General features: G+C 36.9%; 108 protein-coding genes. 88 read left to right on the top strand and 20 right to left on the bottom strand.

Annotated elements, in window-relative coordinates; all coding sequences use genetic code 11:
* Nucleotides 1-839 precede the first annotated feature (839 nt).
* The 6 genes from E2R67_RS06800 to E2R67_RS06775 all read right to left on the bottom strand — a co-directional run bounded on the left by E2R67_RS06800 (nucleotide 840) and on the right by E2R67_RS06775 (nucleotide 7362).
* Nucleotides 840-2777, bottom strand: coding sequence for an AAA family ATPase (locus tag E2R67_RS06800; protein WP_134290178.1), 1938 nt, complete (start codon nucleotides 2775-2777; stop codon nucleotides 840-842).
* Nucleotides 2778-2872: 95 nt separating this feature from the next.
* Entirely contained in the window at nucleotides 2873-3586 is a 714-nt protein-coding gene (locus E2R67_RS06795) for a hypothetical protein (RefSeq protein WP_134290177.1), read from the bottom strand.
* A 90-nt stretch (nucleotides 3587-3676) separates the two neighbouring features.
* The gene (locus tag E2R67_RS06790) at nucleotides 3677-4711 is read right to left on the bottom strand and encodes a TOPRIM nucleotidyl transferase/hydrolase domain-containing protein (protein ID WP_134290176.1); all 1035 of its coding nucleotides are present in this window, start codon (nucleotides 4709-4711) and stop codon (nucleotides 3677-3679) included.
* 128 nt (nucleotides 4712-4839) lie between these two features.
* Complete coding sequence (locus tag E2R67_RS06785; RefSeq protein ID WP_134290175.1) at nucleotides 4840-5163, bottom strand: hypothetical protein; 324 nt, start codon at nucleotides 5161-5163, stop codon at nucleotides 4840-4842.
* Nucleotides 5164-5282: 119 nt separating this feature from the next.
* A complete protein-coding gene (rsmC, locus tag E2R67_RS06780; RefSeq protein WP_243836972.1) occupies nucleotides 5283-6326 on the bottom strand; it encodes a 16S rRNA (guanine(1207)-N(2))-methyltransferase RsmC in 1044 nt (347 codons plus the stop codon).
* Nucleotides 6327-6408: 82 nt separating this feature from the next.
* On the bottom strand, nucleotides 6409-7362 hold the full coding sequence (locus E2R67_RS06775; RefSeq protein WP_134290173.1) for a 1-aminocyclopropane-1-carboxylate deaminase/D-cysteine desulfhydrase: 954 nt from the start codon (nucleotides 7360-7362) through the stop codon (nucleotides 6409-6411).
* A gap of 164 nt (nucleotides 7363-7526) precedes the next feature.
* Here E2R67_RS06775 and E2R67_RS06770 point away from each other — a divergent pair, with 164 nt between their 5' ends.
* Genes E2R67_RS06770 through E2R67_RS06745 form a run of 6 tightly spaced genes read left to right on the top strand, consistent with a single transcriptional unit; the run spans nucleotide 7527 to nucleotide 13380 of the window.
* A complete protein-coding gene (locus tag E2R67_RS06770) occupies nucleotides 7527-8396 on the top strand; it encodes a hypothetical protein (protein ID WP_134290172.1) in 870 nt (289 codons plus the stop codon).
* Nucleotides 8393-8992 (top strand): PilN domain-containing protein, encoded by a 600-nt coding sequence (locus tag E2R67_RS06765; RefSeq protein WP_134290171.1) that lies wholly within the window; start codon nucleotides 8393-8395, stop codon nucleotides 8990-8992. The genes E2R67_RS06770 and E2R67_RS06765 overlap by 4 nt, the downstream gene beginning before the upstream one ends.
* Complete coding sequence (locus tag E2R67_RS06760) at nucleotides 8992-9657, top strand: type II secretion system protein GspM (RefSeq protein ID WP_134290170.1); 666 nt, start codon at nucleotides 8992-8994, stop codon at nucleotides 9655-9657. Before E2R67_RS06765 ends, E2R67_RS06760 begins: the two co-directional genes overlap by 1 nt.
* A 53-nt stretch (nucleotides 9658-9710) precedes the next feature.
* Nucleotides 9711-11468, top strand: a complete 1758-nt coding sequence (locus E2R67_RS06755) for a GspE/PulE family protein (RefSeq protein ID WP_134290169.1) — start codon at nucleotides 9711-9713, stop codon at nucleotides 11466-11468.
* Between the two features lie 2 nt (nucleotides 11469-11470).
* Nucleotides 11471-12691: a type II secretion system F family protein gene (locus E2R67_RS06750; RefSeq protein ID WP_134290168.1), complete on the top strand. Its 1221-nt coding sequence runs from the start codon at nucleotides 11471-11473 to the stop codon at nucleotides 12689-12691.
* Nucleotides 12692-12732: 41 nt separating this feature from the next.
* A complete protein-coding gene (locus E2R67_RS06745) occupies nucleotides 12733-13380 on the top strand; it encodes a LysE family translocator (protein ID WP_134290167.1) in 648 nt (215 codons plus the stop codon).
* A 76-nt stretch (nucleotides 13381-13456) separates the two neighbouring features.
* Here E2R67_RS06745 and lipA read toward each other — a convergent pair whose 3' ends face one another.
* From lipA to E2R67_RS06725, 4 genes are all read right to left on the bottom strand, one after another.
* Entirely contained in the window at nucleotides 13457-14425 is a 969-nt protein-coding gene (gene lipA / locus E2R67_RS06740; RefSeq protein WP_134290166.1) for a lipoyl synthase, read from the bottom strand.
* On the bottom strand, nucleotides 14415-15071 hold the full coding sequence (gene lipB, locus E2R67_RS06735) for a lipoyl(octanoyl) transferase LipB (RefSeq protein ID WP_134290165.1): 657 nt from the start codon (nucleotides 15069-15071) through the stop codon (nucleotides 14415-14417). Before lipB ends, lipA begins: the two co-directional genes overlap by 11 nt.
* A 21-nt stretch (nucleotides 15072-15092) precedes the next feature.
* Complete coding sequence (ybeD, locus tag E2R67_RS06730) at nucleotides 15093-15356, bottom strand: DUF493 family protein YbeD (RefSeq protein ID WP_134290194.1); 264 nt, start codon at nucleotides 15354-15356, stop codon at nucleotides 15093-15095.
* A 93-nt stretch (nucleotides 15357-15449) separates the two neighbouring features.
* Nucleotides 15450-16610, bottom strand: a complete 1161-nt coding sequence (locus tag E2R67_RS06725) for a D-alanyl-D-alanine carboxypeptidase family protein (protein WP_134290164.1) — start codon at nucleotides 16608-16610, stop codon at nucleotides 15450-15452.
* A gap of 386 nt (nucleotides 16611-16996) precedes the next feature.
* Here E2R67_RS06725 and E2R67_RS06720 point away from each other — a divergent pair, with 386 nt between their 5' ends.
* From E2R67_RS06720 to E2R67_RS06460, 53 genes are all read left to right on the top strand, one after another.
* The gene (locus tag E2R67_RS06720) at nucleotides 16997-17335 is read left to right on the top strand and encodes a P-II family nitrogen regulator (protein ID WP_134290163.1); all 339 of its coding nucleotides are present in this window, start codon (nucleotides 16997-16999) and stop codon (nucleotides 17333-17335) included.
* A gap of 30 nt (nucleotides 17336-17365) precedes the next feature.
* Complete coding sequence (gene amtB, locus E2R67_RS06715) at nucleotides 17366-18583, top strand: ammonium transporter AmtB (protein WP_208379480.1); 1218 nt, start codon at nucleotides 17366-17368, stop codon at nucleotides 18581-18583.
* Between the two features lie 461 nt (nucleotides 18584-19044).
* On the top strand, nucleotides 19045-19623 hold the full coding sequence (locus tag E2R67_RS06710) for an LPP20 family lipoprotein (protein ID WP_134290161.1): 579 nt from the start codon (nucleotides 19045-19047) through the stop codon (nucleotides 19621-19623).
* Between the two features lie 146 nt (nucleotides 19624-19769).
* Nucleotides 19770-20105, top strand: coding sequence for a flagellar hook-basal body complex protein FliE (gene fliE, locus E2R67_RS06705; RefSeq protein ID WP_134290160.1), 336 nt, complete (start codon nucleotides 19770-19772; stop codon nucleotides 20103-20105).
* A gap of 112 nt (nucleotides 20106-20217) precedes the next feature.
* Nucleotides 20218-21912 carry a flagellar basal-body MS-ring/collar protein FliF gene (gene fliF, locus E2R67_RS06700; RefSeq protein ID WP_134290193.1) on the top strand — a complete coding sequence of 565 codons (1695 nt, stop codon included), beginning with the start codon at nucleotides 20218-20220 and terminating at the stop codon, nucleotides 21910-21912.
* Entirely contained in the window at nucleotides 21905-22951 is a 1047-nt protein-coding gene (fliG, locus tag E2R67_RS06695) for a flagellar motor switch protein FliG (protein ID WP_134290159.1), read from the top strand. The genes fliF and fliG overlap by 8 nt, the downstream gene beginning before the upstream one ends.
* Before the next feature lie 57 nt (nucleotides 22952-23008).
* Nucleotides 23009-23977, top strand: coding sequence for a flagellar assembly protein FliH (gene fliH / locus E2R67_RS06690; protein WP_134290158.1), 969 nt, complete (start codon nucleotides 23009-23011; stop codon nucleotides 23975-23977).
* Nucleotides 23978-25309: a flagellar protein export ATPase FliI gene (fliI, locus tag E2R67_RS06685; RefSeq protein ID WP_134290157.1), complete on the top strand. Its 1332-nt coding sequence runs from the start codon at nucleotides 23978-23980 to the stop codon at nucleotides 25307-25309.
* Between the two features lie 12 nt (nucleotides 25310-25321).
* Nucleotides 25322-25771 (top strand): flagellar export protein FliJ, encoded by a 450-nt coding sequence (gene fliJ / locus E2R67_RS06680; protein ID WP_134290156.1) that lies wholly within the window; start codon nucleotides 25322-25324, stop codon nucleotides 25769-25771.
* Between the two features lie 115 nt (nucleotides 25772-25886).
* Entirely contained in the window at nucleotides 25887-27728 is a 1842-nt protein-coding gene (locus E2R67_RS06675; RefSeq protein WP_134290155.1) for a flagellar hook-length control protein FliK, read from the top strand.
* 108 nt (nucleotides 27729-27836) lie between these two features.
* A complete protein-coding gene (locus E2R67_RS06670) occupies nucleotides 27837-28322 on the top strand; it encodes a flagellar basal body-associated FliL family protein (RefSeq protein WP_134290154.1) in 486 nt (161 codons plus the stop codon).
* Between the two features lie 16 nt (nucleotides 28323-28338).
* The gene (gene fliM / locus E2R67_RS06665; protein WP_134290153.1) at nucleotides 28339-29421 is read left to right on the top strand and encodes a flagellar motor switch protein FliM; all 1083 of its coding nucleotides are present in this window, start codon (nucleotides 28339-28341) and stop codon (nucleotides 29419-29421) included.
* Nucleotides 29422-29451: 30 nt separating this feature from the next.
* The gene (gene fliN, locus E2R67_RS06660) at nucleotides 29452-29850 is read left to right on the top strand and encodes a flagellar motor switch protein FliN (RefSeq protein ID WP_134290152.1); all 399 of its coding nucleotides are present in this window, start codon (nucleotides 29452-29454) and stop codon (nucleotides 29848-29850) included.
* Nucleotides 29847-30299 (top strand): flagellar biosynthetic protein FliO, encoded by a 453-nt coding sequence (gene fliO / locus E2R67_RS06655; protein ID WP_243836970.1) that lies wholly within the window; start codon nucleotides 29847-29849, stop codon nucleotides 30297-30299. Before fliN ends, fliO begins: the two co-directional genes overlap by 4 nt.
* Nucleotides 30292-31041, top strand: a complete 750-nt coding sequence (gene fliP / locus E2R67_RS06650) for a flagellar type III secretion system pore protein FliP (RefSeq protein WP_134290151.1) — start codon at nucleotides 30292-30294, stop codon at nucleotides 31039-31041. Before fliO ends, fliP begins: the two co-directional genes overlap by 8 nt.
* Before the next feature lie 9 nt (nucleotides 31042-31050).
* Complete coding sequence (fliQ, locus tag E2R67_RS06645) at nucleotides 31051-31320, top strand: flagellar biosynthesis protein FliQ (RefSeq protein ID WP_134290150.1); 270 nt, start codon at nucleotides 31051-31053, stop codon at nucleotides 31318-31320.
* Nucleotides 31320-32120 (top strand): flagellar biosynthetic protein FliR, encoded by an 801-nt coding sequence (gene fliR / locus E2R67_RS06640; RefSeq protein WP_134290149.1) that lies wholly within the window; start codon nucleotides 31320-31322, stop codon nucleotides 32118-32120. Before fliQ ends, fliR begins: the two co-directional genes overlap by 1 nt.
* A 48-nt stretch (nucleotides 32121-32168) precedes the next feature.
* Nucleotides 32169-33308, top strand: coding sequence for a flagellar biosynthesis protein FlhB (flhB, locus tag E2R67_RS06635; RefSeq protein ID WP_134290148.1), 1140 nt, complete (start codon nucleotides 32169-32171; stop codon nucleotides 33306-33308).
* A 184-nt stretch (nucleotides 33309-33492) separates the two neighbouring features.
* Nucleotides 33493-35586, top strand: coding sequence for a flagellar biosynthesis protein FlhA (gene flhA / locus E2R67_RS06630; RefSeq protein WP_243836974.1), 2094 nt, complete (start codon nucleotides 33493-33495; stop codon nucleotides 35584-35586).
* A 12-nt stretch (nucleotides 35587-35598) separates the two neighbouring features.
* A complete protein-coding gene (flhF, locus tag E2R67_RS06625) occupies nucleotides 35599-37041 on the top strand; it encodes a flagellar biosynthesis GTPase FlhF (RefSeq protein WP_134290147.1) in 1443 nt (480 codons plus the stop codon).
* 61 nt (nucleotides 37042-37102) lie between these two features.
* Nucleotides 37103-37975 carry a MinD/ParA family protein gene (locus E2R67_RS06620; RefSeq protein ID WP_134290146.1) on the top strand — a complete coding sequence of 291 codons (873 nt, stop codon included), beginning with the start codon at nucleotides 37103-37105 and terminating at the stop codon, nucleotides 37973-37975.
* Nucleotides 37976-38680 (top strand): RNA polymerase sigma factor FliA, encoded by a 705-nt coding sequence (locus E2R67_RS06615; RefSeq protein ID WP_134290145.1) that lies wholly within the window; start codon nucleotides 37976-37978, stop codon nucleotides 38678-38680.
* A gap of 153 nt (nucleotides 38681-38833) precedes the next feature.
* The gene (gene cheY / locus E2R67_RS06610) at nucleotides 38834-39217 is read left to right on the top strand and encodes a chemotaxis response regulator CheY (protein WP_134290144.1); all 384 of its coding nucleotides are present in this window, start codon (nucleotides 38834-38836) and stop codon (nucleotides 39215-39217) included.
* A 15-nt stretch (nucleotides 39218-39232) separates the two neighbouring features.
* Nucleotides 39233-39985, top strand: coding sequence for a protein phosphatase CheZ (locus E2R67_RS06605; protein WP_134290143.1), 753 nt, complete (start codon nucleotides 39233-39235; stop codon nucleotides 39983-39985).
* A gap of 12 nt (nucleotides 39986-39997) precedes the next feature.
* The gene (locus tag E2R67_RS06600) at nucleotides 39998-42187 is read left to right on the top strand and encodes a chemotaxis protein CheA (RefSeq protein ID WP_134290142.1); all 2190 of its coding nucleotides are present in this window, start codon (nucleotides 39998-40000) and stop codon (nucleotides 42185-42187) included.
* Between the two features lie 9 nt (nucleotides 42188-42196).
* Nucleotides 42197-43333, top strand: a complete 1137-nt coding sequence (locus E2R67_RS06595) for a protein-glutamate methylesterase/protein-glutamine glutaminase (protein WP_134290141.1) — start codon at nucleotides 42197-42199, stop codon at nucleotides 43331-43333.
* Nucleotides 43326-44078, top strand: a complete 753-nt coding sequence (locus E2R67_RS06590) for a flagellar motor protein (protein WP_134290140.1) — start codon at nucleotides 43326-43328, stop codon at nucleotides 44076-44078. Before E2R67_RS06595 ends, E2R67_RS06590 begins: the two co-directional genes overlap by 8 nt.
* Entirely contained in the window at nucleotides 44078-45040 is a 963-nt protein-coding gene (locus E2R67_RS06585; protein WP_134290139.1) for an OmpA family protein, read from the top strand. Before E2R67_RS06590 ends, E2R67_RS06585 begins: the two co-directional genes overlap by 1 nt.
* Nucleotides 45041-45042: 2 nt before the next feature.
* Complete coding sequence (locus E2R67_RS06580) at nucleotides 45043-45816, top strand: ParA family protein (protein WP_134290138.1); 774 nt, start codon at nucleotides 45043-45045, stop codon at nucleotides 45814-45816.
* Nucleotides 45817-46500, top strand: a complete 684-nt coding sequence (locus E2R67_RS06575; RefSeq protein WP_134290137.1) for a chemotaxis protein CheW — start codon at nucleotides 45817-45819, stop codon at nucleotides 46498-46500.
* Nucleotides 46501-46571: 71 nt separating this feature from the next.
* A complete protein-coding gene (locus E2R67_RS06570) occupies nucleotides 46572-47063 on the top strand; it encodes a chemotaxis protein CheW (protein WP_134290136.1) in 492 nt (163 codons plus the stop codon).
* A 19-nt stretch (nucleotides 47064-47082) separates the two neighbouring features.
* On the top strand, nucleotides 47083-47475 hold the full coding sequence (locus E2R67_RS06565; RefSeq protein WP_134290135.1) for a DUF2802 domain-containing protein: 393 nt from the start codon (nucleotides 47083-47085) through the stop codon (nucleotides 47473-47475).
* Between the two features lie 294 nt (nucleotides 47476-47769).
* A complete protein-coding gene (gene ccmA / locus E2R67_RS06560; protein WP_134290134.1) occupies nucleotides 47770-48408 on the top strand; it encodes a cytochrome c biogenesis heme-transporting ATPase CcmA in 639 nt (212 codons plus the stop codon).
* Nucleotides 48401-49069: a heme exporter protein CcmB gene (gene ccmB / locus E2R67_RS06555; RefSeq protein ID WP_134290133.1), complete on the top strand. Its 669-nt coding sequence runs from the start codon at nucleotides 48401-48403 to the stop codon at nucleotides 49067-49069. The genes ccmA and ccmB overlap by 8 nt, the downstream gene beginning before the upstream one ends.
* Before the next feature lie 51 nt (nucleotides 49070-49120).
* Entirely contained in the window at nucleotides 49121-49882 is a 762-nt protein-coding gene (locus E2R67_RS06550) for a heme ABC transporter permease (RefSeq protein WP_134290132.1), read from the top strand.
* Between the two features lies 1 nt (nucleotide 49883).
* A complete protein-coding gene (gene ccmD / locus E2R67_RS06545) occupies nucleotides 49884-50090 on the top strand; it encodes a heme exporter protein CcmD (RefSeq protein ID WP_134290131.1) in 207 nt (68 codons plus the stop codon).
* Nucleotides 50087-50557, top strand: coding sequence for a cytochrome c maturation protein CcmE (gene ccmE, locus E2R67_RS06540; protein WP_134290130.1), 471 nt, complete (start codon nucleotides 50087-50089; stop codon nucleotides 50555-50557). Before ccmD ends, ccmE begins: the two co-directional genes overlap by 4 nt.
* A gap of 13 nt (nucleotides 50558-50570) precedes the next feature.
* A complete protein-coding gene (locus tag E2R67_RS06535) occupies nucleotides 50571-52538 on the top strand; it encodes a heme lyase CcmF/NrfE family subunit (RefSeq protein WP_134290129.1) in 1968 nt (655 codons plus the stop codon).
* The gene (locus E2R67_RS06530; protein WP_134290128.1) at nucleotides 52531-53073 is read left to right on the top strand and encodes a DsbE family thiol:disulfide interchange protein; all 543 of its coding nucleotides are present in this window, start codon (nucleotides 52531-52533) and stop codon (nucleotides 53071-53073) included. The genes E2R67_RS06535 and E2R67_RS06530 overlap by 8 nt, the downstream gene beginning before the upstream one ends.
* Nucleotides 53070-53564 (top strand): cytochrome c-type biogenesis protein, encoded by a 495-nt coding sequence (locus E2R67_RS06525; protein WP_134290127.1) that lies wholly within the window; start codon nucleotides 53070-53072, stop codon nucleotides 53562-53564. The genes E2R67_RS06530 and E2R67_RS06525 overlap by 4 nt, the downstream gene beginning before the upstream one ends.
* Nucleotides 53561-54847: a c-type cytochrome biogenesis protein CcmI gene (gene ccmI, locus E2R67_RS06520; RefSeq protein ID WP_134290126.1), complete on the top strand. Its 1287-nt coding sequence runs from the start codon at nucleotides 53561-53563 to the stop codon at nucleotides 54845-54847. Before E2R67_RS06525 ends, ccmI begins: the two co-directional genes overlap by 4 nt.
* A gap of 68 nt (nucleotides 54848-54915) precedes the next feature.
* Nucleotides 54916-55695 (top strand): MlaA family lipoprotein, encoded by a 780-nt coding sequence (locus E2R67_RS06515; protein WP_134290125.1) that lies wholly within the window; start codon nucleotides 54916-54918, stop codon nucleotides 55693-55695.
* A 60-nt stretch (nucleotides 55696-55755) separates the two neighbouring features.
* Nucleotides 55756-56442, top strand: coding sequence for a (d)CMP kinase (cmk, locus tag E2R67_RS06510; RefSeq protein ID WP_134290124.1), 687 nt, complete (start codon nucleotides 55756-55758; stop codon nucleotides 56440-56442).
* Between the two features lie 106 nt (nucleotides 56443-56548).
* On the top strand, nucleotides 56549-58219 hold the full coding sequence (gene rpsA / locus E2R67_RS06505; protein ID WP_134290123.1) for a 30S ribosomal protein S1: 1671 nt from the start codon (nucleotides 56549-56551) through the stop codon (nucleotides 58217-58219).
* An 81-nt stretch (nucleotides 58220-58300) separates the two neighbouring features.
* Nucleotides 58301-58588, top strand: coding sequence for an integration host factor subunit beta (gene ihfB / locus E2R67_RS06500; protein ID WP_134290122.1), 288 nt, complete (start codon nucleotides 58301-58303; stop codon nucleotides 58586-58588).
* A gap of 196 nt (nucleotides 58589-58784) precedes the next feature.
* Nucleotides 58785-59078 (top strand): LapA family protein, encoded by a 294-nt coding sequence (locus tag E2R67_RS06495; protein WP_134290121.1) that lies wholly within the window; start codon nucleotides 58785-58787, stop codon nucleotides 59076-59078.
* Nucleotides 59078-60250, top strand: a complete 1173-nt coding sequence (gene lapB, locus E2R67_RS06490; protein WP_134290120.1) for a lipopolysaccharide assembly protein LapB — start codon at nucleotides 59078-59080, stop codon at nucleotides 60248-60250. The genes E2R67_RS06495 and lapB overlap by 1 nt, the downstream gene beginning before the upstream one ends.
* Nucleotides 60251-60315: 65 nt before the next feature.
* A complete protein-coding gene (gene pyrF / locus E2R67_RS06485; protein WP_134290119.1) occupies nucleotides 60316-61017 on the top strand; it encodes an orotidine-5'-phosphate decarboxylase in 702 nt (233 codons plus the stop codon).
* Nucleotides 61018-61043: 26 nt separating this feature from the next.
* Complete coding sequence (locus tag E2R67_RS06480; protein WP_134290118.1) at nucleotides 61044-61730, top strand: MaoC family dehydratase; 687 nt, start codon at nucleotides 61044-61046, stop codon at nucleotides 61728-61730.
* Between the two features lie 295 nt (nucleotides 61731-62025).
* Nucleotides 62026-63735: a flagellin N-terminal helical domain-containing protein gene (locus E2R67_RS06475; RefSeq protein ID WP_134290117.1), complete on the top strand. Its 1710-nt coding sequence runs from the start codon at nucleotides 62026-62028 to the stop codon at nucleotides 63733-63735.
* An 87-nt stretch (nucleotides 63736-63822) separates the two neighbouring features.
* On the top strand, nucleotides 63823-64191 hold the full coding sequence (locus tag E2R67_RS06470; RefSeq protein WP_134290116.1) for a flagellar protein FlaG: 369 nt from the start codon (nucleotides 63823-63825) through the stop codon (nucleotides 64189-64191).
* A gap of 158 nt (nucleotides 64192-64349) precedes the next feature.
* Nucleotides 64350-66413, top strand: a complete 2064-nt coding sequence (gene fliD, locus E2R67_RS06465) for a flagellar filament capping protein FliD (protein ID WP_134290115.1) — start codon at nucleotides 64350-64352, stop codon at nucleotides 66411-66413.
* Nucleotides 66414-66519: 106 nt separating this feature from the next.
* The gene (locus tag E2R67_RS06460) at nucleotides 66520-68502 is read left to right on the top strand and encodes a motility associated factor glycosyltransferase family protein (protein ID WP_166739330.1); all 1983 of its coding nucleotides are present in this window, start codon (nucleotides 66520-66522) and stop codon (nucleotides 68500-68502) included.
* Nucleotides 68503-68547: 45 nt separating this feature from the next.
* Here E2R67_RS06460 and pseI read toward each other — a convergent pair whose 3' ends face one another.
* Genes pseI through fliS form a run of 7 tightly spaced genes read right to left on the bottom strand, consistent with a single transcriptional unit; the run spans nucleotide 68548 to nucleotide 74783 of the window.
* On the bottom strand, nucleotides 68548-69597 hold the full coding sequence (gene pseI, locus E2R67_RS06455; RefSeq protein ID WP_134290113.1) for a pseudaminic acid synthase: 1050 nt from the start codon (nucleotides 69595-69597) through the stop codon (nucleotides 68548-68550).
* 15 nt (nucleotides 69598-69612) lie between these two features.
* A complete protein-coding gene (gene pseG / locus E2R67_RS06450) occupies nucleotides 69613-71142 on the bottom strand; it encodes a UDP-2,4-diacetamido-2,4,6-trideoxy-beta-L-altropyranose hydrolase (RefSeq protein WP_134290112.1) in 1530 nt (509 codons plus the stop codon).
* A gap of 41 nt (nucleotides 71143-71183) precedes the next feature.
* Complete coding sequence (gene pseF, locus E2R67_RS06445; RefSeq protein ID WP_134290111.1) at nucleotides 71184-71864, bottom strand: pseudaminic acid cytidylyltransferase; 681 nt, start codon at nucleotides 71862-71864, stop codon at nucleotides 71184-71186.
* Complete coding sequence (pseC, locus tag E2R67_RS06440) at nucleotides 71861-73018, bottom strand: UDP-4-amino-4,6-dideoxy-N-acetyl-beta-L-altrosamine transaminase (protein ID WP_134290110.1); 1158 nt, start codon at nucleotides 73016-73018, stop codon at nucleotides 71861-71863. Before pseC ends, pseF begins: the two co-directional genes overlap by 4 nt.
* Entirely contained in the window at nucleotides 73015-74016 is a 1002-nt protein-coding gene (gene pseB, locus E2R67_RS06435; protein WP_134290109.1) for a UDP-N-acetylglucosamine 4,6-dehydratase (inverting), read from the bottom strand. Before pseB ends, pseC begins: the two co-directional genes overlap by 4 nt.
* Before the next feature lie 39 nt (nucleotides 74017-74055).
* A complete protein-coding gene (locus E2R67_RS06430) occupies nucleotides 74056-74355 on the bottom strand; it encodes a hypothetical protein (protein ID WP_134290108.1) in 300 nt (99 codons plus the stop codon).
* Between the two features lie 23 nt (nucleotides 74356-74378).
* On the bottom strand, nucleotides 74379-74783 hold the full coding sequence (fliS, locus tag E2R67_RS06425; RefSeq protein ID WP_243836969.1) for a flagellar export chaperone FliS: 405 nt from the start codon (nucleotides 74781-74783) through the stop codon (nucleotides 74379-74381).
* 339 nt (nucleotides 74784-75122) lie between these two features.
* On the opposite strand from fliS, the gene E2R67_RS06420 reads away from it, so the two are divergent.
* From E2R67_RS06420 to E2R67_RS06395, 6 genes are all read left to right on the top strand, one after another.
* On the top strand, nucleotides 75123-76574 hold the full coding sequence (locus tag E2R67_RS06420; protein ID WP_134290107.1) for a sigma-54 dependent transcriptional regulator: 1452 nt from the start codon (nucleotides 75123-75125) through the stop codon (nucleotides 76572-76574).
* A 171-nt stretch (nucleotides 76575-76745) separates the two neighbouring features.
* Nucleotides 76746-77858, top strand: a complete 1113-nt coding sequence (locus tag E2R67_RS06415; protein WP_134290106.1) for a sensor histidine kinase — start codon at nucleotides 76746-76748, stop codon at nucleotides 77856-77858.
* 1 nt (nucleotide 77859) lies between these two features.
* On the top strand, nucleotides 77860-79305 hold the full coding sequence (locus E2R67_RS06410; RefSeq protein WP_134290105.1) for a sigma-54-dependent transcriptional regulator: 1446 nt from the start codon (nucleotides 77860-77862) through the stop codon (nucleotides 79303-79305).
* A gap of 236 nt (nucleotides 79306-79541) precedes the next feature.
* Nucleotides 79542-80561, top strand: coding sequence for a Fe(3+) ABC transporter substrate-binding protein (locus E2R67_RS06405; RefSeq protein ID WP_134290104.1), 1020 nt, complete (start codon nucleotides 79542-79544; stop codon nucleotides 80559-80561).
* Nucleotides 80551-82185, top strand: coding sequence for an ABC transporter permease (locus E2R67_RS06400; RefSeq protein ID WP_134290103.1), 1635 nt, complete (start codon nucleotides 80551-80553; stop codon nucleotides 82183-82185). The genes E2R67_RS06405 and E2R67_RS06400 overlap by 11 nt, the downstream gene beginning before the upstream one ends.
* Entirely contained in the window at nucleotides 82185-83234 is a 1050-nt protein-coding gene (locus E2R67_RS06395; protein ID WP_134290102.1) for an ABC transporter ATP-binding protein, read from the top strand. Before E2R67_RS06400 ends, E2R67_RS06395 begins: the two co-directional genes overlap by 1 nt.
* Before the next feature lie 74 nt (nucleotides 83235-83308).
* Here the strand turns inward: E2R67_RS06395 and glnD are convergent, their stop codons facing one another.
* Both glnD and map read right to left on the bottom strand, forming a co-directional pair.
* Entirely contained in the window at nucleotides 83309-85924 is a 2616-nt protein-coding gene (gene glnD / locus E2R67_RS06390; protein ID WP_134290101.1) for a [protein-PII] uridylyltransferase, read from the bottom strand.
* A gap of 55 nt (nucleotides 85925-85979) precedes the next feature.
* Nucleotides 85980-86768 carry a type I methionyl aminopeptidase gene (map, locus tag E2R67_RS06385; protein ID WP_134290100.1) on the bottom strand — a complete coding sequence of 263 codons (789 nt, stop codon included), beginning with the start codon at nucleotides 86766-86768 and terminating at the stop codon, nucleotides 85980-85982.
* A 389-nt stretch (nucleotides 86769-87157) separates the two neighbouring features.
* On the opposite strand from map, the gene rpsB reads away from it, so the two are divergent.
* The 17 genes from rpsB (at nucleotide 87158) to tilS (ending at nucleotide 106864) form a co-directional block, all read left to right on the top strand.
* A complete protein-coding gene (gene rpsB / locus E2R67_RS06380) occupies nucleotides 87158-87889 on the top strand; it encodes a 30S ribosomal protein S2 (protein WP_134290099.1) in 732 nt (243 codons plus the stop codon).
* 102 nt (nucleotides 87890-87991) lie between these two features.
* Nucleotides 87992-88861, top strand: coding sequence for a translation elongation factor Ts (tsf, locus tag E2R67_RS06375; RefSeq protein WP_134290098.1), 870 nt, complete (start codon nucleotides 87992-87994; stop codon nucleotides 88859-88861).
* A gap of 186 nt (nucleotides 88862-89047) precedes the next feature.
* Nucleotides 89048-89788, top strand: coding sequence for a UMP kinase (gene pyrH, locus E2R67_RS06370; protein WP_134290097.1), 741 nt, complete (start codon nucleotides 89048-89050; stop codon nucleotides 89786-89788).
* Between the two features lie 114 nt (nucleotides 89789-89902).
* The gene (frr, locus tag E2R67_RS06365; protein WP_134290096.1) at nucleotides 89903-90460 is read left to right on the top strand and encodes a ribosome recycling factor; all 558 of its coding nucleotides are present in this window, start codon (nucleotides 89903-89905) and stop codon (nucleotides 90458-90460) included.
* A 115-nt stretch (nucleotides 90461-90575) separates the two neighbouring features.
* On the top strand, nucleotides 90576-91262 hold the full coding sequence (gene uppS, locus E2R67_RS06360; RefSeq protein WP_243836973.1) for a polyprenyl diphosphate synthase: 687 nt from the start codon (nucleotides 90576-90578) through the stop codon (nucleotides 91260-91262).
* A 31-nt stretch (nucleotides 91263-91293) separates the two neighbouring features.
* Complete coding sequence (locus E2R67_RS06355) at nucleotides 91294-92145, top strand: phosphatidate cytidylyltransferase (RefSeq protein WP_134290094.1); 852 nt, start codon at nucleotides 91294-91296, stop codon at nucleotides 92143-92145.
* Between the two features lie 2 nt (nucleotides 92146-92147).
* A complete protein-coding gene (gene ispC, locus E2R67_RS06350) occupies nucleotides 92148-93341 on the top strand; it encodes a 1-deoxy-D-xylulose-5-phosphate reductoisomerase (RefSeq protein ID WP_134290093.1) in 1194 nt (397 codons plus the stop codon).
* Nucleotides 93338-94720: a sigma E protease regulator RseP gene (gene rseP / locus E2R67_RS06345; RefSeq protein WP_134290092.1), complete on the top strand. Its 1383-nt coding sequence runs from the start codon at nucleotides 93338-93340 to the stop codon at nucleotides 94718-94720. Before ispC ends, rseP begins: the two co-directional genes overlap by 4 nt.
* A 113-nt stretch (nucleotides 94721-94833) precedes the next feature.
* The gene (gene bamA, locus E2R67_RS06340; protein WP_134290091.1) at nucleotides 94834-97236 is read left to right on the top strand and encodes an outer membrane protein assembly factor BamA; all 2403 of its coding nucleotides are present in this window, start codon (nucleotides 94834-94836) and stop codon (nucleotides 97234-97236) included.
* Between the two features lie 84 nt (nucleotides 97237-97320).
* A complete protein-coding gene (locus E2R67_RS06335; protein WP_134290090.1) occupies nucleotides 97321-97830 on the top strand; it encodes an OmpH/Skp family outer membrane protein in 510 nt (169 codons plus the stop codon).
* An 8-nt stretch (nucleotides 97831-97838) separates the two neighbouring features.
* Nucleotides 97839-98861, top strand: coding sequence for a UDP-3-O-(3-hydroxymyristoyl)glucosamine N-acyltransferase (gene lpxD / locus E2R67_RS06330; protein ID WP_208379478.1), 1023 nt, complete (start codon nucleotides 97839-97841; stop codon nucleotides 98859-98861).
* 10 nt (nucleotides 98862-98871) lie between these two features.
* Nucleotides 98872-99324 carry a 3-hydroxyacyl-ACP dehydratase FabZ gene (gene fabZ / locus E2R67_RS06325; RefSeq protein ID WP_134290088.1) on the top strand — a complete coding sequence of 151 codons (453 nt, stop codon included), beginning with the start codon at nucleotides 98872-98874 and terminating at the stop codon, nucleotides 99322-99324.
* Nucleotides 99324-100112 (top strand): acyl-ACP--UDP-N-acetylglucosamine O-acyltransferase, encoded by a 789-nt coding sequence (gene lpxA / locus E2R67_RS06320; protein WP_134290087.1) that lies wholly within the window; start codon nucleotides 99324-99326, stop codon nucleotides 100110-100112. The genes fabZ and lpxA overlap by 1 nt, the downstream gene beginning before the upstream one ends.
* A 74-nt stretch (nucleotides 100113-100186) precedes the next feature.
* Entirely contained in the window at nucleotides 100187-101332 is a 1146-nt protein-coding gene (lpxB, locus tag E2R67_RS06315; RefSeq protein ID WP_134290086.1) for a lipid-A-disaccharide synthase, read from the top strand.
* Between the two features lies 1 nt (nucleotide 101333).
* Nucleotides 101334-101954, top strand: coding sequence for a ribonuclease HII (gene rnhB, locus E2R67_RS06310; protein ID WP_134290085.1), 621 nt, complete (start codon nucleotides 101334-101336; stop codon nucleotides 101952-101954).
* A 29-nt stretch (nucleotides 101955-101983) separates the two neighbouring features.
* The gene (gene dnaE / locus E2R67_RS06305) at nucleotides 101984-105514 is read left to right on the top strand and encodes a DNA polymerase III subunit alpha (RefSeq protein ID WP_134290084.1); all 3531 of its coding nucleotides are present in this window, start codon (nucleotides 101984-101986) and stop codon (nucleotides 105512-105514) included.
* A 6-nt stretch (nucleotides 105515-105520) separates the two neighbouring features.
* Nucleotides 105521-106864, top strand: coding sequence for a tRNA lysidine(34) synthetase TilS (tilS, locus tag E2R67_RS06300; RefSeq protein WP_134290083.1), 1344 nt, complete (start codon nucleotides 105521-105523; stop codon nucleotides 106862-106864).
* Here the strand turns inward: tilS and E2R67_RS06295 are convergent.
* Complete coding sequence (locus tag E2R67_RS06295; RefSeq protein ID WP_134290082.1) at nucleotides 106847-107737, bottom strand: GGDEF domain-containing protein; 891 nt, start codon at nucleotides 107735-107737, stop codon at nucleotides 106847-106849. The two genes, tilS and E2R67_RS06295, sit on opposite strands and share 18 nt — an antisense overlap.
* Nucleotides 107738-108070: 333 nt before the next feature.
* Between E2R67_RS06295 and E2R67_RS06290 the strand changes: the two genes are divergently transcribed.
* The 6 genes from E2R67_RS06290 (at nucleotide 108071) to E2R67_RS16930 (ending at nucleotide 115183) form a co-directional block, all read left to right on the top strand.
* Nucleotides 108071-109963, top strand: a complete 1893-nt coding sequence (locus E2R67_RS06290) for a methyl-accepting chemotaxis protein (protein WP_134290081.1) — start codon at nucleotides 108071-108073, stop codon at nucleotides 109961-109963.
* 272 nt (nucleotides 109964-110235) lie between these two features.
* Nucleotides 110236-111495: an esterase FrsA gene (gene frsA / locus E2R67_RS06285; RefSeq protein ID WP_134290080.1), complete on the top strand. Its 1260-nt coding sequence runs from the start codon at nucleotides 110236-110238 to the stop codon at nucleotides 111493-111495.
* Nucleotides 111496-111549: 54 nt separating this feature from the next.
* Nucleotides 111550-111921, top strand: a complete 372-nt coding sequence (gene crl, locus E2R67_RS06280) for a sigma factor-binding protein Crl (protein WP_134290079.1) — start codon at nucleotides 111550-111552, stop codon at nucleotides 111919-111921.
* 170 nt (nucleotides 111922-112091) lie between these two features.
* Nucleotides 112092-113201, top strand: coding sequence for a glutamate 5-kinase (proB, locus tag E2R67_RS06275; RefSeq protein ID WP_134290078.1), 1110 nt, complete (start codon nucleotides 112092-112094; stop codon nucleotides 113199-113201).
* A 42-nt stretch (nucleotides 113202-113243) separates the two neighbouring features.
* Nucleotides 113244-114491 carry a glutamate-5-semialdehyde dehydrogenase gene (locus E2R67_RS06270; protein ID WP_134290077.1) on the top strand — a complete coding sequence of 416 codons (1248 nt, stop codon included), beginning with the start codon at nucleotides 113244-113246 and terminating at the stop codon, nucleotides 114489-114491.
* Nucleotides 114492-114673: 182 nt separating this feature from the next.
* The gene (locus E2R67_RS16930) at nucleotides 114674-115183 is read left to right on the top strand and encodes a type II secretion system protein (protein WP_134290076.1); all 510 of its coding nucleotides are present in this window, start codon (nucleotides 114674-114676) and stop codon (nucleotides 115181-115183) included.
* The last annotated feature ends 160 nt before the right edge of the window (nucleotides 115184-115343 follow it).

Here is a 115343-nt window from a genome sequence, read left to right as displayed (position 1 = left end):
TTTACATTCTCTGAACAACAGAGAAAGTAAGCAAAGAGATGGAACAGAATATGAAGAGCTTAATCCGCTCGTGAAACTACGCTATAGCATAACTCGCCACTGAATCACTTTCTAATTTAAAATATTATTAACTCGTCTGCGCTCGTCGACGCAATTTGATATTTATTGACTGTGTTTTCGCCCTGTCGGCGACTCTACTTTCTCTGAACAGCAGAGAAAGTAAGCAAAGAGACTGTCACCGAATCACTTTCTAATCCAAATAATGGAGAACTTTCTTTACGCACCAGTTCATACGGCACGTCCATGTGCCGGATGAACTTACAGCAAACGTCCTGTTTGCTGTTGCTGAAAGTTATCCATTGTTTGGGAAAGCTCAACGGTGGAATTGTCGTAACCGCTTTGAGTTTCGTTTTATTTTAGCTTAAAGGCAAAAGACAAGACCTGACCCCAATGTTTTTTCGATATTGTTGCTTGACTCGTCTGCGCTCGTTGATACATTTTGATTATTATATGCATTGTTTTCGCCCTGTCGGCGACTCTACTTTTTCTTGTCAGAAGAAAAAGTAAGCAAAAAGACTGACCTCCGATTCGTTTTTTAATCTGAATAAATAACTACCTTCTTAACGCACCGCTCAGACTCGACATCCATGTCTCGAACTGAGCTAGCAACGGCATCCATGCCTAACCTTGCTAAAGGCATTTATTGATTCAGAAAAACGAGACGGAGGGAGTTGTCGCAGCCGCTTTGAATATCGTTTTATTTTAGCTTAAAGGCAAAAGACAAGACCTGACCCCAATGTTTCTCTCTAATATTGTTATAAACAGATTGTTATGCATATTTAGTCAAGTGCATCAAATGCTCTTTTAATAGGGGCTGGGATTTCAGATACATCAAGATGGCGTCCAATGATGCTCCCCCAATCAAAGCTTTTATTCGGCCAGTCGTCAATTTTTTCTGCGCTGTTTATGGCAACTAGCTTCTGACGGATTAAGTTCCTCAACTTAGGTGCAAATTTTTGGTTAGCTTGCAAAGTGTGCCCTTGTTGCGCCATAGGAATTGCATCGATAATACTTGTAATATCTTGTTCTGTGATTTCAATGTCTTCACCATACATTTCACGCACTATCTGTGGCCATAGGCCAGTAGGTAATGAATCTTCTAAGTCTTGCTTACCTACAACAAATGTTTGTGCATCTTCCTGCTTGTTGGTGTCAGCGTCAAAGATATATATCGATAAATCGTCTCGTTTAGCAAAACCGTTAATTAAACTATCTAACAAATCATTTGCTACATCTTCGTTGGTACACCCTTTTAAGTTTATCAACTGAATATTATTTTCACGGAGTGTACAACCTGTATACTTACGGTAGAGCAACGGGATTAAAGCTTGCTCGGTATTACCTTCCACAACAAGAAATTTATTGAAAAATAGGAAGTCACTATTCCTTACACCCAATGTATCGAAAATGTCCCCTACCTCCTCTATGGCTCCTATTTTGGTATAACTACTTTCAATTTTGAAAGTGTTTATATCTTCTAGCTTTGAGGCATTAACGAAAATCGTACTATGAGTGCTAACCAATATTTGAAAATGTTGTTCCGATAACAAGCGAAGTGTGTTGATAAACTCTCTTTGAGCTCTCGGATGCAAGTGCGTTTCGGGTTCATCAAAACACCAGACATACCTTTTATTGGTTTCAGTTGCTTGTTCTGCTTGTAGCCTAAGCAATGCAAACCAAATTTGACGTTTTATACCTTCGCCTTGGTTATCAATATGCACACTTTCTTCAGAGCTATCTTTACCTACAAACAAGTCTGTAAGTTGATTTTTTAACTCAAAGTTTATACTGGCGCTGATACTTTCAATACTTGGAACTTCATTCTGGATTCCCAGCTCTTCAAGTTTTTGGTTAATCTTTGTCTGTGCTCGTATTCGTAACATGCCTGAAATTTTCTTGGCTCGGGTAACCTCTACTTCGATAGAGTCAGATAAAATAGCATTAGCCGCTTTAATTATGCCCTCTAGTGACTCGTTCCAGCTCAAGTAAGCGTATTCAGGGAAAGCTGCCTGCAAGTCTTGCTTCCACTTCTTATGTTTAGTGTCATCGCTAAACTTAACAAATTTATACGAACAAAAAACTGTATTTAGTATCGAACGTATTTTTTCATAAATTGTATAGCGTCCTTCACCATTATCATTAATGAGGTTCTGTTGCTCTGGATTATGAGTAGTGATAGCAGCATTGACTTGAGCTTGAGTCGAACTATAAATACTAGCTAAGCTCTGCTCATCTGGATGGTCATGAGAGTAATATATTTCAGTTACCCCTGTATCTGCGTTTATAACCCTAGCTTTATAAAAGTACCTACACTGGTCATCCATCAATCTTGCAGATTCCAGCACCCACTTTAGGTGGTTAGATATACCTTCAGCGTCTTTATCAAAATCTTCAATTTGAAACTTACCAATGCATACAATGAACTTTTGTTGATGATCTTCCGTTAGTTCAAATAGCTCAGGCAAGTCTTGCTCACGTAAGTGAGCATTAATTTCAGTTTTAGTTAATGCAGTATGAGATAAGTCATTTTTCTCGGTTTTATCATTTGGGATAGACGCTGAAAAAGACTGCTCTAATAACAGTCTTACCGAGTTCAATGATGTTGTTTTACCACAATCATTCTCTCCAATTAGTACTGTTGGAGAAATGGTCTTAATTTCAAGTGCCATTTTTTGAACACTTTTATAATTTATAGCAATGACTTCTTTGAGTAACATTTTACTTATTCCCTAGACCACCGAGGTTAAATTTTTTCGATATGCATAACGCCTAAATAATCGCTCACTGTTTTTGTTGGCTGTTGATTTTCTTGTTATTTTTTTGTTTGTATTACATCTACTTTCGAACGATCAATTGTACTTATTTCCTCTGCGCCATCTAATTTTATATAGATGTGTTTCGGAGAGGTTAAAAGTAAATTGCCTGCGAGGTTATTATTTTGTTTTAACTTAGGTTTTAAAATAACCTCTATTCCTCCTCCAACAGCATATGATTTTAGGCCAATAGCTAAAACTGATGAAGCTTGCTCTCTGAAATGTAATGACATAAAAGTAATTATAAAAATAACCCCTATCAGAGATCTAAACTGCTCACTTGGTTTTGCATGTATTAAAAAAGCGATATGTATAGAAACAAAAAAGCCAATAGCTAAAATATAAGCAACCCTAAAGTAATCTCCATTTTTTGGGATTGACATGACAACGATTAATAAAAATAATAGATTAAATAAAAGGATTCCAATAAATGTCCATAATTTAAAAGTTCCTTTTTTCCATTTTTCAACAAGAGAGATAACCCACCAAAATATTGCTAAAGATGTAATTAGCACAAATATAGACGTTAGAAAAAAGAATACTTTAAGTCCAAAAAGGCCATCAGAAAAAAAATCATACGAGAAGAACCCGTGATGCCCCATATAAATTAAAAATAATAGCAGAGGTATATGAGCAAAAAATATTGATGATAAAACAATTGATAGAATTCTAAAAACAGTTTCCTTTCTATTTTTTAAAACACTTTCTAGCATTTAAACTCCATAACTGTGATAAAAACATAACGCTGTGCTCTGCGAAAACTCAGGAACGCTAACGAGTAAATTTTCCGTGGTAACATATTGTTAGGCATTTCTCACCCATTCATAAAAAACTTTGAAAGAAGAGTCTCGTTCCGATAGATCTTCTAGATCTAATTTCTCTACGAGATCAGTTAATTTAGCTCGCATTTTTTCTCCCTTGTGCTGTCGGCGCAACTCTCTACCATCTACTCCGAGCCAAGCTTCAATTTCTGGATCTGGAATTGAGTACTCCCAACGATCTAGTTCAACACCACGATTTAACATATCTCGTGTTTTATCAAAATCATTATCTGAATCAGTAACAATTAAAACAGGGGAATGAGTTACGATATTGGATGCCGCGTTAGCAACTCGAGGGATTGTCATTTTACCCATGGCAACAATAATGTTAATTTTCTTTGCCAATCCATAAACGTTAAGGATTTTTGTTGCTAACAGAGCAATCAATTCACGGTCTGTAGCCCCTTCGCAAACAACCACTAAGTCTGGTGTCGTTTCGAAACTATAATCTTGCTTAACAATACTGGAAGACATACTGTCGTATGTAAAATCTTCTATAATCGTTTGCCCGTCTTTTGATACTTGTTCTACTTCTGTAGAGTGGTAGACAACCCCTTCTTCGGCAGCGATTCTGAGCTTAGATTTCAGCACATTTTTAAAGCAGCTGTTCCCAAGAATTGCAATATCAATGTCTTCCTTACCAAATAGGATGACGTTAAGAGATTTTCCCAAGGTCAATGCGTCAACTGCATCTTTGGAATATCCAGACATTGATATAAACACCCCAATTGTCCCAGATAACTTGCCATCAACTTTTCCTTTAAATTGATAAATGGATGAGGCGGGAAGTTCATCTTTATGCCATTTTGCCTCTAAGATGAATACACTTCCGTCTAGAAAAAATGATCCATCGATTTGTTCGCCTTCTGCTTTATAGCTTGATCGTGGATCCATTAGTTCGTGACTTAGGCAGCTTTTCAGTATTCTCTCAAAAGCAAACCCCCTCTTTCTGTACCAAGTGGATGGTGCATCTTCAGGTGGTACAAGCCATTTTTTGTATTCTTCTTTGAATTCCATTATCTCGATACTTACCTATTGCGAGTTCTGCCTAACATCTCAATTAAACCGATTTTTTCCACATTTACGATGGAAAGACGGAATAGTTTAATTTGATAAATTAGAGGTTACTTTAGTGTAATGAAGCATTAAATCAAGCTATTAAACAAAAATATAAAACCTTTCTCATGTAGAAACACGGAATGGAGTTGTTCTATCGGTAATAAAACTTTACTCAACGCGGCTACGACATCGCCACCGTTGAGCTTTCCCAAACGATGGATAACTTTCAGCAACAGCAAACAGGACGTTTGCTGTAAGTTCATCCGGCACAGGGAAGTGCCGTATGAACTGGTGCGATCAGAAAGGGATTCATTGTTTGGATTAGAAAGCGATTCGGTGTCAGTCTTTTTGCTTACTTTTTCTTCTGACCAAGAAAAAGTAAAGTCGCCGACAGGGCGAAAACACTGCAAATAAACACCAACATGATCCGACGAGCGCAGACGAGCTAACTAATAAAAACTACGTAGAAAATATCCATCCGCACGAAGACCATGGGAACGAGGAAGAACGAAGATCTAATCCGCCAAACTTATCCCTTACAACTCAACACCTTAAACTTATTATCCGCTGCTTCTTCCACAAACGTCTTATAAGCAGCATTCAATAACGGCTCATAACGCAAGAATTTATTCGCTACTATGATTAACTTCCCTTTCTTCTTCAAATGATTTTTTGATTGATTAATAAAGGTTTCTGCCGCTTCATAATTGGTTTTTTGACCTGAATGGAAAGGTGGGTTTGAAATTAATACATCGTACTGTTTATCTACTTTTGAAAACACATCTGACGCAAATACATTGGCTTTTAAGTCATTTTTTGCCAAGGTTAATTGCGCACTCGCTAAGGCATAAGCATTGATATCAACCATGTCTAATGTCAATTCTGGATACTGTTTTAATAGGTAACAAGACAACACGCCAGCGCCACATCCGAAGTCTAAAGCGGTGCCGTTTAATGCTTCTGGTAAGTTATTCAATAATAACTCGCTGCCTTTATCGAGTTCGCCAAAGCTAAATACGCCGGGTAATGAACGGATAGTGAGAGAAATGTCGTTGAGGTTGATTTGGTAATCTTTGATCCACTTTTCTTCTACAAAGGGTTTTACGGCTTTGCTGAGTTCTGCGTAGATCACGCTGCAGTGTTTTGCGGAATCAATCATATTGATTTGTTCTGCATAAGCTTCTAGTAAACTCGATACGCTTTTAATGCCGCATTTTTTTTCGCCCACTAGTACGATCTCTGCACCGGCTTTCAAGTGAGGTGTTAAGTTGGCTAGTAGGTATTCTAATTCTGGTTTTGCTTTTGGAATATAAACAAGCAGTAAATCGAATTGGCTGCCATCGGTTTTGCCTGAATAGTTGTGCGTGAAGTGGCTGTCTTGTAATTGGTTTTGTAGTTTTTCAAAGTAGCGATAGTCGTTAAAACAAAAGGTACTCGATGATGCCATTTTTTGTAATTCAATCGGGTATTGATCATCAATGTTGCCGGCCACTAGGATTGATTTTTCTGCGAATAATGCTTCATTGCGCTGTAAAACTAGGCTTGGGTTTGAAAGTGTTTGGCTTGATGACATTATTAATTCCTAGTAAAGCATGTGCTTATGTTTATATGGTAAGTATTTTGTTGCGTATTATAGAGTTAAATTCCCTGAGGCGTTAGAATTTTTGTTGTTCTTTCAACCCTGCGAGTCCTTGTAATCCACCTGTGTGTACCGCAACAATATGACTGCCTGCCGCAAAAGTCTCTTGTTCGATCATCTGCCACAGGGCAAATAACATTTTCCCTGTATAGATTGGCTCAATGGGGATTTGTGTGTGAGCTGTAAATTGCTGACAAAACTGAGCTAATGCTGTTGACACTTTTCCGTATCCACCTTCATGAAACTCTGTATGTAATTGCCAGTTTACTTGCGTTGCGTTAGGCACTAACTCTGGAACCACTTGATTTAGATATTCAGCATTTTTAAGCACAGCAATACCGTGAACTTTTGTGTTAGGCGAATGCTTGATGACGCCACTGATCAATCCCGATAAGGTGCCTGCGCTGCCCGTTGCTGTAAAAAGGTGATCAATCTGTTGGATCTTGTGTTGCGGTATCTGTTGCATTAATTCTGAAATCACTTCCTCAACACCGGGAATAGCAAAGGCATTGGTGCCACCTTCGGGAATAAGGTAAGTGTTTGGATAGTCTAGGGCGAGTTGTGCTAAATAATCTTGCTGCGCTTTGAGACGATAGGTTTTTCTGTCAACAAACTGTAATTGCATTCCCCACGCTTGCGCTTGCGATAAAGTTGGATTGGAGGCGTAATGCGCTTCGCCACGAATAATGCCCGTGACGTTAAAATTGAATAAGTGTGCGGCAGCGGCTAATGCATGAATATGGTTGGAATAGGCACCACCAAAGCTGAGTAAATTTTTAATGCCTTTGGCTTCTGCATTAAGTAAATTATATTTTAATTTTCGCCATTTATTACCCGATATGCTTGGGTGTATCAGGTCATCTCGTTTGATTGATAAGGTGACTTTATTCGCGGTTAATAACGGATGGTGAATCCTTTGCAATGGGCTTTGTGTAATCTGTTGCGATAACCTTGTTTGTATTAAACTCATCAAATGCTTCTTGCGTCTTAAAAAAAATATACCATTTGCTGTATATTAACTTATTATTTAACTTCTTGATTAACTTATTAGTTAGTTTTTACGTGAAGCAATGCGCAGATCATGATTGCGATTGTTTTTCACCTTGTGTGATTTTTAAAGGCGTTATTCATTTTATGCTTAAAACTCTTTTTTCTAACCGTTCAAAAAAATCGATTAGTATTTACTTCGGCATGAATAAGGTTGCTATTTGTGAGTACGTTAATGGCAAGCCTGTTTTAATTGCCGGTGAATTAATTCAATCCGATGATGAATGGTCGATCACTATTAAAAAAATGGTGAATGAATATCGTCTTAAAAATCATAATGTGGCGGTGGTGATTGGCAAAGATTTCTATCAGAAATTTGATATTGATAAACCTGATTTAGAAGAAAAAGAATTGCAAGCTACTTTGCCTTTTTCAATTAAAGATTTAGTGTCTGAAAGTGTGTTTGATTTGGTTGTTGATTATTTTGATAAACCCGAGCAAGTGCGTAAAAATGCACAAATTACCGTTGTATGTATTCCTAAAAAGCGTGTTTTACAATTGCGTGATCTACTCAGCGATAATGAGTTGCTGCTAAAAAGTATTACCATTGAAGAAATCGCAACCAGTCAGTTATTTGAAAAAAGTGAAGAGGCTAATATTTTATTATCTCAACAGGGTTCTGAATTATTGTTGTCTGTGGTTAAAAGCGGGCAATTGTATTTTTCATTGCGCATTCGCGGTTATAACGATTTGTTACCTATTCCTTTGACAGATGGTGAAAATCCGCTGGTGGACGGACTGAGTTTAGAGATTCAACGCGCTTTAGATTTTATTAATTCACAGTTACAAATTAATACCATTGGGACTTTATATTTAGCTTTACAGTGTCCTGATATCGATTTGCTCTCTTCCAAGCTCGCTAATTATATCGACAAACAAGTGACACCTTTTTCTGCAGATTATAATTACGATTTTTTACTCGCTTACGGCGGTTTTAACCAAGGAGCATCGGCATGAAAACCAGTATAAATCTCTACCATGCGAGTTGCCAACCGCAGAAGCTGTATTTTAGTTTGTCACAGTTAGTGATCTTATTGATGGCTTGTGTTGTTTTCTCGGGACTGGCTGCTTTTACAACGATTGAGGTTTCTAAAAACAGTGAAGCAAAAAAGATCAGTGCTCAAAGTGAGTTATTGAGATTACAGAGTGAATTTACAACTTTGCTTGATGAAGAAACAAAGCGTAATGCGGCGGAACAAAATACAAAGGTTAAAAAAGAGCTATTACAAAGTCTTGCTGATAAACAACATTTATTAACAAGTTTAGAGGCTTTGGATTTAGCAGAAGGGCTTAGCTTTCCTGACGTAATGTTAGGTTTGTCTGCAACGAATAGTGATAAATTAATGCTAACAGGCTTTTCGATTTTAAATAATAAGCTGAATATTCAAGGACAAGCGAAACAAGGTGAATTAATTCCTCAATGGTTAGCACGTATGCAAACGTCTCCTGAATTAAAAGCCGTTGCCTTTGATCATATTCAGATCATTAAACAAAACGGAACCTTTCTTTTTCAAGTTAATAATATCAACTCAGTTAACCAAGGAGTGAGATAATGAATAACTTGAATGTGAAATCTTTTGCGTCGAAGTTTAATGCTTTTTCTTTACGTGAAAGAGTCATGGTATTTGCGGCGGTTATCGTATGTTTTGCTGGTGGGCTTTATTTATGGGTTGTTGAACCTTTTGTTATTACTTCCATGAAGCAACATGAGCAATTACAAACGATCCATAGAGAGCAATCATTAGTTAAGTTGCAAATTGAACAGGTGCATTCTGCTAAGCTAGCTGGCGTTCAACAAAAAACTAATGCAGAAATCACTCGTTTACAACAAGAATTGCAATCTTTAGATAATGCATTAACTGAACCTCTGACTCAATTTGTTGATCCTAAAATGATGCCGTCGGTGTTATATCAAGTATTGGCGCAATCTAAACAGTTGAAGGTTAATATTGAGCATCTAAAATCATTGCCAGTTAGCCCTTTTTATACTGAGCTTGAGTTGCAAAATGAGCAAACTGCGGCAATTTATAAACATACTTTAGAAGTGAAATTGACGGGAAGTTATGACGATCTTTATCAATACTTACGTCGCTTACAAGCATTAGAAGCACCACTTTACTGGCATGCTTTATTGTATGAAGTGAGTAAATACCCATTGGCTAGTGTAACGTTACAAATGTATACATTAAGTAACCATATGGATTTGATCCGCAATTAATTGTTAGCGCATATCTGCTTTTAAAGGCTCGTTTTGTAAATAAGGAATAGGGCATGTTACCCAAGTTAAAAAAACGTTTAGGTGATTTATTAGTTGAAGAACAACTAATAACAGAGTCTCAATTAGCCAATGCCTTAAAAGAACAAAGTTCCCTTGGTTTAAAGTTAGGAGCCACTTTAATTCATCTTGGCTACCTCAGTGAAGATCAAATCCTTACCTTTTTATCTCGCCAACTTAATATTGAATTGGTTGATTTATTAAACATTAAAATCGATCCTAATGCGGTTAAGTTAATTCCTGAAGTTCATGCGCGCCGTTTACGTGCGTTAGTGATTGATGATGATGGCGACACGGCCACTGTAGTTGTTTCAGACCCTGCTGATTTACAAAGCTTAGATGTATTAGCAAGCCTATTAAAAGGCCGTGATTTTGATTTGAAAATTGCACGTGAAAAAGAGCTGATTGATTCCTTTGATCGAGTTTATCGTCGTACCCAAGAGATTGCTTCATTTGCTGTAAAACTCAACGCAGAGCACAGCGATAATAGTAGTTTTGATGCGAGTAAAGTGGATTTAAGTGGCGAAGATTCCGATGCTACCGTTATGAAAATGCTGCATTCACTTTTTGAAGATGCGGTGCAAGTGGGCGCTTCGGATTTACACATCGAACCCGATGAAAAAGTATTGCGTATTCGTCAACGTGTTGATGGTGTATTACAAGAAAACATTATTCAAGAAACTGGGATCGCAAGTGCGTTAGTTCTACGTTTAAAGCTAATGGCGCAACTTAATATTTCAGAAAAACGTTTACCGCAGGACGGTCGTTTTAATATTAAGGTAAAAGGTCGCAGTATTGACGTGCGTATTTCTACGATGCCGATTCAAGAAGGTGAATCCGTTGTAATGCGTTTGTTGGATCAATCGGCTGGTATTCTTTCCTTTGAAGAAATCGGTATCCCAGCACATTTAATAGAACGTATTACGCTGCAATTAAAAAGACCTAATGGTTTGATTTTGGTAACAGGACCTACGGGTAGCGGTAAAACCACAACGCTTTATTCGGCGTTAAATATTTTAAATAAGCCCGGTAGTAAAATTATTACCGTTGAAGATCCCGTTGAATATCGTTTACCACGCGTGAATCAAGTACAAGTGAATAGTAAAATTGGGTTAAATTTTTCCAATGTATTGCGTACCGCTTTACGTCAAGATCCTGATATTTTACTGGTGGGTGAAATGCGTGACCAAGAAACCATGGATATTGGTTTACGTGGCGCATTAACAGGACATTTAGTGCTTTCAACATTACATACTAACGATGCCATTAGCAGTACCTTACGTTTGCTTGATATGGGCGCGCCGGGTTATTTAGTGGCAAGTGCATTACGCGCGGTGATTGCACAACGATTAATTCGACGATTATGTAATGAGTGTAAAACGATTCAAAAGCCTTCATTAGAGCAACAGGTACTATTAGAGCAAGTGAGTGATGAGTCGCTTACTAGCATTGATTTCTATACTGCTCCAGGATGTCAGCGATGTCAGCATACTGGCTATAATGGTCGAGTAGGGGTGTTTGAGCTCTTAGAAGTGAATGAAAAAATGGTTTCTGCCTTACGCCTTGATGATACAGAAGCATTTAGCATTGCGGCTAAACAATCTGAATTCTTTAAGCCCTTGGCTTTATCTGCTTTGGATTACGCTAAACAGGGAGTGACTTGTTTAGAGGAAGTGTTTAAGTTGGTTGATCGCTTTCAAGTAAGAGACAAACAAAATGAGTCTTCTACTTCTTCAACATTAGGTGTTAATTAACAGTGGCGGTTTATAAATATACAGGACGAGATCAAGAGGGTGACCAAGTAAAAGGCACTGTTGAATCGAACTCTAAAGATAATGCACTTGAGCTGATCATGGCGAAAGGCATTATGCCTAATGATATTCAAGAGAAACCTAAGTCAAAGAAAGCGGTCGATTTGTCTGCTGTTTTCAGTTCTCAGGTTAAGTCTTCTGACCTAGTTATATTTACGCGTCAAATGTATTCCTTAAGTAAAGCGGGAGTGCCAATCCTTAGAGCATTAAATGGATTAGCTGAATCAACTAATTCCAAAATATTAGCGAGTGCTTTGCTTGATATCTTAAATAATATGAAGAATGGCTACTCTTTGTCTGCGGCGATGGGATTTCATCCTCGTGTGTTTTCTCAGTTATATATTTCATTGGTACAGGTCGGTGAAAATACAGGGCAGTTAGATCGTATTTTTATACAGCTTGCCGCTTACGTAGAGCAAGAAATTGAAACCAAAAAACGTATTAAAAGCGCGATTCGCTATCCTTCCTTTGTGTTGATGTTTGTTTCCTTGGCGATGATCGTTCTTAATATTTATGTTATTCCTGTTTTTTCAACTATGTTTGCTAAGTTTCATGCCGACTTACCTTGGGCAACGAAGGTATTGATGGGCACATCCAATCTGTTTGTTAACTATTGGGGCTTGATGTTATTGCTTTCAATATTCTTGATTGTTGTGACTAAGGTTTGGTTAAAAAGCGAGAAGGGGAGTTATCTCTGGGACAAGTGGAAGTTAAGTTTGCCTGTGGTGGGTTCAATTATAGAGCGTTCTTTATTAGCGCGTTTTTCGCGTAGCTTTGCCATGATGTTGACGGCGGGGATCCCGCTTAATAATGCTCTGTATTTAATTGCTTTTGCCGTTGATAATAATTATTTGAAAGAAAAAATATTAACCATGCGCAGCGAAATTGAATCTGGTGAAACTTTGCTAAAGACGGCAACTCGAACGCGTTTATTTACGCCTTTAGTGTTACAAATGATCGCTGTAGGTGAAGAAACAGGGCAAGTTGATGAGTTGTTGAATGAGTCCGCTGATTTTTATGAAAGAGAAGTTGATTACGATTTAAAAAGTATGACAGCGAAAATGGAGCCTATTTTAATTACCAGTGTTGGGCTTATGGTCGCCATTTTAGCTTTTGGTGTGTTTATACCAATGTGGAGCCTAATGAGTGTGGCGCAAGGCGGTTGATTGTTTAAATAAATTACGTGACTTATGTTAACGGGAGCGTCATGAATATTGAAACTTGGTTGTTATTTTTTAGTGCTTATTTAGTGGTGACTTTATCACCGGGACCTAATGTTTTATTAGTTATAAAAAATGCAGTGAAATATGGTTATAAAGCTGCTGCCACTACGATTGTGGCTAACTTATTTTGTCAGCTTCTTATTATCGTTTCTATTGCTTTTGGATCTGGCGCGTTATTAGCCAATTCACCTAAACTATTTTTTGCTTTAAAAGTAGTGGGCGGGCTTTATCTAATTTACTTAGGTCTTAAAGGTTTATTAAATAAAGCTGGGCAGAATAAAGCTAAAGTGAAAGATATAAAAGAGAATCAAACCGTTACAACATTCTCTTATCAAAAAGTAGGAAAAGAAGCGTTTATTGTTTCTGCAAGTAATCCTAAAACCGTTATTTTTCTTTCTGCTTTTTTACCTCAGTTTTTATCGACAGATAGCTCAGTTACCTTGCAGTTTATGATCATGTTTTTAACGATTTCTTTGATTGTGACCTTGGTGCATTTTGTTTATTCCTATATTGCGAGAAATTTGAATCAAAAATGGGCGAGCGTAAAAACTCATGCTATTTTCTCTAAAATCACCAACTGTGCTTTTATTGTATTTGGTTTTGCTGTGCTATCTAGTCATCGTACAGCTTAATAGGTGAGACAATAAAACTACAGATACAAAAAAGCCTGTTATAAAACAGGCTTTTAGTTCCAAAATAAGGCTAAGCTTATTTCACTTCTTTACCTGATGCTTGTAAATCAGCATGGTATGAAGAGCGAACCAATGGGCCACAAGCGGCATGCTCAAATCCTACAGACTTAGCCATCTCACCTAATTCATCAAACTCTGCTGGTGGAACGTAACGCTCTACAGCCAGATGTTGTAAGCTAGGTTGTAAGTATTGTCCTAAAGTCAGCATGGTCACGCCATGTGCTGCTAAATCTTTAATAACCGTTTGGATTTGCTCGTTAGTTTCACCCAATCCCATCATCACACCTGATTTAGTTGGCACTGTTGGATGCTGCTCTTTGAATTTTCTTAGTAATTCTAGTGACCATTTGTAGTCAGCACCTGGACGTACTTGCTTGTATAAATGCGGTGCTGTTTCTAGGTTATGGTTAAATACATCTGGCACGTCTTTTTCAAAACAAGCTAATGCTTTATCCATACGGCCTTTAAAATCTGGCACTAAGATTTCAATTTTGATTGTTGGGTTTAATAAACGAATTTCACGAATACAATCAGCAAAGTGTTGTGCACCACCATCACGTAAATCATCACGGTCAACAGAAGTTATCACGACATATTTAAGTTTCATATCTTTGATCGTTTCTGCTAATTTCTTAGGTTCGTCTTTATCTACGGCTAGTGGTTTACCATGGCCAACATCACAGAAAGGACAGCGACGAGTACAGATATCACCTAAAATCATAAAGGTTGCTGTACCGTGATTGAAACATTCGTTTAAATTAGGGCAAGAGGCTTCTTCACAAACAGAATGTAGTTTATTTTTTCTTAATGCCGCTTTGATTTCGTTAACGCGAGTGCTGTCAGCAGCTAACTTGATTTTCATCCAAGACGGTTTCTTTAAGATTGTATTTTTGTCTGATGGGATCACTTTTATTGGAATATGAGACATTTTATCTGCATCACGCAGTTTGTTACCGGCTGTTAATTGGCTTGGCTTAGTGTTCATTAATAAAGCTCTCTATCTGTGTGTATTGTAAATTCTGATTTAATTTTTCAATCAATAACGGCGCTAATTCAGCGACAGAAGAATTAATTCCTAGGTCACGACATTGGGTCATTTCTAATCCAGCATATCCACATGGGTTAATTTGTAGAAAAGGTGATAGATCCATATCGACATTCAAAGCCAATCCATGGAATGAACAACCTTTACGAATTTTTAATCCCAGTGATGCAATTTTTTTTCCATCAACATAAACGCCTGGAGCGTCAGGTTTTGCTACGGCAGTAATTTGGTGATCTGCTAATAGGTCGATGATTGCTTGCTCAATGATACTCACTAAGCTACGAACATTAAACTCTTTACGACGAATATTAATTAATAAATAAGCAATGAGTTGCCCGGGTGCATGATGGGTTATTTGCCCTCCACGGTCACTTTTTACAACGGGAATGTCCGTATTCGTTAATAAATGCTCAGCTTTACCTGCTAGCCCTTGAGTAAATACGGCATCATGTTCCACTAACCATATTTCATCAACGGTATCTGCGTCGCGTTGTTCAGTAAAGTCGCTCATCGCTTGCCATGTTATTTGGTAAGGTTGAACACCTAAATAGCGTACTTTTAATTTATTTTGGATTGCTGTCATCATGTTGGCTTATAAAGATGTTGCTTATAAAATAAAGCGAACAAGCTCGAGTTTATTTAACTCACTATAAATTTCTTCTATATGCTCTTTGCTATTCACTATTACAGGCACAGCTAGTGAATGATAATTACCTTTTGAACTAGGTTTCACCGTTGGAGAGTAATCACCTGGTGCGATTTGTTGAATAACATTAATCACTTCTGGCACTAGCTCTGGATGTGCTACGCCCATTACTTTAAAAGATAAGCTACATGGGAAATCTAATAATTCATCAAATTTAGTATTCAATGCCATGATTTACTCCTTAAAATATGTCTATTTAAATCAAAAGAAGTGAGTATAAACTCACTTCTTTCAAGGTGTTCATTTTATATTGTTTGTTTAACCAAACCAGCTAATGAATAATAGCTTGATGTAATCCATAATACGACTAAATAAACCACCTCTTTCGACGGTTTCTAATGCGATTAAATCGAAACTTTCTACTGGTTGGTCTAATAATGTGTAATTTAATTTACCCACTACATCTCCTTTTTTGATAGGAGCACGTAATTCACTATCAATAACAAAGTCAGCTTTTAGATGCTGCGTTTGGTTACGAGGTAATGTGAGTGGTGTATCTTCTTCGATACCTAAACGGATAGTCGGTTGATTCCCCATCCAAATGCGTTCGCTTGCAAGTTGATCGCCTGCTTTATAAGGTGTAATTGTTTCGAAGAAGCGGAAGCCCCAATTAAGTAATTTTTTACTTTCACTTTTACGTGCTTCTTCGCTTTTTGTTCCCATTACAACACCGATGATACGCATACCATCTTTTGTTGCTGAAGAAACTAAACTATAGCCTGCTGCATCTGTATGGCCTGTTTTGATACCATCAACGTTTAAGCTTTTATCCCATAATAAACCGTTACGGTTGTATTGTACTATGCCATTAAATTTAAATGATTTCTGGCTGTAGATTCTGTATTCGTCTGGCACATCTTGAATTAATGCTTTTGCTAAAATTGCCATATCTTCAGCAGTTGTATAATGCTTGTCTGAATGAAGGCCATGACTATTTACGAAGTGCGTGTTGTTCATGCCTAACTGTAGTGCCCATGTATTCATTAAATCAGCAAAGGCCGCTTCACTACCTGAAATATGTTCTGCCATTGCAACACAAGCGTCATTTCCTGACTGTACTATGATGCCTTGATTTAATTCAGCAACGGTAACTTCTTTACCGACTTCAATAAACATTTTTGATGAGTCTGGGAAGTTTTTTGCCCACGCTTTTTCTGAAATCTTAACTTTATCGTTTGGATGTAAGTTACCTGATTTAATTTCATTACCAATAATGTAGCTTGTCATCATTTTAGTTAATGAAGCAGGAGCTAATCGCTTTTGGCTATTGTTTTCAGCAAGCACTTTCCCTGACTGGAAATCTATTAATAAGTAACCTTTAGCTGCAATTGCAGGTGCTTTAGGTGTGATGAGCTGATCGGCGGCAAATGCATTGAAACTAAACAGGAGAGTGATAAGCGGTAGGCTTATTTTTTTCATGATACATACCTTTACTATTAAGAAGTCGGGAAATTGTTACGCACTATAGCAGATGACGCTTTGTTTGCTAAGGGGTAGAGAGTGTTGTTGCTTATTTTTTTGTATTTTTGTTAATTTTACATAAAACCTCTAACTGTGAAATATCTGTAATGATTCTGTGAGACAGTCAAATTTATTAATAAGTTCCGTAACTTATTGTGTTTTCGTTACATATTAGTGCGTACCCCTTTGTTTTTTTGCACTGAATTGGTGCACCAACTTGGTGCGGTTATGTTTGCTAAATGTTAAGTTGTTGTATTTAAACGTTTTAAATTTTTGGCACGTTAGTTGTAAATAGAAAGTAAAAGCACGAATCAACATTAAATACACATTAAAGGAAAAATATAATGAAAATGTTAACCGCTATTATTAAACCATTTAAATTAGATGAAGTACGCGAAGCTGTCATGAGCATTGGTATCGCTGGTGTAACTGTTTCTGAAGTAAAAGGTTTTGGTCGTCAAAAGGGACATACAGAATTATATCGTGGTGCTGAATACCAAGTTGATTTTTTACCGAAAGTAAAATTAGAAATTGCTGTTAAAGCTGAAGATGTTGAGCGTTTAGTTGAAGCGATTACGACTGCTGCTAACACAGGTAAAGTTGGTGACGGCAAAATCTTCATCCAGCCTTTAGAGCAAGTTGTACGTATTCGTACTGGTGAATTAGATTCAGAAGCACTTTAAACCAAATTTATTACCCTAAGGAAAATTATTATGGAAACAACAGTTACAGAACTACGATTTGCCCTTGATACCTTTTATTTTCTAATATCAGGTGTCCTTGTTATGTGGATGGCAGCAGGTTTTGCCATGTTAGAAGCGGGCTTAGTTCGTTCTAAAAATACAGCTGAAATCTTAACTAAAAACGTAGTGCTTTATGCAATTGCATGTACGATGTTTTTATTAGTAGGTTACAACATTATGTATGTTGATAACTCTGCTGGCGGTTGGTTACCTTCTTTAGGTGGTCTAATTGGCACACAAGCTGAAGGCGCAGATCATTCTTTAGAATCTGACTTCTTCTTCCAAGTGGTATTCGTTGCAACAGCAATGTCTATCGTATCAGGTGCGGTTGCAGAGCGTATGAAGCTTTGGGCATTCTTGATCTTCACAGTATTCCTAACTGGTTTTATTTACCCAATGGAAGGTTACTGGACTTGGGGCGGTGGTTTCCTAAGCGAAGCTGGCTTTAGTGATTTCGCTGGTTCAGGTATCGTTCATATGGCCGGTGCAGCAGCAGCATTAGCAGCGGTTATCTTACTAGGTGCTCGTCGCGGTAAATACGGTAAAGACGGTAGTGTTCACCCAATTCCTGGTTCAAACATGCCTCTTGCTACATTAGGTACATTCATTCTATGGATGGGTTGGTTCGGCTTTAACGGTGGTTCTCAACTACTTATCTCTGACGCAGAAAACGCATCAGCAGTAGGTCTTATCTTCCTTAACACTAATGCAGCAGCAGCAACAGGTGCAATCGCAGCGTTAATCGTAAGTAGACTTAAATGGGGTAAAGCTGATTTAACTATGATTCTAAACGGCGCGTTAGCTGGTCTAGTAGCAATTACTGCTGACCCACTATCTCCAAGCCCTCTAGTTGCTTGTGTTATTGGTGCAATCGCTGGTGTAATCGTTGTATACAGCATCGTTACTTTCGATAAATTGAAAATTGATGATCCAGTAGGTGCTTTATCAGTACACGGTGTATGTGGTTTATTCGGTCTACTAGTAGTACCAGTATCAAATGATGGTGCTTCACTAATGAGCCAATTATACGGTGCAGCAGTAATCTTTGGATTCGTATTCCTAGCATCATTACTTGTTTGGTACGTAATCAAAGTAACAATGGGTATTCGTGTAACAGCTGAAGAAGAAGACGCTGGTATGGATATACATGACTGTGGTATCGAAGCTTACCCAGAATTTAAATCATAGAATTTAAATCATAAGTTTAAAGTTTAATAAAAAGACTGTATTTATGAATTAGCAACGTAGCAAGCAGCGTAACAAATTTGGAATAATGTGAAATCAATATTCCAAGTTTACAAAAAAGACTGATCCTATGCTTTGCTAACATAAACAAGCAGCGTATAAACTTGAAATCCCCATCTTATTTTTTAAGATGGGGATTTTTTTATATTAACTTTTTGTAAATCCATCTAAACTGTTTACCAAGTAGTTTATTTATACCGATTGCGTTAAATATGTTATCTAAATTTTACGAAGGAAAAACAGTTCAATTCAAGGCATAAATTGACGTAAATGGCTGTTCCCTTTACGAAATTTATAACGAAGAAGTGGGCTGTTTTAGCCAGTAAAATAGATAAGCTATTTATCGTGATTGGTATTGTTAATATCAGTATTTAATTTTTATTCATTTCTATAAGGAATTTATTATGTTTAAACGTATGCATTTATTGAGCTTACCCGCTATTGCTTTGTTAACGGCTTGTTCAAGTAATAGTCCAACGGAAGAAACTACTGCAGTAGGTTCAATCCCAAGCTGGATCTTAAACCCACAAATTGAAGACGGTATTGCGGTCTCAGAATGTGTTTTATGGTCAGGCAATATGTCTATCGATAAACAGCAAGCGATTGCAAACGCACGTACCGCTTTGGCACAACGTATTGAAACAAAAGTGACAGCGTTAGATAAAACTTACCGTGATAAGGTAGAAGTGGCTTCAGGTGTCGAATCGGGTTCAACTTTCTCTAGTGTTTCAAAGCAAGTAACAAATCAAACTTTGGTAGGAACAACACCGACTAAAGTTGATATCGTTAATATCGCTGGAAAAGATAATCTATGTGTTCAGGTCGCAATTGGCCAGCAAGCGACTAAAAGCGTATTTGATGAATTAATTAACGCAGCTAAACGTCCAATGAATGCAGAGCAAAAAGATGTTTTATACCAAGAGTTCAAAGCACAACGTGCTGAACAACAACTTGATTTTGAGTTAGATAAACTTAAAAACTAATTTTTTGATCCTTTAATAACATTCCTTAGAGTGCGCTTGTTGCTTGGCGCCTCTTGGTCATTTTTGAACACTTTTAAACTTGGATATTTCAACTGGCATAGTTATTGCTTTTTCCTATTATCAGTGTCAAAAAATGGATGATTATTATGAATGTTAATGCAGCTTCAATGTTTAATGAGTTACAACTTGAAAAAGTACAAGCGAAAAATATAGATACTAGTGCAACGGTTAAAATCAGTAACCCTACTAATACTGCTCCCGCTAACTTTTCTGCAATGCTTAAGCAAGCTATTGAAAACGTGAATGGTTTACAGCAAAATACAACAGAGTTACGAAATGACTATGAGATGGGCGATAAAAACGTCAGCTTATCTGATGTTATGATCGCAGCCAATAAATCAAGCTTAGCATTCGATGCAACAGTGCAAGTTCGTAATAAAATGGTCGAAGCTTATAAAGAAATCATGAGTATGCCAGTTTAATGACACTTAATATCTTAATCTAACTGTTTAAAAAGGAAGTTCTGTGGCTGACGATTCAGAAAACAATACTGAGATTGCTGAAAACAATAGCAATAAGAATCAGAATGATAATATGGATTTATTACTAGGGGATAACTCTGGTAATGATGATATTACTGATATTGGTCCACAAAAAGGGGCATTAGCTTCATTCTTTTCAAATGTGGATGTATTACGTCAGATTAGTATGATCATTGGTTTGTTGATTGTATTAGCCATTGTTGTGATTATTTGGTCATGGGGTAAGGAAGCTGATTACCGTCCATTGGGTACCTACCAAACAGAAGAATTAATCACCACTTTAGATTTCTTAGACCAACAAAAAATAGTATATCGTTTAGAAGGCAATAACGTTTTAGTTATGTCTAGTGAGTATCAAAAAATTAAACTGCAAATGACTCGTGCAGGTTTGGTTATCGATGAAGCTGAAAACGGCGATGATATTCTATTACAAGATATGGGCTTTGGCGTTAGCCAACGTGTTGAGCAAGAAAGATTAAAATTGAGTCGTGAGCGTCAGTTAGTGCTCGCGATCAAAGAAATGAAAAACGTAACCAATGCACAAGTTCTCTTAGCCATTCCTAAAGAAAGTGTTTTTGCTCGTAAAGAACGTGAAGCGAGCGCAACGGTTGTTGTGACGAGTGTTAGATCTTATGCTTTATCAGGACAAGAAGTCGACTCTATCGTGGATCTCGTTGCTTCTGCTGTTCAAGGCTTATCCCCAAATAATGTTACGGTGACCGATCAAAGAGGTCGATTATTACATTCAGGTAGTAATAACAGTATTTCTGCGCAAACAAGCAAAGAATTCGGTATGCAACGTGAGCGTGAAGAAGAATATAAATCAAAAATTGATGCCATTTTAATCCCCGTTCTAGGGTTGGCTAATTATGCTTCTGAAGTTGATTTAGTCATGGACTTTACCGTTGTCGAAGAAACTAAGAAAGTCTTTAACCCAATCAATCAAGCTATCCGTAGTGAATTATTAATAGAAGATAAATCTAACTCTTCGTTGTTAGGATCTATACCTGGCGCTTTATCGAATCAGCCTCCTGCGAATGGTTCTATTCCAGAAGAGTTGGAAGATGAAGGTCGATTCCCTAATGCGGTTGATGGAACATCAAGAACGGAGTCAACACGAAACTACGAAGTTGATACAACCATTACTCATACTAAACATAAAATCGGTAAAGTTGATCGTTTAGGTGTGTCGGTTGCTTTAGATTATGCGAAATCTGTTAATGCTGAAGGCGAAACAGTTTATACCCCAAGAAGCGCGCAAGAAATTGAAAACATTCGTCAGTTATTATTAGGCGGGTTAGGTATCAACGCAGAGCGTGGTGATGTGTTAGCGATTGCATCAGTTAGCTTTAACCGACCAGAGCTGGACAAAGAGCCTGAACTTGCTTTCTGGGAAACAGAAGCATTTGAAGGTTATGTACGATTTGGTGGTAGTTTGCTTATCATTATCTTAACCTTGTTAATGATTGTACGCCCAATTATGAAGAAACTATTGTACCCTGAAGCTATCGAAACTGAAGATGATTACGATTTAGGTGGAGCGATAGGCGCAATCGGTAATGATAATCTACAATTATTATCTGACGACGATAGTGAAGGTATTGAGTTTGGCTTGAGCAATGGTCAAATTAAACTACCTGACTTACATAAAGATGCTGATTTATTGAAAGCAGTAAGAGCCTTGGTTGCTAATGAACCTGGTTTATCTGCACAAGTAATTAAAGAGTGGTTAACCGCAGATGAGTGATAATGAAGAAGGTTCAAAGGAAATTGTTGAATACGATGTAGAAGAACTGTCTGGTGTTGAAAAATCAGCGATATTAATGCTGAGTTTAACGCCACAGGATGCTGCACAAATCTTTAGGAATTTAGAGCCTAAACAAGTACAGAAACTAGGTATGAAGATGGCCTCTTTAGAGGACTCTAATCAAGTTAAAGTAAGTAGTGTTCATCGAGCTTTTATTCAAGATATTCAAAAATTCAGTAACATCGGTCTGGATAGTGAAGACTTTGTTCGTAACTCTCTGATTGAAGCCTTGGGTGAAGATAAAGCCGGTAACTTGGTTGATCAAATCATTCTTGGTAGTGGTTCTAAAGGTCTGGATTCATTGAAATGGATGGATGCACGTCAAGTTGCGAGTATTATTCAAAATGAGCATCCTCAGATTCAAACCATCGTACTTTCTTATCTTGACCCTGAGCAATCAGCTGAAATCATTACTCAGTTCCCAGAAAAAATTCGTCTTGATCTGATGATGCGTATTGCTGGTTTAGAAGAAGTTCAGCCTGCTGCATTACAAGAATTAAATGAAATTATGGAAAAACAGTTTGCTGGTCAAGCTGGTGCTCAAGCTGCGAAAATGGGTGGTACTAAAGCTGCTGCTGATATTATGAACTACTTAGAAACGGGTATCGAAGGACCATTAATGGATTCCTTACGTGAAACCGATGAAGATATGAGTCAACAAATTCAAGATCTTATGTTTGTATTTGATAATCTTAGTGAAGTTGATGATCGTGGTATTCAAACGTTATTACGAGAAGTCCCACCAGATCAATTACAATTGGCATTAAAAGGTGCAGAAGAGCAGCTTAAAGATAAAATATTGGCAAACATGTCTAAACGTGCCGCTGAAATGTTGGTTGATGATCTTGAAGCGATGGGACCAATACGTATTAGTGAAGTTGAAAGTGCACAAAAAGAAATTCTTGCGATTGCACGACGCTTATCTGACTCTGGCGAGTTGATGTTAGGCGGCGGTGGCGGCGGTGATGAATTCTTATAACCTTAACTCTTGATCAAGCTTGTAACTATAATTTAAACATTTGAGTAAGGTAAATGAATGGCTATTGATGACAATGAGCATATTGAAGGTTTTCCACTTCCTGACTTTGAAGAGCGTAAAAATCCCGAAGAAGTAGGAACAGATATCTTTGGTAAACCTGCTAATTGGTATAATAGTAAATACCAAGAGGAAGTTGAGCCGGAAGAAGAAGAGCCACAACCTTTAACACTTGAAGATATAGAAGCAATTCGTGTTTCTGCCTACGAAGATGGTTTTAATGAAGGCAAAGAAGCTGGTTTTATTAAAGGTGTGGAAGAAGGAAAGCTGCAAGGTTTAAGCGAAGGTCATCAAGAAGGTTTAGAACAAGGCTTAGAGCAAGGCTTAAAAGAAGGACAAGTTAAAGTTGATGCACAGACATTACATTGGCAACAACTTGTTTCACGTTTACATAGACCCCTTGAAAAACTAGATGACAGTGTCGAGTTCCAATTAATAAAACTGGCAACCACGCTTGCTGAACAAATGGTCCGCTGTGAAGTGACGGTTAACCCTCAAGTAATTTTGCAAGCATTAAAACAAGCGGTAGAAGCTTTACCTGCTAGCGCTCAAACTCTTGTGATTTCTTTTCACCCAGAAGATCTTTTATTTGTGCAAGCCGCCTTTTCAGAATCTGAATGTAAGAAGCGAGGATGGGATTTACGCTCTGAACCGACTTTATTGCGAGGTGATTGCCATGTTCAAACTAAAACTTCTAGTATCGATTACACTTTTGCGACTCGTGTCGAGCAAGTTTTAACACATTTCTTAAAAGAGAATTACCAACAAACTCCTGATGTCACCAATGATATCGATATTAGCAATGATCAGCCTTTAGATTATGAAATGCTGACAGAGCAAGATTTACAAAAGCAAAGTGATGAAGCTGAAAAAATTGAAGCTGATAATGAAGCTCAATCTGAGTCTGTACAAACGCAACCTGAAAATGCCCCTGATTTAGCCAATAACGAAAGTACGGTTACCAATTAAATGAATCCGCTTACGCAACGACTCACTCAATACCAAGTTGGAGAATCAATCACTCATCCTGTTGTCGCAGGAAAATTAGTGCGAGTGGTGGGATTAACGTTAGAAGCGGTTGGTTGTAGTGCTGCTGTTGGTAGCATGTGTAAAGTAGAAACTAATGATGGTTTTATCGATGCCGAAGTGGTTGGCTTCTCAAGTGACCGATTATTTCTGATGCCAAGCGAACGTTTAACTGGTGTTTTGCCAGGCGCAAAAGTTATTCCTCAAATCACTGAAGTAGGTATCCCTGTTGGTATGGAATTATTAGGCCGTGTTTTAGATGGCATGGGTAATCCTATTGATGGTAAAGGTGAAGTGATCACCAGTGAAATGAGTGGTTATAATAATACTCGTATTAACCCATTGTCACGTAAAGCAATTAAAGATCCTCTTGATACCGGTATTAAGGCTATTAATGCCTTATTGACTGTTGGACAAGGGCAGAGAATGGGCCTGTTTGCAGGTTCTGGTGTGGGTAAGAGTGTGCTGTTGGGAATGATGACTCGTGGTACTAATGCTGATGTGGTTGTGGTTGGGTTAATTGGTGAACGTGGGCGAGAAGTAAAAGAGTTTATTGAAGATATTTTAGGTGAAGAAGGCCGAGCCCGTTCTGTAGTGATTGCTGCACCTGCTGATGCGTCACCATTAATGCGTTTAAAAGGATGTGAAACCTCATTAACCATTGCTGAATATTTTCGAGATCAAGGTTTAAATGTTTTACTATTGATGGATTCATTGACTCGTTTTGCTCAAGCTCAACGAGAAATCGCATTAGCAATTGGCGAACCGCCAGCAACAAAGGGCTACCCACCTTCAGTCTTTGCAAAATTACCCGCTTTGGTTGAACGAGCTGGGAACGGTGATGAAGGGCAGGGCTCTATTAGTGCATTTTTTACTGTATTAACGGAAGGTGATGATTTACAGGATCCAATTGCTGATGCCTCTCGCGCTATTTTAGATGGTCATATTGTTTTATCACGTTCACTAGCGGATGCCGGACATTTTCCAGCTATTGATGTTGGTAAATCAATAAGTCGTGTTATGCCAATGGTAACTTCAGAAGAGCATCAAACGCTAGCGCGTGTATTAAAACAAGCTTCATCTTTGTATGAAGAAAATAAAGACTTAATTACCATTGGTGCTTACGCTCGTGGTAGCGATCCTAGAATTGATAAAGCGATGGTTATAAAGCCTAAGTTGGATCAGTTTTTGCAACAGGGTATGAAAGAAAGTGTTACTTATAACGATTGTTTGACGCAGTTGGCGATGTTAACACAGGAATTTGTACAAAGTTAAAAGGATTAAAAGATGGCGATTAACGCATTACAACTTGTTCATGAACAAAGAGAAAAACAAGTAGAAGAATCCTTGCAAGCCTATCAACAAGCTCAAAAAGCCTTATTTGAACAACGTAATCAATTACAAAATCTGCATCAATATCGTCGTCAATATACCGCACAATTAAGTGACAAAGGTTCTCAAGGTTTAACGGTTTCTACATTAAGTAAATACCAACAATTTATAGTACAAATTGATCAAGGTTTAACCAACCAACAGTCGGCTATTGTAAAATTTGAATACGCAGTTCGTGAAGCCAAGCGTAAGTGGACTGATAGCCAAGTTGCTTGTAAAGCGATGGGGTTATTATTAGACAAAAAAGCGCTTGAAAAAACTAAATTAGCCGATAAAAAAGAACAACAATTATTAGATGAATTTTCTACCTTCCAATTTTTTCAGAAGAAAAATAAAAATATATAAATAAATAGATCTTTCTGGTCTATAAATTGCTTGCATAAGAAGAATAACTTTAATTACCCCCAAAAACGGCAATTACTGCGCTTTAAAAAGCAGTCAGCGAAAGAGAGAATATTTTATGATGCAATCCTTATTATTAAATGGTGCTGCAAGTATAAAAAGCAACGATCTAAAGAATCAAGATGAAAACGATACTAGGATCAATAGCTTAAAAAATTCAAAACTTGCTGAGCAGCAAAAGAGTTTTGCTAAAGTAATGCAAGAGAATATTGATAAAGAGAATGCTAGAGCTCAATCTCGTGATGCGGCAAGAGCACAAGAGGCAAGCAATGATAGTCGTCTTGAAAGTACAAAGAGCCGTGAACAAAATAAAATTATTGACGATAAAAAAGTTAATGAAGTTAAACCTTCTGAAAAAGTGAATGCTAGCAAGCAAGATGAAAAACTGACATCGGCCGATAGCAAAAAAGTAAATAAAGACGAAGCTTCTGATGACGACAAAAAAATTGCTAAAAGTGATAAAAATGAGACTAAATCAGATGAGATTAAGTCCAATACGTCTATTGAATTACCTGAACTTGAATTAGATGCAGATGTTTCATTAGAAGACCTATCCGATAGTGAATTACTTGAGAATCTAAATGCGAAGTTGAATACAGAAGAAAGTAGCGAGAATAATATTGAACTTGATGATAGTGAATTACTTGAGCAACTCAATGCGAAGTTGAATACAGAAGAAAGTAGCGAGAATAATGTTGAGCTTGATGATAGTGAAATCAAATTAACTCAGCAATCTGATAGTGAAATTGAATTAGTTGCTATGAATACAAATCCTGTGGATTTAAGTACAGCAGTACAACAAAATGAATTAGTGATCACAGAAGATGTGGAAGAGACTGAAAAAGACGAAGAAACATTACAAGATATAACGTCTGATTCTGCTTTAGACCCTATGGGACAAAGCTCTTTATTATCCCAAATAGAAGCTGCTCAACAGGCTGACACTAATGTTAAAAGTAAAGCGGGCGATGACTCTTCTGAAATCACTATGTCGATGTTAAAGAGCCAATCTAATTTAGTGAGTGGTGATGAGAAAAAGGCACAATCTTTAAGTGATGAAATCACTGTTAATCCTGACTCTGATAGTGAAGGTGAGATTGATGTTAAAGCAAAATTAGTTTCTGACGTTGAAGCTGGGTTAAAAGCAAAAACGGGTGCAGAGCTAGAAGCTAAAGTTGATGCAGAAGCTGAGAAAAAACCAAAAATTAAATTAGAAGCGGATGTTAATGTCACCAAAGAAGCTGACAATATTGAGAGCGATTCTGATTTAGATACTGCTTTACAGTCGTTAAAACCAACAGAAAAATTGGATCAATTATCAAGCTTGATCAAAAATGAAACGGCAGTGGCTAATCAAACTGCTATTGATGTGAATGGTGCAAGACCTAATCAAACCAATCAGGTTCAATTAGACAAGTTGGTGGCATTTAATCAACAAGCTCCTGCCGCAAATAATTTATTGCAAGCTCCCTTGGATATCCAATCTAAACACGCAGCCGCTATGATGGGAGAGCGTGTTATGATGATGATGTCTCAAGGTAAGCAAGAAGTAGAAATTCGCTTAGACCCTGCAGAATTAGGATCGATGTTGATTAAAATGCAAGTTAAGCAAGATCAGGTACAATTACATATTCAAACTCAAGCTGGCTTAAGTAAAGATATTATTGAACAAAATATGCCTCGATTACGTGAACAATTAGCGCAACAAGGGATCCAGCTTAGTGAAGCAAATGTGCAGCAACAATCACAACAGCAGTCCCAGCAACAAAGACAGGCTCAACAAGTAAGTGGTAGTTCAAGACAGATTACGAATGCACAAGAAGTCGTTAACGATCAAAAAAACGTCTTTATTCCTTCAAAAATACCTTCGCTAGAGCAAGGAATTGATTATTATGTGTAAACAACGCAATAGTTACTAGCTAACTTCTGCAGAAACATTAAAATCAATTTATTATTTTTTAAATCATTCTCCGCTTAAATGAGAGGAGAAAACTAGAAGGATATGACAATGGCAGAAGAAAGTGGAAGTAAAAAGAAATTAATCATTATTATCGCAGCTGCTGTGATTGGTCTTGTGATTATTGGTGCTGCAGTCTTTTTTATCTTTTTTAGTGGAGATGGAGAAGATGCTTCTGAAGATAAGACGTTAAGTGATTATGCTGCACAAAATGCAAACGCAGCCAATTATGTCCCAATGTCAAAACCTTTTGTGTTTAATGTGATAGAAGGTAAACGCGATAGAACGGTACAAATTAAAGTTCAATTAATGGTGAGTAATGCAAGGAATGAAGAGCTTGCGCGTAAACATATTCCGTTATTAGAAAGTGCTTTATTAAGAGTGTTTGTGGCTGCAACAGCGAAACAACTTAGAAGTCCTGAAGGGAAAAATGAATTACGTAAAACGGCACTTGTTGCACTTAATGAAGCAACCATTAAACTTGAAGGGCAAGCACTTGTCCATGCCGTATTGTTCACCGGCTTCGTTTTACAGTAAGAATTAAGGGCTAGGTATGGATTTATTATCCCAAGACGAAATTGATGCGCTATTACATGGTGTTGATGACGTTGAAGAGGACTCAGCTAAAGGTGGTAAAGGTGGAGATGCAGAGGCTGATGACTCTCATGTGCATTTTGACTTTTCCTCACAAGATCGCATCGTCCGTGGTCGTATGCCAACGTTGGAGTTGGTAAATGAACGTTTTGCACGTCATTTGCGAATTAGCTTATTTAATATGTTACGCCATACCGCAGAAGTATCGATTAACGGTGTACAAATGCTTAAGTTTGGTGAATATGTTCACACATTATTTGTACCTACCAGTCTTAATATGGTGCGTTTTCGCCCATTAAAAGGAACCGCGCTTGTTACTATGGAAGCGCGTTTAGTCTTTATTTTAGTGGAAAACTTTTTTGGTGGTGATGGTCGTTATCACGCTAAAATTGAAGGTCGTGAATTCACTCCTACCGAACGTCGTATTATTCAAATGTTATTAAAAATAATTTTTGAAGATTATCATGATGCTTGGGCTCCCGTTATGAATGCTGAATTTGAGTATTTAGATTCAGAAGTAAATCCGGCAATGGCGAATATTGTTAGTCCAACGGAAGTCATTGTTGTTAACTCTTTCCATATTGAGCTAGATGGAGGTGGTGGTGATTTCCATATTGCGATGCCTTATTCTATGCTTGAGCCTATTCGAGAATTATTAGATGCGGGTGTACAGAGTGATAAGGAAGATACGGATTCTCGTTGGGGGCAAGCCCTCGAAGAGGAGATCATGGATGTTAATGTTGAAATTAATGCCAAAGTAGTGGATAAAGAAGTGTCATTACGTGACATTATTCATTTTGAAGCTGGCGACATTCTACCTGTTGAATTACCTTCAAGTTTATTAGTTTCTGTAGAAGGTTTACCGACTTATAGAGCTGTTTTAGGTCAATCCAATGATCATTTAGCGTTAAAAATAATTGAAAAAATAGAACGCCCAGAAATACAAAAAAATCAGCTTCAATTGGAAGATTTAAAAGCTAAGCGTCATAAAGAAGACGATGAAGAAAAAAAAGAAATTGAAGAAACTGAAGTTGTTAGTTAATAGTAGTATTTAAAAAGATAGGAATAAATCATGACGACAGAACAAGATATGGCAGATGAGTGGGCTTCAGCATTAGAGGAATCTGGTGATGCTGAACCTGAAGTTCAAAATGTTGAACTGGATGAGCTAGAAGATACTTCTAATGCGACGTCAATGACACCTGAAGAATTGTCTCGTTTAGATAGCATCTTGGATATCCCTGTTACTATTTCAATGGAAGTAGGGCGTAGTAAAATTAATATCCGTAATTTATTACAGCTTAACCAAGGTTCTGTTGTGGAACTTGAACGAATTGCTGGTGAACCCTTAGATGTATTAGTGAATGGCACCTTAATCGCTCATGGAGAAGTGGTTGTGGTAAATGATAAGTTCGGTATTCGTTTAACTGACGTTATCAGTCAAACAGAACGGATCAAAAAACTAAAATGATCAAACTTATGACTGCTTTAAGAAAAACAGCATTATTGGCTATTTTATTAAATGTAATTAGTTTGCCTGTTATGGCTTTAGAAGAAACCAGTGAGCGACCTGAGTTTGCCATTGGGACCATGCTAGGATCGCTGATACTGGTTTTAGCATGTATTTTCTTCTTCGCTTTTCTAATGAAAAAAACAAATCTATTTCGCCACGGAAGCAGTAAAAATCCAATTAAAGTGATTGCGACTCATCCGTTAACCAATAAAAGTCGAGTGCAAATTATTGAGGTTAATAACAAACAATATTTATTGGGCGTTAGTGACCAAGCAATTAATTTATTGGACCAACTCGAATCACCCGTTGACGATATCGCTTCTGAAGATATCACTCAAAAAAATCCTTCTTTTACGGCTGCTTTTGCAGCTGTACTGTCTAAAGCAGGGAAAAAAAATAATGAATAAACTACTCCTGTTATTATGCTCATTTGTTTTACTCTTTGTTGCTCCGCATGCTGCTGCGGCTGATCCAAGCGCATTATCGGTTGTCACCGTAGGAACCAATGCAACAGGAGACCAAGAATACAGTGTGACATTGCAAGTGCTCGCTTTTATGACCGCACTGAGTTTTATTCCTGCAATGTTGATTTTAATGACCTCGTTTACACGTATCGTGATCGTGATGTCAATTTTAAGACAGGCTTTAGGTCTACAACAAACACCTTCAAACCAAACTGTTAATGGTATCGCTCTGTTTCTTACCTTTTTTATTATGGCCCCTGTGTTTGATGTTATTAACGATAAAGCATTGCAACCTTATTTAAATGAAGAATTAACTATGGTGCAGGCGGTTGATGAAGCCAAAAAACCGATGATGAAATTTATGCTTTCACAAACACGTCTAAAAGATTTAGAAATGTTTTTGGAGATTGCTAATCTTAAGGTTGATACGCCTGAGCAAGTGCCAATTACTGTATTGATTCCAGCTTTCGTTACCAGTGAACTAAAAACAGCTTTCCAAATAGGCTTTATGTTATTTATCCCTTTCCTGATTATTGACTTGGTTGTGGCCAGTATTTTGATGGCAATGGGTATGATGATGTTATCGCCCATGATCATTTCGTTGCCCTTTAAGCTGATGCTGTTTGTGTTAGTTGATGGGTGGAATCTTGTGATGGGTAGTTTAGCCAATAGCTTTGGGCTGTAAGGAAGACTTATGGAACCAGAAGTTTTTGTAAATATATTTAGACAAGCGTTATGGCTAGTTTTAATACTGGTTTCAGCTGTTATTGTTCCGGGTTTAATCGTGGGCTTGATCGTTGCTGTTTTCCAAGCTGCAACGTCGATTAATGAACAAACATTAAGTTTTTTACCGCGTTTAGTGATGACATTAATTGCATTAGCTTACGGCGCACATTGGGGCTTTGGGAAGTTGATGGAGTTCTTTATTGCGATGGTTGATCAGATTCCGCAAGTGGTAGGCTAATGTACTTCTCGGCTGAAGTCATTATGGACTTTATTGCCAGTTATCTGTGGTCATTTAGCCGCATTGCAGCAATGATCATGGTGATGGTTGCTATCGGATCTGGTACCGTTCCTACACGAATTCGTTTATTTTTTGCGTTAAGTATTACCTTTTTTGCCTTACCTATTTTACCGCCCCCACCAGATATTGAGCTTTTCTCTTTCACTAGCTTTTTTGTTGTGTTGCAGCAAATACTTATCGGTGTTGCGATGGGGACTATTTCTATTTTTGTTGTACAAACTTTTGTTATTGCTGGTCAAATTATTGCGATGCAAACCAGTTTAGGTTTTGCATCAATGGCAGACCCCATGAACGGTGAAGTTTCTCCCGTTGTTGGTCAATTTTATGTGTTATTAGTGACGCTATTGTTTTTAACTGTTGATGGGCATTTGTTAATGATTAAAATGATCATTAGCAGCTTCGAAACTTTGCCTATCTCGCAGCAAGGCTTGTTAGCGATAGATTATTATAAAATAGCGGAGTGGATTTCTACCATGTTCCACGCTGCGTTGGCTTTTTCTATTGCTTCAATGGTGGCGATGTTACTCGTTAACTTAGCATTTGGTATTATGACCAAAGCGGCACCACAGTTGAATATTTTCAGCTTAGGCTTTTCAATAAGCATGGTGTTTGGCTTATTTGTTCTTTGGATCACTTTATTGAATGTTCCTCTACACTTTGAAGAGCAGTGGATAAATGGTATTTCAACTATGTGTGAGCTTGTTGATAATCCTTGTGCAGTGAAACCTTCATCACCATGATTACATTTATATCTAACATTGCTACCCCTCAATTAGTAAGGATAAACAATGGCTGAGAACGAGAATGGCACGGAGAAGTCCGAGGAAGCCACTACCGAGAAATTACGAAAGTCCAAGGAAAAAGGGCAAGTTGCGAGATCTAAAGAACTAGCCACTGCTTCTGTTCTTATTGCCGCTGCGCTTTCTGTTTTTGTGTTGGGTGACAAACTTGCCTATGAATTATCTTTAATGATGAAAGAGGCGTTTATCTTTGAACGTTCTGAGCTTTTCCATCCTGAGCAAATGTGGCTTTCTCTTGCTGAAGGTTTTACAGGGCTCGGTATGCCTATGTTTATTATTCTGTTGATGCTATTTATTATTTCTATCTTAGGTAGCGCGCTATTAGGTGGCATGCTATTTAGCACAGATGCATTGATGCCTAAATTCAGTCGTATTAGTCCAAAAGCAGGTTTAAAAAGAATGCTAGGCGTTCAAGCTTGGGTTGAACTATTAAAATCTATTTTAAAACTCATTGTTGTTATCTGCGTTTCATGGGCTATTTTAGCGGCTACATTCGATAAAATATTACACCTTTCTGCGAGTCCTTTACCTGGTAGCGCATTTGAAGCTTTAGATATGTTGCGTTGGATGTTTTTATTGTTGTGTCTATCGTTACTGATAATTGTCGCTGTGGATGTGCCATATCAAATCTATAAACATAACAACGAACTAAAAATGACCAAACAAGAAGTGAAAGAAGAATTTCGAAATTCTGAAGGTAAGCCTGAGGTGAAACAACGAATTCGTCAATTACAATATGAAATGTCACAACGTACCATGATGGGTGATGTACCTGATGCCGATGTGATTGTGACTAACCCTACTCATTATTCAGTTGCACTTAAATATGATCAAACAGGTGACAGGCCGCCCTATGTTGTTGCAAAGGGAGTTGATTTTATGGCACTTAAAATTCGTGAAGTAGCCAATGAAAATGATGTTCAAATACTGCGCTCACCGCAATTATGTCGTGCCGTTTATCACACGACTGAGATAGGTGATGATATTCCTGAAGAGTTATTTATCGCAATTGCGAAGGTACTGGCTTATATTTACCAACTAGAGCAGTTTAGAAAAGGGAAATCAGGACGACCTAAAGAGTTACCTCCAGAAATACCTATTCCAGACAAATTTATTTACCCTAATTAATTGCTCCGCTCTTTTTTGTTTAATTGGGCTGGTGTAATTATTGCTTATAACTAATACATGGGTATAAAATGTTTGATTAATAAGCGTTAATTAATTGAGATGCGTGATAAAGTACTCAGGCACAGCTCTATTTTTTAGTTATTATTCATCCTTCTGATATTACATTAATTTTTTAGGTGACGTTATCAACGCTGTTTTTTCATCTCTTTGGGCTAAACGAGCTCTTTTTTTTGGTGGCTTAGGTACACCAATCATAGTGTTAGCGGCATTAGGCATGGTTATTTTACCGATGCCAACGTTATTATTGGATATTCTTTTTACCTTTAATATTGCGCTCGCATTAATCGTTTTATTAGTTTCTATCTATACTAGACGCCCGTTAGATTTTGCGGCTTTCCCAACGGTTTTACTTATTGCTACGTTATTACGTCTTGCTTTGAATGTTGCTTCAACACGAGTTGTATTGTTAGAAGGACATGAAGGTGGCGATGCTGCTGGTAATGTGATTGAAGCCTTTGGTTCGGTTGTTATTGGTGGAAACCTAGCCGTTGGTTTGATTGTATTTATTATCTTAATGATTATTAACTTTGTTGTAATCACTAAAGGTGCAGGGCGTATTTCAGAAGTTAGCGCTCGCTTTACCTTGGATGCTATGCCAGGTAAGCAAATGGCGATTGATGCTGATTTAAACGCTGGGTTAATTAACCAAGAGCAAGCTCGATTACGCCGTGAAGAAGTCACTATGGAAGCCGACTTTTATGGCTCGATGGATGGTGCGAGTAAATTTGTTAAAGGTGATGCTATTGCTGGCATCATGATCTTATTTATAAATATTATTGGTGGATTAATTATTGGTATGGCGCAATATGACTTGCCTGCCAGTGAAGCTGCTGAAATTTATACTATTCTTACTATTGGTGATGGTTTAGTTGCACAAATTCCATCATTACTATTATCGATTGCCGCGGCGATCACCGTTACCCGTGAAAATACTGATGCGGATATGGGAAATCGCATGCTAGGTCAGATGTTTGACGATCCAAAAGCATTGATGATCACCGCAGGTATTTTATTGGTGATGGGTATTGTTCCCGGTATGCCACATTTAGCCTTTTTAACCTTAGGTGGTATTGCTGCTGGCGCTGCTTATTGGCAGTTACATCGTTTAAAAGTACAACAACAAACGGTCACCGATGATAAAGAAAGTGCTGCATTAGCTGAATCCGCTGCAGAAGTTAAAGAGTTAGGATGGGATGATGTTAGAAGTGTTGACACCATTGGGCTTGAAGTCGGTTATCGTCTAATTCCTCTCGTTGATAAAGCACAAGGTGGGCAGCTATTAGATCGTATTAAAGGCGTACGTAAAAAACTTTCTCAACAAATGGGTTTTTTAATTCCACCTGTACATATTCGTGATAATTTGGATTTACCGCCTAATAATTATAATATCTCATTGATGGGGGTAAGTTGCGGCCATGCAGATATTTATCATGATAAAGATATGGCGATCAATCCGGGACAAGTTTTTGGCCCAATTGATGGTGTTGCGGGTATCGATCCCGCCTTTGGCTTAGAAGCTGTTTGGATTGATGAAGTACAACGGGAACAAGCACAAGCTTTAGGTTATACCGTGGTAGATACGGCAACAGTTGTTGCCACACATTTAAGCCAAATATTAAGTAATAATGCAGCGCAGCTACTTGGACATGAAGAAGTACAAAACATGTTGGATATTTTAGCTAAGAAGCATCCAAAATTGGTTGAAGGTTTAATTCCTGACGTATTATCGTTGAGTACAGTTGTAAAAGTGTTACAAAGTCTGCTTAATGAAAATGTCGCTATTAGGGATATTCGCTCAATTGTGCAAACCTTAGTAGACTACGGTCCACGCAGTCAAGATGCGGAAGTATTAACTGCGGCTTGCCGTATTTCGTTAAAACGAATGATTGTGCAAGAGATTGTTGGTAATGAGCCAGAAATACCTGTTATCACTATTTCTTCAGAGTTGGAGCAGATATTGCATAAGTCAATACAAGCAGGTGGAGCAGATGGCGCAGGTATTGAGCCTGGATTAGCCGAACGTATTCAAAACTCATTAATTGAAGCATCACAACAACAAGAATTAATAGGTCAACCCGCAGTATTATTAACATCAGGAGTATTGCGCGGTACCTTAGCTCGGTTTGTAAAACATACGATTCCGAGTTTACACATACTGTCTTATCAGGAAATACCTGATGATAAACAGATAAAAATAATTAGCTCAGTTGGGCAATAACGGTTGTAATCAATGAAAATTAAACGATTTTTTGCAAAAGACATGCGTACAGCAATGATTGAAGTTAAAGAGGTGTTAGGGCCTGACGCTGTGATCATGTCTAATAAAAAAGTAGTCGGCGGTATTGAAATCGTGGCTGCCGTTGATTACCAAGCGCAAACAGCTGAGGAAGCAAAAACTGCTGAGCCTCTAAATCAATTAAAAGAAGACCGCGTACAACTTTCATCTCAGAGTGCACCATCAATCCCTAAAATTACTTTGCCTAATAGCATTCGTAGTAACAGAAAAGAAAATGGTGAAGATCTTGCTAAGTCATTAAATTCGTTTTTTGGCAAGGTAAATGCGCAACAAATTAATAAGCCGACGCAAAAGAAAAGTACTGGTTCAGCTGGGTTTTCATTTAAAGAAAATGAAGGTTTAAAAAATAAATCCTTCGCTGATTCTCAACCCGCTACATTAGCTGAACAACAGAATTGGGAATCTCGTAAAGATAATCATGTTCCTTTATCAAGAAGCTCTTCTCCGATTAATCATGGCAGTAATAATAAAGAAATTGGTAAAATTAGCGAAGATGTTGCTTCATTACGTAAATTATTAGAGCATCAAGTTTCAGGCTTAATGTGGCAAGAAATTGAACGTAAAGAGCCTGTTCGCGCAATGATCATCAAGTCATTAAGTCGTGCGGGTTTCTCTGATGAAGTCGCCGATCAATTGGCAAGTTATGTGCCTGAAGATGCGTCTTCAAATGAGGCGCAGCAATATATACAAGCTTTGCTACAAGATAAAATTTCAGTGGGTAAAAACGAAATATTAACGCAAGGCGGAGCGATTGCTTTATTAGGCCCAACGGGTGTTGGTAAAACGACAACGATTGCTAAATTAGCCGCTCAGTTCGCCATTAAATATGGGCCAGAGCAAGTTGCATTAATTACAACGGATACTTATCGAATTGGTGCACATGAGCAGCTTGCAACCTATGGGAAAATTATGGGATGTGCTGTACGAGTAGCAAAAGATGCCGATGAGCTGTCACAAATTTTATATCAATTTAGAGAAAAACGATTAGTGTTGATTGATACTGCAGGAATGGGGCAACGTGATGTACGCCTTTCTGAACAGTTAGAAACATTAATGAGTAATAGTCGAGTCAATATTAAAAGTTATTTGGTTGTTCCTTCAACTGCACAGCGTCGAGTTGTGGAAGAAGCATTACAACATTTCAAACGCATTCCATTATCAGGCTGTATTTTGACTAAAGTTGATGAAAGTATTGGATTGGGTGAAGTGCTAAGTGTAACGATGAAGTATGCGCTACCGATTAGTTATGTAACAACAGGACAACGAGTTCCAGAAGATATTGAAATTGCCAAAAAAGAAAACCTAATTAGCAGTACCTTATCGATGATGGAAGCAGAACAAGAAAAGCATCAATGGCACAGTAGTTTCGAAGACTAGACCTAAGATGATAGAACGAACCATATTGGTTTAATTATTTTTAAAATGATGAGTAAGTAAGATGATGGCAGATCAAGCAAGTGGTTTGAGAAGAATGAGAAATCAGCAAGTAAAAGTTATTGCCGTAACAGGCGGTAAAGGGGGCGTTGGTAAAACTAATGTGACTCTAAATATGGCTGTATCACTTGCTAAAATGGGCAAACGAGTCATGGTACTTGATGCCGATTTAGGACTTGCTAACGTCGATGTATTGTTAGGTATTCGTGTTACAAAAAACTTATCTCATGTTTTATCTGGTGAGAGCACATTAGATGAAGTCATCGTAACTGGACCTGAAGGAGTGATGATTATTCCTGCAACATCAGGTACTCAATCTATGGTTGAGCTGACTGATGTTGAACACGCAGGATTAATTCAAGCTTTTAGTTCGCTACAAACGCCTATTGATATATTATTGATTGATACTGCTGCCGGTATTTCAAATATGGTTGTTAGTTTTGCTCAGGCTGCACAAGATGTTTTAATGGTTGTTTGTGATGAACCAACATCAATTACCGATGCTTATGCCTTGATTAAAATTTTAAGTAAACAAAATGGCGTGTATCGTTTTAAAATTGTTGCTAATATGGTGAGAAGTTTACGTGAAGGACAGGATTTGTTTACCAAATTAACTCGAGTAACCGATCGCTTTCTAGATGCCTCATTGGAATTAGTTGCTTGTATTCCCTTTGATGGTAATGTTCGTCAAGCAGTAAGAAAACAAAAAACAGTGGTTGATGCTTTTCCTAAAACACCCGCTTCACTTGCTTTTAAAGCATTAGCAAATAGAGCGAGTGATTGGCCAATACCTCATCAACCTGGTGGTCACTTAGAGTTTTTTATTGAAAAACTCTTATTAAATGACAGTGAAAAAAGTGATAAAGAGCTTTTATAAGTGATCAAAGCGCAAGGATATCAAACTGACACATCGGATCTAATTGCTGAGCATACGGATTTAGTGCAAAAGATTGCCTATCATTTGATGGCAAGGCTTCCTGCGAGTGTGTTAGTCGATGATTTAATTCAATCAGGTATGATTGGTTTACTTGAGGCTGCGCGAAATTTTGATACCTCAAAAGGCGCAAGTTTCGAGACCTTTGCTGGCATACGTATTCGTGGTGCTATGTTAGATGAAATGCGTAAAGGTGATTGGGTCCCTCGTTCTGTACATAAAAATAGCAGAACCATAGCAAGTGCGATTGATGCCGTTGAAAAACAAACTGGTGAAGACGCAAAAGAAAATGATATTGCTAAATATTTAAATATCTCATTGCATGAATATCAACAGATGTTACGCGATGTAAACTGTGCCAAATTAGTTGCTTATGAAGACTTACCAAATCCGAGTGATATGTTTACAGAGCAAAGTGAAACTTTTGATATTACCTTTGACAAAGTTTCAGATAACCAATTTACACAGCAATTAGCACAAATGATTGAACAGCTTCCACAACGGGAAGCTTTAGTACTATCACTTTATTACGATGAAGAGTTAAACTTGAAAGAAATTGGTTTAATTATTGAAGTAAGTGAATCACGTGTTAGCCAAATTCTTAGCCAAGCCCTACATAGATTGAAATCTAAGATTAATTCTGTATAGAATATAGTCAATTAGAGTTGATTCTAAGAAGTGGCTCACACTGTGTGTGAAGAAGCTGAAAAATAACTGATAAATATGATGTGTTTTTTTTATTTTTACCTATTTTTATTATAGTAATAAAAATAAGTAATAAGTTTTACTTAGGGGAATGTTTTGAATAGAGATATGAAAGTCTTAATTGTTGATGATTTTTCAACGATGAGAAGAATAATTAAAAACTTGTTAAGAGACTTAGGCTTTACAAACACCTTTGAAGCGGACGATGGTAATACTGCATTACCAATGCTTAAAAGCGGTGATTTTGAGTTTGTAGTAACTGACTGGAATATGCCTATTATGCAAGGGATCGATCTTTTAAAAGAGATCCGTAAAGACCCTCAATTAAAACATCTACCTGTTTTAATGGTTACTGCAGAAGCAAAACGTGAACAAATCATTGAAGCTGCGCAAGCAGGTGTAAATGGTTATATCGTTAAGCCATTTACTGCTGGTACGTTAAAAGAGAAATTAGATAAAGTGTTTGAGCGTTTAGGTTAATTTAGGGAGTTGAGTATGGCACAGGAAATTATGCCACGCCTATCACTCTCTCAAGCTAAAGCTCTTGTTGCACATTTAGAAGCAGATCAAGTTGATGAAGCGAATAAGATTGTTGAGAGTGCTGATTTTTCAAAAACGACAGAACGTCTTATGTTTGGCCAAGTTGGACAATTAACTCGTGAATTGCATGATGCGTTATTAAATTTTCAAAATGACACTCGCTTAATCGATATGGCTGGTCAAGAACTGCCTGATGCTAAAGATCGGTTGAACTATGTTATTGAAATGACAGATAAAGCTGCAAATACAACTATGGATGCCGTTGATTGTTGTTTGCCTATCGCAGATAAATTAATCAAAGATTTAGAGGCGATCACACCAAGTTGGACTAACTTGATGACGCGCAATCTAACTTTGGGTGAATTTAAAACCTTATGTCATTCAATTGATGATTTGTTCGGTCACTCAAAATCAGGTGCAGTAGAAGTAAAAGATAAATTAACTGAAATATTAATGGCTCAAGATTTTCAAGATTTAACAGGGCAATTAATTAAAAAAGTAATAGATTTAGTACAAGATATTGAATCTAGATTGGTCGTTATATTAACTGTTTGTAGTGATGAAGAAGAGTTAAAACCAGAAGCTAAAGAAAAAGAGAAAGAAAGAGATATTGAAGCTGAAGGGCCGATTATGAATGCTGAAGAGCGTTCTGATGTGGTTAATGGACAAGATGACGTTGATGACTTGCTTTCAAGTTTGGGATTTTAAAGGAACCGGAAAATGACATTTGAAGTAGATGAAGAAATCCTACAAGACTTCCTAGTGGAAGCGGGGGAAATTTTAGAGTTACTATCTGAGCAGCTTGTTGAATTAGAAAACAACCCAAGCGACACTGAGCTATTGAATGCTATTTTCCGAGGTTTCCATACGGTAAAAGGTGGTGCAGGGTTCTTGTCTCTCACTGAACTTGTTGAAACATGTCATGGTGCCGAAAATGTTTTTGATGGTTTACGCCAAGGCAACCGTGTCGTTGATGCTGCATTAATGGATACCATTTTAGGTTCATTAGATATTATTAATGAACAATTCTCTTCAGTACAAAATGGAGAGGAAATGATCAAGGCACCTGATGAGATCCTTGAATCATTACATCGTTTAAGTAAACCTGCTTCTGCAGATGAATTAGAAGCCGCAGCGCCTTCTGCCCCAGAACCAGTTGTAGAGCCTGAAGTTGTTGAAGCTACTGAGCCAGCAAAGAATGAAGGTGGCAGTGTTGATGATATTGATGAAGCTGAATTTGATGCATTATTAGATGAATTACACGCAGAGTCAGGTTCGTCAATCGAAGCTGAGCCAGCAAAACCAGAAAATGCAGAAATCACAGAAGATGAATTTGAATCTCTATTAGATGAATTGCATGGAGAAGGAAAACATTCTTTAGCGGCTCCTGCTGAGCCAGAAGCAAAAACTGAAGTTGATACGAGCTCAAGTGATGAAATTAATGATGATGAATTTGAGTCATTGTTAGATGAGTTACATGGTAAAGGGGCGCATGGTAGCGTTCCTGCAGTTGATGAAAACGCTTCAGATGAAATTACAGATGATGAATTTGAATCATTATTAGATGAACTACAAGGTGTTGGAAGTAAAGCTACGCCAACACCCGCTGCAAAAGTGGAAGCGCCTGCAGCACCAACGCCTCCACCCGCTGCAAAAGTGGAAGAGCCTAAAGCGGCAGCACCAGCTCCAGCCGCTAAAGCAGCGCCTCCTGCAGCTGCTAAAGCACCAGGAGCTAAAGTTGCTCAAGCAGAACCAACCGTAAGGGTTGATACAAGTACGCTTGATGAAATCATGAATATGGTAGGTGAGTTAGTTTTAGTACGAAATCGTTTGGTGAGTTTAGAAACGACAACAGAGAACGAAGAAATGTCACGTGCAATTGCAAACCTTGCAATTGTTACGGGTGATTTACAAGGCTCTGTAATGAAAACTCGTATGCAGCCTATTAAGAAAGTATTTGGTAAATTCCCACGTGTTGTACGAGATTTAGCTCGTCAATTAGGGAAAGATATTCATTTAGAATTGGTTGGTGAAGAAACCGATTTAGATAAAAACTTAGTAGAAGCATTGGCCGACCCATTAGTGCATTTAGTGCGAAATTCAGTAGACCATGGTATTGAAATGCCTGATATCCGAATGCAATCGGGTAAAGAAAAACAAGGTCGCGTACTATTATCTGCATCACAAGAAGGTGACCACATCTTACTGGTAATAGAAGATGATGGTGCGGGTATGGATGCGAATAAATTAAAAGAAATTGCAATTAACAAAGGCATTTTAGATCAGGAAGGCGCAGACAGAATGAGTGATACAGAAGCTTATTCACTTATTTTTGCTCCTGGATTCTCTACTAAAGTCGAAATTTCAGATATCTCGGGTCGAGGTGTTGGAATGGACGTTGTTAAAACAAGTATTACTAAACTAAATGGTACTATCTCCATTGATTCAGCAATGGGTAAAGGGACTCGTTTAGAGATAAAAGTACCGTTGACTCTCGCTATCTTACCTACATTAATGGTAGTCGTTGAAGAGCAAACGTTCGCACTTCCATTAACGAATGTTAATGAGATTTTCCACTTAGATTTAGCCAAAACTAACGTAGTAAATGGACAATTGACGATTGTTATTCGTGATAAAGCGATTCCATTATTCTATCTCCGTGATTGGCTCGCACCGAAAAGCGCAGCAAAAGAGCGTGGTACAGGAGTTGGACATGTTGTGATAGTGCAACTTGGTATTCAGCTTGTTGCTTTCGTAGTTGATGCGTTATTAGGTCAAGAGGAAGTCGTTATTAAAGCATTAGATAAGTTGTTGTCAGGAACTCCTGGGATGGCTGGTGCAACGATCACAAGTGATGGTGGTATTGCATTGATTTTAGATTTACCGAGCTTATTAAAGCATTACGCTTAGGGAAAAAGAATGCCAATTAAAGTTTTAGTTGTTGACGATTCAAGCTTTTTTCGTCGTCGTGTTAGTGAAATAATTAATGGTTCTCCAGCTTTAGAGGTTATTGCAACCGCTAATAATGGGCAAGAAGCAATTGATATGGTGATTAAACATAAACCAGATGTGGTTACCATGGATGTAGAAATGCCTGTGATGGACGGTATTACTGCCGTTCAAAAAATTATGGCATCGAATCCAGTTCCTATTTTAATGTTTTCATCGTTAACACACCAAGGTGCTAGTGCAACATTAGATGCATTAGAAGCGGGTGCATGTGATTTCTTACCTAAGAAATTTGAAGATATTGCTCGTGATAAACAAGAAGCCATTACGTTACTACAACAACGTATCGAAATGATTGCTTCTCGCCGTGTAAGAAAAGTTGTTGAAAAGCCTGAGCCTGTAGCAAAAACAACGACGCCGGTTGCTAAACCGACAACGGCTAGACCTGCAACCTCTGCATTAAAAAATATTAATGATCGTAATGCCGCAGCTGCGACTCCAGTTGCACCTGCTGGTAAAAGAACAAGAGCGTCAGGTAAAAATTATGATGTGTTAGCAATCGGAACATCTACTGGTGGGCCTGTAGCTTTACAAACGATCCTAACTAAATTGCCACGTAATTTTAAATTACCTATTGTTTTAGTGCAGCATATGCCTGGTACTTTTACTAAAGCCTTCGCTGAACGTTTAAATGGTAATTGTCAAATCTCAGTAAAAGAAGCTGAAGATGGTGATGTATTGAAAGCAGGTTGTGCATATCTTGCTCCTGGCGGCAAACAGATGATGGTTGGCCCTAATGGGAAGATCAAAATTGTTGATGGTAGCGAAGCCCTTAATTACAAGCCAAGTGTTGATATTACTTTTGCTTCATTATCAAAATCTTATTCGAACAAAGTACTTGCCATTATTTTGACAGGTATGGGGGCTGATGGACGTGATGGTTCACGTATGCTGAAAGAAAAAGGTTCAGAAATATGGGCTCAAGATGAAGCTAGCTGTGTTGTATATGGTATGCCTCAGGCTGTTGCCAAAGCCGGTATTGCTACAGAATCTATTCCTTTAGATGAAGTGTCAAAACGAATCTTAGTGGAATTAAAACATGAATAAATTGGGTCTTGTTGGCTTTATTGCCATCATTTCCAGCGTTGTCTTTGCACAACTTTATCATGATGCACCAATTAGTGGCTTATTTGAGCTCTCTGCGTTTTTAATTGTATTTGGTGGCACCCTTGGTGCCATTTTAATTCAATCTTCTCCTAAACAGCTTAAACATGCTTTACTGCAATTACTTACTTTATTTTCTAAGCCTAGCTATTCACTGTACGAGCAAATGCAACTGTTAAAAAGTTGGTCGCTTTTGTCACGTAAAGAAGGCTTGTTGCGTTTAGAAAGAGAAAATGTAGATTCATTAGATAGTTTTACCAAGATGGGGCTATCAATGATTGTCGATGGTAGCGATGAAGCGATCCTACAAGATATCTTACAGCAAGAAATCGAGTTGGAAATGGAATTACAAGAGCGAAGTGCGCAGGTTTATGATGCCATGGGGGGATATAGCCCGACTATTGGTATTATCGGCGCGGTTTTAGGCTTGATCCAAGCCATGGCTTTTTTAGACCAACCTGAACTACTAGGGCAAGGCATTGCCGTTGCGTTTATTGCAACTATTTATGGTGTTGCATTTGCTAACTTTATCTTCTTACCTATTGCTAACAAAATTCGTTTAAATTACCAGCATCAAGCGCTGTTTCAAGAGATGTCTATGGTTGGATTTGTTGCTATCGCTCATGGCGAGAATAGTCTGTTATTAGAGCGACGTTTAAGTGGATATATTTCTAGAGCCGTTTATTAATGCGTAGGCGCAACAGACCACATATCAAACAAGCGCATAATAATCATGTGCATCGTTGGACTGTTTCCTACGCTGATTATATGACTTTGATGTTTGCTTTGTTTGTTGTGTTATATGCGGTATTACTTAATAAAAAAGACAATTACCAAGAAGTTATTGATGCGATTCAAAGTGCTGGTCAATTTGTCCATAAAACACCAAGTAATTTACAATCAAATGAATTATTAGCGCCTACAATTGTTACTCAAGACGAAACGTTAAGTAAAGAGCCGTTAGAAACACCTGAAAGCGATTTAACGGTAGAAATAAATAAAAAGATTAAGCCAGAATTATCAGTAATACCAAGTAGTGATCAAGGGGAATCTTTAGCTAAGTTAAAGTTGTCATTGGAATCCGCTCTAAATGTTGAATTAGCGTCAGGTGCCTTTAGTGTTAATTTAGAGGGTGACTGGTTAACCATAGAAATGACAGGGCCTTTATTATTCGCGGCTGGAAGTCATACTTTGTTAAATGGCGCTAAAAGAAATATAAAATATATTGCTGAAGTATTAAAACCAGTAAACAATATGATTAGATTACGTGGTTATACAGATACTAAGCCGATTTCTGATGAAATATATCAATCAAATTGGGAATTATCAGCATTACGAGCGATTAGTGTATTACATGCTTTAAACGATGATGGTATTGCTGGAGCACGTATGGCTATAGAAGGGTTTGGACAATATCAGCCTGTATTAAGTGAGAAAGGTGATATTGATGAGTTTAAAAGCCGTAGAGTTGTGATTGCTATATCAAGATTTGCATTGTTTGTAGAGCCGAAATCTGATAATAATATTAAAGTCAAAATAAAAGAAAAAGAAAACAATCTACCAACACCAATCCCGAAGCCTGATAGTGAAGAAATTAGAGAGGTATTTCTTCCTGATGGCCGATTGATAATTACTACTAGGCAGGAGTAGCCGTGAGAGTTTGGACAATTGCAAATCAAAAAGGTGGTGTCGGTAAAACAACAACGGTTGTTTCTTTAGCAGGTCTACTGATTGATCGCGGTTTTCGGGTGCTTTTAATTGATACCGACCCTCATGCGTCATTGACTAGCTATTTACAATATGACTCTGATCAGCTTCCTGTGAGTCTGTATGATTTATTTCAAGATCCTGCAACCAACAAGGCTGAGTTAGATCAACTTATATTACCAACTGAAATAAACGGTTTATCTTTAATTCCTGCTTCTATGTCATTAGCGACATTAGATCGCGTTCTTGGTAACGCTGAAGGTATGGGATTGTTTTTAAAAAAACAGCTTAAATTGATTGAAGATGATTATGATTTTGTTCTGATTGATTGTCCGCCTGTTTTAGGGGTAATGATGATTAATGCATTAGCTGCCTGTGAGCGTATTTTAGTGCCTGTTCAAACTGAGTTCCTTGCCTCTAAAGGCTTGAAAAGAATGATACAAACCTTGGATATTATGCAACAATCTCGAGGTGAAGAATTTGATTATTGTATTATTCCAACTATGTTTGATCGACGTACAAAAGCATCGATTTCAACTTTAGATAAAATTAAAGAAACCTATAAAGATAAAGTATGGAGCGGAGTCATTCCAATCGATACCAAGTTTAGAGACGCAAGTTTAGAGCATTTACCTATTTCTCTATATACAAGTAACTGTCGTGGCGCTTTTGCCTACGAAACATTATTAAACTATTTGCTGCAGACTGAGCACTATTAAATGAAAAACAATAACGACGAAGCATTAAAAAATTACTTTGATTCAATGCTTCACGATAGCACTATGACAACGCCTGTTACGGCTAAAAGCACGCAAGTTAAAGAGCCGTTGCCAGATGTAAGTGGATTGCCGGAAGAACTTGTTTTTTCAAGCTCGAGTACAGAAAAAGATCTTAAATTAGAAACAGGTGAGCAGTTAAAAGCAGAAAATAATGCTAGCGATGTTGAAGAATGGAAAAATATTGATGTCGAAGATGAGTTTCAAGTGTTATTTTTTGAACTTAATAATGTTACTTTTGCAGTACCATTAACTGACTTAGGCGGTATATTTCATTTAGATGATACGCTTAACTTTTTAATGGGGAAACCTAAATGGTTTTCTGGGGTTATGAAAAGTCATGATCGCCTTTACAATATTGTTAATACTGCATTATGGTTGAAACTTGATCATAATGTTGAAAATCTAGAGTATACGCATTATGTCGCTCTAGGTAGTACATCTTGGGGACTTTCTTGTGAAAATTTACTGGGAACAGAGAATTTAAAGAAAGAGCAAGTTCGATGGAGAGAAAAGAAAGGATCTCGCCCTTGGTTAGCCGGTATGGTAAAGAAAAAAATGTGCGCTTTGATCCATGCTGAAGAATTAGTTAAGCTATTGAATCAAGGAATCGATATTCAAGGCTAATTTATTCTGGAAATTTAAAGAATTACTACTAAGCTAAATTTAAAATCACTAATAATTTAAGTAGAGATAATATGAATAAAGAAACTAAACTTACTGATAAAGCCTCATCTGATGATGAAATTTTTCAACGTGTAACGTTCTTATTAGAGAATGAGACTTACGGTATCAATGTAATGCAAGTACAAGAAATACTGCGTTATAGTGAAATTGCTGCAGTACCTGGTGCACCTGACTATGTATTAGGCATTATTAACATCCGTGGTAATGTTGTTACTGTTATCGATACTCGCTCTCGCTTTGGTTTGATGCCTGCTGATATTACTGATAATTCACGTATTGTTATTATTGAAGCTGAAAAACAAGTCATTGGTATTCTTGTGGATAGTGTTGCAGAAGTGGTTTATCTGAAAAAATCAGAAATGGAACCTTCTCCGCATGTTGGTACTGAAGAAAGCTCTCAATTTATTCAAGGTGTATGTAACCGTGATAATGGCTTATTAATTCTTGTTGATTTAAACAAACTACTCAGTAATGATGAGTGGGATGAATTAAGCTTATTATAATCCCAGTATCGAGTATTAGATGTTTCTAGAATATATCCCTTGGCTAGCGTTATCGTTAGCCATTGTTTTTTTTATCTTTATGTTGATTCTTTTCAATAAATTAAGAAAAAAAAACCACACTCTTGAAGTGTTAGTTAAATCATTATTAGCACAGCAAGAAATAAATAAAAGGCAGTTTACTGAAATCCATTCAGGTGCTGTCGGGATGGGAAAAAAATTACAGCAGTTAGATGTTGTGGTTAGAAAAACTCAAGAAAACCAAGTCAACTTAGTCGCATCTGCGCCTGAAAATAGGCTATATACAAGAGCCACTAAAATGGTTGAATTAGGTGCAAGCGTTGAAGAACTTATGATTGACTGTGAATTACCTAAAGCAGAAGCTGAATTGCTTTATAATTTACATCGCAAGTAAGTCATTAATTGCTCATTTAATGTTTTAAAATAGTTCTTTGTATTACCTTTCTGTTGATACAAAGAACTAAAACGCTTCACTTATACTGCTTTTTATCCTCAATTAAGTTTCTTCGTTACAATTTTCTTTAATAACTTTTTTATATTACCTGTGTTTTATTTTAAGGTTTTACTCTATATCCGATAGTTACTGATCTCGCTTTTCTATGTTAGGATTCAGTCATATTTTCTGCCGTTCTCTAGCGATCATATTACTATGATATTTAATTGTTTTTTCTTAGAAAGGTAAGCTTAAATGCTTCAATGTAAAAACTTAACTTGTGTTCGTGAAGAACGTATTTTATTTAACAATTTAAGCTTTACCTTGAGTGCTGGTGAAATTTTACATGTCGAAGGCCCTAATGGCGTAGGTAAAACAAGTTTATTTCGACTCTTGGTCGGTTTGTCTTCTCCCTATGCAGGTGAGATAAATTGGCAACAACAAAGCATTATGTCTGACAGAGAGTCTTATTATAAAACCATGCTTTATATTGGCCATAAGTCTGGTATTAAACCAGAATTGACTGCCTTAGAAAATTTACAGTTTTACCATGATTTATACAATCCAAAAGTAGAGTTTGATGCTTGGGAAGTGTTAATGCTTGTAGGTTTAGTTGGATATGAAAATGTACCCACTGCACAATTGTCAGCAGGACAGCAACGTCGCGTTGCTTTAGCAAGAATGTGGTTTAGTGATTGTAAATTATGGATTTTAGATGAACCGTTTACCGCTATTGATAAAAAAGGGGTAAAAGTTATTGAGGATTTATTAATTCAGCATGCTAAAAAAGGTGGGATGGTGGTTTTAACAACGCATCAGGATTTATCCATTCCAACTGAATTCTATAAAAAATTGATATTACATAAACCTACTACTGGTGAACAATATGTTTAATGCGTTTATTCAGGTGGTGCGAAAAGAGCTATTAGGCGCTTTTCGTCAGCAAAGTGATATTTTAAACCCAATTTGGTTTTTTGTTATTGTTGTCACTTTATTCCCTTTAGGTATTGGTACCGATCCCGCATTATTAGCTCGTATTGCACCTGGAATTATTTGGGTTGCTGCTTTATTAGCGGCATTACTTTCTTTTGAACGTTTATTTAAAGACGATTATATTGACGGTTCTTTAGAGCAGCTGATGTTAGCGCCGCATCCGTTAACTTGGTTAGTCAGTGCTAAAATTTTTGCACATTGGTTATTAACAGGGTTACCTATTTTATTAGTTTCTCCTTTGTTGGCTGTTTTTTTATCACTTGAAGTAAATACCTTTTGGGCTTTATTTCTAACATTGTTAATCGGTACACCGATCTTAAGTTTGTTGGGGGCAATTGGGGTTGCCTTAACGATTGGATTGCGTAAAGGAGGCGTATTGTTAAGTCTGATTATGCTGCCTTTAAGTATTCCAATTTTAATATTTTCAACCATGGCGATCGATGCAGCAACTTATGGACAGTCTTATTTAGGGCTGTTGGCCCTATTAGCGGCAATGTTGGTGGCTGCTGTGACCTTAGCGCCTTTTGCGATTGCGGCGTCCTTGCGAGTAAGTGTTAGTTAATTTTCAGTATTATTGCTGATTGTTTATTTAAAATAGAATAGAGATTTTATTATGTGGAAATGGTTACATCCTTATGCAAAAGCGGAAAAAAGCTATATTTTATCTGGCAAGTTAATGCCATGGTTTTTAGCGCTTGCATTGCCAACTTTTATTGTTGGTATGGTATGGGGATTAGCTTTTGCTCCCGCAGATTATCAACAAGGTGATAGCTTCCGCATTATTTATATTCATGTCCCAGCCGCTATGATGGCGATGGGAGCTTATTCGACTATGGCCATTGCTGCTTTTATTGGTTTAGTTTGGCAAATCCGTTTAGCTGAAATGACAGTTGCTGCTACCGCTCCTATTGGGGCTGTTTATACTTTTATCGCTTTATTTACTGGCGCTGCATGGGGGAAACCAATGTGGGGCGCTTGGTGGGTATGGGATGCAAGATTAACTTCCGAATTGATTTTGCTTTTTGTTTATTTGGGCATTATTGCGCTATATAATGCTTTCTCTGATAAAGTCTTAGCGGGACGAGCTGCTTCGATTCTCACTTTGGTGGGCGTTATTAATTTGCCTATCATTCATTTCTCTGTGGTGTGGTGGAATACTTTGCATCAAGGAGCAACTATCACTAAGTTTGATAAACCCTCTATGGCCACTGAAATGCTCATTCCATTACTTATTATGATAGTCAGTTTTGCTGCCTTTTTAGGGTTTATGGTTTTATATCGATTTAGAAATGAAATATTACAACGAGAAAGTCATCGTCCTTGGGTGATTGCTTTAGTTAAATCGTCTTCTTCTAACGATAGTCAAGGAGCTTAATATGGCTTTTGCATCATTCTCAGATTTTATTGCAATGGGTGGCTACAGTTTTTATGTCTGGTTAGCCTATGGCATTTCATTATTAAGTGTCGTGTTTCTCGTTATCAATACGGTTTCAAAACGTAAAAAAATATTTAGTCAAGTTGAACAGCGTTTACTACGTGAGCAACGTATTAAAGCTGCCGAAAATAAAGAAGGCATACTATGAATCCAAGACGTAAAAAGCGTTTATTAATTACTTCTTCACTTATTGTTGGTTTGTCATGCGCAGTTGGATTGACCTTATTTGCCCTGCAACAAAACATCGATTTATTTTATACACCGAATGAAATTATTAACGGTAAAAATGAAACGGGTATTAAACCTGAAATCGGACAACGTTTACGTGTCGGCGGTATGGTATTAAATGGCTCAGTGCAACGAGACCCTGATAGTTTGAAAGTGAGTTTTGATTTGATTGATAATCAAGCTGGCCAAATTACTGTGTATTTTGATGGTATCTTGCCTGATTTGTTTCGCGAAGGGCAAGGCATTGTGGCGCAAGGCACCTTAAAATCGAGTAATACGATTGATGCTTTTGAAGTATTAGCAAAGCATGATGAAGAGTATATGCCCCCTGAAGTTGCAGACGCGCTAAAGGGCATGGATCATTTAAAAACAGAACAATACAAATAAAAGGGTTAGATTAATGCTTCCTGAAATTGGTCAATTTACTTTAATTCTTGCTTGTTTATTAGCGTTGTTACAAACCATCTATCCTTTGTATGGCGTTTATACTGGACACCAAGGTGCGATACGTAGTGCAAAAATGTTTACTATTTTGCAATTTGTTGCGGTTGCATTTTCCTTTGTCATATTAAGCTATTCATTCTTAATCAATGATTTTAGTGTTGATTATATTGCAACCAACTCTAACTCGGCGTTGCCTTGGTATTATCGATTATCGGCAGTTTGGGGTGCCCATGAAGGCTCTTTATTATTATGGGTTTTTCTATTAGCGTCATGGAGTATTGCAGTTGCATTGATGAGTAAACGCTTACCTATTGAATCCGTAGCTCGAGTACTTGCTGTATTAGGTTTACTTGCATTTGGGTTTTATTTGTTTGTTTTATTAACATCTAATCCTTTTGACCGTACTTTGCCATATTTCCCTATCGATGGTCGTGATTTAAACCCTCTATTGCAAGACTTTGGTTTGATTATTCATCCGCCAATGTTGTACATGGGCTATGTTGGTTTTTCTGTTGCGTTTGCCTTTGCTATCGCTGCGCTTTTAGAAGGGCGCTTAGACAGTGCTTGGGCTAAATGGTCTCGTCCTTGGACAATGGCTGCTTGGATGTTTTTAACTGTTGGTATTGCATTAGGTAGTTGGTGGGCTTATTACGAATTAGGATGGGGCGGTTGGTGGTTTTGGGATCCAGTTGAAAACGCATCTTTTATGCCTTGGCTTGCTGGCACGGCTTTGATCCACTCTTTAGCGGTAAGTGAAAAACGTGGGGTATTTAAATCTTGGACTGTACTGCTTGCGTTAAGTGCATTCTCATTAAGTTTATTAGGCACGTTTTTAGTCCGCTCTGGAGTGCTTGTTTCTGTACATGCTTTTGCGAGTGATCCAACTCGTGGATTATTTATACTAGGATTTTTGGTTTTAGTGATTGGCGGCTCATTGCTTTTATATGCAGTACAAGCAGCTAAAGTGAAAAGTCGAGGCCGCTATGAATTAGCTTCACGTGAAAGCGTATTATTGATTAACAACATTCTGTTAATTGCCGCTTTGATTGTTGTATTGCTAGGAACATTATTACCCTTAGTGCATAAAGAAATTGGGCTCGGTAGTATTTCTATTGGCGAACCTTTTTTTAATCGAATGTTTACTATTTTAATTGTGCCTTTTGCTTTATTTGTTGGAGTCGGTTCTTTATTCCGTTGGAAACGTCAGCAATTAAATGATTTGAAAAAACCACTGGCTATGATTCTTATCATAAGCACCTTAGTCACTGTTCTTTTCCTGTTAGTCTTTGCTCCATTTTTAACTTGGTTGGCTGTGATGGGAACCTTCTTAGGTTTTTGGATCATTGTTGGTGTCGTTTATGAGATTTATCTACGTTCAACTCACCGACATAGTTTTTCCAAAGGCATTACAAAATTAGGTAATAGCCACTGGGCAATGAGTTTTGGGCATTTAGGTTTAGCTGTCATGATTATTGGTATTACTATGACGCAAAACTATTCAATCGAGAAAGATGTGAAGCTCGCGGTTGGGGAGCAAATTAGCTTTGAGCATTATGAGTTTCATTTTGATCAAGTTAAAGGCTTAAAGGCGCAAAACTATACAGCGACGGTTGGTGTGTTTACGGTTAAAAAAGACGGTGATTTTGTTGCCGTGATGCAAGCTGAAAAACGACTTTATACAGTACAGCGTATGCCTATGACTGAAGCTGCAATTGATGAAGGTTTTACGCGTGATTTATATATCGCAATGGGGGAAGTGCTACCCGATGGCGCTTGGGCTGTGCGTATTTATTATAAGCCATTTATTCGTTGGATTTGGTTGGGACCTTTATTAATGGCGTTTGGTGGTTTGTTGATGATTTGTGATAGACGTTATCGTAGCAAAAAAGAACCAGCAGGTGTTTTAGGAGATGAACATGCTTAATAAACGTCGAGTGTTAACACTTTTAATTCCTTTTATTATTTTTATCACCGGTGCTGTGTTTTTAGCAACACCATTATTAAAAGGAAGTGATCCAAGTAAGTTAGATTCTGCTTTAATTGGACAAGCAATTCCTGAATTTACCTTACAAGATATTTATGATGAAAATAAACAATATGATGCAAGTATTTTAAAAGGGCAAAAAATGCTCCTTAATGTTTGGGCAACATGGTGTCCAACCTGTTATGCAGAGCATACTTATCTTAATAAATTAGCGCAGCAAGGCTTCTATATTGTTGGTATGAATTATAAAGACGATCGTAAAAAAGCGATCCGTTGGTTAAAAGATTTAAACGACCCTTATAAAATTAGTTTGTTCGATAAAAGTGGGCTGTTAGGTTTAGATCTTGGTGTTTATGGTGCACCTGAAACTTTTTTAATCGATAGCCAAGGTATTATCCAATATCGTCATGTGGGTGATTTAAATGAACAAGTTTGGAATGATAAGTTGTTAGCTATTTACGAGGCAATGCAATGATTAAAGTAAGCAAGTTTAATTTACTCTCTGTTTTGTTATTGTTGTTGGGCTCTGTGTTATTTAGTACAAATGGGCAAGCGGCGATTGATACTTTTGAATTTGATAATGCTCAGCAAGAAAAAACATTCCATGAATTAACTAAACTTTTACGTTGCCCTAAATGTCAAAATCAAAATATTGCAGATTCAAATGCTGAACTGGCAAAAGATTTACGTAACAAAACCTATGATTTAGTTAAGCAAGGGCAAAGTAAAGAGCAAGTCGTTGATTACATGGTGGCTCGTTTTGGTAATTTTGTTCGTTATGATCCTCCTGTAACACCTGCGACTATCTTTTTATGGTTAGGGCCTTTGTTATTTATCATATTTGGTTTGTTAGTGTTGTTTAAACAGATTAAAAAACAACGTTCTAAAACAACTCATTTAGATGATCAAGAGCAACAAAAGTTACAAGCGTTGTTACAAAAGCATGTTAAGGATACACATTCATGATCTTACAATTTGTTATTGCCGCTTTATTACTTTTAATTGTGTTTGCTGTATTCATGGTTTCACCATTTATTGGACAGAAATCAAAGAAGTTAATTAATAAAGAACGACGCAATCAGCTTAACCATGAACTTTATGATATTCGTATTAAAGAAGTGGAAGACGATATTAGCCAAGGTGTTGTCGTTGATAAAGAAGCGATGGTGGCTGAGCTTCAGTATAATCTGCTAGATGATATTGATGAAAATGTTCAAAGTAAGCAGAATGATGCTAAACGTATTTGGATACCCGGCGTTGCTTTTTTAGTGTTAGCAAGTGTTGCATTGTATTGGTCAATTGGTGCTTTTAAGGAAGTGAACGATTGGCAAAATGCATTACAACGTTATCCTGAAATTCATAAAAAACTTTTTGAGCAACCTGATTCTCGCCCCAACGAGCAAGAACTTAAAGATCTCATGCTCGGTTTACGCAGCCATTTGGCAGATCAACCGAGTGATGCGCAAGGGTGGGTTTTATACAGCCGTTTAGGGCGTGTCTTTCAAGATAAAGAATTAGCAATTGGTGCCATTGAAAAAGCCTTACACTATGCGCCTAACAATATTGAAATCCAACTTGAATACATTGAATTAATTACCAAGATTGGTGATGAATATTCGCAGGCATCTGCACAATCAATGTTAGTTGGTTTTCTACAGCAACATCCTGATAATTACGATGCTTGGTCTATGTATGCTTTTATTGCATTACAAGAAGAAAACTTCGTTATTGCGATTGATGCTTGGCAGCAAATGTTAAAACTGGTTGATCCTAATAGTGAGCAAGCGGGAATGCTAAACCAGAGTATTCTTTATGCTAAAGATCAGTTGGCGCTGCAAATCGATCCTGAAGAAAGTCAAATTGAAGAACAGGTTGTAGTTAATCAATCGAATGATTCCGTTGCAGCTATTGGTCCTGCTTATAATGTGACTGTTACTATCACAGATAATGTAACTTATACCGCTAACAGTACTTTATTTATTTATGCACAACCGGTGAATGGGCCATCAATGCCTATCGCTGCAATTAAATTACCTGTTAGCGAGTTTCCTGTGAAAGTCGTTTTATCCGATGCAAATGCAATGATGCAAGGTATAAAATTAAGTGATCATAAACAGTTTATTATTAAAGCTAGAATCTCTGCAGATGGCACTGTAAATAGAACTGATGGACAATGGTTTGGAGCAAGTAAAATAGTCGAAGCCGGATCAACAGAGCAAATTGATATTGAAATAAATGAACAGTCTTAATATTACAATTAACCTTAGATGAACCATTATCTTTGCTTTTATATAGCGTATTATTTAGGTGATTTGATATGATCAAACGTTTTGCCATTTTATTCATTTTCTTATTCGTTAGTACTGCGAGTTATTCTCAGACTATGAAAGGGGATAATGACATTTATATGAGCGATCCTATTGAACCAATTAATCGTTGGGTGTGGGATTTTAACTATTATGTCTTAGACGCTCATATTTATAGGCCTGTAACAGAAACTTTCGTTGAATGGGTACCTAAGGTTGGTCGTGAAGCGCTATATAATGCTGCGCTTAACTTAGATGAGCCCGTTAATTTTGTTAATAATTTACTACAGTTAGAATTTAAAGGTGCCACAGATTCTTTGTTTCGTTTTGGTTTTAATTCTACTTTCGGCTTATTAGGCTTATTTGATATTGCCAAGTTAGGCGGCGTAGAAAGACGTAGTGAAAGCTTTGGTAATGTTTTAGGTACTTGGTCTGTGCCTCATGGGCCATATCTAATGGTACCGGCTCTTGGACCTCGCAGTACTCGTAATTTAGTAGGTGATGTTGTGGATAGTCTCTACTTTCCAAGTAGTTACCTAAATCTTTGGCAATCCAGTGTGGTTTGGGGAGTGAATGGTATCAATGTACGCGATAGCTTCTTAGGGCAAGAAATTTTAATTGACCAGTCATTAGACTCTTATACTTTTGTTAAAGAGGCCTACATACAAAATGAATTATTTAGAGAAAATGGGGGCAATAATGGCCTTATTCCTGCCGCTGAAACGCCACAAACTAACGAGCAGCAAAACACAGAGCAAGACCTTAGTGATTTCTTAGATGAAATTGATTAAGGAATTTAACATGGTGATAAAATTTATCATCAATAATCCAATTATAGGTTTGGGGTTGATATGTCAGTTTTAAATTTAATTACCATCGATGGTCCGAGTGGATCTGGTAAAGGTACTGTTTGTCACATACTTGCAAAAAAGTTGCAATGGCATTTATTAGACAGTGGCGCTTTATACCGAATTCTTGCTTATGCAGCATTGCAGAATAAGGTTTCATTGACTGATGCGAAAGCTTTATCTGAATTAGCGTTATCATTAGATGTGTCTTTTGTTTCTAATGGAAATGGTGTCGATACTTTATTATCTGGCGAAAATATAGGCGATAAACTGCGTACTGAAGTCGTAGGGCAAGCGGCCTCTGAAGTTGCTTCGATTCAAGATGTTAGAACTGCTTTATTAGCACGTCAAAAAGCATTTTTACAAGCGCCAGGATTGATTGCTGATGGACGTGATATGGGAACCGTTGTATTTCCAGATGCCGCCGTTAAAGTATTCTTAGATGCAAGTGCCGAAGAGCGAGCTGAACGCCGTTTTAATCAGTTGCAAGAGAAGGGCTTTAATGTTAATATCGCGCAAATTTTGAGCGAGATTAAAGAGCGTGATTTCCGAGATCGTAACCGAGCTGTTGCTCCTTTACGTCCCGCAGATGATGCGATTGTGATTGATTCTACGACATTAACAATTGATGAAGTTGTATCGAAAGTATTAGCTTTAGTTGAACTTAAATTAAAAATTACAGTTGAATGATTCAACTGTTTTACTAAAAACTGCTTTATGGATGAAGCGGTAATCTTTCTTGCCTCCCGTACGAATGGATTGTATGTGGTTGTATAAAATAAGTGTGAATAAATAGATGATGGAATCTTTTGCTGAACTATTTGAAGAATCTCTTCAACAAGTAGAAACTCGCCCAGGTACAATTGTTAAAGGTACAATCGTACGCATTAGCAACAACTTAGTATTCGTTGATGCAGGTCTTAAATCTGAAGCTGCTATCCCAGTTGAAGAATTCAAGAACGCTGCTGGCGAAATTGAAGTTGAAGTTGGCGATGTTTGTGATGTAGCTCTAGACGCTGTAGAAGACGGTTTCGGTGAAACTAAACTTTCTCGCGAAAAAGCTAAACGTCATGAAGCTTGGATCCAATTAGAGAAAGCGTACGAAGACCAAGAAACAGTTATCGGTGTTATTAACGGTAAAGTTAAAGGTGGTTTCACTGTTGAATTAAACGGTATCCGTGCTTTCCTTCCTGGTTCATTAGTTGACGTACGTCCAGTACGTGACACTGCTCACCTTGAAAACAAAGATATTGAATTCAAAGTGATCAAGTTAGACCAAAAACGCAACAACGTTGTTGTATCTCGTCGTGCTGTTATCGAAACTGAAAACAGTGTTGAACGTGATGAACTTCTTGAGAACCTTCAAGAAGGTCAAGAAGTTAAAGGTATCGTTAAAAACCTTACTGACTACGGTGCTTTCGTAGACTTAGGTGGTGTAGACGGCCTATTACATATTACAGATATGGCTTGGAAACGTGTTAAGCACCCAAGCGAAATCGTAACTGTTGGTGAAGAAATCAACGTTAAAATCCTTAAGTTTGACCGTGAGCGCACTCGTGTTTCTCTAGGTCTTAAGCAATTAGGTGAAGATCCATGGGTTGCTATCGCTAAGCGTTACCCAGAATCAACTCGTCTAACTGGTAAAGTGACAAACTTAACTGATTACGGTTGTTTCGTAGAAATTGAAGAAGGCGTTGAAGGTCTTGTTCACGTTTCTGAAATGGATTGGACTAACAAAAACATCCACCCATCTAAAGTTGTTAACTTAGGTGATATGGCTGAAGTTATGGTTCTAGATATCGATGAAGAACGTCGTCGTATTTCTCTAGGTCTTAAACAATGTAAAGCTAACCCGTGGGAAGAGTTCTCTTCAACACACGATAAAGGTCAAAAAGTTTCTGGTAAGATTAAATCTATCACTGACTTCGGTATCTTCATCGGTCTTGACGGTAACATCGACGGTCTAGTTCACCTTTCTGACATTAGTTGGGAAGTTGAAGGCGAGAAAGCAGTACTTGACTACAAAAAAGGCGACGAAATCGAAGCTGTTGTATTACAAGTTGACCCAGAGCGTGAACGTATCTCTCTAGGTATTAAGCAAATTGCTGCTGACCCGTTCAATAATTACTTAGCAGAATTCAAAAAAGGTACTATTGTTACAGGTACTATTTCTGAAGTTGATGCTAAAGGTGCTACAGTTCTTCTTACTGAAGGTGTTGAAGGTTACATCCGTGTTGCAGATATCTCACGTGACCGTATCGAAGACGCATCTACAGTGTTAAAAGCTGGTGAATCTGTTGAAGCTAAATACGTTGGTGTTGATCGTAAAAACCGCGTAATCAGCTTATCAATCAAAGCGAAAGATGAAGCAGATGAGAAAGATGCTATCGATAGCTTGAAACAACAAGATGAAGCAAGCATGGGTAATGCAATGCTTGACGCATTTAACGCTGCTAAAGGCAAATAATTAAAGGTGGCTGGTAACAGCCACTTTTAAAAGCATTAACTGGTGTCGTTTTAATTGTATTCACATAATACGAGGTAAGTTATGACTAAGTCTGATTTAATAGAAAGGCTAACCAGCAAGCACTTTCAACTTTCTGTAAAGGAAGTTGAAGATAGTGTAAAAGAAACATTAACACTGATGACTAATTCTCTCGCCTCTGGTGAAAGAATTGAAGTTAGAGGTTTTGGTAGTTTTTCTTTACATTACCGTGCTCCACGTATCGGCCGTAATCCTAAAACAGGTGATAAGGTTGAATTAGGTGGAAAGTACGTTCCTCATTTTAAGCCTGGTAAGGCATTGAGAGAACGTGTTAATGCAATTAATGCCTAAATAAAAAATGGTGCTGAAAAGCACCATTTTTTTTATCTATTATTTATTAACACCTGTAATTACTAATAACTTTTTGTTTATTGTCGTTATTTTTCCTATTTATGAGTCAATTATCTTAATCGATTCATATCAATGATTTATTCCCTGAATGATTTATAATACACTCATCTATTATTATATTTGTGTGGGTATCAGTATGAAACGTTTTCTCACTATATTAATCACAGTCTTATTTTTTGTTGTTGCTGTGATCTTGGGGTTAAAGAATCAACAGTTAGTTACTTTACACTTTCTTGTTGCTCAAAATGAATTGCGTTTATCAACGCTTTTAGCCATTATTTTTGCAATGGGGTTTTCTGTTGCGACATTCTTTTTTAGTTATTTCTATATCGCGTTGAAAATGAAAAACCGCCGTTTACGAAAAATTAATGTTAAACAGCACAAAGTTATTGAAGACTTACGTGCTAATACTGAAAAGATTAATTCTTAGTGCAAGAGATATTCTTCTTATTCCTCCCCATCGCTGCCTTTTATGGTTGGTATATGGGTGTGCGCAGCGTACACCAAAAAAACCAGAAAAAAGGGAACCAACTTACACGTGATTACGTTAAAGGTTTAAACTTCCTGCTTAATGAACAGCCTGATAAAGCGGTTGATCACTTTATTGCATTGTTAGATGTTGATGATGAAACCATTGAAACTCATTTAGCTTTAGGGAATTTATTCCGCCAAAATGGCGAAGTAGAGCGTGCTATACGCATCCATCAAAATTTGATTGCTCGTCCATCGTTAACTCTCGAGCAACGCGATTTAGCTATGTTCCAATTAGGTAAAGATTTTTATCAGGCTGGCTTATTTGATCGCAGTGAAGAAACCTTTACTCAATTAAAAGAATCTCCAGAATATAGACAAGTTGCTTTAGAAAATTTATTGCTTATTTATCAGCAATTAAAAGATTGGAAAGAAGCAATATCTTGTACTGAGCAGCTAAGTAAATTAGGTAAAGAATATGCAAAACCTAGAACCTTATCTTATTTATACTGTAGCTTAGCGGATCAACTTTCTAAGCAAGGGCAGAAAAAACAAGCTATCAAGTTATATCAAAAAGCGTTAAAAACTTATCCTGAATGTATCCGTGCTTGCTTAGCTATTGCTGACTATTACGATCAAGAAGAACAATTCGAAAAAGCGTTAGAGATACTTGAAAGTGTGCCTGAATTAGATATTGATTTCACTGAAGTGATTTTAGATAAATTGCATAACCTTCATAAGAAACTTGGTACTGAAAAGAAGTTAATGAAGTTTTTGTTTCGCGTTGTTAGCTGGGGCGGTGGCGCCAGCTCAGTTATTTTATTATCAAAGTTAATTGCTAAATTTAATAGCGTTGAAAAAGCACAAGCTTTTATATTACAAGAATTAAGACGTAACCCGACAATGAAAGGGTTTAATCATTTAATGACTTATCATTTACAGTTAGCTAAATCTGATAGTGAAAAAGATAGTTTACTGTTTTTACAAAAATTAGTAAGTGAACAAATTAAATTTAGACCTGGCTATCGTTGTAAAAAATGTGGGTATTCAACTAAGAAACTTTTTTGGCAATGCCCGTCATGTAAAAGTTGGGGACGTATTAAACCTATTCGTGGTTTAGATGGAGAATAACTTTTCCTGTTAAGGCATTTGTTCGCATTACAAGTTATGAAAGACATAAAATATTAGGATAAAAAATGAATCAGTTAGATCCCAAAGTCATTATTGCATTAGATTATGATAATAAAGAACAAGCATTAGCTTTTATAAAACAATTAGATCCTGCAACTTGCCGCCTAAAAATAGGTAAAGAGATGTTTACTCATTTCGGCCCTGAATTTGTAAAAGAAGTCGTTAGTAAAGATTTTGATGTATTTTTAGATCTTAAATTTCATGATATCCCTAATACTGTCGCGAAAGCTGTCAAAGCTGCCGCAGATCTTGGTGTCTGGATGGTTAATGTTCATGCAAGTGGTGGACGACGTATGATGGAAGCAGCTAAAGCTATATTAATGCCCTATGGTGATAAAGCGCCTTTATTAATCGCTGTAACTGTATTAACAAGTATGGATCAGGAAGACCTGAATGAGCTAGGGATTAATTTAACCCCAGCAGAACAAGTTAAACGCTTAGCTAAGTTAACTCAATTATCGGGTTTAGATGGTGTTGTTTGTTCATCTCATGAAGCAGAAGAGCTTAAAACGCTATTAGGTGATTCATTTAAGCTTATAACACCAGGAATTCGTCCTGTTGGTTCAGAAGCCGGCGATCAACGCCGTATTAAAACACCAAAAGAAGCAATTGAGAGTGGTTCTGATTATTTAGTCATTGGCCGTCCTATTACTCAAGCACAAGACCCTGTCAATGTTTTAAAAGAGGTTAATGCATCATTAAGCTAAGATGTATTAAAGGATAACTCCTTGCTATGAAAAAAATTAATATTAATAAGTATAAAGCTGACTTTATACAGAAGTTTACTTTCGACTTTAAAAAATGGATGTCACCGGCTATTCGCGACTATTATTCATTATTTATTAAGAAGGCGCATAATAATAGAGCGCAACTATTAGGTTGGATTAAAGAATACTCGGTTCTAGAGAACGGTAAATCCATTAAAGTTGCACAGAAACCAATTCAAGTTTCTTCTGAAGCAAGAGAAACATTTTTAACGTTACAAGCTCAAATTGGTCAAGAAGTACATGTGGGTGACTGGTTGAAAATTACACAGGATCGTGTGGATCAATTTGCATATGTAACAGAAGATCATCAATGGTTACATAATGATGTAGAAAGAGCTGAAAAAGAGTCTCCTTTTAAAACTACGATAGCACATGGCTTTCTAACTTTATCCTTACTTCCTCGCTTAACTGATAGCGTTGATGCTGATGAGCCTGCTTATCCAAGCGCTAAAATGACAGTGAATTATGGTCTTAACCAAGTGCGTTTTCCATACCCTGTTAAAACAGGTAGTGTGATAAGAGCACATAGTCGCTTAATTAAAGTTTCACCTATTAAACGAGGTTTAGAAATAGAGAAAGAAATTTCTATTGAAATTAAAGGTACACGCCGACCTGGTTGCGTAGCTGTTTCTGTTGTGAGGGTTTACTTTTAATTTCAGCTAGTTAAAGTTTCATTTTTATTTTTAATAAAGGCGTTGGATCTAAAGATCTAACGCCTTTTTTATTAATTTTAATTTAATTGATCTTTTTTACATAAATTTACTAAAGAAATAATTTGATGTGCCGATAAAGTTATTAAGTCTGAACATCGACTGTTTTGAAAATGAACCGTTAAGATAGAAAAATAAAATCTTAAAAAAGATTAAAGTTATTTTTTAAGCGGTCGATACAAATAATACATGAATAATTAACCTAATTTAAAAATAGATATAAACCAAGGAGCTCATCATGGCATCAGTAGTAAACACGAATATATCGTCGCTTAATGCACAACGTCAATTAAGCAAAACACAAGCAGCATCTAACGAAGCAATGGAACGTTTATCTTCTGGTTTACGTATCAATAGTGCAAAAGATGATGCCGCAGGTCTTGCAATATCTACAGGTATGCAATCGCAAATCAAAGGTATTAATATGGCCGTTCGTAACGCGAACGATGGTGTATCAATGGCGCAAACAGCTGAAGGTGCAATGGATGGTATGACTAACATCCTACAACGTATGCGTGAATTAGCAGTGCAATCTGCAAATGATACAAACTCTGACTCTAACCGTAAAGCGATTCAATCTGAGGTTTCACAATTACATTCAGAGCTTGATCGTATTGCTGAAACAACGGAATACAACGGTACTAAAATGTTGAATGGCTCTGGTGGTTCAACAACTTTACAAATTGGTGCGAATGCAGGGCAATCATTAACTTTCTCAATCGATTCTGTAACAACGAACGATTTAGAGTTAAATGGTGACCTTAATAAAGGTGACTTAAACGGTGGCCGTGTTACTGCTAATCTTACTGAGTCTTCAGTTCAAATTAATGGCGTTATATTATCTGCTGCAACAGAGATTCTAGGTAATACTGCACGAGCTAATGCAAATGCTATTAATGATAAAACGGCACAAAGTGGCGTAACAGCAGATGCATATAACGTGGTTCAAGGTTCTGCGTTTGAAAACGGTAAAGCTGCAACAGGTATTACATCTGGTTTAGAAATTAAGATTGGTAATACACCAGCAGTAGAATTAGGTGCAACTTCTTCAATGAGCAACCTAGTTGATACGATTAACCGTGATGTTGAAGGTGTAAAAGCTTCACTTGATAATAAAGGTGGTGTCGTTTTAACTAATGATACTGGTGAAGACATCGATATTTCAGGTAATGTTGCAGGTTCTGGTTTAACTGCTGCTAATAACAAAGGTTATATTTCATTAACAAGTTCAGACGGTACTGCAATTAGTATCAGTGATGGCTCATCTGTAACTAATACGCCAACGCTTGGAACTGCAACTGCTTCATTAGGTTTCTTAGTGTCAAATGGCGCAAGTACAATCAGTACTGGTGAAACTGCAACAACACCTGGCGGCGTAGTTTCTAATGATGAAGTTACAATCAATGGTGTTAAACTAGTTGCAAGTAATGCTACATCAATTGATGATGTTGTTGCTGCTGTAAATTCATTGACTGAAAAATCTGGTGTTATTGCTACTGTTCAAGGTAGTGGTATGACATTAACTACTAACGATGGAAGCGCAGTAGAAATACTTTCTGGCGCTGATGGTCAAGATGCTCAAGTTGCTGCATTAAGCAAGTTAGGTATAACTAATGAAATGGGTGGTAAAGTTATCGATTCATTAGGTGTTAATGTATCCACAATGTCTGGTGCAACTGCTACATTAGGTTTAGTTGATGATGCTTTGCAGCAAATCAGTTCTGCTCGAGCTAATTTAGGTGCAACGCAAAACCGTTTAGGCTCTACTATTTCTAACTTAGAAAATGTATCGCAAAACTTATCTGCATCTAACTCTCGTATTCAAGATGCTGACTTTGCGGCTGAAACATCTAAGATGAGTAAAGCACAAATCTTAGGGCAAGCTGGTACTTCAATGCTTTCACAAGCAAATGCGTCGAAGCAAAGTATACTTTCACTACTTGGTTAAACAAGTAGGGAAGCTAACTAGTTGATTTATAGCTCCCTAGCAATAGGGGGCTTTTTTGCTATTAAACAGAATGAAAAGGTGGTTACTATGTCAGAATTTAATGTTGATATTTATTCATCAGGTTTTGTTGGTGTTGGAGCCGATAGCCCTACAAAAAAAACAGAGCAAGTAAAATTAGCTGCTGAGCAAGAAGAGAAAGCGCAATTAAAAGCTCAACCTCAAACCCCTGCTTATACGCAAGAAGTTTCTGAAGCTGTTACTGAAGTTAATGACTTCTTAAAAAATATGAATAGAAACTTATCATTCAGTGTTGATAAAGATTCTGGTGATAGCATTATTATTATCAAGGATTCTGAAAATGATGAAGTTATTAGACAAATTCCTTCAGAAGAGCTTTTGGTTATACGGAAAAAAATGGATTACCTTGTAGGTGTTCTATTCGATGCTAAGGTTTAAGTGTGATCAATTATTTATCTTAAACTTTTCATTAGAGATAAAAATAATTAGAGATAAAAAAATATTAAGTTATTAATTTTATATCTTAATACTTTTTTATCTTTTGGCTTGATTTTTGCTTTTCTTTAAAAGTAAGTTAAGATAGTTAAGGAGCTAAAATGGCTGGAATTACATCGACAGGTCTTGGTACAGGGCTTGATATAAAAAAAATGGTCGGTGCTATTGTAGGAGCTGAAAAAGAACCCGCTTTAGCGACTATGGTTTCTGAAAAAGAGAAAGCCACATCTGCAATTTCAGCCTATGGAGTGTTAAATAATAACCTTGATGCTTTTAAAGATTCCTATTCAGCACTTTCTCGTAAATCCACATTCTCAGCTGCTAGTGCTTCAAGCAGTGACAGCTCCGTTCTTGACGTAACACTTGGCGTAGGCGCGGAAACTGGCAGCTGGGACTTTGAAGTTAAACAAAAAGCTAAAGCCCAAAGTATTGTATCTCCTTCTTCACATTCATATGAAAAAGCAACTTCTGAAGTCGGTATGGGTGAAATCTCTTTTGCCTATGGTACATATGAAGAAGATGGCACTTTTTCAGTTAATCCAAATCAGGAAGTTGAAACATTAACCATTGATGCTTCCAATAATTCTCTTGGTAAATTGCGTGATTCAATCAATGAAGGGAATTATAGTGTTTCTGCGTCTGTTGTTAACGATGGTGATAATTATAGGTTGGTTTTAACTAATAAAAACACCGGTGAAGCCAATGCAATGCAATTAACAGTAGTAGATAGTGATGGTAATAATCAAGATGCCTCTGGTTTATCTTCTTTAACTTATTCCGCTGATGTTAAGCATATGGAAAAAACTGAAACGGCACAGGATGCTAAAATCGTTGTAGATGGGATCCAGATAAAAAGACCAACAAATAATATAACCAGTGTTATTGAAGGTGTTACGTTAAATATCGGAACAGAATCAAAAGTAGGTGAAAAAGTATCTTTAACAATTGTTAAAGATACTACTATTGTATCGGATCAAATTAAAGCCTTCGTTGAAAACTATAATAATACTATTTCTGAAATGAATGAATTAACTGCGTTTGCGGGTGAAGGCGGCGAGGATGGTGTTTTAAATGGAGACTCTACGGTACGTAATATAAAAACTCAAATGCGAACAGTATTAAATACATCGATGACTCATATTGACGGAGCTGTAAAAAGTTTTGCTGACTTGGGTATGTTAACGAATCGAGATGGTACTTTAACCCTTGATGAGAATAAAATGAATCAAGTCATGGATACCGATATGGAGAGTATCGCTGATTTCTTTACCGCTTCAGGTGGTGCTAGCGACCCATTGATTAACTTTGAAAGTAAAGGCTACTTTACCCGCCCTGGTAGCTATGATGTCGAGGTTAATAAATTTGCAACACAAGGTAAATTAACAGGTGAAATATTTAATTTAAAATCTTTACCTATTACTCTCGATTCTGATAATAATTCTTTTAAAGTTCGGTTAGATGGTTTCTTATCTAATGATATTGAACTTACTCCAAAAACTTATCAAACCATGACTGATTTGGTTGATGAGTTACAATCCCAGATAAATTCAGATAATACCTTTTCTGAAAAAGGTTTAGGAGTTAATGTGTATGAAGAAGACGGTGCGATTAATATTGCTTCTAAGCGTTATGGTACCGTTTCTACTGTCGCGATTAATGAAATCGAAGATTCGGCATTTTTCACAAGGTATCTAGGCTTATCTGTTGCCGGTGGTGTAAATGGAGAAGATGCAGAAGGGTTTATTGATGGAAAAGAAGCTGCAGGTGATGGTCAATTATTACGTTCAATAGAAGGTCCTTCTCAAGGAATTGTTGCAGAGGTCAAAGGGGGAGAATTAGGTCCTCGCGGAACTATTTCTCATTCTGAAGGAATGGGCGCAATGCTTAACAATACTCTTGATGGAATTATTGACTTCAATATTAGTTCTGCTGCTGGTGACGTTAGTGTCAGTAATACCACTATAGATGGTAAAGTTGATTCATTATTTAAGCAGATACAAAAAGTGAGTAAGCAAGAAGAAACGTTAAACTATAGAATGGAAAAGCTAGAAGCGCGTTTGTATAAACAGTTTAATGCAATGGATGGTGCAGTATCCGGATTAGATAATCTAAAAGCTTATATGACAGCAACGCTGGATAACCTCCCTGGTTACACAAATAATTAGCATTTTATGCTCTAGGCTCTTATTTAAATAGTATTCTATTTGGCTATTATTTTTATAGTGCGTTATCTTATTCTCTTTATATTTAAAATAACAACTAGGTATGACAATGGCCATTCAATTAGATCCCTTGCAACTTAAAATACAAACGCAATTACTGCATGTAACTTTTTTGAAAAATATGGCTTTTTTAAAGCAAAATATGCCTACTATTTATCAATACTATCAAGGTTATACTTCTACTAATATTCAACTCGCCCTCGATGATAATGGCTTTATTAATCTTGCTGTTAATAATGCCTTCTTATATCCTGAAGATCCCAAAGCTATATCTCATCAGCAAGTGAACGCTTTTTTACAGAATCCACCAAGCCTTGATTTCGAAATTGAACCTGTAGATGAAGAAAAATCTACTTATCAGCATGAAAAAGTTATTAGCACCCTATTTAATAAAAGAAAAGAAGACTTAAATGGTAATAGCGCTTATTCATTAAGACCCGGCGATCAAATAAACTTTATCGCATTCGTTGGAAGTGGATTAGGGCATCATATTAATGAATTATTAGATCAATATTCAATCCGATCGTTATTTATTTATGAACCTGAGCCAGATGTGTTTTTTGCTACCTTACATAATATTGACCTGGGCGAATGGTTTGAAGCATGTCAGCGATTAGGCGGTGAATTAACGCTTAAAATTGGCGGAACGGAAGAAGAGTTTGTGAATGAAATATATGCTTACTTTAAACGTGAAGGCTTCTTTAATTTAGTGCAGATGTATTTATACCGCCATTATATGAGTGATACAACGTCTGGTGCCTTTAAAAGAATCAATGAACTCGCTTACCGCTATAAATCAGGGTGGGGATTTTGTGAAGATGAAATAATTGGTATTTCTCATACTCTGACTAACATCTCTAAAAACAAAGCTCATATTCTTTTGGATGGCGTTAAACAAAATGAATCATATCCCGTTTTTGTGATTGGAAATGGTCCATCACTGACTGAGAATATGAAATATATTAAACAGAATCAAAACAATGCCATCATCATTTCATCGGGTACTTCACTAAAACCTTTATTAGATAATGGAATCATTCCTGATTTACATGTTGAACAAGAAAGGCCTAAATATATTTATCAGTGGGTAAAAAAAGTAGGACATGATGATCTACTTAAACAAATCCCTTTGCTTTGCCTTAATACTGTTTACCCTGGTATTTTATCGCTATTTAAACAACCTTATGTTGTGATGAAGTCTGGTGATGCAGGAACAACCTTTATTAATGAATACGTATCTGATAAATACCATGAGCTTTTTTTCTGTAATCCTACTGTGACTAATGCCTCTACTGCGAGTGCAGTTGCAATGGGCTTTAAAAAACTCTATCTGTTTGGATTAGACTATGGGTTTAAATCTAAAGAAGAGCATCATGCTAAAGGTAGTGCATATGATGATGTTAAATCGTTTCAGTTACACAGTGAATTAAAAGTTGCTGATAATAAAGGTGGTTATATTAATACTACCCATATCTTTGATTTTTCACGTGGCGTATTAGAAATGTTATTAGGGGCGAATAAACAGGTAGACTGCATCAATATTAGTGATGGAGCAAAAATAGAGCATGCAAGTTACTCTGATCATTTTCATCTTCCTAAACTGAAAGAGATTAAGAATAAACAAAAAGTCGTTGAGCAATACTTAACTAATAGTTTTAATGATGATTATGTTATCTCGCACGATTTATCTGCTGAATTTAAAGCGGTGCTTCCTGAGTTTCAAGCTTATATTTCTGCTATTTGCGATAGCTTAAACGAAGTTGTTAATAAGAACCAATTAACAGAAATATTTTCTCTACAATATAAATTCGTTAATGATTTCGAAGGGGATAGAAGTAGAAAATTATTCCATAAAATATTTAGTGGCTCATTAAATTATTTGCAAGCCTCTATTATGGATAATGTTTCACGTTATCGAGATCAAGTTGCACAAGAAGCTTACATTGCATTTTGTATTCATGAAATGAAAGAGCATTTATTATTTTTGTTTAATGATCTAAGTGAACACTTTGATAAGGATGCAAGAGCTTAATAACTAGGATTGGCCGATGAGTATTCAGATTACTCATCAGCCTATTTATTCAAACATATCTTCTTTTAAAGCTGTGCCTGATTTTATATTGTATTTTGCCGTTTTATTTAATACTGACTCATAACATTTTGGAGCAAGTCCAAACCCTGGTCTGATGCTTCTAATATTGTCCTTAGTTAGTTTTTCACCTTGTTTTATCTCTTTTATAACATAAAGCGAACGGCGAAATTTAACATTCCCTTTCTCGGCTTCTGTTTGTTCATAGTTTACATTGCCTAATGCTAACCAAGCTGTTTTACTATCTTTACATAGTTGAGTTAACTCTTTAGGCTCTAATGAAAAGCTATCATCAGGGCCACCACCAGAGCGATTTAACGTGACATGTTTTTCAATTAAACAAGCGCCTAAAGCAACAGAAGCGATGGCTGTCGCATTATCAATGGTATGGTCTGATAAGCCTGCTAACACTTGATAGCGATCTGAAATATCTGCGATAGTACGTAAATTATATTGTTCTGCAGGAGCAGGGTAGCCACTGACACAATGCAAAACAATCAACTCTTTACAACCATTCTTACGAGCGCAGTCAACGGCTTCTTGGATTTCTTGTTGGTTCGCCATACCTGTTGACATGATCATAGGTTTACCTGTTTGCGCTACTCGTTTGATAAGTGGCAGGTCAACCAGTTCAAAGGAAGCAATTTTGTAAGCGGGTGCTTCTAGAGCTTCTAATAAATCAACTGCCGTTGAATCAAAAGGGGAGCTAAAAATAGTGATGCCTAGTTCTTTCGCTTTAGCAAATAAAGGTTGGTGCCAATCCCATGGCATATGCGCACCTTTGTAGAGTTGATAAAGAGTCTGACCATCCCATAAGCCGCCATGAATTTGAAACTCTTCCGAGTCACAATCCATTGTAATGGTTTCATGCGTGTAGGTTTGCAGCTTAACGGCATCTGCTCCTGCTTGCTTGGCCGCTTCCATAATTTGATAAGCTCGCTTGATATCACCATTATGGTTAGCAGAAAGCTCGGCAATAATATAGGGAGGATAATCAGATCCAATTTTTCGATTATCAATAGTGACAAATGGTTTCATATTCTTCCTTTAAAGTTAATCGATAGAAGGCTGACGAATAAACAGAGTCGGTGAGACTCTTGTATAGTTTGCTGATGAAAATAGGGCTTGTGAGGCTTTATTTTCTTCTAATACCTTAGCTTCAATGGATAGTCTTGGGTGTAAGGTATCAATGTAATTAAGCGCTTCTTTAGCAAAACCTTTGCCCATATAAAGTGGATCTAGAAAAATTGAAAGAGTATAACGATTAGCTTTATTTTCATCTGACTGTTTATCTAAACGCAAAACGCCTATATCAGCTTCTGTTAATAATGATTTAATCATATAAAAGAAATGAGCTTTATCTTCGAGTTTGGCTTTCATCCATTGTTGATGTTCGCACCAAGTTGGAATCGATTTTATCAATGCATATTGTCGAGTTTGAGGTAACAATTGCCAATCATAAACTTGTTTTATATCTGAATTATTTGCCGCTCTTAATATCACTGCATTATTTTTTTTTGTTTCAAAGTCATTAATGCTGTGCACTACACGCTGTAAACCTAAACCATCACAGATAGCCAAATTTTTCAAATGCATGCTTTGCCATTGTTCGTGCATAGTTTGATAAGCAACGACTAAAAGCGTTTTAATTTCTGCGAGTTCAACTTTAATGGCCGCTCCTGCTTTAGTGAGTTGTTCACAGGTTGTTTTTTGATTATCAGCTAAAGGAATAATGATACTTGGAATGCCTAAGCAAGCTCTTTCCCATGAAGTGGTGCCGGGGGCACCTATTGCAAAGCTATGTTTAGACATTAATTCAGCCATATCCTCAACAAAGTTAATATGTTGGATCCAGTCTATATGTTGTTGGTAATATTCGCTAACGAGTTTGTAATGTGGTGCTCTTGGGCTTAATAAAACGGTCACTTTGGGTTTGTTTTTTAGCTTCGATAGAGCTTCTAATACTTTTAATGTTGCATTGGGTTGATCAACACCTCCCATGCTGAGTAAAACGGTGGGCGGAGTCGTATTTATTTTTGATTGTAATATTTTATTGCGAAGTTCAACAAACTTCGGAGTGATCAATGCAAAGTCTGAGCCTGTTAACACAAGGCTATTAGGATTTAATTTTTTATACTCTTGGGAGGTGCGTGCTAGAGTTTGATCTAAAATGATCTCTGCTTGATGTTGGCGAACGAGATCATCGATTACAAAAATCTGACAGGAAAAATGGCTTTTAATAAACCCTTCCCACTGTGCATTGATACCATAATGATCGACAATGATTAAATCTACATCTTCTATTTGTTGAATAAAACTCTGTGCATCATCCTGCCAACTAACTTGTAGCCAAGCTGCGTAATCACTACTGTTTTTGGGTTTTTTCCATTGCTTAGGTTTATTTAAGAGGTAAACATGGAATCCTTTTTTTTCAACAAACTCAATTAAATCACCTTGTTGAGAACGGGAAGCAAAACTAACTTGATGGCCTTGTGCTTTTAGTTTTTCTGCAAGTACAAGACATCGCATGATATGGCCACTGCCAATGTGTAGGGATGAGTCTGTGCGAATAACAATATTCATATTTTCACGGTATCCGTATCTATGCTTTTGTCACGCTGTATTTATAACAAACTAAATAAATGTTCAGCAAATTCCCAGTCTTCAAAAGTATCAATATCCTGGACTCTTTTTCTAGGTAATATTATCGCCTTTGAATGTGTTGCAAAAATAGCTTTACCTAATAAAAACGCGGACTTTTTTCCCCAGTAGAATTGACCCGCATCATGATAGCCTTGTTGTAAATCTTGAGAGCGTGTATTCGCATGCTCTGGTGAAAACATACTGACGGAACCTTCTTCACTTAATGCAATTGCACGTTGAATGGGAAATGAAAAAGCGGTTGCACTAAATGCGTATTCAACATCTGGTTGGGATAGTTTTTCCAACCCTTGTTGGATATCTTCAGATAAAAGAAAAGGAGCCGTTGGATAAATGCAACAGACATTATCTATTTGCCATTGTGCTGATTCACACCATGTAAGGGCATGTTGAATTACTGCTGTTGTGGTTGAGTGATCATCTGCAATCTCTAAAGGACGAATAAACGGTACTTCAGCGCCATACTTTATGGCAATATCTGCAATCTCTTGATCATCGGTCGAAACAATGATTTTATCAAAACAGTTAGATCTTTTTGCCGCTTCAATAGAATAGGCAATAATTGGCTTACCATGAAAAGGTTTGATGTTTTTTCTTGGAATGCGTTTACTGCCTCCTCGAGCAGGAATAATGGCTATATTCATAATAAAATCTGTTCTAATGTTTGGATGATATGATGTTGATCAGCTTCAGAAAGTTGAGCAAATAGTGGGATGCTAATTGCTTCTTTGTAATACTCTTCTGCAACAGGGAAATCACCCGCTTTGAATCCTAGTTTTTGATAATAAGGCTGTAAATGAACTGGGATATAATGAAGGTTTACTAATATTCCTGCGTCTCGTAATGCATTAAAAACGGTTTGGTGTGTTTTACTTATTTTATCAAGTTGTAAACGGATAATATAAAGATGCCATGAGGATTGTGTTGCATCTGATTGATAAGGGAGCGTTAATGGAAGCTTAGCCAGTTTTTCATCATATATAGCTGCTTTTGTCGCTCTATGTCCAACAAACTCATGCAAACGCTTTAATTGGCTTATTCCTAGCGCGGCATGTAATTCACTCATTCGGTAATTAAAGCCTAATTCAAGTTGTTGGTAATACCATTCGCCATGAGACTCTTCTGTCATTAAATTTGGATCTCGAGTAATGCCATGGGAGCGCAAAGATTGCATGTTTTGGGCAAGTTTAGGGCAATTGGTTGTCGCTATGCCTCCTTCTGCCGTTGTCACTATTTTGACAGGATGAAAGCTAAACACTGTTATATCACTAAACTTGCAACCACCAATGAAATCACCTTGGTAAGTTGCGCCAATTGCATGAGAGGCATCTTCAATGATTTTAAACCCATATTGAAGACTAAGCTGGTGGATTTTCAACATATCACAGGATTGCCCTGCTAAATGAACAGGAATAACAACTTTAGGAAGTTTGTTTTTTTCTGCCGCTTGTTTTAATTTTTTCTCTAGTGCAATCGTAGATAAATTATAAGTTGCAGGATCGATATCAACAAAGTCAATATCAGCTCCACAATATAAAGCACAATTTGCACTTGCTACAAAAGTAATTGGGCTTGTCCACACAATATCACCTTTGCCGGCGCCTAAAGCGAGGCAAGCAATATGCAATGCAGAAGTCGCTGAATTCACTGCAATGCTATGATCTACATTAACTATTTCATTAATCGTTTTTTCAAAAAGGGGAACCTGTGGTCCCTGTGTGAGGTAGTCAGATTTTAAAATATCGATAACCGCATCAATATCTTGCTGGTTAATATCCTGTCTACCGTAGGGGATCATTCTTCTGCTAACTCATTAAGTTTTAATAGTTCATTTGGGCTTAAAAAATGAGTATTAGTTTGTGAATTGTATTCATACCCGTGTTCAACAAGCGTGCCTTCTTCTCGAAGGTTATTAGCTGTGAAATCATTACTACGACTGAAAAATTTAATGGCTGGTGCGATAATAAAATGGTCATGATATTCATAAGTATGATAAGAATCGTCGGCAGGGCACATCACTTCATGTAATTTTTCACCTGGTCGAATGCCAACAATATTAACTTTAAGATCTGGCGCCATGGCTTTTGCTAAGTCCATAATTCGCATTGAAGGTATTTTAGGAACGAATATTTCGCCGCCTAGCATGCGAGAAAAGTTTTTTAATACAAAATCAACGCCATCTTGTAAGGTGATCCAAAAGCGTGTCATATTTTCATGGGTAACTGGTATTTCAGTCGCACCTTCTTTGATGAGTTTGTTAAAGAAAGGTACCACGCTGCCACGAGAGCCGACTACGTTCCCGTATCGCACAACAGAAAAAAGCGTTTGATGGCCACCTGACATATTATTAGCGGCAACAAATAACTTATCCGAGGCAAGTTTTGTCGCTCCATAAAGGTTAATTGGGTTAGCGGCTTTGTCCGTCGATAATGCAATGACTTTTTTAACATCATTAGCTAATGCGGCATGGATAACATTTTCAGCACCATTAATATTGGTTTTTATACATTCAGTAGGGTTGTATTCTGCAGCGGGAACTTGTTTTAATGCGGCTGCATGAATAACGTAATCTACTGAGCGCATCGCTTGTGTTAAGCGTTCTTTATCGCGTACATCACCAATAAAATAACGCATACAAGGGGCATTAAATTCCTGCTGCATTTCAAACTGTTTCAGTTCATCACGCGAGAAGATAATGATCTTTTTAGGATTGTAGCGTTCAAGTAATGTTTTGACATACTTTTTGCCAAAAGATCCAGTGCCACCTGTTATTAATATAGTTTGATTATTAAACATAATGACCTTTTATTTTGCTAAGCATTCATAATATATCGTTTATTTGTATGCGTTGATTTTGCTTTTGTTGCGTTGCATCTTTAATGACTGTGCTTTTAATTTTTTAGCATCAATGTCCGCGCGTTCTCGTAATTTTTCTACTAAATCGTCGAGTCGTTTAAGTTGTGTTATTTCTTCATTCAACTCTGCTTGTGAATATTTCTTTAAAAAATCTTTTAATTGGGCGGCAAAAAGATCTTGTTGTTGTTTGAAAGATTCATAGTCTTCTTCATCAAGTAAGATATTCAGTTCTTTTTCAAACTCAAAGATTTGTTCAAGTTTTGCTTTGATGTTATTCATTTAAGTCTCTGATATCGATACTTTTATCTATTATATTGCTGACGAATATCTTCAGGAATACCATCCCAGCCTGCTTTTATTTCAGTGATTAAAGAGGCCACCTCAGTTAAAGGCTCGGTAATATTTTTCATGTTTGATTTACTCACTTGCGAGATCATATAAGCATATAAATCATAAAGGTTAGAAGATAGTTCTCCACCTTTTTCCATATCTAAACTATCTTGCAGTTCACCTATTAACCCAATCACTTTATTGAGTGTTTTATTTCTAACTTCGATATCTTTTCTTTCAATTGCGCCTTTAGCGGCGGCTAAATTGCCTAAAATATGCTGCATAATTAACGAAATAAGCGTATGTGGATCAGCATTCTCAACTTGAGACAAACTTGTGTTTTGATATTTTCTGATTGATGAGCGAACCATATTCATTAAATTTCCTTTAACTAATTTTTTGCTGGATCTAATTTCAATTATTTTAGGTTAATTATTAAGTTTATCATTCAAGTACCAATATAATTGCTAGCTCGGTTTGAAATACATTAATAATAGTAATATAAAGATTATATGAGCAATATACATACCAAGCTTGTTTTAATGCAAGTAAGATCTAGCGATTGTTGTTTATCTTGCTGTTTATCTTCATGTTAACCTATGAATATGCGTCATATTTTGGTCATTGTCATGTTTTTGACGTTTTTGGGAATGCAATTACAAAAAATCTGATCTAATATACTCTTAGTTTAGTTTTATTTTATGAGTGTCTAATATATGCAACAACGTCCACCTATCTATTTAGTCTGTACCACGGCGCAAGAAACAGAAGTATTACAAACGGTTTTGCATTTTATAGGCGAAAGCTATCTAATTGTTAAGATTGAAAATCTTCAAGATAAAGTAAACGAGTTAAATCCTCTTTGTGTTATTTCAGGTAGTGAAAATAATAATTTCGATGAAGGACTTAAGCACTTTCCTAAAACTGCTTTTATCAGTTTGTCTGGCGAAGTTGCTTGTGTTGATAGTAACCATATCGGCGTACTTAATTTCCCTATTGTTTATTCCGAATTGACTCAGTTATTGCATATTTGCCAAGCATTCTTAAACCCTGCGCATAAATTAAGTAAAGTGAATAAATTTTTAATTTCTTCACTTGTGGGGAAAGGCTCTCGTATTCAAGAAATTCGCTATCTTATTGAACAAGTGGCAGACAGTAATGCGAATGTATTAATTCTTGGTGAGTCAGGTACGGGTAAAGAAGTCGTCGCTAGATCTATCCATGAAGTTTCTTCTCGAAATAAAGGTCCTTTTGTGCCAGTGAACTGTGGCGCTATTCCTGCTGAATTATTGGAAAGTGAATTATTTGGGCATGAAAAAGGTGCCTTTACAGGGGCTTTTGCTACACGTAAAGGACGCTTTGAATTAGCAGCTGGCGGCACTCTATTTTTAGATGAAATTGGTGATATGCCAATGCCAATGCAAGTTAAGTTATTACGTGTCTTACAAGAGAGAACCTTTGAGCGTGTCGGTGGCACTAAAGCACTGCAAGCCGATGTGCGTATTGTCGCGGCTACGCATCGCCATTTAGAAAGTATGATTGAAGAAGGCCATTTCCGCGAAGATCTGTTTTATCGATTAAACGTATTCCCAATTGAAAAACCTGCGCTACGTGAACGACAAGAAGATATTCCTCTTTTATTACAAGAACTACTGTCTCGATTGGAAGGTGAACATAAAGCAACTTTGCGCTTTACTCAACGCGCTTTAGATTCCTTAATGCAGCATGATTGGCCTGGTAATGTACGAGAACTTTCTAACTTATTAGAGCGTTTACTTATTTTACACAGTAATAAAATCATTGATGTTGCTGAACTGCCTATCAAATATCGTTATTTGGATGATCAGGGCGAAGCTGTAGAGCATATTCAGTATAACCCAGAAGAAGAAGCGATGATGGAGCGTGATGCTTTATCTGGTATGTTTGGTGATGCACCTGTTTTATCTGATGAAAGTGAAATTCAAGAAGAATCGGTTGGATTCTTAGGGCATTTGCCTGCTGAAGGAATGAATTTAAAAGATAAAATGGTTGAGTTTGAAATTGAAATGATCCGTCAAGCTATCGACTCGCAAGATGGTGTGGTATCACATGCCGCTGAATTATTATCGATGCGTCGTACTACTCTGGTCGAAAAAATGAAAAAATATGGATTGAATAAAGACGGTTAATTATTATTTATTCTAACCTTTACACCGCACAAATTCATGTGCGGTTTTTTTGTTTTTGGGGTGCCATTTTTATGGCGATTTGTTTTTATCTTGTTGTAATGTAATGGTTTTTTTGTTTTGGCATAGTAGATGCTTGGTTAGTGATATCTATATTAATTTTTAGGTGTTGCTATGACAACGAATCAACCAATTAACAATACTCCATTAGAAACTGAAAGTTATGCAGGAGAGCTTCAACAACTTCGCTCTCAAGCAAACTATATGGATCAGTTATATAAAGAATTACCTTCAGGACTGATTGTCATTGATGGTAATGGTATGGTTGCGCAGGCAAATCGCGTTGCAGTTCAACTTTTGGGTGAACCATTAGAAGAAATGCGTTGGAGTGATGTTATTAAACGTTCATTTGCCCCTAAAAATGATGATGGCCATGAGATATCTTTAAAGAATGGTCGTCGTATTCAATTATCTATTTCTTCTTTAGAGGGGCAGCCTGGCCAGTTAATCCTATTAACTGATTTAACCCATACTCGCCAGCTACAAGAAAATGTCGCTAAGTTAAAACGTTTATCTTCACTTGGAAAAATGGTGGCTTCATTGGCTCACCAAATCCGCACTCCTTTATCTGCCGCTATGCTTTACGGTGCTAATCTAGCAAATAAGACATTACATGAAAGTTCTCGCTCTCGCTTTCAAGGGAAATTGATGAACCGTTTGCAAGATCTAGAAACTCAAGTTAATGACATGTTGTTGTTTGCGAGAAGTGGCGAACAAAAAATAGTAGAAGAAGTTTCTGTTGCAACACTATTAGAAGAAGTCGAAGAGGCAAGTGATGCCATGATGATACAAGTTGAAGGGCAATTATATTGTCGATTACCTGATCCCGATTTATTTATCATGGCTAACAAAAATGCATTAACCAGTGCCATGACCAATCTTATTTCCAATGCCATTGAAGCAACAGGAAAGGGCGCTCAATTATTGATTAGCGCGGTACAGCGTTTACCAGATCAAATTGAAATCTCTGTGATGGACAACGGACCTGGTATTGATAAGCAACGCTTAGCTAAAGTAATGGAAGCTTTTTATACCACCAAATCACAAGGAACGGGTCTAGGACTTGCAGTTGTACAAAGTGTTGCTCAAGCACATAGTGGGACTGTTGAAGTTAAGTCTGAAGTGGGTAAAGGAAGTTGTTTCACATTAGTTTTACCGCTACATCGTGTTGGTGAATTGAGTCAAGAAAATGACGACTTAAGTCAAGCACAAGTAATAGGAGCTTAATATGTCACAAGGTAAATTATTAGTTGTTGAAGATGATGCAGGTTTACGTGAAGCCTTGATTGATACATTGTTATTAGCGGGCTATGACTGTCAAGAAGTAGACAGTGGTGAAGCTGCGTTAATCGCGCTTAACAAATCAACATTTGATTTAGTGATCAGTGATATTCAAATGGGGGGCATGACTGGCCTAACGTTATTGCAGAATATTAAAGATAAACACCCTGAAACGCCTGTTTTATTAATGACAGCTTATGCCACTATTGATGATGCTGTAAAAGCGATTCAAGATGGCGCTATTGATTATTTAGCTAAACCTTTTTCTCCAGAGGTCTTATTAAACCAAGTTAGTCGTTATGCGCCAGTGCATAAAGTCGCTTCTTGTACTCCTGTTTTTGGTGATGCAAGCACTGCTGCTTTATTCAAAATGGCAGATAAAGTTGCAGCTTCAGATGCTTCAGTAATGATTTCTGGCCCAAGTGGTTCTGGTAAAGAAGTGTTATCACGCTATCTACATGATAAATCACCACGTAAAGATGAAGCTTTTGTGGCGATTAACTGTGGTGCTATTCCCGATACCATGTTGGAATCGACTTTATTCGGTTATGAAAAAGGTGCATTTACTGGTGCTGTGCAAGCTTGTCCAGGTAAGTTCGAACAAGCTCAAAACGGCACTATTTTGCTCGATGAAATCACAGAGATGCCATTAGAGTTACAAGTTAAATTATTGCGTGTTTTACAAGAAAGAGAAGTTGAACGCTTAGGCTCTCGTAAAACCATTAAGTTAAATATTCGAGTATTAGCAACCAGTAACCGTGATTTGAAAAAAGCAGTTGATGCAGGGACTTTCCGTGAAGATTTATATTACCGATTAAATGTATTTCCATTACAGTGGTTACCATTACAACAACGTCAAGGAGATATTATTCCTTTAGCTGAGCATTTGTTGACTCGTCATGCAACGGAGCAATCTCTTGCTATCCCTTGTTTGTCAGAGACTGCAAAACAACGATTATCTCAGTATGCATGGCCAGGCAATGTACGTGAACTTGATAATGTAATGCAGCGTGCTTTGATCTTATCTAATAGCGATGTTATTGATTGTGATGCATTAATTTTAGAAGACCAACAGTTTGAGCATATTTTAAGTGCTCCTGATGAAGAGGTTCTTAGTGAAGAAACTGTTGTTCCTGAGACAATACAAACTTTTGAAAAAGTTAACAATGTAAATTCTGATACTGATGGGGTTACGCACGCTCAAGCAACGGACGCAACAACGGAAGCATTAGGGCAAGGCTTAAAACAACAAGAGCAAAAAATAATATTAGAGGCACTACAAACTTGTCGTGGCAAGCGAAAAGATGTCGCTGAGTTATTAGGTATTAGCCCTCGTACTTTACGCTACAAAATAGCGCGAATGAAAGATCAAGGTATTGCTTTGCCTGCTTAGTTTTATTTATTCGCATTGCATAAGCTTTACTTAAACCTTACTCTACATTTAATATTACGGCGTGAGTTTGATTGGCTCACGCTTAATTCCATTTCCTTTTTATCTATTTTCCAAAAGTTATTTTATGAATTTACGTTATAACAATGATGTATTAATTATAAATTATAGCTTGTAAGTAATAACTATTATCACTACAATTTCCGTGCTGATAATTACTCTTATTTATGGAAAAAAATATGTCTATCAAAAAAAATCTAACCGTACTTTTAGCTGGCGCGTCTGCATTAGCAAGTTCAATGGTCTATTCTGCTCAAGAAGTTAACGTATATTCTTACCGTCAACCTTTTCTGATTGAACCTATGATGAAAGAATTTACTGCTGAAACAGGCATAAAAGTAAATATCTTATTCGCTAAAAAAGGATTAATCGAGCGTATCAAGCGTGAAGGTAAATTATCAACTGCAGATTTAATGTTAACGTCAGATTTTAGCCGTTTAACTATGTTTACTGAAGATGGTTTAGCGCAACCGGTTAACAGTGATGTATTGAGTAAGAATATTCCTGCTCAATACCAAGGTGCTGAAAAACAATGGTTTGCATTAACAACTCGTGCTCGTAGCATCTACTCTTCTGTAGAGCGTGTTGGACCTGCGCCTAATGTGACTTATCAAGATCTTGCTTCTCCTGCTTTTAAAGGAAAAGTATGTATGCGTTCTGGTAAACATCCTTACAATGTTTCGTTACTAGCTTCTATTATTGCTCATGAAGGCGAAGCAAAAGCAAAAACTTGGTTAGAAGGTTTAAAAGCAAATCTAGCACGTAAACCACAAGGTAATGACCGTGCTCAAGTTAAAGCAGTAAAAGAAGGTTTATGTGATTACGCATTAACTAATAGCTACTACCTAGGTAAAATGTTAAATGATCCTAAACAAGTATCTTGGGCAGAGGCGGTTCATATTAACTTCCCTAATCAAGCGACAACAGGTACTCATGTTAATGTAAGTGGTGTTGCTTTAACTAAGTACTCGCCTAACAAAGAAAATGCTATCAAATTGATGGAATTCTTATCTGATGATGTTGCTCAGAAGATGTATGCTGAAATTAATTACGAATATCCTGTAAAAGAAAATGTACAAGCATCTAAATTAGTTGCATCATGGGGCAAATTTAAAGCAGACGACATTAAATTATCTGATGTAGCTGCTCAACATAAAGCTGCTATTAAGTTAATGGATGAAGTGAAATTTGATCTCTAAGTTTTTCAATTTATACAAGTTACTGCCTTGGGCGGTAACTTGTATTTTGTTATCCCCTGTTATTGCCATATTTTTAAGTGCTTCCATCAATGATGAAAGTGGTAACTTTCAACATCTTATCGATACCGTTTTATTCTCTTATATTAGTAATACTTTACTTCTTATTCTATGTGTGACCCTTATAAGTTTATTGATTGCAATGCCTTGTGCTTGGCTAGTTGCATGCTGTGAATTCCCTAGTCGTAAAATCTTGCAATGGGTGCTTATGCTACCACTTGCTATTCCTCCTTATATTATTGCCATTGTTTATACCGATTTGTTAGATTTTGCTGGACCAGTACAAAGGGCTTTACGGGCCGTTTTTAATTGGCAATCCGTTAACGATTATTATTTTCCAGATATACGCACCTTAATAGGTGCTTCTGTCATTTTAGCGTTAGCGTTATATCCGTATCTTTATTTATTATTACGTAGTGCTTTTTTGACTCAATCTGGCGTGCTTTTTCAAGCTGCAAGAACCCTCGGTTTATCTCCATTTAAAGCTTTTTGGCGTGTTTCTATACCACTTTCGCGTTCAGCAATGGCGGTAGGGATTTCATTGATTGCAATGGAAACCTTAGGAGATTTTGCGACGGTAAATTATTTTGCTGTTAGCACCTTAACCACTGCTGTTTATGATACTTGGTTGGAGCTTGGCAGTTTGAGTACTGCGGCAAAAGTATCTTCATTAATGTTATTAGCTTTAGTGATATTAATCTCGCTAGAGAGTTATAGCCGAAGAAAGCAACAGGTATATCAACGTAATGGTAGTGTACAAACAGAGCTGCGTTTTCTTTTAACGGGGTGGAAAAAATGGGCTGCACTTAGTTTTACTTGGGGTTTATTAAGTTTGGCGTTGTTTATCCCTCTTCTTACCTTGCTTTATTATGCTGGCCATTATTTTAAAGAATCGTTAAATGATGACTTAATGAGTTACACGCTTAATAGCTTATGGTTAGCTTTTTTAGTTGCATTCTTAGCGTTGTTGGTTGCTTTGATTGTTAACTTTTATCAACGTTTAAGTCCTAGTTTTGCTGCTAAATCAACCATTCGACTATCTTCATTAGGTTATGCTGTACCTGGTACTGTCGTCGCGATAGGGGTTTTAATTCCATTAACTAATATTGATTTATGGCTGAATGATTTATTTGTGGCACAAGGTTTTTCTTCATTAGGGTTGGTATTATCTGGCTCTTTGTTTATTTTAGTTTTAGGTTATCTTGTGCGTTTTAGTGCTATTGCGGTAGGCAGTGTTAATAGCAGTTTAGTTCAAGTTTCACCATCATTAGATTTAGCTTCTAGAACATTAGGTAAAAATGCAGCTAGAACTATTTGGTATGTTAATCTTCCTCTAATAAAGAAAGGGTTGTTAACCGCGTTTATTTTGGTCTTCATTGAAGCAATGAAAGAATTACCCGCCGCTTTATTATTACGACCATTTAATTTCGAAACATTAGCGACTTATGTCTATCAATTCGTTTCCGATGAGACGATAGAGTATGCTGCATTGCCTGCGTTAATGATTATTGCATTAGGTTTAATTCCTTTTATTGTGGTTAACCGTTTATTGGAGAAAAAGGTTTAATGAGTGCTTTAACTATTGAAAACTTAAGTTGTGCTTATCAAAAAAATACGGTTTTAGAGTCTCTTGATCTTGTCTTAAATGAGAATGAAATAGTTTGTTTATTGGGTGAAAGTGGTTGTGGTAAAACAACGTTATTAAGAGCGGTTGCCGGTTTGCAAACTGAATTAACAGGTAAAATAGCGATCCAACAAAAAGTACTTAATGATAGTGATGTTTTTATATCACCAGAATTAAGAAAGATTGGGCTTATTTTTCAAGATTATGCATTATTTCCACATCTTAATGTTTTTGATAATGTTGCATTTTCTTTAAGTCAGTTTTCAATCAAAGAGAAACAAATACGTGTTCAAGAAGCGCTTGATTTAGTTAAGCTGGCTGATTTAGGAGAACGCTTTCCTCATCAACTTTCTGGTGGTCAACAACAACGTATTGCGATTGCTAGAGCGATGGCATATCAACCTGATTTAATGCTTTTAGACGAACCTTTTTCAAATTTAGATCAACATGTAAGATTTCAACTCATTCATGAAATTCGAGAGTTGTTTAAACAACGCGAAATGAGCGCATTATTTGTTACGCATTCGAAAGAAGAAGGCTTTGCTTTTGCTGATCGCATTGCACTAATGCGAGCGGGTAAAATTATACAAATTGATACACCTCAGAATTTATATCAACGTCCCATTACACCTTATGTTGCCGACTTTATGGGACAAACGAATTATATTGAAGCTGAAGTTATCGACCAATACACTTATCAAACTTGTGTCGGCTTATTATCTAGCGACGAGATAATCAAGGAACCTCCTGGTCAAAAGCTACGTTTATTATTACGACCAGAACATTTAGCGTTAGCATCGAATAATAATGGCGAAGCAATGATCAAGCTGGTTGAGTTTCAAGGAGCGTTACAACAAATTACTGTTCATTTTAAAGGGCAAGATTTTGTTATTAGGCACAGTAACCATAATAGGGATTGTATTCAGTTCAATGTTGGAGACAAGGTGGATTTAAATATTTTAAATCATGATCTTATTACTTTTCCTCTTTAACCTATATTGTATGATTAAGCTGTTACGTATCAATGCATATAACAGCTTAATCAATTCAAATTAAAAGAAATACTTTACGATATACTCGGACTTAACTCTTCCATTAAACTCGCTTTTAAGCTCGCTTCTTGCTCTTTAGTTAACGAATCACCATCTTCCGTTGATACGATAAATAAATCCTCGGCACGTTCACCAATTGTGGTAATTTTGGCTGTATCTAATACCAATCCATGATCCACAAAAACGGTTCCTATATTCGCTAGAATACCTGGTGCGTCAAAGGCGACCACTTCAATTTGCGTACGTTTACGGCGCGTAGGTAAAAAGGTAATTTGTGGCTCAAATTTGAAAGGCTTTTTAACCCTTTCTAAACGAATAATATTTGAATTAACGACATCGGGCTCAAGCAATGAGTCAACAATCGCTTCGCGCAAGCGTTGTATTTTACCGTCATCAATATGCTCACCATCTTCTTCTAATACTGTAAAAGTACTTAATGAATAGTCATCGCGACTTGATAGGATTTTGGCATCATGCACGCTTAGCTTTTTATTATCGATTTCAGTTACCACCGATGAAAATAGCGCAGGCATATCTTTACGATAAACAAATATTTCACTGCCACCACGTGCATTTTGAGTGCTTATTAACACCAATGGCTTGCTGTGGTCTTCATGTTTTAATAAATGCTGTGTATGCCAACAAATCTGTGCAGACGTGTAACGGAAAAAATAATTGAGTTTAAAACGTTTCCATAACGGTCTAACTTGCTCTTCAGTGATCCCCAATCCCGCTAAAATATTTAATGCTTTAAATTGGCGGTCTCGAATACGGTCACGAATATCAGGCGGGTTTTCTAAACCGCGTCGTAACATGGTCAAGGTTTTATAGTAGGTGTCGCGTAATAAAGAGGCTTTCCAGCTATTCCATGTATCTTCATTGGTCGCGCAGATATCGGCAACAGTTAAGCAATATAATAGATTGAGATGCTTCTCATCACGAACCAGTTTTGCAAACTCAATGATTACATTTGGATCACTAATATCGCGACGCTGTGCGACTACTGACATATTTAAATGATGTTCAACTAACCAGGCAACGACTTTACTTTCATGGCGTGTTAAACCGTGTAATTCACAGAAAGCTAATGCATCTACTGCGCCTAAAGTTGAATGATCACCTTGTTGCCCTTTGGCAATATCATGGAAAATTGTCGCTAAAAATAATAATTCAGGTTTTTCTAAATCGTTATAAATTTCATGTGCTAAAGGGTGTTCAACTTTGCTGTTTGGATAATTGTAAATAAACTTAGCGAGTTTATGAGTATGTGCATCAACCGTATAAGCATGGAATAAATCAAATTGCATTTGCCCAACAATACGGCTCCATTGTGGTATGTAGGCTGCAAGAACACCATGCTCATGCATCAAGGTAAAAGGTAATCCCATGCCGCGAGGGTGTTTAATGATTTGCATAAATACAGCGCGACATTCTGGAATATTTTGTAACCAGTGCGTTAAACAACGTCGTGCTTCGCGCAAATCACGTAAAGTCGGTGAGTAAATGCCTCTAATACGAGGATCATCTGCGATATAAACAAAAAGTTGTAGCATTGACTCTGGATTATCTTGAAATAATCCTGGTGTAGTGAGTTCGATTTTGTTGCCGCGTATTTGGAAGTGGTCATCGATAACGTGAAATTGAGTGGGTACATTTCCTAAAATAGCTTCATCGAAATATTGTAATAACATTTCATTAAGCTCTTTAACGCGTCGTATGGTTTGATAGAACATTTTCATCATTTGTTCTATCGCTTCATTACGCTGTCCCGTATAACCTAATAATTTAGCGACATCACTTTGGAAATCAAATAATAAACGGTTATCAGGTCGATTTGTCACTGTATGAATGGCAAAACGTATGGTCCAAAGCTGAGATTGGCATTCGCTTATCTCATGATATTCACCTTGTGTAATATAACCATATGAAGTTAATTCTAATAAACTGTGCGCGTCAAAATGACGTTTAGAAATCCATGCGATAGTTTGAATGTCACGTAAACCGCCGCAACCATTTTTAATATCAGGTTCAAGGTTATAACCATCACCACGACAGTTTTTATGACGATCAAATTGCTCTTCTTTTTTAACTGTAAAAAATTTATCTGATGGCCAAAAATCTTTCTGAGCTAGAATACCTTGTAATTTCTCAAAGGTATTTTCATTACCGCGAATCAAGCGAGATTCAATCATGCTAGTGGCAACGGTAATATCTGCTTTACCTTGTTCTAAACAATCTTTAAGTGTGCGAACACTATTACCCACGTCTAATTTCAAATCCCAGAGCAGGGTGATCAATTGACCTATTTTCTCCTCTGATTCTTTACTAAAACCGTGATCTGATAGAATTAATAGATCAATATCAGATTTAGGATGTAATTCACCACGACCGTAACCACCAACAGCAAGGAGGCTTAGATCAAAACTTTCATTTAAACCGACAAGATCCCATAAACGCATTAATAATTCGTCAACATAACGAGCACGCATTTCGACTATTTTGTTGATATGTTTTTTGGCTTTAAATTGGTCTATTTGCCAGTCACCGAATTCTTGTAGATGTTGTTTAAGAAAAGGGATGGTTAAGTTTTCGTTTGGAATAGCTTGCGGGGAGTATTGTTCAAAGTTCATTTAAAGCCTCATAATGAAGCCTACAACGTTTTGATTAAGTTGTAGGCTGACATGTTTATGCTGGGTTAATAATGCGCTCAATGGTTTCTTCTGGACGCAATGTTAAAATTTCAACACCTGTTTCAGTTACTAATAATGTATGTTCCCATTGTGCTGATAATTTCTTATCTTTAGTGACAACCGTCCATTCATCTTTTAATACTTTACAGTCTCGTTTTCCTGCATTAAGCATAGGCTCGATAGTAAAACATTGGCCAGCTTTTAATACTTCGCCTGTGCCTTTTTTACCGTAATGCAATACTTGAGGTTCCTCGTGGAAACCTGCACCAATACCATGTCCACAATATTCACGAACAATAGAGTAATTATGGTTTTCTGCATGTTTTTGGATGGCTGCACCAATGTCGCCTAAACGAACGCCTGGCTTAACCATGTTAATCCCGATATATAAACATTCTTGAGCAACACGTGATAAACGTTCTGCTAAAATTGAAGCTTTACCAACCATAAACATCTTAGAGGTATCACCGTGGTAGCCGTCTTTAATAACAGTGATATCTATATTAATCGCATCGCCTTCTTTTAATGGCTTATCGTTAGGAATGCCGTGACAAACAACGTAATTTAATGAAGTACAAATTGATTTAGGAAAACCATGATAATTTAATGGAGCAGGGATTGCCTGTTGATCATTTACAATATAGTCATGACAAAGTTGGTTTAATTCGTTGGTTGTTACACCTTTTTGAATATGCGGTTCAATCATAGTTAATACGTCTGCAGCTAATTGGCCTGCAATGCGCATTTTTTCTATTTCTTCAGCAGTTTTAATGATTCCTGACATGTTATTTCTCTATACTTTGAATAAATTATCTATGCGTTAACTATAAAGAATTTTGAGTCTCGGTGCTAGGTAAAAAAGTAGTGGTAACAAGTCTCAAGAGAAAGTAGATAAAAGACAGTAAAAATTGTATCAATTAGCACGCTATTTATTGAGCTACGTAAGTAACTATGGTATAAAGCGCACCGAGATTGAATGATTAATTTTTTAGTCATCTTCTCAAATAATCAATATAATCATTTTGATGCATGTAATGCATTGAATAGTAAGGTTATATTAAAAAACAACACACACGCATCGACACGTCACTCGGGGTGCCTTTTTCTGTTTAAGAAATTAATGGTCGAGTGTATGGGATGTGTGGAGGCCTAACCCCTTAAGAGGAAATTCAAATGGCAACAGTATCAATGCGCGATATGCTACAAGCAGGCGTTCACTTCGGTCACCAAACTCGTTACTGGAACCCAAAAATGAAACCATTCATTTTTGGTGCTCGTAATAAAGTTCATATCATCAACCTTGAAAAAACAGTTCCTATGTTTAACCAAGCGCTTAACTTCCTAGAAGCTAAAGCATCTAAAAAAGGCAAAGTTCTTTTTGTTGGTACTAAACGTGCAGCTTCTGAAGCTGTTAAAGAAGCTGCTATTGCATGTGATCAATTCTACGTTGATCACCGCTGGTTAGGTGGTATGTTGACTAACTGGAAAACAGTTCGTCAATCGATCAAGCGTTTGAAAGATCTTGAAGTTCAAAGCCAAGACGGTACTTTTGACAAGTTAACTAAGAAAGAAGCGCTTATGCGTACTCGTGAATTAGAGAAACTTGAAAAAACACTTGGTGGTATCAAAAACATGGGTGGTATCCCAGATGTAATCTTCGTAATCGATGCCGATCACGAGCACATTGCAATTAAAGAAGCGAATAACCTAGGTATTCCAGTTATCGCTGTTGTAGATACTAACTCTTGCCCAGATAACATCGATTACATCGTACCTGGTAATGATGATGCTATCCGTGCAGTTAAGCTTTACTTAAGTGCAGCTGCTGAAGCTGTTAAAGAAGGCCGTACTGCAGAAGTAGTAGTAGCTGAAGGTTTTGTTGAAGAAGAATCAGCTGAGAAATAAGTTCTTCTAAATTAATAGAAGCTCTTATTAACCAATCATTGGTTGGTTATCAGGGGTCTATATGGCCCCTTTTTTTATAGAATTAAAATAGGAATTCAGACAATGGCTATTACAGCTCAGCAAGTTAAAGAACTTCGTGACCGCACAGCTGCGGGTATGATGGATTGTAAAAAAGCATTAGTGGAAGCGGATGGCGACATCGAGCTTGCAATTGAAAACATGCGTAAATCAGGTGCAATTAAAGCAGCTAAAAAAGCAGGCCGTATCGCTGCTGAAGGTGCTATCTTTGCAAAATCAAACGGAACAACTGCACTAATCATCGAAGTAAACTGTGAAACAGACTTCGTTGCTATGGATAAAAGCTTCTTAGCATTTGCTGAAAAAGTAGCTGATATCGCACTTGCAAACAAAGTAGATACAGTTGAAGCATTAAGCGCACTAGCATATGACGACGCTACAGTTGAAGACGCTCGTGCAACTTTAGTCGCTAAGATTGGTGAAAACATTTCTGTACGTCGTTTACAAATCGTTGAAGGTGAAAACCTTGGCGCTTACGTACACAGCCGTAAAATCGGTGTTATCTCTGTGCTAACTGGCGGCGACGCTGATTTAGCTAAAGATATCGCAATGCACGTTGCTGCAGCATCTCCTCAGTTCGTTAAGCCTGAAGATGTACCAGCAGAAGTTGTTGCTAAAGAAAAAGAAATTCAATTACAAATTGCAATCGACAGTGGTAAGCCTGCTGAAATTGCAGAAAAAATGGTAAGTGGTCGTATGGCTAAGTTTACTGGTGAAGTAAGCTTAACTGGTCAATCATTCATCAAAGATCCTTCAATGTCTGTTGCTAAACTTCTTAAAGGTGCAAATGCAGATGTTGTTTCTTTCATTCGCTTAGAAGTAGGTGAAGGGATTGAGAAGAAAGAAGAAGATTTTGCTGCTGAAGTTGCTGCTACTATGGCCGCTGCTAAGTAATGATCTTTAAAAACAATGACTAATGTTTTTGAACGTTAATCTGTTGTAAAAATGAACCGCGGCATAGCTGCGGTTCTTTTACATTTATAACTCAATGAATTTGTTCGTTTTTAAACCTATTTTTTAAACTGTTTTTTGATAATCAATTTAAAAAATCGGTATTATTTCAACTTGAGGAATGGAATTATGAGTACTAACCCTAAATCTGCTTATCGTCGTATTTTATTAAAATTGAGTGGTGAAGCCCTCGTTGGTGAAGAAGGGTTTGGTATTGACCCGAAAGTACTGGATCGCATGGCATTAGAGATTAAATCTTTAATCGAATCTGGCGTACAAGTTGGTTTAGTCATTGGTGGTGGTAATATTTTCCGTGGCGCAGGTCTTGCTCAAGCAGGTATGAATCGCGTTGTTGGTGACCATATGGGGATGCTAGCAACGGTGATGAATGGTTTAGCAATGCGCGATGCATTACACCGTTCACACGTTAATTCTCGCCTAATGTCTGCTATTCCTTTAAACGGTGTTTGTGACGATTATAACTGGGCTGAAGCGATTAAATACTTAAAGCTAGGTACTGTTGTTATTTTTGCTGCTGGTACTGGTAACCCATTCTTTACTACCGATTCTGCAGCTTGTTTGCGTGGTATCGAAATAGAAGCTGATGCGGTTTTAAAAGGGACTAAAGTAGATGGTGTTTACGATGCCGATCCTGTGAAAAATCCAGATGCTAAATTATACAGTGTATTAGATTACCAAACGGTATTAGAAAAAGAATTACAAGTGATGGATTTAGCTGCTTTTACTTTGGCGCGTGACCATAGCTTACCAATTCGTGTATTTAATATGAACAAACCCGGCGCATTAAGCCGTGTTGTATTAGGTGGTGATGAAGGAACAACGATCACCCATTCTGAAGAAAATATTTAATTATTATTAGATAATTAATTTTAAAAATTAGTTAGTCAAACATGTAACTATCAATGTATTGTTATTAAAAAGTGTAACAACCTTGATAATGATTTAATAAGTTAGGAAATAGATATGATCAACGAAATCAAAGATGATGCTCAAACTCGCATGAACAAAAGCATTGAATCATTTAAAAACCAATTAGCTAAAGTACGTACAGGCCGTGCTCACCCAAGTTTACTTGATGGTATTATGGTACCTTATTACGGTTCAAATACGCCTTTGCGTCAAGTGGGTAATGTTTCTACTGAAGATGCTCGCACTTTAACTATCACTGTGTTTGATGCAACATTAATTGCTGCTGTTGAAAAAGCGATTATGGGATCTAACTTAGGTTTAAACCCAATGTCAGCCGGTACTGTTATCCGTATTCCATTACCTCCACTAACTGAAGAGCGTCGTAAAGATTTAATTAAAGTGGTTCGCGGCGAAGCTGAAAATACACGTGTAGCCATTCGTAATATTCGTCGTGATGCAAATGGTGATCTTAAAGAGCTTGAAAAAGAAAAAGAGATTAGCGAAGACCAACAACGTCAAGGTGAAGAGCTAGTTCAAAAAGCAACAAATGAAAGCATCAAGAAAGTTGATGAAGTATTAGCAGTTAAAGAAGCTGAATTATTAGAAGTTTAATCTTCTTCTGCGTGTCGTTTTATTTAACACACGTAATTTTTTAACTCTTTTTTCAAGGATTATTGTGACCTTAGATACATCTGACACTAAGTTGCTAAAGCACGTTGCTATCATCATGGATGGCAACGGTCGCTGGTCTGAGCAAAAAGGGAAACACCGTGTTTTTGGTCATAAACACGGTGTTAAAGCATTACGTAAAGCCATTGTGTTTGCTGCGGAACAAAAAATACAAGCATTAACTATTTTTGCTTTTAGTAGTGAGAATTGGAAGCGTCCAGAAGAAGAAGTCAATATGCTTATGGAGTTGTTTTTTACTGTGCTAGGTGGCGAAGTGAAAACACTGCATAAAAATAATATTAAACTCAATATTATTGGTGATATTGCGAGCTTTAGTGACCGCCTACAAAAAAAAATACATGCTGCGCATTTATTAACTGCAAATAATACGGGTTTAGCGTTAAATGTAGCTGCGAATTACGGCGGTCGTTGGGATATCACTAACGCAACTCGTCAAATTGCTCAACAAGCAGTTGATGGCTCCTTAAATGTAGAAGATATTAACGAAGCATTATTAACACAAACATTATCATTATCTGAGTTACCTGATATTGATCTAATGATTCGTACAGGTGGTGACTACCGCATTAGTAACTTTTTACTATGGCAATTAGCTTATGCGGAATTATATTTTACGGATACATTGTGGCCAGACTTTGATGCTCAATCATTTCAATTAGCGGTAGATGCTTTTAAAAGTAAAGAGCGGCGGTTTGGACAAACCAGTGCACAAATAACTAGCTAGTTTTTATATAATAGATATAACGGGATTTTCTGTGAAACAACGAATTATCACTGCGCTTGTATTAGCGCCACTAGCTATTTCGGCTATTTTCTTTTTACCTCTTAAATTTTTTATGCTGTTTGGTGCAGCTATCTTTTTACTTGCAAGTAAAGAGTGGGCTGGATTTGTAAGTAAAACACCTTCGTTTTCCACTATTTATGTGTTTGGTTTGTTTTTAGGTGCAACTTTAATGTTGATGCCTGTTGGTGTTATTTGGGATGGTGCCTTACCTAATCAATATATTATTTCTGGATTAACCGTCGCTAATGTTTGGTGGTGTGTTGCATTGATCTTGGTGGTACGTTACCCAAAATCAGCAACTTTATGGCAATCAAGCAAGTTCATTAAAAGTATTTTTGGTTTATTAACCTTGGTGCCATTTTTCTGGGGATTAGTTATTTTACGCTCAGTGAATATGCATCATGATTTTTATTTTGGCGCTGAGTTATTAATGTATGTTTTCCTATTAGTATGGGCAGCTGATACAGGTGCTTACTTTGCAGGTAAAAATTTTGGTAAGCATAAATTAGCTCCTAATGTGAGTCCAGGTAAAACCATTGAAGGTTTCTTGGGCGGTTTGTTAAGTGCAATGGTTGTGGTTTATTTTGCTGTCGATTTCTTTGCTATATCTGACGACAAAATCGCGCTGTTTTTTGCCGCTTCAATTATTACCACATTGGTTTCTGCTTTGGGTGATTTAACTGAAAGTATATTTAAACGAGAAGCTGGATTAAAAGATAGCGGTAATTTATTGCCAGGACATGGTGGTATATTAGATCGTATCGATAGCTTAACTGCCGCCGTTCCTGTCTTTGCGCTGATTTACATTTACTGGTTGATCTAGTAATGAAAAATTTGGCAGTGCTTGGGGCAACGGGATCGATCGGTGACAGCACGCTTAGTGTTTGTCGCCATAATCCTGATTTATACAATGTGCAGTTTTTATATGCTGCTTCGAATGTTGAAAAAATGCATTCTCTTTGTATCGAGTTCAAACCTAAATATGTTGCCTTATCTAATACAAAAGCGGCATTAGCGCTTAGTTCGTTATTAAACGAATCGCAATTAGACTGTCAAATTATTCCTGAACATGAAGTGCTTGCTCTTTTGGGCAGTGATGAAGTTGATTCAGTAATGGCCGCTATTGTTGGTGCTGCTGGTTTAAAAACGACATTAGCCTCAATTTATGCAGGAAAAGAAATTTTCTTAGCAAATAAAGAATCTTTAGTAATGTCTGGTGCATTACTGATCGATGCCGTTAATCAACATGGTGCAACATTATGGCCTGTTGATAGTGAGCATAATGCGATCTTTCAATCTATGTCGCCGACATTACAAAATGAAATTGGCCGCTGTGATCTTGAAGCTAATGGTGTTTCTAAAATCTTATTAACAGGATCCGGAGGCCCATTTTTAGATAAACCATTAGACGAGTTTGATGCAATAAGTCCAGAAATGGCGATCAAGCATCCTAATTGGTCAATGGGACCTAAAATATCAATAGATTCAGCCACAATGATGAATAAAGGGCTTGAATATATCGAAGCTAGATGGCTTTTTAATACAAAAAAAGATCAACTACAGGTTATTATTCACCCTCAATCTGTTATTCATTCTATGGTGCAATATCAAGATGGTAGTGTGATTTCGCAAATGGGTAATCCTGATATGCGAATTCCTATTGCACATGTCATGGGTGATAATAGCCGCATTAAGAGTGGTGCTAAACCTTTCGATTTTTTTGCAACAGATAGTTTCACCTTTCTTGAGCCTGATTATAAACGCTATCCGTGTCTTAAGTTAGCAATACAAACTTGCTATGAAGGACAAAACTCAACGACTATTTTAAATGCAGCGAATGAAATAGCTGTTCAAGCATTTTTAGAGAAAAAAATTAAATTTACTCAAATTTCAAATATTGTCGACTCTGTATTGAACCAATTAACTTACCCTGCGGCCTCATCAATAGAAGCACTATTAGAAATAGATAAAATAGCAAGATCGACTGCATTTAATATTATACACAGAGGTGAATTTTGATTGATTTTATATGGAATACTGCAGCCTTTATTGTTGCCTTAAGTATTTTGGTGGCTATTCATGAGTTTGGACATTTTTGGGTTGCGCGACTTTGTAATGTAAAAGTTCATCGTTTTTCAATTGGTTTCGGTAAAGTTCTTTTTAAGAAAGTAGATAAACAGGGGACTGAATTTGTGATTGCCGCTATTCCATTAGGCGGTTATGTCAAAATGTTAGATGGGCGTGTTGAAGAAGTGCCTGAAGAGTTATCTGAATTCGCTTTCGATAAAAAAACAGTTTGGCAGCGTATCGCTATTGTTGCCGCTGGTCCAATTGCCAACTTTTTGTTAGCCATTTTTGCATTCTTTTTGATGTACATGATTGGAGTAAATAGTGCAAAGCCAATTATTAATGGTGTTATTGATAATAGCCCTGTAAGTGTTGTAACAGAAAAACAAGCATTTCAAATTACATCTATTAATGGGCAAGTAGTGAATGACTGGGAAGCAGTTAACTTAGCTCTAATTACACAAATTGGCGAATCACAACTTGAATTAGGCATTAAACCTGTTGTGCAGACTGGCTCACAGTTACAGAGTAACCCTGTGGAACCAAATCAAACCTATACAGTCCCATTATCTAATTGGCACTATGATCCTAAAAAAGAATCGATTATTAGTAGTTTAGGGTTTATTCCTTTTTCTCCAAATGTGTATTTGATTGCTGCAAATGTAGTTGAAGAAAGTGCAGCACAACGTAGTGGTTTATTGGTTGGTGATAAATTAATAGCAATTGATGGAATTAAGCTAAATGATTGGGTTCAATTCGTAGGAGTCATTCAAAATAATGCGAACAATCCACTTGAGCTAATTATTGAAAGAAACTTTGTTCAGAAAACGCTCACTATTACACCTGATGCACGAGAAGTGGCAGGTAGTTTGCTAGGTTATATTGGTTTGTCACCTAAAGTTGATGCTTATCCTGAATCATTTAAAGTTAATTTGAAATATGGTGTTATTGATTCAATCACCAAAGGCATTGATAAAACATGGCAGTTAAGTCATTTAACGGTTTCTACGCTTGTTAATTTAATTACAGGCGAATTATCAGTTAAAAACTTAAGTGGACCTGTCGGTATTGCTAAAGGCGCGGGAATGAGCGCAGACTATGGCCTTGCTTATTTCTTAGGCTTTATTGCACTGATTAGTGTTAATTTAGGGATTATGAATTTAATCCCATTACCTGTGCTTGATGGTGGTCATTTAATGTATTACTTCTTCGAAGCATTAACAGGCAAACCTGTTCCAGAAAAAGTACAAGAATTCGGTTTTAAAATTGGTGCTGCAGTATTAATGACATTTATGTCTATCGCCATATTAAACGATTTAAATTTATTATAAAAATTAGCGAGTTAACAATATATTTATCTATGATTTTTAGGTAATCTACTACGCGCTATTAACCCGTATGTTTGAACTGTTTTGCACTAGAGTGCGCAAGGATTTTGTTGATCATGTCTAAGAAGTATTTACTAATATTGGTTTTGATTTTTACAGGAGGCCTTTCACCTTTTGCTGCTGCTGAAGAAATGACCATTTCAGATTTGAAATTCGAAGGACTGCAACGTGTCACGCTAGGGGCTGCATTATTGAGTTTACCTATTCGTGAAGGTGATGTAGTTGATGATTATGAAATATCAAAAGCTGTAAAAAAACTCTACGCAAGTAACCACTTCGAATCTATCGACCTATTTAAAGAAGGCTCTGTACTTATTTTTAAAGTTAAAGAGCGTCCAACCATTAGTGCAATTGAATTAACGGGCAACGATAAGTTAACTGATGAACAGATCTTAGATTCTCTTAAATCGTCAACAATCAAAGTCGGTAGTTCTTTAGATCGTACCGTCTTATCTAGTATTGAGAAAAGCTTAGAAGATTTTTATCACAGCATCGGTAAATATAGCGCGCAGGTGGAAACGATTGTTACGCCATTACCTCGCAATAGAGTGTCAGTACAAATCGTTTTTCGTGAAGGTGTTGCGGCTAAAATAGAACAAATTAATATTGTTGGTAACAAGGCTTACCAAGAAGAAACATTATTAGACTTATTAACGTTAAGTGAATCCGGTGGTTGGTGGGATTTGTTTGCAGATGATGGTTATCAAAAACAAAAGTTGACTGCTGACCTTGAGGTTATTAAAAGTTATTACTTAAACAGTGGTTATATTCGTTTTCAAATTGAAGAAACGCAAGTTGCACTGACTCCGAATAAAAAAGGCGTTTACGTTACTGTGAATGTTAATGAAGGCGACATTTATAAAGTTGAAAATATTAGCTTTATTGGTGATTTATTAGGGCATGATGAAGATATTAAAAAATTAGTCGCGTTACAAAAAGGCGACACTTATTCTGCGTCATCTGTTTCTGCATCGGAACAAAGCATTCGTAAATATTTTGGCCGTTTGGGGTATGCGTTTCCTGAAATAAACACCTATCCAGATATTGATGATGAAACAAGCTCTGTTATCGTGAGATTTGCTATCGAAGCCGGACAACGAGGTTATGTTAGAAATATTAATATATCAGGCAATACCACAACCAAAGATGTTGTGTTACGAAGAGAAATGCGTCAAATGGAAGGGGGCTGGTTGTCAAGTTCAGCGATTGAAACTTCACGAACACGTCTTAACCGTTTAGGTTTCTTTTCTGCTGTTGATGTTAATACGCAACGCGTAAGTAGTGACTTAGTTGATGTAAACGTTAATGTTTCAGAACAAGCTTCAGGACAATTTAATTTTGGTATTGGTTACGGCACAGAATCAGGACTAAGCGTAACGACTTCTGTACAACAAAATAACTTTTTAGGAAGTGGTGACCGATTAGGATTTGCTATTTCTATCGATGACTCAGATCGTAATGTCAGTCTTAGCTATAACAAGCCTTACCTTACTGCTGATAGTGTAAGTGGTGGTGCACAAATTTCTTATAATAAATTTGATGCAAGCGCGGCTAACATCGCTGATTATACTAATACGACTTACGCTTTTAGGTTAAGTACTGGTTTTCCTGTTAATGAAGTTAACCGTTTAGGCTTCAGTACTGGATGGGAAAATACAAATATTAGCGATTTAGATACCGATGAAAGTTACTATCAATTAGACAACTTTTTAAGTATCTACGGAATTGATGACGATGAAGATGCCGTTTTTAATGACTTTGATATTACAAGTAGCTGGTCTAGGAATACCTTAGATAGAGGGCAATTAGCAACGCAAGGAATGTCAAACAGTTTAAGTGCAAAAGTAACATTACCAGGTTCAGATCTTCAATATTTCAAAATAGGATTTGATATTCGTAACTATCAACGTATTACTAAAAATGGTGAATGGACTACATTATTAAGAGGAAGTCTTGGTTATGGTAATGGCTATGGACAAAAAGATGGTGAAGATCAAATTCTGCCTTTCTTTGAGAACTATTATGTTGGTGGTTATAGAACGGTACGAGGTTTCTCAAGTAACACAATAGGACCTCGAGCTCTTTATACTGACGATGATAATGATGATACTGATGCGATCGGTGGTAACGCAAAGTATTCATTAAGTGCTGAACTTATCTTTCCAACCCCATTTCTTGATGAAGCTTATTCTAGTCAAGTGCGAACTAGTTTTTTTGTTGATGCAGGTGAAGCTTGGGACACTGAATTTGATTATAGTAGTTTTATGAGTGAGTGTAATACGGACTGTGACAATATTACTGATTACTCAAAACCAGGTAATATTCGTGTTTCAACGGGAACTCAGTTAACTTGGGTTTCGCCTTTAGGTGCGCTTGTATTCACATTAGCCGTACCATTAAAAGAATATGACGGCGATGATACAGAAGTGTTCTCATTTAACATTGGAAATACATTCTAGTAAATTAAATAATTTAATTTATGGTAAGTGATCAATACTATGTCTAACTCGCTTACTGACTGACTTATTAATATGGAGTAAACAATGAAAATCTTTTTTAAAATTATTACACTAGCTGCAATTGCTGCGTCAATGTCTGTAGCACAAGCGGCGGAAATACAAAAAATTGGCGTTGTATTTCCATCAAAAGTAATGAGCCAGTCTCCACAACGTGCTCGTATGATTAAAAAGTTAGAAGCTGAATTTAAAGATCGTTATACAGAGCTTCAAACATTAGGGCAAAGTATTAAAGATATAGAAGAAAAAATTAAGCGAGATGGAGAGTTACTGAGTACAGAAGAGCGCACTGCATTACAACGTCAACATCAAGTTAAAGTGTCTGAATATAAATTGAAAGGTAAAGCCTTTGAAGAAGATCAGCGTCGTCGTCAAGGTGAAGAGCAGCAAAAAACATTAACGCTTGTTCGTGAAGTTATTAACAACCTTGCTAAAGAAGGCGGTTACGATCTTATTTTAAATGGTGAGCAAATCGTTTTCACAAAACCTGAATTAGATATTTCAGATAAAGTGATTCAAGAAATTAGTACTAAATAGGTTTTATTATGGCTTATTCATTAGCAAATTTAGCAATTCAGTTATCTGCCCAATTAAGTGGGAATGGTGATTTACAACTATTTAATTTAGCTACTTTCGAAGGTGCAAAAGAAGGTGATATTACTTTTGTTTCCGATAAAAAGCTATTAACTCGATTGGATGAGTGTAACGCCAGTGCCATTGTATTGCCTAGTGTCTTAAAAGGGTCTTACCAAGGCGATGCGCTATTTATGGATAACCCTTATGTAGGTTATGCTTTATTGGCTCGATTATTCGATACAACGCCTAATTTGAAAATTAGCATTGCGCAATCCGCTCAAATTCATGAATCTGCGGTTATCGGTAAAAATGTTGCGATCGCTGAAAATGTTGTTATTGGAGAAGGTGTCCAAATCGGCGATAATTCTCAAATATTTGCAAATACTGTGATTGGTGAAGAAACGATTATTGGTGAAAATTGTAAAATCTACGCCAATGTATCTATCTACCATCGCACGATTTTAGGTAATCATAATATTATTCATGCAAATACTGTTATTGGTTCTGATGGTTTTGGTAATGCACCTTATCAAGGGACTTGGGTTAAAATCCCCCAAATTGGTAAGGTTATTATTGGTAACGATGTTGAAATCGGCTCTAGTACAACGATTGATCGCGGTGCATTATCTGATACGATTATTGGTAATGGAGTAAAAATCGATAACCAATGTCAAATAGCGCATAATATTAAAATCGGAGATCACACTGCTATAGCAGGTGGCACGAACATTGCTGGTAGCACTATTATTGGAAAAAACTGCATTATTGGTGGTAGTTCCACCATTAATGGGCATATTAATATCGCCGATAAAACAATTATTACTGGTAATAGTATGGTAATGAGAAGTATCAAAGAGGCTGGTATGTATTCTTCTGGAGTACCTGCTCAAGATAATAAAGCGTGGCGTAAAAATACTGCTTATACGTTAAAAATTGAAGAGTTATTCAAGCGAGTTAAAGAGCTTGAAAAACAAATTAAAGATAAAAATTAAGGAAATCACCTTGTCTAACGAATTAAATACTCTTGATATTAAAGAGATTATGAATCTTTTACCGCACCGTTACCCTTTTTTATTAATTGATCGTGTTACCGATTATGTTCCGGGTAAAACTTTAAACGGCTATAAAAATATTTCTTTTAATGAACCTCAGTTCACTGGCCATTTCCCAGGCACACCTGTTTTTCCGGGCGTTATGATTTTAGAAGCCCTTGCACAAGCAACGGGTGTATTAGCTTTTGCAACTTATGGTAAACCTGCTGAAAATGAACTATATTTTTTAGCATCGATTGATAAAGTGCGTTTTCGTAAACCTGTTGTACCGGGTGACCAATTGGAACTAGATATTATCTACCTTAAAGAGCGCCGTGGTATGGGCAAATTTGAGTGTGTTGCTAAGGTGGAAGGCCAAGTTGTTTGCGAAGCTGAAATAATGTGTGCAAGAAGAGAGATCTAATGATTGATTCAACAGCAAATGTTCATCCAACGGCGATAGTGCATGAAAATGCGATTATCGGCAAAAATGTAGAAGTCGGTCCTTATACTATCATCGGCGATAATGTTGAAATTGGTGATGACTGTTGGATTGCTCCACATGTTGTAATTAAAGGCTCAACCAAGATTGGAAAAGGCAATAAAATTTTTCAATTTTCGTCTATTGGTGAAGATTGTCAGGATTTGAAGTACGCTGGAGAAGAAACCTTTTTAGAGATAGGTGATAACAATGTTATTCGCGAAAGCTGTACTTTCCATCGTGGTACTATACAAGACGAATCTTTAACTAAGGTTGGTAGTAATTCATTGTTTATGGCTTATGTTCATATTGCCCATGATTGTGTTGTTGGTGATAATGTTATTGTTGCGAACAGTTCAGGTATCGCGGGTCATTGTCATATTGGTAATAATGTTATTATCGGTGGCCACTGTGCATTCCATCAATTCACTCGAGTTGGTGATTTTGCTATGACTGGCGGTGGTTCTGTAGTTAATAAAGACATTCCACCTTATTTTATGGCTTCAGGTCATTATGCAGAAGCACAAGGAATCAACTCTGTTGGCCTTAAGCGTCGTGGTTTTGATAGTAAAACCATTATGGCAATAAAGCGAGCTTATAAAGTAATTTGCCGTCAAGGCTATACGTTAGAAGAAGCAAAAATTGAATTGGCTAAAAGCATTGATGAGAGTCCTGAATTAAAAGTATTATTAGACTTCATCTCTGTAGAGAATCGCGGTATTGTTCGATAAGCCATTTATTGAATGATATTTAGAAAAAGGCTCTTATAGAGCCTTTTTTTTTAATTAGAAAAAGAAGAGTGAAAATGAAAAAACCATTGCGGATAGGGTTAATTGCTGGTGAAACTTCAGGTGATATTTTAGGTGAAGGTTTAATTAAAGCCCTTAAAAAAACATACCCTGATGCTATCTTTGAAGGGATTGCTGGACCTAGAATGATTGCTCAAGGGTGTACTGCACTACATCCTTTGGAAGCTTTATCTGTGATGGGGTTCAGTGAAGTATTAGGGAAATTACGTAGCATTCTTCGTATTCGCAAATCAATTATTCAACATTTTATTGATAATCCACCTGATATTTTTATTGGTATTGATGCGCCTGATTTTAATTTAACCGTTGAACTTAAATTAAAACAGCAGGGCATTAAAACTATTCACTATGTAAGTCCTTCCGTATGGGCTTGGAAACAATGGCGCATCCATAAAATAGCTAAAGCAACCGATTTAGTGTTGGCATTTTTACCTTTTGAAAAAGCTTTCTATGATAAATTCGATGTACCTTGTCAATTTGTTGGTCATACATTAGCTGATCAATTACCTTTAATACGTGATAAGTCAAACGCACGTAAGCAACTTAATATAATGCCTAATGAAAAAATCATGGCTATTTTACCAGGAAGTCGTAAAGCTGAAGTTGAATTATTAGGGCCGATTTTCTTACAAGCTGCACAAGTTATCCATCAGAAATACCCTGATTATCGTTTTATTGTTCCTATGGTCAATGATCGTCGTAAGACTCAATTTCAATCTCAAATAGAACAATTGAAGTCAGTGATTCCTATTACCTTAATTGATGGACAATCCAGTGCTGTTTTGCAATCGGCTGATAACGTATTGCTCGCATCAGGCACTGCTGCATTAGAGGCTATGTTAGCGAAAGCGCCGATGGTCGTTGCTTATAAAGTAAAACCTATCACCTATCTCATTGCTAAATCTTTATCGAATGTAAAATACACTTCACTCCCCAACTTAATTGCGGATAAAGAAGTCGTTAAAGAGCTCAGTCAGCATGATTGCACCGTGGAGAATATTGTTGCTGAATTAGAGCGTTTAATAGAGCATGATGGAGAGCAAATGGTCGAGACATTCACTGATCTCCATAAACTTATAAAGTGCGATGCTGACACCCAAGCTGCAGAAGCGGTGATTAAATTATTAAACAGAGAATATTAAGATGGTTAAAGCAAAAGTGGAGTATCCTGAAGTCATCTATCCGTCTGTACAATATATTGCAGGGGTGGATGAAGTTGGGCGCGGGCCTTTAGTAGGGGATGTTGTTACTGCAGCTGTTATTTTAGATCCTAACAATCCTATTGATGGATTAACAGATTCTAAAAAATTAAGTGAGAAAAAGTTAGCTTTATTGTTTGATCAAATTAATGAAAAAGCGTTAGCGGTAAGTATTGGGCGTTGTTCTCCTGAAGAAATAGATGGGCTTAATATATTGCATGCAACCATGCTTGCTATGCAAAGAGCTGTGCAAGGTTTACCTATTCAACCTAATTTTGTATTTATTGATGGCAATCGTTGCCCTGATTTGAAAATGCCAAGTGAAGCGATAGTGAAAGGGGATTTAAGAGTCGCTGAAATTAGTGCAGCTTCAATCATTGCAAAGGTCACTCGCGACCGAGAAATGGTTGAGTTAGATATTCGTTACCCACAATATGGTTTTGCTAAGCATAAAGGTTATCCAACTAAAGCGCACTTTGAGGCGATACAAGAGTATGGTGTAACTGCAGAATATAGAAAAAGTTTTAAACCCGTTAAAGCTATTCTAGCTTCATCTTCTAATTAGTTCCTTTAAAGTAAAATGTGATGCCTGAAATGAGTACTGAAATCGACCAATTACCTCAACCTAAAACACCTAAGTTTGTGCATCTGCGTGTGCACAGTGATTTTTCAATGGTCGATGGTTTAACGAAAGTAAAACCACTTGTTGCTAAAACAGCGGCATTAAACATGCCTGCTTTAGCGTTAACGGATCAAACTAATTTTTGCGGTTTGGTAAAATTTTACAGTGCTGCCCATGGTGCAGGTGTAAAACCCATTATTGGTGCTGATTTCTGGGTTAAAAGCGAATTATTAGGTGATCAGCAGTTTCGTCTAACAGCATTAGCGATGGATGCGGTTGGTTATAAAAATATCACTGAGCTTATTTCAAAAGCCTACTTGCGTGGGCATGTAAAAGGGCGTGCTGTATTAGATCAATCTTGGTTAATTGAGCATCAACAAGGGGTTATTTTATTATCTGGTGCAAAGGATGGTGACCTTGGAAGAATGTTATTGAAGGGCAACCAGGCAGCTGTTAATGAAATAATCCAATTTTATAAAACGCATTTTCCAAATCGCTATTATCTAGAACTAATTAGAACGAATCGTGTTAATGAAGAAGACTATTTGCACTTAGCGCTTGATGTTGCTGTTCAACAACAGTTGCCTGTAGTTGCAACTAATGAAGTCATTTTTGCAGATAAAGAATTATTTGATGCACATGATATTCGAGTTTGTATTAATCAAGGTTATGCATTAGGCGATGAAAAACGCCCTAAAGATTATAGCCCTGAGCAATATCTGCGTAGTGAAGAGGAAATGTGTGAGCTTTTTTCTGATATACCAGAAGCATTGCAAAATAGTGTAGAAATAGCTAAACGATGTAACGTGACATTACGCTTGGGCGAATACTTTTTACCTGATTTTCCAACCGGTGATTTACCTATTGATGAATTTTTCTGTAAGGTTTCACGAGAAGGTTTAGAAGAACGTTTAGACTTCCTGTTTGATAAAAATAGCGAAAATTTTGCTGAAATAAGAAAACCCTATGATGAACGATTAGAAACAGAGCTAACCGTTATTAATAAAATGGGATTTCCTGGTTACTTTTTGATCGTGATGGAATTTATCCAATGGAGTAAAGATAATAATATTCCAGTGGGGCCGGGGCGAGGATCCGGTGCTGGTTCATTGGTGGCTTATGCATTAAAAATTACTGATTTAGACCCCTTAGAGTTGGAATTGCTATTTGAGCGATTCTTAAACCCTGAGCGTGTCTCGATGCCCGACTTTGATATCGACTTTTGTATGGATCGACGTGATGAAGTTATCGATCACGTAGCTGAACTTTATGGTCGCGATGCGGTATCGCAAATTATCACTTTTGGTACCATGGCCGCTAAAGCGGTTATTCGTGACGTTGGACGTGTATTGGGTCATGCCTATGGTTTTGTCGATAGTATTTCAAAGCTAGTTCCTCCTACACCAGGGATGACATTAACTAAAGCCTTTGAAGAAGAGCCTCGTTTACAAGAGCGTTATAACGCAAGTGAAGATGTTCGCGCATTGATCGATATGTGCCGTACTTTAGAAGGTACGATCCGTAATGCAGGTAAACATGCGGGTGGTGTTGTTATTTCTCCAACGACAATCACTGATTTTGCTCCTTTATATTGTGACGATGAAGGTCATAATCCAGTTACACAATTTGATAAAAATGATGTAGAAACCGCTGGTTTAGTTAAATTCGACTTCTTAGGATTGCGAACACTTACTATCGTTCAGTGGGCTTTAGATATGGCTAATGCTCATAAACATGAACGTGGTGAAGAGCCCATCTTTATAGAAAAAATAGATTTAACGGAACCTGCCTGTTTTGAATTACTAAAACGCTATGAAACGACTGCTGTATTTCAGTTAGAGTCACGTGGTATGAAGGATTTGATCCGTCGTCTACAACCTGACTGTTTTGAAGATATGATTGCACTGGTGGCGTTATTCCGTCCTGGTCCATTGCAATCGGGTATGGTAGATAACTTTATCGAACGTAAGCACGGTCGAGAAGTGGTTTCCTATCCTGATGAAAAGTGGCAGCATGAATCGTTAAAGGGGATCCTCTCTCCGACTTACGGCATCATTCTTTATCAAGAGCAAGTCATGCAGATAGCTCAAGTACTTTCTGGCTATACCTTAGGTGGCGCAGATATGTTACGTCGAGCTATGGGTAAAAAGAAACCTGAAGAAATGGCAAAGCAACGTGCGGCCTTTGAATCAGGTGCTGTCGAGAATGGTATTGATGGCGAACTTGCTATGAAAATATTTGACTTAGTAGAAAAATTTGCGGGGTACGGCTTTAATAAATCACACTCCGCCGCTTATGCATTGGTATCCTATCAAACACTTTGGATGAAGACATTTTATCCTTCTTATTTTATGGCTGCGGTAATGTCTGCGGATATGGATAACACGGATAAAGTGGTTATCCTGGTGGATGAATGCCAGAACATGGGACTAACTTTATGTCCTCCTGATGTGAATGAAGGCTTATTTAAATTCAATGTTGATAAAGACTTACGCATTATTTATGGCATTGGAGCGATTAAAGGTGTTGGTGAAGGGCCTATTGATGCGATTATAGAAGCAAGAACGGAAGGTGGAAAATTCCGAGACCTATTTGATTTTTGTAACCGTGTTGATTTAAAACGCTGTGGTAAACGTATCATTGAAAAGCTTATTCTTGCTGGTGCCTTAGATAATTTAGGCCCACATCGTGCCGCATTAATGGAAAATCTACCTGATGCTTTAACGGCTGCTGCGCAACACAAAAAAGCAGAGTCATCGGGACAAACAGATCTATTTGGCGTATTAACAACAGATGATGATGAAATAGAAAATAAGTTTTCTGTTGTTGAAAAATGGCCTGAAAAACAATGGCTCAAAGGTGAAAAAGACACGCTAGGTTTATATCTAACAGGGCATCCAATTAATCAATATGAACCACATTTAAGAGCAATCAATTGTCTTAAATTAGGTAATTTGGTGGTTAATGGACGAGCTCAGAATAGTCGAGTTTGTGGCTTAATATTAGCAATGCGCGTCATGGTTACAAAAGCGGGTAAGCGCATGGGGATATTAACCCTAGATGATAAAAGCGCACGTATGGATGTCACTATTTTTGCAGATTTATTAGATCAGCATGAAGATCTATTATTCACAGATAATATAGTCGTATTACAAGGGCAAGTCAGTGAAGATTACTTTAATGGCGGCTTGAAAATGAATGCGCGTGAAATTATGAGTATTGACCAAGCTCGTGAACGTTTTGCAAGTAAGTTGCGTCTCACTATTTCATCAAATATTTTACAGTCTCAATCCATTGAGCAATTTCAAGAGCGTTTAAATTCAATTTTAGCACCTGCATCCGGTGGTTTATGTCCTGTATTTATTAATTATCAAAACCATCAGGCTCAGGCTGAAATTGAGCTAGGCATTGAATGGTCAATAACACCTAGCGATGATCTTCTATTTGAGCTTGAGCGTCTGCTTGGTGAAGATAATGTGACCCTTTATTTTGATCAAGGTTAGTTGCTTATGCAAAATAAAATGGTTTCTTTATTTCAACACCATTTAACTGAATTATTAAGTCAGCTAAATAATCTCTCTATAAAGCCTCGTTTAATTGTTGCTTTAAGTGGTGGTGTAGATTCAGTTGCTTTGCTGCATTTGCTCGCTGTTTTACGAGATAAGCATTCAGAATTCACTGTATTAGCCCATAACGTGAATCATGGATTAAGTGAAAATGCACAATATTGGACTGAATTTTGTGAAACGCTTTGTAAACAATTAAAGATCACATTAATAAGCTCTACCGTTAACATAGAGAATAAGCCAAGAAAAAGTTTAGAGGCGCTTGCTAGAGATGCGCGTTATCAATGCTTTAAAAATAAAATGCAAAGTGGTGACGTGATTTTGACAGCCCATCATCAGGATGATCAACTTGAGACATTATTGTTAGCTTTGAAAAGAGGCTCGGGCAGTACAGGGTTACAGGGGATCCATAGCACACAAGTCTTTTTTAATGGTTTCTTAGTGCGGCCGCTATTGAATTTTTCGCGTCAACAAATTGTAGATTATGCTTTATTTCATGGACTGCAATGGATTGAAGATGAAAGTAATCTAGATATCGAGTTTGACCGCAACTTTATCCGTCAAAAAATATCTCCTTTATTAATTAAACGTTGGCCTGCGATTGCTCAATCTGTTTCACGTACGGCGCAATTATGCCAAGAGCAACAATCGCTATTAAATGAAGTGGCTGAAGTGGATTTAAATGAATGTGCTGGTTTTCATTATTCACAACACACTTTATTGATTGCTAAGTTAACAGAGTTAAGTGTTGCTAGACGTAACAACGTTATCCGGTATTGGTTGAAACTAAATGGATTAAATTACCCAAGTAACAAACAACTACAGGTGTTGTGGAAGGAAGTTGCATTAGCAAGTTTAGATAAGCAACCTAAATTAATTTTAGAGTCACATTCAATTCGTCGTTACCAAGAAGCGCTTTATATTGTTAACGAAGAACAGATTAAACTAGTTCAAGAGCCAAAACAGTGGCGAGGAGAACCTTTACTAGAATTTGTGGAAACAAAGGTTACTGTTGATTTTTCACAAGTAGATCCGATGATTGCAAAACAGTATAAGGTAGCGTGTTATTTCAGGCATCATTTAGAAGCTAACTTAACTTGTCTGCCTGAAGGGCGGAATAAACAGCGAAGCATTAAAAAGCTACTACATGAATATCAAGTTCCACCTTGGCTTCGAGATCAAATCATATTTATTATGATTGATAATCATCTAGTTGAAGCCATTGGTTTATGGCAATGCCAACATGATAACCTACCTGTATTAACAGTATCACTTATTTCGAGTTAGTGCTTTTTGAGCGTAGAGCTGTTGGTCTGCTTGTTCAAATAATTCAGTTGCATTCATTCCTATTTCCCAATTACTTGAGCCAATACTTGCTGAGAAGTTTGCTTCAGATAAGATAATGTTTTTGTCTATTTCTTGTAACAAGCGTTGGTGAACTTTAATGATAGAACAACTTTCAGCCGGCAATAATATAATCGCAAATTCATCACCTCCAATTCGGAAGATCATATCCGATGTTCTAACGCTTTTAGTTAATACTTGTGCAAAGGCTTTTAATACTTCATCGCCTTTTAAATGCCCATAGGTATCATTAATCGGTTTAAAGTTATTAATATCTAAGATAATTAGCGATAACCCTTGATGCGTTCTATTACTTTGCTCAATCGCATTTTGAATAGTCGCCTCGTAATAAGCTCGATTACCTATATTCGTTAAATGATCTTTATAAACCATCGAGGTCAATTCAGAGAATTTCAAAGCATGCTTCAAACTTGTTAATAACAAGCTATGTAATTCCGTTAATATTTTATCTTCATTAACTGTTAAAGGTTCATCACTTTGATAAGTAATGGTTCCTAAGCGAGGGAATTGGCCTACCGCACCTAAATTAAAGCTTTTGCTGAAACTATTGTTTTTCGTTTGCGATAAGCTAAAAAAACCATGGGCTGATTGAAAGCGAATACTAAAAGGTCGGACAAATTTTGCCGCTAAAGTGGCAAAGTTTGTCAGTAAGCCTTTTAAATCTAAATCCTGTTGTAACATTTCCAAGCATAACAATTTATTTTCAGCGCTTAATAAAGGGTCATTCGAAAATACAGCAAACATAGGCGCAGTCGATTCATAATCACTGTGTTTAGTGTTAGATATAGTTTCCATGATGAAATTCCTTAACGTTTTAAAAAAGATAACAAATAAGATAAAGCAGTATTCATGCCAGTCACGCAAGTTTATTTTGTTTTTACTTTGATTTGATAGGTGTGTTATCTTTTAAAATTGTGTAGCATTGCTTTATCAGGGGCATGCTATTTTATTGATTTTTACTTTTTAACTAGAATGTTGTTTTACTTGGTTTGATTTTTGCTTGTTAGGTTTTTGTTAGCTAGGAAATGGTAAAAAATATCATTTATTTTTAATTTGATGTGTTTGATGTTAATGAGGGGGCGTTGGCTCCTCAATCTAACTTATATTTATAATATCGTAGGAAAAAATATGACTGCAAAAGTAAAAATACTATCATTAATTGGTTTGTTATTTACATTAGCTATTTCTATTGTCTCAGGAATTGGTTTCAGCAATTTCAAATCAGCTTCTACAGACAGTAATATGGTTAAAATGGAAGACCAAGCTTTTTTAATATCGAAAGCGGTAGATCAAAAAATGAACCGCTACTTTGATGCCTTACACATCGCTTCTGATACGATAAAGGTTAATGAAACGGAAGGTGTGGTTGATATTAGAGAGACAATACACCTTCTTGGATTGTTAACTAATCAATTAGGTGTCATCGATGCCTACATTACAACGAACCAGCCCAAAACCTATGCTTATGGTTTTGATGGAATCAACCCAGGTTTTAATGCTAGAGAAAAGGGAAGAGAGTGGTTTTTGCGTGTAATGGATGGTGGTGAAGATAACGTTATTACAACGCCTTATATCGACTCAAAAGGCAATGCTGTAATGGCGCTTGCTGTTCCTGTCAAGCGTAATGGGAAAGTGATTGCTGTTCTATGTCTTAATATGGACGTGAATCAAATCACAGAGTTCCTTAATGAATTAGATCCTAATAATCAACTTTATGCTAGTCGTGAAGATGGTTACTTACTTGCAGCTAAAGACAAAGAATTAGTAGGGAAAAATTTATACGACTTACGCCCTTCTTATAAAGCCTTTCAAAACGAAGAGGCTAGCAATCATAATTATGACTTAAATGGCAAAATGTACACTGTTGCTTCAGCACGAGTTGAAACATTTGGCTGGAATGTATGGTCTTGGAATACGATTGAAAACATCGACCAAGCATCAAATGAAAATTTAAAAGTTAGTTTATTAATGGCGTTTATTTTTATTGTTGTATCACTTTATATCGTTTATTTAATTGTAATGAAGGTGATGTATTTGCCTATTGGTGGTGAACCCACTGAAATTGAAAAAATAGTACAGAAAATTGCACAGGGTGATCTGCGTTCTGTTGCTTCTGCGACAGGTCAAGAAACAGGTGTTTATAAAGCATTGTTAACCATGGTTGATAGCTTAAAAGATATTATCGAAAGCATTAACACTTCTGCACAACAATTAAATACTTCATCTGAAGTTATGTCTAAATCCGCTTCAAGTGTTAATAAAAGCTCTGAATCACAAATGATGCAGTTAGAGCAAACCTCAACGGCAATGAATGAAATGACAGTAACTGTTGACGAAGTTGCGCGCAATGCTTTAGAAGCATCAACAGCTGCTGATGAAGCAAATAATCACTCTAAACTGGGTATTAGTGTGGTTAGCGGTATGAATGGTGATATATCAACCTTAGTACTTGGGATTACTGATGTACAAAAAGTAATGGATAAGTTAGAAGGTGAAATTGAAAACATTGGTAATATCATTGAAGTAATACGTGGTATTTCTGATCAAACTAATTTACTTGCTTTGAATGCTGCGATTGAAGCGGCTCGTGCAGGAGAGTTTGGTCGTGGTTTCTCTGTTGTTGCTGATGAAGTGAGAAGTCTTGCTAATAGAACGCAGGAAAGTACTGCTGAGATTCAGGGCATGATTAATAGTCTGCAAAGTGAATCAAAAAATTCAGTGGAGTTAATGCAAGTTAATGTAAACAATGCACAAGCGACAGCTGAAAAATCACAAGAAGCAAACAACGCGCTTGAAGAGATTCGTCGGTCTGTCTCAATTATTCAAGATATGAATAATCAAATCGCAACAGCGGCAGAAGAGCAAACTTTAGTTGCCGGAGAAATAAATGAAAGTATTGTTGGAATCAATGACATTGCTAAGGTGACTTTTGATAGTTCTGCCAATAATACTAAAGCTGCCGAAGAACTTTTAAGTATTGCAACTGCGTTGAACAAACGAGTTGAAATATTTAAACTTTAAAATATAAAATTAAACACTATAAACTTCTTTTTTATAGTTTAAGGCGTTCAAAAAATGCTACTTAATCTTTTCTGGGTTAGGTGGCATTTTTATTGGTGTCGTAGTTTGCGGTATTCAGTAAACATTCGTTATTAGAGGCATTTTTAATTCCATTTAAATAATCATTTAATTTTTATTATTAAGCATTATCACTTACCTAGATCATGTTATTCTTTGTTTTTATAATTATGATAACTGTACTGAGTTAATGCCTGTTATTAAAAGAGAAGTTTATGTCTAAGAATTTATCTGAAGTATTATTTTCCAAAAAAAACAATGAAAGAGAGACTTCTACGCTAATACAAAATAGTGGCTCTAAAAAAAATAAAAAGCTTCATAATACAGAAGCAAACAATGAAAATAAAACTGGCTGGTATCGATTAATAAAATTAATGCAATGGTCTTGGCAAGGTATTAATGTTGTTGATACTTACGAAATATTAGCTGAAATTAGTGCATCAGAAAACGAAAGAAGTGATCCTCATTTATTAGACACTGTTGTAGGCTTTCGATCTGGCAACTGGAGTTATGAATGGTCTAAAAAAGCCATGGTTTTTCAAAAGAAAGCGAATGAATTAGCTGAACTTGGTCATAAAGAAGCTGCCAAAAAAGCCTATTACACGGCGTCTCAATATTATAGTGTTGCAAGTTATCCTCACCTAAAAGGCGATGACAATAGTATTCAAGCTCAAACCTTGGCTTTTTTGAATTATCGTAATGCCTTTACGCAAGATGAAACAGGGCTATTAAAAGAAATATTAGTCCCGTTTCAAGGTAAAAAAATTAGTTGTTATTTACATTTACCTAATGATGATGCCATTCACCCTGTTGTGATTGTCAGTCCGGGTATTGATGGATTGCAGTGCGACTTATTACCTTTATATGAAAAACATCTTAAACAAGCTGGTTTAGCTATGTTAACTGTTGATATGCCTGGCGTTGGTTTTTCTAGCAATCTTAAATTAGATCAAGACTCATCAAAATTACACCAAGCGATTTTACATTATATGAAAGAGGTTCCTTGGGTTGACCAATCTAGGATGTCTGTGATGGGCATGAGAATGGGAGGGAATGTCGCAAATCGCCTTGCTTATATTGAGCCAACGCTAGTAAAAACAGCGGTAAGTGTTGCTCCTGCTGTTGCAAGTGTATTTGATAATTATGATAATTTTTCTAAACTTTCTCCGATGACTTTAGATTGTTTTGCTAGTCGAATGCAAATGAATAATTCCGATGCAAATCATTTATATCAACATTGTTTACCATTTTCATTGGTAAAACAGGGATTACTTGGTCGAAAACGCATTAAAATACCCATGTTAGGTATTGGCTATGTAAGAGATATCATGTGTAATGAACAAGATTTAAAATTAATTGCTCGAGCAAGTTTTGAAAGCGAGTCTATGATTATTGATAAATCACCCATTTTTGCTTCATATTTAGAGTCTTTGGAGTATTCAACGGAATGGTTAGTCAGACATTTACGAGAGTAAATGATATATTAAAGTCAATTATTCATATATGAAATAAAAGGAAGTACCCCAATCATGTCAGATACTCCTTTAAAGGGTCCATCAAGAGGCCGTTTATTTAAATTGTTTACCGATATCGGTCCTTATTTCCGCAAATTACATTCTAACGAGAATAAGTTTTTCTTTGATTGTTTAGAAATATGTGTAGATGCAGAGGAAGATCCCGAAAACAGAGTTTTCTTAGGCTGGTGGTTACTAGTGACTCGTACTGATAATAAATTTGAGTGCGAACGCTTTAACGGTTTATATGACCTAGAAGGCAATTGGGTTACTGCTAAAATTAATAAAAAACAGATGCAGCAATTAGATAAGTCATATGAATTATTTATTGAAAAATTGAGTCATTTAATTGACGTTGAAATCGATTGTGAATTAATTGCACTTTAGTTGATTAATTTGTTAGGACTAGATTTTTGCCAATTTCATTCTGGTAAAAATGATATACTTGAAAACAGCAGCTATTTAGTTGCTGTTTTTTTTCGGCTCAATAGCGCTTATTAATTAAAGATGTCTTTGAATGTTGAGCTTTTTTATTGTCTAAAATGTAGCATTGATAAATGAACGCGAATAAAAAAACAATTGTAGTTAAACTAGGTACCAGCGTCCTAACGAGTGGGACAGCAAAACTTGACCGAGCTCAAATGGTTGAAATAGTACGCCAATGTGCTCTTTTACATCAACAAGGTCATCCCATCATAGTGGTTACCTCTGGTGCAATTGCTGCAGGTAAAGAACATCTAAATATGCCGGATATAGATCCTACTATTGCTAACAAACAAATGTTAGCTGCGGTGGGGCAGGGGCAATTAATAAGCGAATGGGAAAACCTATTTAGGATATATGGTTTACATGTAGGGCAAATGCTATTAACGCGTGCTGATTTGGATGACAAAGGTCGTTTTCTAAATGCTCGAGATACGCTAAATACATTACTAAAACATAGAATTATTCCCATTATAAATGAGAATGATGCCGTTGCGACACGTGAGATTAAGGTTGGTGATAATGATAATTTATCTGCATTAGTCGCTTTGTTAGCTGATGCTGAGCAACTTATCTTATTAACTGATCAACAAGGCTTATTTACTGCTGATCCTCGTAATAATCCTGAAGCTCAATTAATTTCTGAAGTTGATGAAATTACTGATGCTATCCATGAACTTGCTGGTGGTAGTGTTGGTGGATTGGGGACAGGTGGGATGGCCACTAAAATAGAAGCCGCTACCGTTGCAAATCGCGCAGGTGTCGAAGTGGTTATCGCGTCAGGGCAACGTAAAAATGTTATTTTAGATGCGGCTAACAGTTTACCCGTTGGCACTCGTTTTATATCTAAAAATAACCGTCTGGAAGCTAGGAAAAACTGGATTTTTGCCGGTTCTCGTCCTGCTGGAATGATTGTTGTTGATCAAGGTGCAGAACAAGCAATTATCAACGATGGTAGTAGTTTGTTAGCAAAAGGTATTCAATCAACGCAGTCTCATTTTTTACGTGGTTATGTTGTTTCTGTTTGTAATCAGAAAGGTAAAGAAATCGCACGTGGTATTGTTCGCTATAAAAGCGAAGATATTGAAAAAATAAAGGGTCATCATTCCGATCAAATTGAGAAAGTATTAGGTTATGAACACGGTACTGTGGTGATTCATCGAGACGACCTAGTTATTTTATAATGCATGATTCCTTCTCTATGGAATTAGCACAAAGGAGTAGAAATGAATTTACAAGAAATTGGTAAGAAAGCAAAAGACGCAAGTTATGAATTAGCGATTACAGATACAAAAACAAAAAATGCAGCGTTGGAAGCCATTGCCCTTGAACTAGAAGCTAACGTAGCTGAAATTGTTAGCGCTAATCAAAAAGACATTGAAGCTGGTAAAAAAGCAGGGTTAACTGAGGCATTATTAGATCGTCTATTATTAGATGAAACTCGTTTGGCGGGTGTAATTGGTGATTTACGAAGTGTAATTGCACTTTCAGATCCTGTTGGCGAAGAGTTTGATGGTAAGTTACTTGAGAATGGTTTGAAGCTTTGTAAGCGTCGTGTTCCTGTTGGTGTATTAGGCGTTATCTATGAAGCGCGTCCAAATGTAACGATCGATATTGCTGCCTTAAGTTTAAAAACGGGTAATGCTAGTATTTTACGTGGTGGTAAGGAAACAATTAATTCTAATTTAGTGCTGGTCAAATTTATTCAAAATGCATTAGAAAAAGTTGGATTGCCTAAAACGGCAGTGCAATACATTGAAAATACGGATCGCGCTTTAGTGGGTGAATTATTAAAACTAGATAAATACGTTGATATGATCATCCCTCGTGGTAACTCTGGTTTACAACAATTTTGTAAAGAGAATAGTACAATTCCTGTCATTATTGGCGGTATTGGTATTTGCCATTTATTTGCAGAAAAAACAGTAGACGTTGATAAAGCTCTCGCAATTATTGAAAATGCAAAAGTGCAGCGCCCTAGTGTTTGTAATTCTCTTGATACATTATTAGTTGATGCTGAAATTGCAGAAACTTTCTTACCAAAATTAGCAGCTCATCTTTTACCTCTCGGAGTGACATTAGTTGCTGAAGAAAAAGCAAAAGCAATATTAGGTGAACATGCTCAGCTTGCTGAAGAAGGTGATTTTTCTCGTGAATGGCTATGCTTGAATTTAGGCGTTAAAGTAGTCGACTCGCTGAGTGAAGCGCTGGCTCATATTCGTGAACACAGTTCTGAACATTCAGATGGTATTTTGACTAACGATTTTACTGTTGCCAATAAATTTGTGAATGCAGTTAATTCAGCTGCCGTATATGTTAATACAAGTACGCGGTTCACGGATGGTAGTCAATTTGCTTTAGGTGCTGAAGTTGCTGTTTCTACACAAAAATTACATGCGCGTGGACCAATGGGATTACACGAATTAACGACTTATAAATGGATTGGTATTGGCGATTACTTAATAAGAAAATAACCAATATTTTATATTAATGCTTGATAAAGTAGTCTTTTTGCTTATATATTCAAGCAATTTTTAATTAAGGGTATAGTTTTAAACCTGTACCTACTTTAATACAGATTATTTTAGCATCATTCATTTATCTAATACTGTAATACTAAAAATACTCTTTATAATTTAAGGGAAAGGATCTCTTTATGAAACAACGCTCCACAAGCAAACAGTCTGGTTTTTCATTAATTGAATTAGTACTAGTTATTATTATTTTGAGTATTTTGGCTGTTATTGCTATTCCTCGTTTTATTAACCTGCAGGGAGATGCAACTAAATCAACCTTACAAGGGGTAAAAGGGGCATTGGAGAGTGCTGCTAGTATCACTTATGCGAAATCCGCATTACAAGGTGAACAAAAAATAGCGGGCGTTGCTACAAGTGATACTGAATTAACCGACCCTAAAGCAAATGGTGTTTATACTGCTTTCGGTTACCCTGAAGCGACATCTAGCGCTTTATTAGCGGCTGCCATTTTATCGGCTGATGATTGGAATGTTAAAGTGAACGAGCCTGGAACAGCAATTATTACACCCGCTTCTATCACTTCGCCTATTACTGAAAGTGCGAATGAAAATGGTTGTAATGTTACCTACATTGAAGCTGTTGATAAAAATTCTCGTCCAGTAATCACTGTTTATGGTGACGGGTGTTAATTTAACGCGTTATAACAGTATTTTAAATCCCGCTTTCAGTTAATGCCGATCAGTTAAGAAAAATTAGTTGATTTTTAACGTAAGAAGATCAAAATCCTATGACTCAAAAGGTCATGGGATTTTTTTATGGAACTTTCAGAAGCACTCGCTCGCACATCAA

The organism is Psychromonas algicola (assembly GCF_004378355.1).
In the GTDB taxonomy this organism is placed as follows: domain Bacteria; phylum Pseudomonadota; class Gammaproteobacteria; order Enterobacterales; family Psychromonadaceae; genus Psychromonas.
The sequence above is the reverse complement of the archived record's forward strand: the minus strand, read 5'-3'. Positions and strand labels throughout refer to the sequence as shown.

Bases quoted from the DNA above. Each gene is read 5' to 3' on its own strand.
- E2R67_RS06800 (WP_134290178.1), bottom strand. From the start codon at position 2,777: ATGTTACTCAAAGAAGTCATTGCTATAAATTATAAAAGTGTTCAAAAA.
- E2R67_RS06795 (WP_134290177.1), bottom strand. From the start codon at position 3,586: ATGCTAGAAAGTGTTTTAAAAAATAGAAAGGAAACTGTTTTTAGAATT.
- E2R67_RS06790 (WP_134290176.1), bottom strand. From the start codon at position 4,711: ATGGAATTCAAAGAAGAATACAAAAAATGGCTTGTACCACCTGAAGAT.
- rsmC (WP_243836972.1), bottom strand. From the start codon at position 6,326: ATGTCATCAAGCCAAACACTTTCAAACCCAAGCCTAGTTTTACAGCGC.
- E2R67_RS06775 (WP_134290173.1), bottom strand. From the start codon at position 7,362: ATGAGTTTAATACAAACAAGGTTATCGCAACAGATTACACAAAGCCCA.
- E2R67_RS06770 (WP_134290172.1), top strand. From the start codon at position 7,527: ATGCTTAAAACTCTTTTTTCTAACCGTTCAAAAAAATCGATTAGTATT.
- E2R67_RS06765 (WP_134290171.1), top strand. From the start codon at position 8,393: ATGAAAACCAGTATAAATCTCTACCATGCGAGTTGCCAACCGCAGAAG.
- E2R67_RS06760 (WP_134290170.1), top strand. From the start codon at position 8,992: ATGAATAACTTGAATGTGAAATCTTTTGCGTCGAAGTTTAATGCTTTT.
- E2R67_RS06755 (WP_134290169.1), top strand. From the start codon at position 9,711: ATGTTACCCAAGTTAAAAAAACGTTTAGGTGATTTATTAGTTGAAGAA.
- E2R67_RS06745 (WP_134290167.1), top strand. From the start codon at position 12,733: ATGAATATTGAAACTTGGTTGTTATTTTTTAGTGCTTATTTAGTGGTG.
- lipA (WP_134290166.1), bottom strand. From the start codon at position 14,425: ATGAACACTAAGCCAAGCCAATTAACAGCCGGTAACAAACTGCGTGAT.
- lipB (WP_134290165.1), bottom strand. From the start codon at position 15,071: ATGATGACAGCAATCCAAAATAAATTAAAAGTACGCTATTTAGGTGTT.
- E2R67_RS06725 (WP_134290164.1), bottom strand. From the start codon at position 16,610: ATGAAAAAAATAAGCCTACCGCTTATCACTCTCCTGTTTAGTTTCAAT.
- E2R67_RS06720 (WP_134290163.1), top strand. From the start codon at position 16,997: ATGAAAATGTTAACCGCTATTATTAAACCATTTAAATTAGATGAAGTA.
- amtB (WP_208379480.1), top strand. From the start codon at position 17,366: ATGGAAACAACAGTTACAGAACTACGATTTGCCCTTGATACCTTTTAT.
- E2R67_RS06710 (WP_134290161.1), top strand. From the start codon at position 19,045: ATGTTTAAACGTATGCATTTATTGAGCTTACCCGCTATTGCTTTGTTA.
- fliE (WP_134290160.1), top strand. From the start codon at position 19,770: ATGAATGTTAATGCAGCTTCAATGTTTAATGAGTTACAACTTGAAAAA.
- fliF (WP_134290193.1), top strand. From the start codon at position 20,218: ATGGATTTATTACTAGGGGATAACTCTGGTAATGATGATATTACTGAT.
- fliG (WP_134290159.1), top strand. From the start codon at position 21,905: ATGAGTGATAATGAAGAAGGTTCAAAGGAAATTGTTGAATACGATGTA.
- fliH (WP_134290158.1), top strand. From the start codon at position 23,009: ATGGCTATTGATGACAATGAGCATATTGAAGGTTTTCCACTTCCTGAC.
- fliI (WP_134290157.1), top strand. From the start codon at position 23,978: ATGAATCCGCTTACGCAACGACTCACTCAATACCAAGTTGGAGAATCA.
- fliJ (WP_134290156.1), top strand. From the start codon at position 25,322: ATGGCGATTAACGCATTACAACTTGTTCATGAACAAAGAGAAAAACAA.
- E2R67_RS06675 (WP_134290155.1), top strand. From the start codon at position 25,887: ATGATGCAATCCTTATTATTAAATGGTGCTGCAAGTATAAAAAGCAAC.
- E2R67_RS06670 (WP_134290154.1), top strand. From the start codon at position 27,837: ATGGCAGAAGAAAGTGGAAGTAAAAAGAAATTAATCATTATTATCGCA.
- fliM (WP_134290153.1), top strand. From the start codon at position 28,339: ATGGATTTATTATCCCAAGACGAAATTGATGCGCTATTACATGGTGTT.
- fliN (WP_134290152.1), top strand. From the start codon at position 29,452: ATGACGACAGAACAAGATATGGCAGATGAGTGGGCTTCAGCATTAGAG.
- fliO (WP_243836970.1), top strand. From the start codon at position 29,847: ATGATCAAACTTATGACTGCTTTAAGAAAAACAGCATTATTGGCTATT.
- fliP (WP_134290151.1), top strand. From the start codon at position 30,292: ATGAATAAACTACTCCTGTTATTATGCTCATTTGTTTTACTCTTTGTT.
- fliQ (WP_134290150.1), top strand. From the start codon at position 31,051: ATGGAACCAGAAGTTTTTGTAAATATATTTAGACAAGCGTTATGGCTA.
- fliR (WP_134290149.1), top strand. From the start codon at position 31,320: ATGTACTTCTCGGCTGAAGTCATTATGGACTTTATTGCCAGTTATCTG.
- flhB (WP_134290148.1), top strand. From the start codon at position 32,169: ATGGCTGAGAACGAGAATGGCACGGAGAAGTCCGAGGAAGCCACTACC.
- flhF (WP_134290147.1), top strand. From the start codon at position 35,599: ATGAAAATTAAACGATTTTTTGCAAAAGACATGCGTACAGCAATGATT.
- E2R67_RS06620 (WP_134290146.1), top strand. From the start codon at position 37,103: ATGATGGCAGATCAAGCAAGTGGTTTGAGAAGAATGAGAAATCAGCAA.
- E2R67_RS06605 (WP_134290143.1), top strand. From the start codon at position 39,233: ATGGCACAGGAAATTATGCCACGCCTATCACTCTCTCAAGCTAAAGCT.
- E2R67_RS06600 (WP_134290142.1), top strand. From the start codon at position 39,998: ATGACATTTGAAGTAGATGAAGAAATCCTACAAGACTTCCTAGTGGAA.
- E2R67_RS06595 (WP_134290141.1), top strand. From the start codon at position 42,197: ATGCCAATTAAAGTTTTAGTTGTTGACGATTCAAGCTTTTTTCGTCGT.
- E2R67_RS06590 (WP_134290140.1), top strand. From the start codon at position 43,326: ATGAATAAATTGGGTCTTGTTGGCTTTATTGCCATCATTTCCAGCGTT.
- E2R67_RS06585 (WP_134290139.1), top strand. From the start codon at position 44,078: ATGCGTAGGCGCAACAGACCACATATCAAACAAGCGCATAATAATCAT.
- E2R67_RS06575 (WP_134290137.1), top strand. From the start codon at position 45,817: ATGAAAAACAATAACGACGAAGCATTAAAAAATTACTTTGATTCAATG.
- E2R67_RS06570 (WP_134290136.1), top strand. From the start codon at position 46,572: ATGAATAAAGAAACTAAACTTACTGATAAAGCCTCATCTGATGATGAA.
- E2R67_RS06565 (WP_134290135.1), top strand. From the start codon at position 47,083: ATGTTTCTAGAATATATCCCTTGGCTAGCGTTATCGTTAGCCATTGTT.
- ccmA (WP_134290134.1), top strand. From the start codon at position 47,770: ATGCTTCAATGTAAAAACTTAACTTGTGTTCGTGAAGAACGTATTTTA.
- ccmB (WP_134290133.1), top strand. From the start codon at position 48,401: ATGTTTAATGCGTTTATTCAGGTGGTGCGAAAAGAGCTATTAGGCGCT.
- E2R67_RS06550 (WP_134290132.1), top strand. From the start codon at position 49,121: ATGTGGAAATGGTTACATCCTTATGCAAAAGCGGAAAAAAGCTATATT.
- ccmD (WP_134290131.1), top strand. From the start codon at position 49,884: ATGGCTTTTGCATCATTCTCAGATTTTATTGCAATGGGTGGCTACAGT.
- ccmE (WP_134290130.1), top strand. From the start codon at position 50,087: ATGAATCCAAGACGTAAAAAGCGTTTATTAATTACTTCTTCACTTATT.
- E2R67_RS06535 (WP_134290129.1), top strand. From the start codon at position 50,571: ATGCTTCCTGAAATTGGTCAATTTACTTTAATTCTTGCTTGTTTATTA.
- E2R67_RS06530 (WP_134290128.1), top strand. From the start codon at position 52,531: ATGCTTAATAAACGTCGAGTGTTAACACTTTTAATTCCTTTTATTATT.
- E2R67_RS06525 (WP_134290127.1), top strand. From the start codon at position 53,070: ATGATTAAAGTAAGCAAGTTTAATTTACTCTCTGTTTTGTTATTGTTG.
- ccmI (WP_134290126.1), top strand. From the start codon at position 53,561: ATGATCTTACAATTTGTTATTGCCGCTTTATTACTTTTAATTGTGTTT.
- E2R67_RS06515 (WP_134290125.1), top strand. From the start codon at position 54,916: ATGATCAAACGTTTTGCCATTTTATTCATTTTCTTATTCGTTAGTACT.
- cmk (WP_134290124.1), top strand. From the start codon at position 55,756: ATGTCAGTTTTAAATTTAATTACCATCGATGGTCCGAGTGGATCTGGT.
- rpsA (WP_134290123.1), top strand. From the start codon at position 56,549: ATGATGGAATCTTTTGCTGAACTATTTGAAGAATCTCTTCAACAAGTA.
- ihfB (WP_134290122.1), top strand. From the start codon at position 58,301: ATGACTAAGTCTGATTTAATAGAAAGGCTAACCAGCAAGCACTTTCAA.
- E2R67_RS06495 (WP_134290121.1), top strand. From the start codon at position 58,785: ATGAAACGTTTTCTCACTATATTAATCACAGTCTTATTTTTTGTTGTT.
- pyrF (WP_134290119.1), top strand. From the start codon at position 60,316: ATGAATCAGTTAGATCCCAAAGTCATTATTGCATTAGATTATGATAAT.
- E2R67_RS06480 (WP_134290118.1), top strand. From the start codon at position 61,044: ATGAAAAAAATTAATATTAATAAGTATAAAGCTGACTTTATACAGAAG.
- E2R67_RS06475 (WP_134290117.1), top strand. From the start codon at position 62,026: ATGGCATCAGTAGTAAACACGAATATATCGTCGCTTAATGCACAACGT.
- E2R67_RS06470 (WP_134290116.1), top strand. From the start codon at position 63,823: ATGTCAGAATTTAATGTTGATATTTATTCATCAGGTTTTGTTGGTGTT.
- fliD (WP_134290115.1), top strand. From the start codon at position 64,350: ATGGCTGGAATTACATCGACAGGTCTTGGTACAGGGCTTGATATAAAA.
- E2R67_RS06460 (WP_166739330.1), top strand. From the start codon at position 66,520: ATGGCCATTCAATTAGATCCCTTGCAACTTAAAATACAAACGCAATTA.
- pseI (WP_134290113.1), bottom strand. From the start codon at position 69,597: ATGAAACCATTTGTCACTATTGATAATCGAAAAATTGGATCTGATTAT.
- pseG (WP_134290112.1), bottom strand. From the start codon at position 71,142: ATGAATATTGTTATTCGCACAGACTCATCCCTACACATTGGCAGTGGC.
- pseF (WP_134290111.1), bottom strand. From the start codon at position 71,864: ATGAATATAGCCATTATTCCTGCTCGAGGAGGCAGTAAACGCATTCCA.
- pseC (WP_134290110.1), bottom strand. From the start codon at position 73,018: ATGATCCCCTACGGTAGACAGGATATTAACCAGCAAGATATTGATGCG.
- pseB (WP_134290109.1), bottom strand. From the start codon at position 74,016: ATGTTTAATAATCAAACTATATTAATAACAGGTGGCACTGGATCTTTT.
- E2R67_RS06430 (WP_134290108.1), bottom strand. From the start codon at position 74,355: ATGAATAACATCAAAGCAAAACTTGAACAAATCTTTGAGTTTGAAAAA.
- fliS (WP_243836969.1), bottom strand. From the start codon at position 74,783: ATGAATATGGTTCGCTCATCAATCAGAAAATATCAAAACACAAGTTTG.
- E2R67_RS06420 (WP_134290107.1), top strand. From the start codon at position 75,123: ATGCAACAACGTCCACCTATCTATTTAGTCTGTACCACGGCGCAAGAA.
- E2R67_RS06415 (WP_134290106.1), top strand. From the start codon at position 76,746: ATGACAACGAATCAACCAATTAACAATACTCCATTAGAAACTGAAAGT.
- E2R67_RS06410 (WP_134290105.1), top strand. From the start codon at position 77,860: ATGTCACAAGGTAAATTATTAGTTGTTGAAGATGATGCAGGTTTACGT.
- E2R67_RS06405 (WP_134290104.1), top strand. From the start codon at position 79,542: ATGTCTATCAAAAAAAATCTAACCGTACTTTTAGCTGGCGCGTCTGCA.
- E2R67_RS06395 (WP_134290102.1), top strand. From the start codon at position 82,185: ATGAGTGCTTTAACTATTGAAAACTTAAGTTGTGCTTATCAAAAAAAT.
- glnD (WP_134290101.1), bottom strand. From the start codon at position 85,924: ATGAACTTTGAACAATACTCCCCGCAAGCTATTCCAAACGAAAACTTA.
- map (WP_134290100.1), bottom strand. From the start codon at position 86,768: ATGTCAGGAATCATTAAAACTGCTGAAGAAATAGAAAAAATGCGCATT.
- rpsB (WP_134290099.1), top strand. From the start codon at position 87,158: ATGGCAACAGTATCAATGCGCGATATGCTACAAGCAGGCGTTCACTTC.
- tsf (WP_134290098.1), top strand. From the start codon at position 87,992: ATGGCTATTACAGCTCAGCAAGTTAAAGAACTTCGTGACCGCACAGCT.
- pyrH (WP_134290097.1), top strand. From the start codon at position 89,048: ATGAGTACTAACCCTAAATCTGCTTATCGTCGTATTTTATTAAAATTG.
- frr (WP_134290096.1), top strand. From the start codon at position 89,903: ATGATCAACGAAATCAAAGATGATGCTCAAACTCGCATGAACAAAAGC.
- uppS (WP_243836973.1), top strand. From the start codon at position 90,576: ATGGATGGCAACGGTCGCTGGTCTGAGCAAAAAGGGAAACACCGTGTT.
- ispC (WP_134290093.1), top strand. From the start codon at position 92,148: ATGAAAAATTTGGCAGTGCTTGGGGCAACGGGATCGATCGGTGACAGC.
- bamA (WP_134290091.1), top strand. From the start codon at position 94,834: ATGTCTAAGAAGTATTTACTAATATTGGTTTTGATTTTTACAGGAGGC.
- E2R67_RS06335 (WP_134290090.1), top strand. From the start codon at position 97,321: ATGAAAATCTTTTTTAAAATTATTACACTAGCTGCAATTGCTGCGTCA.
- lpxD (WP_208379478.1), top strand. From the start codon at position 97,839: ATGGCTTATTCATTAGCAAATTTAGCAATTCAGTTATCTGCCCAATTA.
- lpxA (WP_134290087.1), top strand. From the start codon at position 99,324: ATGATTGATTCAACAGCAAATGTTCATCCAACGGCGATAGTGCATGAA.
- lpxB (WP_134290086.1), top strand. From the start codon at position 100,187: ATGAAAAAACCATTGCGGATAGGGTTAATTGCTGGTGAAACTTCAGGT.
- rnhB (WP_134290085.1), top strand. From the start codon at position 101,334: ATGGTTAAAGCAAAAGTGGAGTATCCTGAAGTCATCTATCCGTCTGTA.
- dnaE (WP_134290084.1), top strand. From the start codon at position 101,984: ATGAGTACTGAAATCGACCAATTACCTCAACCTAAAACACCTAAGTTT.
- tilS (WP_134290083.1), top strand. From the start codon at position 105,521: ATGCAAAATAAAATGGTTTCTTTATTTCAACACCATTTAACTGAATTA.
- E2R67_RS06295 (WP_134290082.1), bottom strand. From the start codon at position 107,737: ATGGAAACTATATCTAACACTAAACACAGTGATTATGAATCGACTGCG.
- E2R67_RS06290 (WP_134290081.1), top strand. From the start codon at position 108,071: ATGACTGCAAAAGTAAAAATACTATCATTAATTGGTTTGTTATTTACA.
- frsA (WP_134290080.1), top strand. From the start codon at position 110,236: ATGTCTAAGAATTTATCTGAAGTATTATTTTCCAAAAAAAACAATGAA.
- crl (WP_134290079.1), top strand. From the start codon at position 111,550: ATGTCAGATACTCCTTTAAAGGGTCCATCAAGAGGCCGTTTATTTAAA.
- proB (WP_134290078.1), top strand. From the start codon at position 112,092: ATGAACGCGAATAAAAAAACAATTGTAGTTAAACTAGGTACCAGCGTC.
- E2R67_RS06270 (WP_134290077.1), top strand. From the start codon at position 113,244: ATGAATTTACAAGAAATTGGTAAGAAAGCAAAAGACGCAAGTTATGAA.
- E2R67_RS16930 (WP_134290076.1), top strand. From the start codon at position 114,674: ATGAAACAACGCTCCACAAGCAAACAGTCTGGTTTTTCATTAATTGAA.